The 113,432-nt window shown below is 70.5% G+C and carries 108 protein-coding genes and 1 pseudogene (1 of these 109 cut by a window edge); 20 read left to right on the plus strand and 89 right to left on the minus strand.

What is annotated here, in order from left to right:
• Positions 1–53 precede the first annotated feature (53 nt).
• Together pcrA and ACZ3X1_RS14820 are read right to left on the minus strand one after the other, a co-directional pair.
• Positions 54–2,573 carry a DNA helicase PcrA gene (gene pcrA / locus ACZ3X1_RS14815; RefSeq protein ID WP_356811470.1) on the minus strand — a complete coding sequence of 840 codons (2,520 nt, stop codon included), beginning with the start codon at positions 2,571–2,573 and terminating at the stop codon, positions 54–56.
• A complete protein-coding gene (locus ACZ3X1_RS14820) occupies positions 2,557–2,904 on the minus strand; it encodes an ArsR/SmtB family transcription factor (protein WP_356811471.1) in 348 nt (115 codons plus the stop codon). Before ACZ3X1_RS14820 ends, pcrA begins: the two co-directional genes overlap by 17 nt.
• Before the next feature lie 105 nt (positions 2,905–3,009).
• Here ACZ3X1_RS14820 and ACZ3X1_RS14825 point away from each other — a divergent pair, with 105 nt between their 5' ends.
• From ACZ3X1_RS14825 to ACZ3X1_RS14835, 3 genes are all read left to right on the plus strand, one after another.
• A complete protein-coding gene (locus ACZ3X1_RS14825) occupies positions 3,010–3,930 on the plus strand; it encodes an alpha/beta fold hydrolase (RefSeq protein WP_356811472.1) in 921 nt (306 codons plus the stop codon).
• A 27-nt stretch (positions 3,931–3,957) separates the two neighbouring features.
• Positions 3,958–4,311: a hypothetical protein gene (locus ACZ3X1_RS14830; protein ID WP_467279946.1), complete on the plus strand. Its 354-nt coding sequence runs from the start codon at positions 3,958–3,960 to the stop codon at positions 4,309–4,311.
• 147 nt (positions 4,312–4,458) lie between these two features.
• The gene (locus tag ACZ3X1_RS14835; RefSeq protein WP_467279947.1) at positions 4,459–5,511 is read left to right on the plus strand and encodes a C40 family peptidase; all 1,053 of its coding nucleotides are present in this window, start codon (positions 4,459–4,461) and stop codon (positions 5,509–5,511) included.
• Between the two features lie 81 nt (positions 5,512–5,592).
• On the opposite strand, the gene ACZ3X1_RS14840 is transcribed toward ACZ3X1_RS14835, so the two are convergent.
• The 3 genes from ACZ3X1_RS14840 to ACZ3X1_RS14850 form a co-directional block, all read right to left on the minus strand.
• A complete protein-coding gene (locus ACZ3X1_RS14840) occupies positions 5,593–6,696 on the minus strand; it encodes an alpha/beta hydrolase (protein ID WP_467279948.1) in 1,104 nt (367 codons plus the stop codon).
• A gap of 138 nt (positions 6,697–6,834) precedes the next feature.
• Positions 6,835–7,533, minus strand: coding sequence for a LuxR C-terminal-related transcriptional regulator (locus ACZ3X1_RS14845; protein WP_030659486.1), 699 nt, complete (start codon positions 7,531–7,533; stop codon positions 6,835–6,837).
• The gene (locus tag ACZ3X1_RS14850; RefSeq protein ID WP_467279949.1) at positions 7,530–8,825 is read right to left on the minus strand and encodes an ATP-binding protein; all 1,296 of its coding nucleotides are present in this window, start codon (positions 8,823–8,825) and stop codon (positions 7,530–7,532) included. Before ACZ3X1_RS14850 ends, ACZ3X1_RS14845 begins: the two co-directional genes overlap by 4 nt.
• 131 nt (positions 8,826–8,956) lie before the next feature.
• Here ACZ3X1_RS14850 and ACZ3X1_RS14855 point away from each other — a divergent pair, with 131 nt between their 5' ends.
• Together ACZ3X1_RS14855 and ACZ3X1_RS14860 are read left to right on the plus strand one after the other, a co-directional pair.
• Positions 8,957–10,297: a PspC domain-containing protein gene (locus ACZ3X1_RS14855; protein WP_467279950.1), complete on the plus strand. Its 1,341-nt coding sequence runs from the start codon at positions 8,957–8,959 to the stop codon at positions 10,295–10,297.
• A complete protein-coding gene (locus tag ACZ3X1_RS14860) occupies positions 10,284–10,508 on the plus strand; it encodes a hypothetical protein (RefSeq protein WP_356811478.1) in 225 nt (74 codons plus the stop codon). The genes ACZ3X1_RS14855 and ACZ3X1_RS14860 overlap by 14 nt, the downstream gene beginning before the upstream one ends.
• Here ACZ3X1_RS14860 and ACZ3X1_RS14865 read toward each other — a convergent pair.
• From ACZ3X1_RS14865 to guaA, 4 genes and pseudogenes are all read right to left on the minus strand, one after another.
• Positions 10,454–10,963, minus strand: coding sequence for a DoxX family membrane protein (locus ACZ3X1_RS14865; RefSeq protein WP_356811479.1), 510 nt, complete (start codon positions 10,961–10,963; stop codon positions 10,454–10,456). The two genes, ACZ3X1_RS14860 and ACZ3X1_RS14865, sit on opposite strands and share 55 nt — an antisense overlap.
• A gap of 18 nt (positions 10,964–10,981) precedes the next feature.
• The gene (locus ACZ3X1_RS14870) at positions 10,982–12,238 is read right to left on the minus strand and encodes a hypothetical protein (RefSeq protein WP_356811480.1); all 1,257 of its coding nucleotides are present in this window, start codon (positions 12,236–12,238) and stop codon (positions 10,982–10,984) included.
• Between the two features lie 102 nt (positions 12,239–12,340).
• Positions 12,341–13,107 (minus strand): annotated as a pseudogene (locus ACZ3X1_RS14875) (class II aldolase/adducin family protein).
• Positions 13,108–13,236: 129 nt separating this feature from the next.
• Positions 13,237–14,823, minus strand: a complete 1,587-nt coding sequence (gene guaA, locus ACZ3X1_RS14880) for a glutamine-hydrolyzing GMP synthase (protein ID WP_356811482.1) — start codon at positions 14,821–14,823, stop codon at positions 13,237–13,239.
• 292 nt (positions 14,824–15,115) lie between these two features.
• On the opposite strand from guaA, the gene ACZ3X1_RS14885 reads away from it, so the two are divergent.
• Complete coding sequence (locus tag ACZ3X1_RS14885; protein WP_356811483.1) at positions 15,116–15,376, plus strand: chorismate mutase; 261 nt, start codon at positions 15,116–15,118, stop codon at positions 15,374–15,376.
• A gap of 284 nt (positions 15,377–15,660) precedes the next feature.
• Here ACZ3X1_RS14885 and ACZ3X1_RS14890 read toward each other — a convergent pair whose 3' ends face one another.
• The 7 genes from ACZ3X1_RS14890 to ACZ3X1_RS14920 form a co-directional block, all read right to left on the minus strand.
• Positions 15,661–17,301 (minus strand): COG1361 family protein, encoded by a 1,641-nt coding sequence (locus ACZ3X1_RS14890; protein ID WP_356815758.1) that lies wholly within the window; start codon positions 17,299–17,301, stop codon positions 15,661–15,663.
• Between the two features lie 166 nt (positions 17,302–17,467).
• Positions 17,468–19,285, minus strand: coding sequence for a GMC oxidoreductase (locus ACZ3X1_RS14895; protein ID WP_467279951.1), 1,818 nt, complete (start codon positions 19,283–19,285; stop codon positions 17,468–17,470).
• 10 nt (positions 19,286–19,295) lie between these two features.
• On the minus strand, positions 19,296–20,927 hold the full coding sequence (locus ACZ3X1_RS14900; protein ID WP_356815755.1) for a succinic semialdehyde dehydrogenase: 1,632 nt from the start codon (positions 20,925–20,927) through the stop codon (positions 19,296–19,298).
• Between the two features lie 103 nt (positions 20,928–21,030).
• Positions 21,031–22,674, minus strand: coding sequence for a serine/threonine-protein kinase (locus tag ACZ3X1_RS14905; protein ID WP_467279952.1), 1,644 nt, complete (start codon positions 22,672–22,674; stop codon positions 21,031–21,033).
• Positions 22,675–22,799: 125 nt separating this feature from the next.
• Positions 22,800–25,370 carry a protein kinase gene (locus ACZ3X1_RS14910; protein ID WP_467279953.1) on the minus strand — a complete coding sequence of 857 codons (2,571 nt, stop codon included), beginning with the start codon at positions 25,368–25,370 and terminating at the stop codon, positions 22,800–22,802.
• A 78-nt stretch (positions 25,371–25,448) separates the two neighbouring features.
• The gene (locus ACZ3X1_RS14915) at positions 25,449–27,419 is read right to left on the minus strand and encodes a serine/threonine-protein kinase (protein WP_467279954.1); all 1,971 of its coding nucleotides are present in this window, start codon (positions 27,417–27,419) and stop codon (positions 25,449–25,451) included.
• A gap of 584 nt (positions 27,420–28,003) precedes the next feature.
• Positions 28,004–29,710, minus strand: a complete 1,707-nt coding sequence (locus ACZ3X1_RS14920; protein ID WP_356811195.1) for a glycerol-3-phosphate dehydrogenase/oxidase — start codon at positions 29,708–29,710, stop codon at positions 28,004–28,006.
• Between the two features lie 226 nt (positions 29,711–29,936).
• Between ACZ3X1_RS14920 and ACZ3X1_RS14925 the strand changes: the two genes are divergently transcribed.
• Positions 29,937–31,166 carry a nucleotide sugar dehydrogenase gene (locus tag ACZ3X1_RS14925; RefSeq protein WP_356811196.1) on the plus strand — a complete coding sequence of 410 codons (1,230 nt, stop codon included), beginning with the start codon at positions 29,937–29,939 and terminating at the stop codon, positions 31,164–31,166.
• A gap of 117 nt (positions 31,167–31,283) precedes the next feature.
• Positions 31,284–31,748 (plus strand): hypothetical protein, encoded by a 465-nt coding sequence (locus ACZ3X1_RS14930; RefSeq protein WP_467279955.1) that lies wholly within the window; start codon positions 31,284–31,286, stop codon positions 31,746–31,748.
• A gap of 283 nt (positions 31,749–32,031) precedes the next feature.
• On the opposite strand, the gene ACZ3X1_RS14935 is transcribed toward ACZ3X1_RS14930, so the two are convergent.
• The 4 genes from ACZ3X1_RS14935 to ACZ3X1_RS14950 form a co-directional block, all read right to left on the minus strand.
• Entirely contained in the window at positions 32,032–33,156 is a 1,125-nt protein-coding gene (locus ACZ3X1_RS14935; protein ID WP_356811198.1) for a GuaB3 family IMP dehydrogenase-related protein, read from the minus strand.
• Positions 33,157–33,295: 139 nt separating this feature from the next.
• Positions 33,296–34,795, minus strand: coding sequence for an IMP dehydrogenase (gene guaB, locus ACZ3X1_RS14940; protein WP_356811199.1), 1,500 nt, complete (start codon positions 34,793–34,795; stop codon positions 33,296–33,298).
• A 114-nt stretch (positions 34,796–34,909) separates the two neighbouring features.
• Positions 34,910–35,539 carry a sigma-70 family RNA polymerase sigma factor gene (locus ACZ3X1_RS14945; RefSeq protein ID WP_030659530.1) on the minus strand — a complete coding sequence of 210 codons (630 nt, stop codon included), beginning with the start codon at positions 35,537–35,539 and terminating at the stop codon, positions 34,910–34,912.
• 374 nt (positions 35,540–35,913) lie between these two features.
• Entirely contained in the window at positions 35,914–36,525 is a 612-nt protein-coding gene (locus ACZ3X1_RS14950) for a response regulator transcription factor (protein WP_003948568.1), read from the minus strand.
• 390 nt (positions 36,526–36,915) lie between these two features.
• Here ACZ3X1_RS14950 and ACZ3X1_RS14955 point away from each other — a divergent pair, with 390 nt between their 5' ends.
• Complete coding sequence (locus tag ACZ3X1_RS14955) at positions 36,916–37,242, plus strand: WhiB family transcriptional regulator (RefSeq protein WP_030027725.1); 327 nt, start codon at positions 36,916–36,918, stop codon at positions 37,240–37,242.
• Positions 37,243–37,435: 193 nt separating this feature from the next.
• Here the strand turns inward: ACZ3X1_RS14955 and ACZ3X1_RS14960 are convergent, their stop codons facing one another.
• Positions 37,436–38,341 (minus strand): LysR family transcriptional regulator, encoded by a 906-nt coding sequence (locus ACZ3X1_RS14960; RefSeq protein ID WP_356811200.1) that lies wholly within the window; start codon positions 38,339–38,341, stop codon positions 37,436–37,438.
• Positions 38,342–38,429: 88 nt separating this feature from the next.
• Here ACZ3X1_RS14960 and ACZ3X1_RS14965 point away from each other — a divergent pair, with 88 nt between their 5' ends.
• From ACZ3X1_RS14965 to ACZ3X1_RS14975, 3 genes are all read left to right on the plus strand, one after another.
• Positions 38,430–39,116 (plus strand): MOSC domain-containing protein, encoded by a 687-nt coding sequence (locus ACZ3X1_RS14965; RefSeq protein ID WP_362625332.1) that lies wholly within the window; start codon positions 38,430–38,432, stop codon positions 39,114–39,116.
• Positions 39,117–39,147: 31 nt separating this feature from the next.
• On the plus strand, positions 39,148–39,921 hold the full coding sequence (locus ACZ3X1_RS14970; RefSeq protein ID WP_467279956.1) for an SDR family NAD(P)-dependent oxidoreductase: 774 nt from the start codon (positions 39,148–39,150) through the stop codon (positions 39,919–39,921).
• A 104-nt stretch (positions 39,922–40,025) separates the two neighbouring features.
• Entirely contained in the window at positions 40,026–40,736 is a 711-nt protein-coding gene (locus tag ACZ3X1_RS14975; protein ID WP_356811202.1) for an ester cyclase, read from the plus strand.
• Positions 40,737–40,799: 63 nt separating this feature from the next.
• On the opposite strand, the gene groL is transcribed toward ACZ3X1_RS14975, so the two are convergent.
• The gene (gene groL / locus ACZ3X1_RS14980) at positions 40,800–42,428 is read right to left on the minus strand and encodes a chaperonin GroEL (RefSeq protein WP_356811203.1); all 1,629 of its coding nucleotides are present in this window, start codon (positions 42,426–42,428) and stop codon (positions 40,800–40,802) included.
• A gap of 111 nt (positions 42,429–42,539) precedes the next feature.
• Complete coding sequence (gene groES, locus ACZ3X1_RS14985; protein WP_030011064.1) at positions 42,540–42,848, minus strand: co-chaperone GroES; 309 nt, start codon at positions 42,846–42,848, stop codon at positions 42,540–42,542.
• Positions 42,849–43,564: 716 nt separating this feature from the next.
• On the opposite strand from groES, the gene ACZ3X1_RS14990 reads away from it, so the two are divergent.
• Positions 43,565–44,959, plus strand: a complete 1,395-nt coding sequence (locus ACZ3X1_RS14990; RefSeq protein WP_467279957.1) for an FtsW/RodA/SpoVE family cell cycle protein — start codon at positions 43,565–43,567, stop codon at positions 44,957–44,959.
• 1,467 nt (positions 44,960–46,426) lie between these two features.
• Here ACZ3X1_RS14990 and ACZ3X1_RS14995 read toward each other — a convergent pair.
• Together ACZ3X1_RS14995 and ACZ3X1_RS15000 are read right to left on the minus strand one after the other, a co-directional pair.
• The gene (locus tag ACZ3X1_RS14995; RefSeq protein WP_467279958.1) at positions 46,427–47,302 is read right to left on the minus strand and encodes a polysaccharide deacetylase family protein; all 876 of its coding nucleotides are present in this window, start codon (positions 47,300–47,302) and stop codon (positions 46,427–46,429) included.
• A 14-nt stretch (positions 47,303–47,316) separates the two neighbouring features.
• Positions 47,317–48,273 carry a polysaccharide deacetylase family protein gene (locus ACZ3X1_RS15000; protein WP_436842055.1) on the minus strand — a complete coding sequence of 319 codons (957 nt, stop codon included), beginning with the start codon at positions 48,271–48,273 and terminating at the stop codon, positions 47,317–47,319.
• A 107-nt stretch (positions 48,274–48,380) separates the two neighbouring features.
• On the opposite strand from ACZ3X1_RS15000, the gene ACZ3X1_RS15005 reads away from it, so the two are divergent.
• Positions 48,381–49,577, plus strand: coding sequence for a class I SAM-dependent methyltransferase (locus ACZ3X1_RS15005; protein WP_467279959.1), 1,197 nt, complete (start codon positions 48,381–48,383; stop codon positions 49,575–49,577).
• A gap of 99 nt (positions 49,578–49,676) precedes the next feature.
• Here ACZ3X1_RS15005 and ACZ3X1_RS15010 read toward each other — a convergent pair whose 3' ends face one another.
• The 4 genes from ACZ3X1_RS15010 to tsaB are packed head-to-tail and all read right to left on the minus strand — an operon-like array spanning position 49,677 to position 52,252.
• Positions 49,677–49,949, minus strand: a complete 273-nt coding sequence (locus tag ACZ3X1_RS15010) for a hypothetical protein (protein WP_362625088.1) — start codon at positions 49,947–49,949, stop codon at positions 49,677–49,679.
• Positions 49,946–51,091 carry a tRNA (adenosine(37)-N6)-threonylcarbamoyltransferase complex transferase subunit TsaD gene (gene tsaD, locus ACZ3X1_RS15015; RefSeq protein WP_356811209.1) on the minus strand — a complete coding sequence of 382 codons (1,146 nt, stop codon included), beginning with the start codon at positions 51,089–51,091 and terminating at the stop codon, positions 49,946–49,948. Before tsaD ends, ACZ3X1_RS15010 begins: the two co-directional genes overlap by 4 nt.
• A complete protein-coding gene (gene rimI, locus ACZ3X1_RS15020; RefSeq protein WP_030653711.1) occupies positions 51,084–51,563 on the minus strand; it encodes a ribosomal protein S18-alanine N-acetyltransferase in 480 nt (159 codons plus the stop codon). The genes tsaD and rimI overlap by 8 nt, the downstream gene beginning before the upstream one ends.
• A gap of 26 nt (positions 51,564–51,589) precedes the next feature.
• Complete coding sequence (tsaB, locus tag ACZ3X1_RS15025; protein WP_467279960.1) at positions 51,590–52,252, minus strand: tRNA (adenosine(37)-N6)-threonylcarbamoyltransferase complex dimerization subunit type 1 TsaB; 663 nt, start codon at positions 52,250–52,252, stop codon at positions 51,590–51,592.
• A 119-nt stretch (positions 52,253–52,371) separates the two neighbouring features.
• Here tsaB and ACZ3X1_RS15030 point away from each other — a divergent pair, with 119 nt between their 5' ends.
• Positions 52,372–52,935: a hypothetical protein gene (locus ACZ3X1_RS15030; protein WP_356811211.1), complete on the plus strand. Its 564-nt coding sequence runs from the start codon at positions 52,372–52,374 to the stop codon at positions 52,933–52,935.
• Between the two features lie 93 nt (positions 52,936–53,028).
• Here ACZ3X1_RS15030 and ACZ3X1_RS15035 read toward each other — a convergent pair whose 3' ends face one another.
• From ACZ3X1_RS15035 to ACZ3X1_RS15075, 9 genes are all read right to left on the minus strand, one after another.
• The gene (locus tag ACZ3X1_RS15035; protein WP_356811212.1) at positions 53,029–53,217 is read right to left on the minus strand and encodes a hypothetical protein; all 189 of its coding nucleotides are present in this window, start codon (positions 53,215–53,217) and stop codon (positions 53,029–53,031) included.
• Positions 53,218–53,334: 117 nt separating this feature from the next.
• The gene (tsaE, locus tag ACZ3X1_RS15040) at positions 53,335–53,901 is read right to left on the minus strand and encodes a tRNA (adenosine(37)-N6)-threonylcarbamoyltransferase complex ATPase subunit type 1 TsaE (RefSeq protein WP_467279961.1); all 567 of its coding nucleotides are present in this window, start codon (positions 53,899–53,901) and stop codon (positions 53,335–53,337) included.
• On the minus strand, positions 53,852–55,111 hold the full coding sequence (locus ACZ3X1_RS15045) for an alpha/beta fold hydrolase (RefSeq protein ID WP_436840739.1): 1,260 nt from the start codon (positions 55,109–55,111) through the stop codon (positions 53,852–53,854). The genes tsaE and ACZ3X1_RS15045 overlap by 50 nt, the downstream gene beginning before the upstream one ends.
• Entirely contained in the window at positions 55,056–56,192 is a 1,137-nt protein-coding gene (gene alr / locus ACZ3X1_RS15050) for an alanine racemase (protein WP_362625081.1), read from the minus strand. The genes ACZ3X1_RS15045 and alr overlap by 56 nt, the downstream gene beginning before the upstream one ends.
• Before the next feature lie 299 nt (positions 56,193–56,491).
• Positions 56,492–57,895, minus strand: coding sequence for an NAD(P)H-hydrate dehydratase (locus tag ACZ3X1_RS15055; RefSeq protein WP_467279962.1), 1,404 nt, complete (start codon positions 57,893–57,895; stop codon positions 56,492–56,494).
• Positions 57,896–57,899: 4 nt separating this feature from the next.
• Complete coding sequence (locus tag ACZ3X1_RS15060) at positions 57,900–58,268, minus strand: holo-ACP synthase (RefSeq protein WP_356811217.1); 369 nt, start codon at positions 58,266–58,268, stop codon at positions 57,900–57,902.
• A 21-nt stretch (positions 58,269–58,289) separates the two neighbouring features.
• Positions 58,290–60,137 (minus strand): glutamine--fructose-6-phosphate transaminase (isomerizing), encoded by a 1,848-nt coding sequence (gene glmS / locus ACZ3X1_RS15065; RefSeq protein ID WP_356811218.1) that lies wholly within the window; start codon positions 60,135–60,137, stop codon positions 58,290–58,292.
• Positions 60,138–60,243: 106 nt separating this feature from the next.
• Positions 60,244–61,008 (minus strand): hypothetical protein, encoded by a 765-nt coding sequence (locus ACZ3X1_RS15070; protein ID WP_356811219.1) that lies wholly within the window; start codon positions 61,006–61,008, stop codon positions 60,244–60,246.
• A gap of 250 nt (positions 61,009–61,258) precedes the next feature.
• Positions 61,259–61,993 carry a hypothetical protein gene (locus tag ACZ3X1_RS15075; protein WP_356811220.1) on the minus strand — a complete coding sequence of 245 codons (735 nt, stop codon included), beginning with the start codon at positions 61,991–61,993 and terminating at the stop codon, positions 61,259–61,261.
• A 260-nt stretch (positions 61,994–62,253) separates the two neighbouring features.
• Between ACZ3X1_RS15075 and coaA the strand changes: the two genes are divergently transcribed.
• Both coaA and ACZ3X1_RS15085 read left to right on the plus strand, forming a co-directional pair.
• Positions 62,254–63,303 (plus strand): type I pantothenate kinase, encoded by a 1,050-nt coding sequence (coaA, locus tag ACZ3X1_RS15080; protein ID WP_356811221.1) that lies wholly within the window; start codon positions 62,254–62,256, stop codon positions 63,301–63,303.
• 16 nt (positions 63,304–63,319) lie between these two features.
• Positions 63,320–64,291 carry a DUF389 domain-containing protein gene (locus ACZ3X1_RS15085; protein ID WP_467279963.1) on the plus strand — a complete coding sequence of 324 codons (972 nt, stop codon included), beginning with the start codon at positions 63,320–63,322 and terminating at the stop codon, positions 64,289–64,291.
• A gap of 21 nt (positions 64,292–64,312) precedes the next feature.
• Here ACZ3X1_RS15085 and glmM read toward each other — a convergent pair whose 3' ends face one another.
• From glmM to rfbB, 45 genes are all read right to left on the minus strand, one after another.
• A complete protein-coding gene (gene glmM / locus ACZ3X1_RS15090) occupies positions 64,313–65,671 on the minus strand; it encodes a phosphoglucosamine mutase (protein WP_356811223.1) in 1,359 nt (452 codons plus the stop codon).
• Positions 65,672–65,807: 136 nt separating this feature from the next.
• Complete coding sequence (rpsI, locus tag ACZ3X1_RS15095; protein WP_030773858.1) at positions 65,808–66,323, minus strand: 30S ribosomal protein S9; 516 nt, start codon at positions 66,321–66,323, stop codon at positions 65,808–65,810.
• A gap of 42 nt (positions 66,324–66,365) precedes the next feature.
• A complete protein-coding gene (rplM, locus tag ACZ3X1_RS15100; RefSeq protein ID WP_356811224.1) occupies positions 66,366–66,809 on the minus strand; it encodes a 50S ribosomal protein L13 in 444 nt (147 codons plus the stop codon).
• A gap of 243 nt (positions 66,810–67,052) precedes the next feature.
• A complete protein-coding gene (locus ACZ3X1_RS15105) occupies positions 67,053–68,336 on the minus strand; it encodes a glycosyltransferase family 87 protein (RefSeq protein WP_467279964.1) in 1,284 nt (427 codons plus the stop codon).
• Positions 68,337–68,354: 18 nt separating this feature from the next.
• Entirely contained in the window at positions 68,355–69,974 is a 1,620-nt protein-coding gene (locus ACZ3X1_RS15110) for an ABC-F family ATP-binding cassette domain-containing protein (RefSeq protein WP_390075768.1), read from the minus strand.
• A gap of 53 nt (positions 69,975–70,027) precedes the next feature.
• Positions 70,028–70,879 (minus strand): tRNA pseudouridine(38-40) synthase TruA, encoded by an 852-nt coding sequence (gene truA / locus ACZ3X1_RS15115; RefSeq protein ID WP_356811227.1) that lies wholly within the window; start codon positions 70,877–70,879, stop codon positions 70,028–70,030.
• A gap of 102 nt (positions 70,880–70,981) precedes the next feature.
• Positions 70,982–71,458: a 50S ribosomal protein L17 gene (gene rplQ, locus ACZ3X1_RS15120; RefSeq protein WP_007265921.1), complete on the minus strand. Its 477-nt coding sequence runs from the start codon at positions 71,456–71,458 to the stop codon at positions 70,982–70,984.
• 105 nt (positions 71,459–71,563) lie between these two features.
• Complete coding sequence (locus ACZ3X1_RS15125; RefSeq protein ID WP_007265920.1) at positions 71,564–72,586, minus strand: DNA-directed RNA polymerase subunit alpha; 1,023 nt, start codon at positions 72,584–72,586, stop codon at positions 71,564–71,566.
• A gap of 148 nt (positions 72,587–72,734) precedes the next feature.
• Positions 72,735–73,139, minus strand: coding sequence for a 30S ribosomal protein S11 (gene rpsK / locus ACZ3X1_RS15130; protein ID WP_003956432.1), 405 nt, complete (start codon positions 73,137–73,139; stop codon positions 72,735–72,737).
• 54 nt (positions 73,140–73,193) lie between these two features.
• Positions 73,194–73,574 (minus strand): 30S ribosomal protein S13, encoded by a 381-nt coding sequence (rpsM, locus tag ACZ3X1_RS15135; protein ID WP_007265919.1) that lies wholly within the window; start codon positions 73,572–73,574, stop codon positions 73,194–73,196.
• A gap of 200 nt (positions 73,575–73,774) precedes the next feature.
• Entirely contained in the window at positions 73,775–73,888 is a 114-nt protein-coding gene (rpmJ, locus tag ACZ3X1_RS15140; protein WP_003956441.1) for a 50S ribosomal protein L36, read from the minus strand.
• Positions 73,889–73,961: 73 nt separating this feature from the next.
• The gene (infA, locus tag ACZ3X1_RS15145) at positions 73,962–74,183 is read right to left on the minus strand and encodes a translation initiation factor IF-1 (RefSeq protein ID WP_003956442.1); all 222 of its coding nucleotides are present in this window, start codon (positions 74,181–74,183) and stop codon (positions 73,962–73,964) included.
• Positions 74,184–74,321: 138 nt separating this feature from the next.
• On the minus strand, positions 74,322–75,173 hold the full coding sequence (gene map / locus ACZ3X1_RS15150) for a type I methionyl aminopeptidase (RefSeq protein WP_030653658.1): 852 nt from the start codon (positions 75,171–75,173) through the stop codon (positions 74,322–74,324).
• A 170-nt stretch (positions 75,174–75,343) separates the two neighbouring features.
• Positions 75,344–75,991 (minus strand): adenylate kinase, encoded by a 648-nt coding sequence (locus tag ACZ3X1_RS15155; protein ID WP_356811229.1) that lies wholly within the window; start codon positions 75,989–75,991, stop codon positions 75,344–75,346.
• A complete protein-coding gene (gene secY, locus ACZ3X1_RS15160; protein WP_030026339.1) occupies positions 75,991–77,304 on the minus strand; it encodes a preprotein translocase subunit SecY in 1,314 nt (437 codons plus the stop codon). The genes ACZ3X1_RS15155 and secY overlap by 1 nt, the downstream gene beginning before the upstream one ends.
• A 187-nt stretch (positions 77,305–77,491) precedes the next feature.
• Complete coding sequence (gene rplO / locus ACZ3X1_RS15165) at positions 77,492–77,947, minus strand: 50S ribosomal protein L15 (protein ID WP_030026337.1); 456 nt, start codon at positions 77,945–77,947, stop codon at positions 77,492–77,494.
• Between the two features lie 2 nt (positions 77,948–77,949).
• On the minus strand, positions 77,950–78,132 hold the full coding sequence (rpmD, locus tag ACZ3X1_RS15170) for a 50S ribosomal protein L30 (protein WP_005313525.1): 183 nt from the start codon (positions 78,130–78,132) through the stop codon (positions 77,950–77,952).
• Positions 78,132–78,734: a 30S ribosomal protein S5 gene (gene rpsE / locus ACZ3X1_RS15175; RefSeq protein ID WP_356811230.1), complete on the minus strand. Its 603-nt coding sequence runs from the start codon at positions 78,732–78,734 to the stop codon at positions 78,132–78,134. The genes rpmD and rpsE overlap by 1 nt, the downstream gene beginning before the upstream one ends.
• Positions 78,735–78,779: 45 nt before the next feature.
• On the minus strand, positions 78,780–79,163 hold the full coding sequence (gene rplR, locus ACZ3X1_RS15180; RefSeq protein WP_030008471.1) for a 50S ribosomal protein L18: 384 nt from the start codon (positions 79,161–79,163) through the stop codon (positions 78,780–78,782).
• Positions 79,164–79,165: 2 nt separating this feature from the next.
• Positions 79,166–79,705 (minus strand): 50S ribosomal protein L6, encoded by a 540-nt coding sequence (gene rplF / locus ACZ3X1_RS15185; RefSeq protein WP_030773832.1) that lies wholly within the window; start codon positions 79,703–79,705, stop codon positions 79,166–79,168.
• Between the two features lie 20 nt (positions 79,706–79,725).
• The gene (gene rpsH, locus ACZ3X1_RS15190) at positions 79,726–80,124 is read right to left on the minus strand and encodes a 30S ribosomal protein S8 (RefSeq protein WP_007265911.1); all 399 of its coding nucleotides are present in this window, start codon (positions 80,122–80,124) and stop codon (positions 79,726–79,728) included.
• Between the two features lie 219 nt (positions 80,125–80,343).
• The gene (locus tag ACZ3X1_RS15195; protein ID WP_003956452.1) at positions 80,344–80,529 is read right to left on the minus strand and encodes a type Z 30S ribosomal protein S14; all 186 of its coding nucleotides are present in this window, start codon (positions 80,527–80,529) and stop codon (positions 80,344–80,346) included.
• Positions 80,530–80,534: 5 nt separating this feature from the next.
• Positions 80,535–81,086, minus strand: coding sequence for a 50S ribosomal protein L5 (rplE, locus tag ACZ3X1_RS15200; protein WP_030154702.1), 552 nt, complete (start codon positions 81,084–81,086; stop codon positions 80,535–80,537).
• On the minus strand, positions 81,086–81,397 hold the full coding sequence (gene rplX, locus ACZ3X1_RS15205; protein WP_150258782.1) for a 50S ribosomal protein L24: 312 nt from the start codon (positions 81,395–81,397) through the stop codon (positions 81,086–81,088). Before rplX ends, rplE begins: the two co-directional genes overlap by 1 nt.
• Before the next feature lie 2 nt (positions 81,398–81,399).
• Positions 81,400–81,768: a 50S ribosomal protein L14 gene (gene rplN, locus ACZ3X1_RS15210; RefSeq protein WP_003956455.1), complete on the minus strand. Its 369-nt coding sequence runs from the start codon at positions 81,766–81,768 to the stop codon at positions 81,400–81,402.
• Between the two features lie 108 nt (positions 81,769–81,876).
• Positions 81,877–82,158: a 30S ribosomal protein S17 gene (gene rpsQ / locus ACZ3X1_RS15215; protein WP_030008467.1), complete on the minus strand. Its 282-nt coding sequence runs from the start codon at positions 82,156–82,158 to the stop codon at positions 81,877–81,879.
• Positions 82,158–82,382 carry a 50S ribosomal protein L29 gene (gene rpmC / locus ACZ3X1_RS15220; protein ID WP_008739703.1) on the minus strand — a complete coding sequence of 75 codons (225 nt, stop codon included), beginning with the start codon at positions 82,380–82,382 and terminating at the stop codon, positions 82,158–82,160. The genes rpsQ and rpmC overlap by 1 nt, the downstream gene beginning before the upstream one ends.
• Entirely contained in the window at positions 82,382–82,801 is a 420-nt protein-coding gene (gene rplP, locus ACZ3X1_RS15225) for a 50S ribosomal protein L16 (RefSeq protein ID WP_030026326.1), read from the minus strand. The genes rpmC and rplP overlap by 1 nt, the downstream gene beginning before the upstream one ends.
• Before the next feature lie 5 nt (positions 82,802–82,806).
• Positions 82,807–83,649, minus strand: a complete 843-nt coding sequence (gene rpsC, locus ACZ3X1_RS15230; RefSeq protein ID WP_356811231.1) for a 30S ribosomal protein S3 — start codon at positions 83,647–83,649, stop codon at positions 82,807–82,809.
• On the minus strand, positions 83,649–83,996 hold the full coding sequence (rplV, locus tag ACZ3X1_RS15235; protein ID WP_007265904.1) for a 50S ribosomal protein L22: 348 nt from the start codon (positions 83,994–83,996) through the stop codon (positions 83,649–83,651). The genes rpsC and rplV overlap by 1 nt, the downstream gene beginning before the upstream one ends.
• Positions 83,997–84,039: 43 nt before the next feature.
• Positions 84,040–84,321 carry a 30S ribosomal protein S19 gene (rpsS, locus tag ACZ3X1_RS15240; RefSeq protein ID WP_007265903.1) on the minus strand — a complete coding sequence of 94 codons (282 nt, stop codon included), beginning with the start codon at positions 84,319–84,321 and terminating at the stop codon, positions 84,040–84,042.
• Positions 84,322–84,333: 12 nt separating this feature from the next.
• Entirely contained in the window at positions 84,334–85,170 is an 837-nt protein-coding gene (rplB, locus tag ACZ3X1_RS15245) for a 50S ribosomal protein L2 (protein WP_030388860.1), read from the minus strand.
• Between the two features lie 39 nt (positions 85,171–85,209).
• Positions 85,210–85,533, minus strand: a complete 324-nt coding sequence (gene rplW, locus ACZ3X1_RS15250) for a 50S ribosomal protein L23 (RefSeq protein ID WP_007265901.1) — start codon at positions 85,531–85,533, stop codon at positions 85,210–85,212.
• Positions 85,533–86,183 carry a 50S ribosomal protein L4 gene (rplD, locus tag ACZ3X1_RS15255; RefSeq protein WP_030026322.1) on the minus strand — a complete coding sequence of 217 codons (651 nt, stop codon included), beginning with the start codon at positions 86,181–86,183 and terminating at the stop codon, positions 85,533–85,535. The genes rplW and rplD overlap by 1 nt, the downstream gene beginning before the upstream one ends.
• Before the next feature lie 5 nt (positions 86,184–86,188).
• Positions 86,189–86,833 (minus strand): 50S ribosomal protein L3, encoded by a 645-nt coding sequence (rplC, locus tag ACZ3X1_RS15260; RefSeq protein ID WP_356811232.1) that lies wholly within the window; start codon positions 86,831–86,833, stop codon positions 86,189–86,191.
• Positions 86,834–86,847: 14 nt separating this feature from the next.
• Positions 86,848–87,156, minus strand: coding sequence for a 30S ribosomal protein S10 (gene rpsJ / locus ACZ3X1_RS15265; protein ID WP_003948644.1), 309 nt, complete (start codon positions 87,154–87,156; stop codon positions 86,848–86,850).
• Positions 87,157–87,631: 475 nt separating this feature from the next.
• Positions 87,632–88,753 carry a hypothetical protein gene (locus ACZ3X1_RS15270; protein ID WP_467279965.1) on the minus strand — a complete coding sequence of 374 codons (1,122 nt, stop codon included), beginning with the start codon at positions 88,751–88,753 and terminating at the stop codon, positions 87,632–87,634.
• A 93-nt stretch (positions 88,754–88,846) separates the two neighbouring features.
• Positions 88,847–91,450, minus strand: coding sequence for a peptidoglycan recognition protein family protein (locus ACZ3X1_RS15275; protein WP_467279966.1), 2,604 nt, complete (start codon positions 91,448–91,450; stop codon positions 88,847–88,849).
• Between the two features lie 138 nt (positions 91,451–91,588).
• Complete coding sequence (locus tag ACZ3X1_RS15280; RefSeq protein WP_467279967.1) at positions 91,589–93,397, minus strand: chromate transporter; 1,809 nt, start codon at positions 93,395–93,397, stop codon at positions 91,589–91,591.
• Between the two features lie 31 nt (positions 93,398–93,428).
• Positions 93,429–94,328, minus strand: a complete 900-nt coding sequence (locus tag ACZ3X1_RS15285; RefSeq protein WP_467279968.1) for a glycosyltransferase family 2 protein — start codon at positions 94,326–94,328, stop codon at positions 93,429–93,431.
• Positions 94,329–94,334: 6 nt separating this feature from the next.
• Positions 94,335–94,775 carry a DUF2304 family protein gene (locus ACZ3X1_RS15290; RefSeq protein WP_467279969.1) on the minus strand — a complete coding sequence of 147 codons (441 nt, stop codon included), beginning with the start codon at positions 94,773–94,775 and terminating at the stop codon, positions 94,335–94,337.
• Complete coding sequence (locus tag ACZ3X1_RS15295) at positions 94,772–95,461, minus strand: glycosyltransferase family 2 protein (RefSeq protein WP_356811238.1); 690 nt, start codon at positions 95,459–95,461, stop codon at positions 94,772–94,774. Before ACZ3X1_RS15295 ends, ACZ3X1_RS15290 begins: the two co-directional genes overlap by 4 nt.
• 68 nt (positions 95,462–95,529) lie before the next feature.
• Complete coding sequence (locus ACZ3X1_RS15300; protein WP_356811239.1) at positions 95,530–96,861, minus strand: lipopolysaccharide biosynthesis protein; 1,332 nt, start codon at positions 96,859–96,861, stop codon at positions 95,530–95,532.
• Between the two features lie 8 nt (positions 96,862–96,869).
• Complete coding sequence (gene rfbD / locus ACZ3X1_RS15305) at positions 96,870–97,742, minus strand: dTDP-4-dehydrorhamnose reductase (RefSeq protein ID WP_356811256.1); 873 nt, start codon at positions 97,740–97,742, stop codon at positions 96,870–96,872.
• A gap of 47 nt (positions 97,743–97,789) precedes the next feature.
• The gene (gene rfbB / locus ACZ3X1_RS15310; protein WP_356811240.1) at positions 97,790–98,767 is read right to left on the minus strand and encodes a dTDP-glucose 4,6-dehydratase; all 978 of its coding nucleotides are present in this window, start codon (positions 98,765–98,767) and stop codon (positions 97,790–97,792) included.
• Between the two features lie 81 nt (positions 98,768–98,848).
• On the opposite strand from rfbB, the gene rfbA reads away from it, so the two are divergent.
• Positions 98,849–99,724 (plus strand): glucose-1-phosphate thymidylyltransferase RfbA, encoded by an 876-nt coding sequence (gene rfbA / locus ACZ3X1_RS15315; RefSeq protein WP_356811241.1) that lies wholly within the window; start codon positions 98,849–98,851, stop codon positions 99,722–99,724.
• The gene (gene rfbC / locus ACZ3X1_RS15320) at positions 99,721–100,320 is read left to right on the plus strand and encodes a dTDP-4-dehydrorhamnose 3,5-epimerase (RefSeq protein ID WP_356811242.1); all 600 of its coding nucleotides are present in this window, start codon (positions 99,721–99,723) and stop codon (positions 100,318–100,320) included. The genes rfbA and rfbC overlap by 4 nt, the downstream gene beginning before the upstream one ends.
• Positions 100,321–100,527: 207 nt before the next feature.
• On the opposite strand, the gene tuf is transcribed toward rfbC, so the two are convergent.
• The 4 genes from tuf to rpsL all read right to left on the minus strand — a co-directional run bounded on the left by tuf (position 100,528) and on the right by rpsL (position 104,889).
• Positions 100,528–101,721, minus strand: coding sequence for an elongation factor Tu (gene tuf, locus ACZ3X1_RS15325; RefSeq protein WP_030653602.1), 1,194 nt, complete (start codon positions 101,719–101,721; stop codon positions 100,528–100,530).
• A 151-nt stretch (positions 101,722–101,872) separates the two neighbouring features.
• The gene (fusA, locus tag ACZ3X1_RS15330; RefSeq protein ID WP_356811243.1) at positions 101,873–104,005 is read right to left on the minus strand and encodes an elongation factor G; all 2,133 of its coding nucleotides are present in this window, start codon (positions 104,003–104,005) and stop codon (positions 101,873–101,875) included.
• Positions 104,006–104,044: 39 nt separating this feature from the next.
• On the minus strand, positions 104,045–104,515 hold the full coding sequence (rpsG, locus tag ACZ3X1_RS15335; protein ID WP_007265894.1) for a 30S ribosomal protein S7: 471 nt from the start codon (positions 104,513–104,515) through the stop codon (positions 104,045–104,047).
• Between the two features lie 2 nt (positions 104,516–104,517).
• Entirely contained in the window at positions 104,518–104,889 is a 372-nt protein-coding gene (gene rpsL / locus ACZ3X1_RS15340) for a 30S ribosomal protein S12 (RefSeq protein WP_007265893.1), read from the minus strand.
• A gap of 368 nt (positions 104,890–105,257) precedes the next feature.
• Between rpsL and ACZ3X1_RS15345 the strand changes: the two genes are divergently transcribed.
• Positions 105,258–107,738, plus strand: coding sequence for a YfhO family protein (locus ACZ3X1_RS15345; protein ID WP_467279970.1), 2,481 nt, complete (start codon positions 105,258–105,260; stop codon positions 107,736–107,738).
• A gap of 94 nt (positions 107,739–107,832) precedes the next feature.
• On the opposite strand, the gene ACZ3X1_RS15350 is transcribed toward ACZ3X1_RS15345, so the two are convergent.
• Entirely contained in the window at positions 107,833–111,732 is a 3,900-nt protein-coding gene (locus ACZ3X1_RS15350) for a DNA-directed RNA polymerase subunit beta' (protein ID WP_356811245.1), read from the minus strand.
• 101 nt (positions 111,733–111,833) lie between these two features.
• Positions 111,834–113,432 carry the final stretch of a DNA-directed RNA polymerase subunit beta gene (rpoB, locus tag ACZ3X1_RS15355; RefSeq protein WP_030026653.1) on the minus strand. It continues 1,884 nt past the right edge of the window, so 1,599 of the gene's 3,483 nt are visible here — the last part of the coding sequence; the start codon falls outside the window, past its right edge; its stop codon occupies positions 111,834–111,836.

Raw genomic sequence — 113,432 nt, forward strand, 5'->3', positions numbered from 1 at the left:
ACAAGTGCCCGGCAGCGTTCCCGCTGCCGGGCATTCGCACGTGGTCCGCGGCCTCAGAGCTTCTGCACCGGCGCATAGCGCAGCAGCAGCCGCTTCGGCTTGTCGTCACCGAAGTCGATGGTGGCCTGCGCGTCCGCGCCCGCTCCCTTGACCTCCATGACGGTGCCGAGCCCGAACTGGTCGTGCGTGACCCGGTCCCCGACCACCAGCGTGATGACCGGCTTGTCGGAGGCCCGGCGCGTCGCGAAGCCGGACGGGCCCGACTTCGTGCGCGACGACGACAGGAACGCCTCGGGCGAGGTGCCGAACGACGACCGTCCGCCGCCGACGCCCGAACCGTAGCCGGAACTGCGCATCGGACCGGCCGGCTTCTGGGCCGCTCCCGTGCGCTTCCACTGCAGGTACTGGTCCGGGATCTCCTCCAGGAACCGCGACGGCGGGTTGTACGAGGGCGTGCCCCACGCGCTGCGCATGCTGGAGCGGGTCAGGTACAGCCGCTCGCGCGCCCGCGTGATGCCGACGTAGGCGAGGCGGCGCTCCTCCTCCAGCTCCTTGGTCTGGCCCAGCGCGCGCATGTGCGGGAAGACCCCGTCCTCCATGCCGGTCAGGAACACCACCGGAAACTCGAGGCCCTTGGCGGTGTGCAGGGTCATGAGGGTGATGACGCCGGAGCCGTCCTGGTCCTCGTCGGGGATCTGGTCGGAGTCGGCGACGAGGGCGACCTGCTCCAGGAACTCGGCGAGCGTGCCGGGGCCGACCGGCGTCGCCGCGCCCTCCGGCGCCTCGGCGGCTGCGGCTTCGCGCGCCTGCTCGAACTCCAGGGCCACCGCCGCCAGTTCCTGGAGGTTCTCGATCCGCGTCTCATCCTGCGGGTCGGTCGACGCCTGGAGTTCGGCGAGGTAGCCGGTGCGCTCCAGGACCGCCTCAAGAACCACCGCCGGGCCCGCGCCCGAGTCGACGATCGTGCGGAGCTCCTCCATCAGCGCGTTGAACCGCTTCACCGCGTTGGTGGAGCGGGCCGCCATGCCGAAGGCCTCGTCCACGCGCCGCAGCGCCTGCGGGAAGGTGATCTTCTCGCGCAGCGCGAGCGCGTCGACCATGGCCTCGGCGCGCTCGCCGATGCCGCGCTTGGGGACGTTCAGGATGCGGCGCAGCGGGACGTTGTCCTCCGGGTTCGCGAGGACGCGCAGGTACGCGAGGACGTCGCGGACCTCCTTGCGCTCGTAGAAGCGGACGCCGCCGACGACCTTGTACGGCAGGCCGACCCGGATGAAGATCTCCTCGAACACGCGCGACTGGGCGTTGGTCCGGTAGAAGATCGCGACGTCGCCGGCCTTGGCGTCCCCGGCGTCGGTGAGCCGGTCGATCTCATCGGCGACGAACTGGGCCTCGTCGTGCTCGGTGTCCGCGACGTAGCCGGTGATGACCGCGCCGGAGCCAGCCTCGGTCCACAGGTTCTTGGCGCGGCGGTTCTCGTTGCGCTCGATGACCGCGTTGGCGGCGGAGAGGATCGTCTGCGTGGAGCGGTAGTTCTGCTCCAGCAGGATCGTCGTCGCGTCCTTGTAGTCCTCTTCGAACTGGAGGATGTTGCGGATCGTCGCGCCGCGGAAGGCGTAGATCGACTGGTCGGCGTCACCCACCACGCACAGCTCGGCCGGGGGCAGGTCCGGGTAGCCGGTGCCGACCAGCTCGCGCACCAGCGTGTACTGCGCGTGGTTGGTGTCCTGGTACTCGTCGACCAGGACGTGCCGGAAGCGGCGCCGGTAGTGCTCGGCGACGTCCGGGAAGGCCTGGAGCAGGTGCACCGTGGTCATGATGATGTCGTCGAAGTCGAGGGCGTTGGCCTCGCGCAGCCGGGCCTGGTACATCACGTACGCCTGCGCCAGCGTCTTCTCGAAGCCGTCGGCGGCCTGGTCGGCGAAGGCCTCTTCGTCGATCAGCTCGTTCTTCAGGTTCGAGATCTTGGCGTTGAAGGACTTCGGCGGGAACTTCTTGGGGTCCAGGTCCAGGTCGCGGCAGACGAGCGCCATCAGGCGCTTGGAGTCGGCCGCGTCGTAGATCGAGAACGATGAGGTGAAGCCGAGCCGCTTGGACTCGCGGCGCAGTATGCGCACGCAGGCGCTGTGGAAGGTGGAGACCCACATGGCGTTCGCGCGCGGGCCGACCAGGCCCTCGACGCGCTCCTTCATCTCTCCGGCGGCCTTGTTGGTGAAGGTGATCGCCAGGATCTGCCCGGGGTGGACGTTGCGCGCGGACAGCAGGTGCCCGATGCGGTGCGTCAGCACCCTGGTCTTGCCGGAGCCCGCACCGGCCACGATGAGCAGCGGGGAGCCCGCGTGCACCACGGCCGCGGCCTGCTGCTCGTTCAGGCCGTCGAGGAGCGTCGCCGGGTCGATGACGGGCTTGGGGGCGCCGTCCCGGTAGTACGCGTCCCCGGTCATGGGCACGTCGAAGTGCCCCCCGAAGAGGTCGTCCGCACCCGCCTCCGGGGCGGGGTACTCCTCGGGCGGCGGCGGGACCTCGTCGGAGGGGGTGAGGTCCGCCAGGAAGCTGTCGTCAAAGAGGCTGCTCATCGCATTCCGAGTCTAGGGGGCGGGACCGACAGGCCAGCACGAGTTCCAGGAGACCGGGGAACCGCAGCTCCAGGTCGTCGCGGCGCAGCGCGAGGTAGAGCTTGCGGCCCCGGGGGCGCTGGCAGATCACTCCGCTCTCGCGCAGCGTCTTGAGGTGGTGCGTGACGCTCGACCGGGGCAGGTCGGGCACGACCTCACCGCAGAAGGCCTCCGCGCCGGAGGCGAGCTTGCGCACGATCTCCAGCCGGACGGGGTGTCCGAGCGCCGCCAGGACGTCGACGAGCTCGATGCGGTCGGCGGCGGGGTGCGTCAGGTCGGCAGCGGCAGGCATGCCCCCACTGTACGCAGATCTCGTACGGACCTTGCCCAATCGTTCGAAGATCTCGTACAGTCTGACCGTACGAAATCTTCGAACGATTCTCGACGTGAGGACACCATGCCCGACAGCACCGCGTCCGCCGGCACCGCGTACGCCGGCACCCCGCTCGACGACGCCTCCCTCGCCGCCTCCCTCGACGGCGGCTTCACCAGCCACCACGCGGAGGTCAACGGCACCCGCCTGCACTACGTCCAGGGCGGCAGCGGCGACCCGCTCGTCCTCCTCGGCGGCTGGCCGCAGACCTGGTGGCAGTGGCACAAGGTGCTGCCGGACCTGGCCCGCCGCCACCGGGTGATCGCCGTCGACCTGCGCGGCATGGGCGGTTCCGCCAAGCCCGCCGCCGGCTACGACAAGAAGACGATGGCCGCGGACGTCCACGCCCTCCTCGGCCACCTCAAGATCGGGTCGGCGCACTTCGCGGGCCACGACATCGGCGCGATGGTCGCCTACGCCCACGCCGCCAACCACCCCGGGGCCACCCGCCGGGTCGCCCTCCTCGACGTCGCACACCCGGACGAGGACTGGGCCCGGATGCCCCTGCTGCCCCGGCCCGACGTCCGCCACCTGTGGTGGTTCGCCTTCAACCAGGTGGAGGGCCTGCCCGAGCAGCTGCTCGCCGGCCGCTACCACCTCCTGCTGGACTGGCTGTTCGGCAACGCCGCGACCGACCCCTCCTCCATCGACGCCCGCTCCCGCGCCGTGTACGCCCGCGCCTACGGCTCCCCGGAAGCGGTCCGGGCCGGCAACGCCTGGTACCGCGCCTTCTCCCAGGACATCGCCGACCTGGCCGGATACGCCCCGGTCACCGTCCCGCTGCTCGCCCTCGGCGGCGAGCACAGCAACTACGAGTTCCTGCGCGGGGCCGTCCCGGCGCTCGGCACCGACACCCGCGTCGTCCGCGTCGACGACAGCGGCCACTACCTCCCCGAGGAGCAGCCGCAGGCCGTCGTCGACGAGCTGACCCGCTTCTTCGGCTGAACGTCCGCCCCCGTACGCTCGACTGCCATGGACGTACTCATCAGTGTCTTCGTCGGCCTGCACATCATCGGGATCGCGGCCCTGCTCGGCGGCTTCCTGACCCAGATGAAGGCGATGAGCGCGGGCACCGCCCGCTTCACGCCCGCCATGCTGCACGGCGCGCTCACCATGCTCGTCACCGGCGTGCTCCTCGTCGGCTTCAACGAGATGGACGGCGCCCCCGTCAACAACGTCAAGGTGGGCGTGAAGCTCGCCCTCCTCTTCGTGATCCTCGCCCTCGTCTACGTCAAGCGCGACGAGGAGCACGTGGACAAGGCGATGTTCGCCGCCGTCGGCGGCCTGACCGTGATCAACATCTTCATCGCCCTTCTCTGGCACTGACCCGCCCCGGAACGATCCGCTCCGGTCCTGTGCGGCCAGCTCCGGTCGCATCAGGGCACTTACGATCATCCCGTCATCCGCCCGTTACCTCCGGGTCTAGCGTCCTCCTCCAAGCCAGCACCGGCAGAGGAAGGACGTGAGGCCCTCGTGGCCAGTCATCGAAAGCCCAGGCAGCGCCCGCTCTCCGGCGGCTCCGTACGGACCGCCGCCACCATCGCCCTCGCGGGCGCTGCCACCGCCACCGCCTTCGAAGGCACCTCCCAAGCCGACCCCCGGCCCACCCCCGCCCAGATCAAGACGGAGGTGGACCGGCTCTACGAGGAGGCCGAGGCGGCGACCGAGCGGTACAACGGGGCGAAGGAGCAGGCCGACGACGCCGAACGGGCCCTGACCGGCCTGCGCGACGAGGCCGCCCGCAAGGCCGAGCAGCTCAACAGCGCCCGCAGCGCGCTCGGGACGCTCGCCGCCTCCCAGTACCGCAGCGGCTCCCTGGGCACCGCCGTACAGCTCGCGCTGGCCGACGACCCGCAGGAGTACCTCGCCCAGGCCTCCTTCGTCTCGCGCGCCGGTGAGCGCAACGCCGCCGGGATCACCACCGTGCGCCGCAAGCTGGACGAGGTCTCCACGCTGCGCGAGCAGGCGTCGGGACGGCTCGCCGACCTGCGGAGCCGGCGGGACGAACTCGCCGCCCACAAGGCCGAGGCCGAGGAGAAGCTCGGCGCCGCCAAGCGGCTGCTGGCCAAGCTCACCGCCGAGGAGCGGGCCGCCTACGAGGCCCAGGCGCCCGGCGCCGCCTCGGCCGCCCCCGCCGCCGGCCCGGCCGCCCCCGCGCCCCCGCCGCCGGCCGACGGCTCCCGTGCGGCCCGCGCCGTGGCCTTCGCGTACGGCTCGATCGGCAAGCCCTACGTGTGGGGCTCGACGGGGCCCGGCTCCTTCGACTGCTCGGGGCTGACCCAGGCGGCCTGGCGCTCGGCCGGGGTCTCCCTGCCCCGCACCACCTACACCCAGATCAACGCCGGCCGGCGCGTGTCCCGCGACCAGCTGGCCCCCGGCGACCTGGTGTTCTTCTACTCCGGGGTCACGCACGTCGGCCTCTACGTCGGCAACGGCCAGATGATCCACGCCCCGCGCCCGGGATCGACGGTCCGGCTGGCGCCGATCGACTCGATGCCCTGGGCCGGCGCCTCCCGCCCCGCGTGAGGGATCCCGTGCCGGGCGCCACGGCGTGAGGCGTCCCGCGTCAGACGTCCCGCGTCAGACGTCTCCGCGTGAGCCCGTCCCTTACGGGGCCTTGACCACGCCGCTCAGCCAGCCGAAGGTCTGCGGCAGCTGCTTGGACCACGATTCGAGGTTGTGGCCGCCGACGACCTTCTCGGCGTGGACGACGGTGGGCTTCTGCGCGAGCCCCTTGAGGTCCATGCCGGACAGGTAGCCGTCCTGCTCCGCGCCCGACAGCCACAGCGACACGGCCGGCGGGGCCGGCTGCGCCTTGAGGATGTTCTTCAGGTTGTGGGCGACCCGCGTCTGCGGATCCTGTGCGACGAGCGAGGTGGGTTCCTGGCCGGGGTCGTTGTAGCCGGACAGGGAGACGGCCGCGCTGTAGCGGTCGGGGTGCAGGATGGCCAGCTTGGCGGCGCAGTAGGCGCCGGCCGAGTACCCGGCCACACCCCAGGTCCGGGCCTCGTCCGAGGCCCGGAAGTTGTCGACGACCATCTTGCGGACGTCGACGCTGAACCAGCTGTCGGCGTTGACCTTGCCGGGAAGGTTGGCGCAGCCGGTGTCGCCGTTGCCCACCAGCATGGCGCGCGGCGAGACGAGGATGAACGGCTGCACCTTGCCGCTCTTCATCAGCGGCTCCAGCACCTCGTGCGCCTTGAGCCCCTGGAACCAGGACTTGCCCGTCCCGGGTATGCCGGGGATCAGCTCGACGACCGGGAACTTCTTGTCCTTGAAGGCCGGGTCGTCGTACTGCGGCGGCAGCCACACCAGGACGTCGCCCTTGACCCCGGAGATCTTTCCGTCGAGCTCGGTCTTCTGGACCCGGCCGCCCAGCCCCTCGACGGGCTGGAAGGCCTGCTTGACCTTCGGGGCCTCTTCGACCTTCTTGCCGCCGAGCCCGTCCGGACCGAGGTCGGGGGCCGCGGTGACGTACTTGCCGGTGCCGAGCAGGTCGTCCCACGAGTTGTAGAAGTGCTCGGCCCTGTTGACGGCTACGAACACCACGGCGACCGCCGTGACCTGGGCGAACACCACCATCAGGAAGCGCAGGGCGGTGCGGACGACGGCGGGGCCGCGCACCTTGCTCCACACGGCCAGGGGCAGGATGACGGCGATCGCGGTCAGTGCGATCACCGTGGCGAAGAAGGGTGTCCCGGTCAGGCTCATCACGCCACCGTAGAGGGCAGCTCGCCGGGCCCCGGTTGCCCGGTCGACCTGCGGTTTCGGTCACACCGCAGGTCAAGGCCACGACAACGCGGGCAGCCGTCGGACGTCAGGTGTCCGACATCACGCCCGCCCCACGCGTCACACCAGTCGTCGGGCCGTCGCCCAGCGGGTCAGCTCGTGCCGGTTGGAGAGCTGCAGCTTGCGCAGCACCGCCGAGACGTGGGACTCCACCGTCTTCACCGAGATGAAGAGCTGCTTGGCGATCTCCTTGTACGCGTACCCGCGCGCGATCAGCCGCAGCACCTCGCGCTCGCGCTGGGTGAGCCGGTCCAGGTCCTCGTCCACCGGCGGCGCGTCCGTCGAGGCGAACGCGTCGAGCACGAAGCCGGCCAGGCGCGGCGAGAACACCGCGTCCCCGTCCTGCACGCGGAAGACGGAGTCCACCAGGTCGGTGCCGGTGATGGTCTTGGTGACGTACCCGCGCGCGCCGCCCCGGATTACGCCGATGACGTCCTCGGCCGCGTCCGACACCGACAGCGCGAGGAACCGCACCGGGTTCTCGGCGGCCGCCATCAGCGGGGCGCAGCGCCGCAACACCTCGACGCCGCCGCCGCCGGGCAGGTGCACGTCGAGGAGGACCACCTCGGGCCGGGTGGCCGTGATGACGGTGACGGCCTGGTCGACGTCGGCGGCCTCGCCGACGACCTCCACGCCGGTCCGGTCGGTCTCGCCGATCTCGGCCTGCACCCCGGTACGGAACATCCTGTGGTCGTCGACGAGCACCACCCGGACGCGCCTGGTCTCCCCCACGCCTGCGTTCTTCTCGTCCTCGGTCATGCCGCGTTCGCCGCCCTCTCCATCTCCAGCTCGACTTCCGTGCCGCCGTCGGGCGCGGACCGCAGTCGTGCGGTCCCGCCGTTGCGCTGCATCCGGCCGATGATCGATTCTCGTACGCCCATGCGGTCGCCGGGTACCGCGTCGATGTCGAAGCCCGGCCCCCGGTCCCGTACGGACACGAACACCGTCTGGCCCTCCACCTCGGCGTACACCTGTACCGGCCCGCCCTCGCCACCGTACTTGGCGGCGTTGACCATCGCCTCGCGCGCGGCCTGGATCTGTGCGGCCAGCTTCTCGTCGAGCGGGCAATCGCCGACGACGACGACCTCGATGGGCACGCCGTGGTGGTCCTCGACCTCGGCGGCGGTCTTCTTCACCGCCTCCGCCAGGGTCGCGGGCTCCTCGGCCTCGTCCTTGCCGGTGCCCTCGGGCTTGTAGAGCCAGTTGCGGAGCTCACGCTCCTGGGCCCGTGCGAGGCGGCGCACCTCGCCCACGTCCTCCGCGCTGCGCTGGATCAGGGTGAGGGTGTGCAGCACGGAGTCGTGCACGTGGGCGGCGACCTCGGCGCGTTCCTGGGCGCGGATGCGCATCAGCCGTTCCTCGGAGAGGTCCTGCGTCATCCGGATCAGCCAGGGTCCGGCGAGCAGGGCCACGCCCACGAGGACGGCGAGGGTGGCGGTGAGGACGTTGCCGAGCTGCGCGGCGGAGCCCCGTACGACGATGAAGACGGTGAGGCCCACGCCGACCAGGGCGACCCCGGCGAGCGCGCGGGCGGCCTGGAAGAGGCGCCCGTGCCGGCCGGCGGCGGTGGTCCAGTGGGCGCGGCGGGCGTTGTCGGCCTGCCGCCATACGAGAACCACCCCGGCTCCGACCAGCAGCGTCGGCCACACGTAGCGCCCGGACTCGCCGCCCAGCTGGACCTTGGAGATGAAGATGGCCGCGCCGATGAACAGGGCGATCAGCGCCGTGATCTGCCCGCGGTCCGGTTTGCGCAGGCGGCGGGTGCCGTCGGGGAGGGACTCGAAGAAGGAGCGGTGCCCCGCGCGGCCGCCGACGCCGAGCGGCACGAACACCCAGAACGCGGCGTAGAGCAGCACGCCCAGTCCGTCGCCCCACATGAACAGCAGGAGGAACGCCAGCCGCACCCAGCCCACGGGCAGCCCGAGGTGCCCGGCCAGTCCGCGCGCGACACCGCCCAGCATCCGGCCGTCGGCGCTCCGGTACAGCTTGCGCTGCGGCGGGTCGTCGACGTCCGGGGCGTGCGGTGGGCGGGAGGCGGCGGCTACGGGCATGTCACCAAGGGTCACATGGCGGGCCGCGGCCCGGCATCAGGGCATCCCCCCACTTCTGCCCGTCAGATTTCAGGGTTGCGCCAGGGTAGGGCCGGATTCCGGGCGGCCGCACCGCCCGTCACCATGGACGCATGACCGAAGTACACGATGCTCCGCCGCAGGCACCCGGGGCGCCCCGGGCCGCCGAAGCCCGGCCTTCCCTGCGCCGCAGCAAGCGCGACAAGGTCCTCGCGGGCGTGTGCGGCGGTCTGGGCCGGTACTTCGACCTGGACCCGGTGGTCTTCCGGATCGTCCTGGGCGTCCTCGCGGTCACCGGCGGCGTCGGCCTGATCTTCTACGGCTTCGCGTGGCTGCTGCTCCCCCCGGAGGGCGAGGAGGACAGCGAGGTGAAGAAGCTGCTGACGGGACGGGTCGAAGGGGCGACGCTGGCGGCGGTGTTCGCCGCCCTGGTGGGCTGCGCGCTGTTCCTGTCGATGCTGGACAACGGCGGCCTGGCCGTCTTCTCGGTGCTGGTGGTCCTGGCGCTCGGCGGGGCCTCGTACTGGTCGCAGCGGCGGCGGGCCGCCGCGCCCGAGACGGAGGCACCGGCGCCGGGCGGGGCCGCGCCCCGCGCCGCGCACGCGCCGGCGGCCCCGCCGGAGACGAAGGCGCCGCCCACCCCGGGCGCCCCTTCCTGGTGGCGGGACCCGCTGGTCAAGGACGGCACCACCGGCCCCGTCGGCACGACGGGATACCTGTGGGGGCCCGAGGACGACGCCGGCCCGGCGCAGCCGGACGCGGCCGGCGCCGCCGACGCGGCCGTCCGGCGACCCGCCGCCGCCCGGGTCCGGGGGCGCGGCGGAATCGGCGGCCGGGTGTTCGTGCTGGCGCTGCTGGCCGGGGCCGTCGGTACCGCGGCGGGCTGGGAGGGCAGCCCGCTGGGCGAGGCCCTGCAGACCGGGCTCGCCGCCGCCCTGATCGTCTTCGGCCTCGGCCTCGCGGTCAGCTCCCTGCTGGGTCGCACCGGCTTCGGCACGGTCGTGCTGGCCGTGTTCACCGCGGGCCTGCTCGCGGGCGCGGCGGCGCTGCCGCGCGAGATCGGCACCGACTGGCGGGAGGTGGAGTGGCGTCCGGCCGCCGTGGCCGACGTACGGCCCGTGTACGAGGCGGGCACCGGGCTGGCGACCTTGGACCTGAGCCGCCTGGACGTGCCGAAGGGCACCAGCGTGGCCGTCAGCGCCTCCGTCGACGCGGGCCGGCTCAAGGTGCTCCTGCCCCGGGAGGTCACCGCCGAGGCGGACGTCACCGTCCGGCGCCTCGGCGACATCCAGCTGCCCGGCGACTACCCGGGCCGCATCGAGCGGGCCGGGCCCGGCCGGCAGGACCGGACGGCGACCCTCGCGCCGCCCGCCGGCACCGAGGCCGGCGGGACGATCGAGCTGGACCTGAGTGCGGGAATCGGACAGGTGGAGGTGGCCCGTGCGGCGTCATGAGTTCCAGCCGGGACGGCTGATCGCGGGGCTGGTCCTGCTGCTGGCGGGCGTGCTCTACCTGGTGGAGACCACCGGTGGGGCGGACATGCCGTGGTACGCGGTCATCCCGATGACCGCGGGCGGGCTGACGCTGGCCGCACTGGTGGGGCTGGTGACCTATGCGGTACGCCGGGACCGGCGCGACCGGATCTCCGAGTCCAGCGACAGGTAGGGGGCGCCGGCGAGGATCAGCGGGGTCCAGGCCATCAGGTAGATCAGGTCGTTGCCGTAGTAGTACGGGGCCACCGCCCACGACACCGTGAGCCACAGGCTCAGCGAGATCAGCGCACCGGCGGCGGCCGCGGTCCGGGACAGCAGGCCGACCAGGGTGCCGAGGCCCACCAGGATCTCGGCGACGGCCAGGAACACGGCGAAGCCGACGGGCGATTCCAGGGACAGGTCCACGAGGGCGGGGATCGCGGAGGTGTCGCGCACCCCGCGCATCAGGTCGCCGATGGAGCCGTCGCCGGAGGCGGAGAGGAACGCGGGGTCGAAGAGCTTGTCCAGTCCCGCGTAGACGAAGGTCGCGCCGAGGAAGAGGCGCAGGGGCAACAGGTGGTACCGGGCAGCCTGTTCACGCAGCCCGCGCGGTACGTCGGTCCGGGGAGGTGCTTCGGTTCTGGTCACGCGTCATGTCTACCCCGATCACTCGGCCACGTCGATGGTGCAGCGGTTGGATTCCACTCCGGCAGCCGTGACCACCTGGATCTCGGTGCGCCCGGGTTCCACTTCCGCCGGGACCGGCACCGTCAGCACCGCGTCGGAGGGGTTGGTGAACCCGCCCGGCACCGGGACCAGCGGCACGTGGACGTGGACCGCCCCGATCCGCACCACCAGCCGGGCGAGCATCTCCGGGGTCTGCGCGCCGGGCGGTACGAAGCCCACGCCCCGGATCTCGATGTCGTCCCCGGGGCGGACGGCGGCGTCCAGGTCCCCGGGCTCGCGTCTGCGCACCACCGACAGCACCAGCGGGCGGCTGCCCTCCGCGTACTTCGCCGCCAGGTAGACCGCTGCCGACAGGGCCACCAGCAGGGCCAGCGCCCAGGGCAGCTGAGGCAGCCGGTCCGGGAAGCGGGCGAGCGAGGCCGCCGCGTAGGCCAGTACGACGGTGGAGACGAGCACGTACTGCGCGTCGGGGAGGCTCCCGCGACCCGCGTCGTCCGTCAGCAGGTCCGCTCCGCGCGGCCGGTCGGCCGGCAGCTTCTGCAGCCGCTGGCTCATGATCCGTACGCAGACCACCCGGCGCACCAGCACCGCCACCGCGGAGGTCAGCACGACCACCGACAGCAGCGGCAGCGCCCGGTCCAGGGCGAGGCCCGCGTACAGCGCCTGCCGCTCCGGGCCGGGGACCGAGGCCGCCAGCCGCAGCGTGAGCAGCAGCGTGGCGAAGGCCGTCAGCACCACCCAGGCGGTGGGCACCGCCTTCGAGGCGGACAGCCGGTTGTCCTCGCCGACCAGCGGGGCCAGCAGCCCGCCGCGCACCGACTGGGCGCGGGCGGCGACCGTCAGCAGCCCGGCGAGCAGCAGGGCCGCGAGCAGTCCGGCGGTGCGCGCCGTGGACCAGCCGGCGCCGAGCGCGGCGGCGACCTGGACCAGGAGCAGGACGCCGGCGGCGATCCACACGGCGAGGACGGCCCGCCGGGAGAACACGTAGAGCCAGGAGTTGCCGGCTTCCCGGCCCCGGTCGGCGACCGTACGGGCCGACAGGGTCAGCTCGTCGGAGACCCACTGGCGGGAGGCGCCGAGGGAGTGGGCGACCGCGGCCGGCACGCCCTGCCCGGCGGCGAACTCGTCGCGCTTCTCCAGGAACGCGGCGACCGCGCGGCGGTGCCCTTCCCGTGCGCACTCTTCGCAGGCGCAGGCAGTGGTATGGGTGCCGCGGGACATCTCTTGGACAGCCATGTACGTGCCGCCTCTCTGAACTACGGGGCAATGCCAGCGAATTGTGCACCACTGGGGCAGTGCTCCGGATTGCGCACGATGTCAGAGCAGGTGATTAACGGTTCATGATGTTGACGCCATGTCCGCGACGGTCTGCCACAGCGGCTGGTAGCTCACCCAGGCGGCCAGGTCCCCGCCGAACCGCTCGCGGGTGGCCACGGCGCTGTGGTGGTCGATGAGCACCGGTTTCCCGGCGGCCCGTGCGATCAGCTGGACCTGTGCCGCCCGTTCCGCGGCGACGAACCACCAGGCGGCCGCGTCCACCGAGCCGCCGACCGTCAGCAGCCCGTGGTTGCGCAGGATGAGCGCCTTGTACGGCCCGAGCGCGCGCCCGATGCGTGCGCCGTCCTCCGCGCCGGCGTACTCGTCGAGGAGCGCGTGGTCCTCGTAGAAGGCGCAGGCCTCGTGGGTGATCGGGGCGAGCAGCTCGCCGAGGGCGGCGAGGGCCCTGCCGTACGGGGCCTGCGCGCGGACGACCGCCACCGCGTCGGGGCGGGCCCGGTGCACGGCGGCGTGCACGGCGAAGGCCAGCTGGTTGACGCGCCGCTCCCCCCGGACCACCCGTCCCCGTCGACGAGCAGCAGGTCCTCGGGGCCGAGCGAGGCGAAGGTCCGGCCGAAGGGGTTCACCCAGTAGCAGTCGTCGGACTCCGGGTCCCGCGCGGAGACGTGCCCGGCGACCCCGTCCTCGTACCCGAGGCGGGCGAACAGCCGCAGCGCGCCCGCGAGCCGCTCCTTGCGGTACGCGCGCTCCTCGGCCGGGTCCGTGTGCGCGGGCGGCATCTCGAAGCGCAGCCGTTCCACGGGCACGGGTGCGGGCTGGTCCGGCATGGGCGCTCCTTCGACGGCTCCTCGGCTCGCGGCGCAAGGTACCCGCGGCCCTGCCAAGTGGCCAGAGAAACGGACGAGCCGCCGCTCCGCAGGGAGCGGCGGCTCGTCACGCCCGGCGGGTGGGGACTGCTACTCCCACTCGATGGTGCCCGGGGGCTTGCTCGTGCAGTCCAGGACCACACGGTTCACCTCCGGCACCTCGTTGGTGATGCGGGTGGAGATCCGGGCGAGGACCTCGTAGGGCATGCGCGTCCAGTCCGCGGTCATCGCGTCCTCGGAGGAGACGGGGCGCAGCACGATCGGGTGGCCGTAGGTGCGGCCGTCGCCCTGGACGCCGACGCTGCGGACGTCCGCGAGCAGGACGACCGGGCACTGCCAGATCTCGCGGTCCAGGCCGGCCGCGGTGAGCTCGTGGCGGGCGATGGCGTCGGCCTCGCGCAGCAGGTCCAGGCGCTCCTTGGTGACCTCGCCGACGATGCGGATGCCGAGGCCGGGGCCGGGGAAGGGCTGGCGCTGGACGATCTCGTCGGGCAGGCCGAGCTCCTGGCCGACCATGCGGACCTCGTCCTTGAACAGCTGGCGCAGCGGCTCGACGAGCTCGAACTCGATGTCGTCGGGGAGCCCGCCCACGTTGTGGTGGGACTTGATGTTGGCGGTGCCGGTGCCGCCGCCGGACTCGACGACGTCCGGGTACAGGGTGCCCTGCACGAGGAAGGCGACCGCGGGGCCCTCCTCCTGGAGGATCTCCAGCTGGGCCTGCTCGAAGACGCGGATGAACTCGCGGCCGATGATCTTGCGCTTGGCCTCCGGGTCGGAGACGCCGGCCAGCGCGGTCAGGAAGCGCTCCTGCGCGTCGACGACCTTCAGCTGCACGCCGGTCGCGGCGACGAAGTCCTTCTCGACCTGCTCGGTCTCGCCCTTGCGCATCAGGCCGTGGTCGACGTAGACGCAGGTCAGCTGGGAGCCGATGGCCTTCTGCACGAGGGCCGCGGCGACCGCGGAGTCCACGCCGCCGGACAGGCCGCAGATGGCGCGCTTGTCGCCGACCTGCGCCTTGATGGCCGCGATCTGCTCCTCGACGATGTTGCCGGTGGTCCAGGTGGGGGCGAGGCCGGCGCCGCGGTAGAGGAAGTGCTCCAGGATCTGCTGGCCGTGCGTGGAGTGCATCACCTCGGGGTGGTACTGCACGCCGTACAGCTTCTTCTCGTCGTTCTCGAAGGCCGCCACGGGCACGACGTTCGTCGACGCGGTGACGGTGAAGCCCTCGGGGGCGGCGGAGCAGGCGTCGCCGTGGGACATCCACACCGACTGGTTGTCGGGGGTGCCCTCGAAGAGGGTGGAGCCGGCCTTGGAGACGGCCAGCGGGGTGCGGCCGTACTCGCGGGCGCCGGTGTTGTCGACCTGGCCGCCGAGCGTGACGGCCATCAGCTGGAAGCCGTAGCACATGCCGAAGACGGGGACGCCGGCCTCGAAGATCGCGCGGTCGAGCTGGGGGGCGCCCTCCTCGTAGACGGAGGACGGGCCGCCGGAGAGGATGATCGCCTTGGGGTTCTTGGCCAGCATCTCGTCGACGGGCATCGAGCTCGGCACGATCTCGCTGTAGACCCGTGCCTCGCGGACGCGGCGGGCGATGAGCTGGGCGTACTGGGCGCCGAAATCGACGACGAGAACCGTGTCCGGGGCGCTGTCGTGGACGGCGGAGGGTGCTTCTGGCACGGGGCGGCCTTCCGGCGGGAGAGGTGGCTGTTCTGTCGATTCTAACGGGGGACGCCGGGGCCCCTTCGTCTCACCATCCGAATGTGCTTGGCGTGCGGGGGGACGGGAGGCAATAATCCCTTCCGTGCGCAAGCAGCTGAGCTTCCTCTTTACCTATGGCACCGGCCGGTCCGGTCGCCATGGGTCATCGTGATGCTCGCTTGAGCCGCTGACTTCCCAGAGCGCCCCGGTCCGACAGGACCGGGGCGCTCCGCGTTTCCGCTCCTGACGGCACGACCCACAGGAGAACACCATGAGCGTCACCACCACCCCCGAGCAGCTGATCACCGAGTCCCGTACCCGTATCGACGCGATCGACGACCGGATCATCGGGCTGATCCAGGAGCGGATGGCCGTCTCGACGGTCATCCAGGACGCCCGGATCGCCTCCGGCGGGCGCCGGGTGCACCTCTCCCGCGAGATGGAGGTGCTGTCCCATTGGAGCGAGGCCCTGGGCAAGCCCGGGACCTCCCTCGCGATGACCCTGCTGGAGCTGTGCCGGGGCCGGGTGTGACGGCTGTTCGTCACCCGTCCGGCGCGTGACCGGGCCGGGGACCCTTCGTTGGTGAGGGTGTCCGCGGCAGCCAGCCGCGGAGCCGCAACACCATCACGCGTGGCTCCGCAGGAGCGATGAGACGTACGCCTCGTGGTGCGTGCGTCGTGGGACCTCGCTCCTTCGCGTGACCGGACGGCAGGGGACAGCAGCCCGGTCACCCCGCAGAAAACGGCCGGCCCGGGGGACGCCCCGGGCCGGCCGTTCCGCGTCCGCGGGCGTACGCGGCCGCGCGGGTGCCGTGGCTAGGCGTGCGTGCCGGTCCTGCGGCGGAAGGCCAGGACGAGACCGCCGCCCGCGGCCACGAGCACCGCGCCGCCGAGCGCGAGGGCCCCGGCGGAGCTGCCGGTGGCGGCGAGGCCGCCGTTCGCCGTGGCGCCGGAGGTGGCGGTGGCCGTGGCCGTGGCCGTGGCCGAGGAGGTCGCCGTGGCGGTCGGGGAGGCGGTGGCCGTGGCGGTCGGGCTCGGCGTGGCGCCGCCCTCCTTCGCGCTGATCACGACGGACGCCTTGTCGTTGGCGTGGTTCGGGTCCCACGGCTGGCCCTTGGTGCCCTCGGGCGTCCACTGGCCGACCGAGACGGAACCGGCCGCGTTCGCCACGACCTGCTCGATCTTCAGCTCGAACGGGTAGGTGAACTTCTCCCGCTCCCCCACGACGTGCCCGGTGGAGCAGAAGTAGCGCGGCGCGCCCAGCGTCTGCTCGCGGGTGGTGCCGTCGGCGTTGACGCCCTGGCAGCCGGCCGGCACCTTGGTGGCCTTCGTACCGGCCGGGATCACGATGTCGGTGCGGGCGACGCTCTCACCGGAACGCAGGTACGCCACCCAGGCGGGGCCGTTGTTGCGGAAGCCGAAGTCGGCCTTCACCGTCTCGCCCGCCCCGCCGGCGAGGGCGACGGGCCAGGCCACGAGGTCGGCGCTGTTCTTCGTCCGGAAGTCGAACTCCTGGAGGTTGTTCCAGGGGTCGAGGTCCACCGACTGAGCGGAGGCCTTGGCGGCGCGCTCGCGCACGGCCAGCTTCTTGCCGCCGGTCGGCTTCTTGGAGGTCTTGTCGGCCTTCGGCTCGTCGCCGGCTGCGTACACGGCGTAGGTGAGGCCGTCGGCGAAGGCGTGCGGGGCTGCCTTGAGGGTGAGCGGGCCGTCGACCCCGTAGACGGCGCCCGGCTTGTACTCGCCCTCCAGCAGGCACTGCACCGTGCTCCAGCCCGTGTTCCAGGGCCGGCCCTCGCTCGGGTCCTCGGAGTAGGAGCAGTTGTCGTACTGCTCGACCAGGTCGATGCCGTGCGTGGTGCGCATCTCCAGGACGACGCCCCGGACGGACTCCGTGCCCTCGTTGGCGAAGACGATCGACAGGGGCTGCTTGTCGCCCGGCTTCTGCTCCGCCTTGAGGTCGGCCCGCTCCAGGACGAGGTCGGGGCCGCCGATGCGGACCTTGGTGGTGGCGGTCTTGAACGTGGCGCCTTCGGCCTTGCCGGTCACGGTGAGGGCCGCGGTGGCGCCGGCCTTGCTGTCCTTGGCGGCGCTGAGGTCGAGGTCCACGACGGTGGTCTCGCCCTTCCACAGTGCGGGGCGCTTGCAGGTGACGGCGGCCTCGGTGAGGGCGCAGTCCGAACCCTGCTGCTTGGCGAGTGCGACGTCGGCGATGCCCTTGAGCCCGGTCAGGTCGATCGTGAACGTGCTCTGGCGGTCGAACGCCGAGGCGGTGTCGTTGACGAGCCGGAACTCGACCGAGGTCTTCTGTGGTCCGTCGTTCTGCCCGGGGTGCGGGCGCAGCCCGATCTCGGCCGGTCCGGCCAGGGTGAAGACGGGGTCCGCGGCGTGTGCGGGAGTGGCGGCGAGCCCCAGGGCGGCGACGCCGCAGGCAGTCAGCAGGGAGATGCGCTTTCTCATGCTGCCGTTGACGGCCGAATGCGGCGCGCAGTTGCCTCGTTGGCCGTGTGATCGACACCACAGCCCGGCTCGGCGGATTCCGGTACAACCATCAAGGCTGAACATCTGTCACGTATGTACCGCGGTGGGTACCGCGCTCGGAGGGGGAGCGCGGTACCCACCGCCGTCATCCGGCCGGTTCCGGATCCCGTGGGGGAATTTCGGGGACCGCCAGGAACGGCAGCCGCAGCGCGCCGAACGCGTCCTCGGGAACGGCCGGACGGACCGGTTCCACCGCGTCCAGGCGGGTGTAGGCCGCGCCCTGTTCGGGCCGCGGGTCCCGCTCTCCCTTGTTCGGCCAGTACGACATCGCCCGCTCCGCCTGTGCGGTGATCGTCAGCGACGGGTTGACGCCCAGGTTCGCGGAGACGGCCGCGCCGTCGACCACCGAGATGCCCGGGTGCCCGTAGAGGCGGTGGTACGGGTCCACCACGCCCTCCTCCGCGGACGCCCCGATCGGGCAGCCGCCGAGGAAGTGCGCGGTCAGCGGGGTCCCCATCAGCTCGCCGATGTTGCTGCCGGGGAAGCCGTTGATCTCCTCGGCCAGCAGGGTCGCGGCCTGCGTGGCCTCCGCGATCTGCACCGGGTTCGGGGCGCCGTGCCCCTGGCGGGCGGTGAGCAGGCCCTTCCCGATCCCTCCCGGCTTGCGGTACGTGGTCAGCGAGTTGTCCACGGACTGCATCACCAGGCCGATGATGGTCCGCTCCGACCAGCGCCGGTTCGACAGCGACCGGGCGAGGTGCACCGGGTGCCGCACGGTCCTGGCGAGCCAGCCGCGCACCCGGTGGGCGCTGTAGGGCACCTGCAGGACGGTCATGAACCCCATGGCGTTGGAGCCCTTGCCGTAGCGGACGGGCTCGATGTGGGTGTCGGCGTTCGGGTGCACCGAGGAGGTGATCGCCACGCCGCGAGTGAAGTCGGCGCGCCGCTCCTCGCCGGGGCCCGCGCCGCGCCGGCGGCGGTAGCGGCGGTCGTCGGTCTGCGCGCCGACCAGGCCCTCGGAGTTGGTCCGGGTCAGCTCCCCGAGCCGCTGCGACAGGCGCGGCAGCTCGCCGCGGTCCTTCATGGTGTGCAGCAGGGTCTGCGTGCCGTACGTCCCGGCCGCGACGACGACGTACCGGCAGCGCAGCACCTTCGCCTTGCCGCGGCGGCGGCCGTCGGTGGGCACGGTGCGGACGCGGTGGCCGCCCTCCGGGTGCTCGGACAGGGCGGTGACCGTCGTCATGGGGTGGATGACGGCGCCGGCCCGTTCGGCGAGGTGGAGGTAGTTCTCGTTCAGGGTGTTCTTCGCACCGTGCCGGCAGCCGGTCATGCACTCGCCGCATTCGGTGCAGGCCTTGCGGGCGGGGCCGGCGCCACCGAAGTACGGGTCGGCGGTCTCCTCACCGGGCCGGACCCGGGAGGTGCCCGCGGCGTCCTCGCCGTCCCCGAAGAACACGCCGACCGGGGCCATGTGGAAGGAGTCCGCCACGCCCATCCGGGCGGCGGCCGCCTTCAGGTGGACGTCGGAGGGCGTCAGGGTCGGGTTGAGGCGCACCCCGAGCATCCGCTTGGCCTGGTCGTAGTACGGGGCGAGTTCCTCGCGCCAGTCGGTGATGGACGCCCACTGACGGTCCTGGAAGAAGGCCTCCGGCGGCACGTACAGGGTGTTGGCGTAGTTGAGCGAGCCGCCGCCCACGCCGGCGCCCGCGAGCACCATGACGTTGCCGAGCAGGTGGATCCGCTGGATCCCGTACAGCCCGAGCGCCGGCGCCCACAGGTAGTTGCGCAGGTCCCAGCTGTTCTTCGGCAGGCTCTCGCGGGTGAAGCGGCGCCCTGCCTCCAGGACGCCGACCCGGTAGCCCTTCTCGGTGAGGCGCAGGGCCGAGACCGACCCTCCGAAGCCCGATCCGATGACGATGACGTCGTAGTCGTAGGCGTCGTCGCCGGATGCGTCGTGCGACACGGATACCTCCTCAGCGCAGTCGGAGAGCCTTCATGACCTTGAGGCTGCGGGTCATGAACGCCGCGTACTTCTCGTCGTCCATGCCCAGCGAGGGCGCCATCGGGACCAGCCGCTGGTGGGCGACGGTCTGGGCCTCGGTGTACTTGAGGATGCCCTCGGAGCCGTGGCGGCGGCCGAGGCCGGAGTCCTTCATGCCGCCCATGGGGGCCTGGGCGCTGCCGTAGGCGGGGGCGTAGCCCTCGTTGATGTTGACGGTGCCGGTGCGCAGGCGGGCGGCGACGGAGTGGCCGCGGCGGGCGTCCTTGGTCCAGACGCTGGAGTTGAGGCCGTAGGCGGTGGCGTTGGCCTCCGCGATCGCCTGCTCCTCGTCGGTGAAGCGGTAGATGGAGACGACCGGGCCGAAGGTCTCCTCGCCGCACACCGCCATGGGGGCCTCGACTCCGTCGAGGATGGTGGGCTCGTAGAAGAGCGGCCCGATGTCGGGGCGGGCGGTGCCGCCGGCGACGAGGGTGGCGCCCTTGGCGACGGCCTCGTCCACGTGCCGGGTCACGGTCTCCAGCTGGCGCTCGCCGACGAGCGAGCCCATGTCGGCGCCGTAGGCGAGGGAGGCGCCGAGCCGCATGGCCTTGGTGCGGGCGGCGAACCGCTCGACGAAGGCGTCTGCGATCGAGGCGTGGACGTAGAGCCGCTCGATGGAGATGCACAGCTGGCCGGCGGAGGAGAAGCAGGCGCGGACGGCGCCCGCGGCGGCCTTCTCGATGTCGGCGTCGTGCAGGACGAGCATGGCGTTCTTGCCGCCGAGTTCGAGGGAGACCCCGACGAGGCGGTCGGCGGCGCCCCGGGCGACCTCGCGGCCGGTGCGGGTGGAGCCGGTGAAGGAGACGTAGTCGGCGTGGCGGACCACCTCGGGGCCGACGACGGGGCCCTCGCCGAGGACGATCTGGAAGACCTCGGCGGGCAGCCCGGCCTCGATCAGCAGGTCGCGTGCCCACAGGGCGGTCAGCGCGGTCTCGGTGTCGGGCTTCATGACGAGCGCGTTGCCAGCGACGAAGGCCGGCAGGGCGTCGCCGACCGACAGTTCCAGGGGGTAGTTCCAGGGGGCGATCTGGCCGACGACCCCGCGCGGCTGGCGCAGCTCGGTCACCTTCGTGAGGGTGGGCATCGCACCCGTGTGGCCCTTGGGGCGCAGGTACGAGGGCGCCCTGCGGCCGTAATGGCGGGCGGACACGGCGACGGCCTGGACCTCCTCGTGGGCGTGCAGGCGGGCCTTGCCGGTCTCCAGCTGGATCAGGTCGAGGACCTCGGCCTGCCGGGCCAGGACCAGGTCGTGGAAGCGGAGCAGGACGGCGGCCCGCTTGCGTACGGGGACGGCTGCCCAGGCGGGCTGCGCGGCGCGGGCCCGGTCGAAGGCCTCGGCGACGTCCTCGGGGGTGGCCTCGGGGAGCTCCGCCAGCCGGTCCCCGGTGAAGGGGGTGTGGTTGGCGGTGCGGCCGGAGCCGATCACTCCGCGGGTCAGCCGGGCGACCAGGTCGGGGGTCACCACGTCGGCGGCGGTGCGGGCACCGGCCGGGGCCGGGGCGACCGGGTTGGTGGGCTGCGGTGCGGTCCGGAGGGGGGCGGCTGGGGCCTGCGAGTCCGTCATGCCGGTGAGCGTATTGCGCCCGGCAGCCTTTGGGTACCCGCCGGTAACCGGATTTTCCCTTTTCCGCCAGCGATCGCTGGCAGGATGCCCGGATCGGTGCCGATCAGGACTTCTTGGCGGGCGGCTCCCAGCCGCTGAGCACGACGTCGAACTGCTGCTCGGTCGTGGCCCAGTCGGCGACCGGGCTCGACATGTAGATCGCGTACTCCGTGCCGTCCGGGGCGATGTACATCTGCTCCTTGGCCCGCCGCGGGCCGGGGTGGGTCTGCTTCTCCGTCCAGCTGAAGTCCCAGAGCGCGGCCCGGGTGCTGTCCCGGAAGGTGTTCTGGTGCAGCCGCACCTTCTTGTAGTCGGTCCGCTTCGCCACCTGCTGCTCCAGGTCGAGGAGGTGCGCGAGCGGGTCCCTGTAGTCCGGGGTGGGATCGGAGGCGATCCGGATGAAGTGCTTGCCGTCGTCCGGGGTGTAGTCGATCTGGTCGCCGTTCGCCTTGCGGGTCCAGCCCTCCGGGACGAACAGCGTGAACCCGGCGAGCGGGTCGACCACCTTGTCGTATCCGGCCGGCGGGGTCGCCGGCTGCGGCTTTCCCTCGTCGCCGGACTGGCCGCCCGTCGAGCTCGTGACCCTGTCCTGGCCGCCGTCCGCCCCCGATTCCCCGGTGTACTTGAGGATCCCGAAGACACCGCCGCCGCCGAGCAGCGCGGCCACCAGGGCCACCACCGCGGCGCGCTTGATCCAGCCGCCGTCCCGGTCGGCGGGCACGGGCGCGGGCACCGTCCCGGACGCTGCCGACTCCGGCAGTGGCGCCGTCTGCGCGATCTCCTCGTGCGGGGCCGGCTCCTCGGGCCGCTCCTGCGCCGGGGCGAGCTCCTCCGAGGTGACCGCCCGCGTCGGCACGTACGCGTGCGCCGCCTTCGGCTCGCGGCCCTCCATCGCCTCCAGCAGCATCCGCTCGGCCTCCTCCGCCGAGGGCCGCTCCGTCGGATCCTTGCGCAGCAGGGAGGTGATCACCGGCCCCAGCGCCCCGGCCTGCCGCAGCGCCGGCGGCTCGTCGTTGACCACGGCCTGCAGGCTGGAGATGGGGGACGTACGGCGGAACGGGGAGCGCGCCTCGACCGCCGTGTAGAGGGTGGCGCCCAGCGACCACAGGTCCGAGGACGGGTCGGGGATGCCGCCGGTGACCCGCTCGGGCGCCAGATAGTCGATGGAGCCCACGATCTCACCGGTGCGCGTGATGGACGAGTCGCCCTCGATCGCGGCGATCCCGAAGTCCGTGAGCAGCACCCGGCCGTCCTTGGCGAGCAGCACGTTCCCCGGCTTCACGTCCCGGTGCAGCACGCCGACCGCATGCGCGGCGCGCAGCGCGCCCAGTACGTGCAGCCCGATCCGGGCCGCCTCGCGCGGCTCGATCCGTCCGGCCGCCTTGGCCGCGTCCGCCAGGGAGGGACCGTCGATGTACTCCATGACGATCCACGGCCGGTCGTCGTGCTCCAGCACGTCGTGGACGGTGACCACCGCCGGGTGCTGGATGCGGGCCGCGGCCCGCGCCTCCTTCTGCGTCCGGGCGTGCATGACGTCCCGGTCGGCCTGGGCGACGTACAGACCCGCCGTCAGTTCCTTGACCGCGACGGTCCTGTGGAGCAGCTCGTCATGCGCGCGCCACACCTTTCCCATACCGCCCCGGCCGATCGGCTCGACGAGCCTGTACCGGCCCGCCAGCACGGCGCCCCCACCAGTCTGCTGTTCCACGAAATCCCGCCGCTCTCTGCACTTCAGGCCAGATTACGGAGCCCACGGGGGCTGTCGGAACCGCCCGGGCGCCGAAAGACGGCACTGTGACGCAATCGCCGTACTGATCAGTCGTCAATATCCGCTCATCCCCCCGCCTTGTAACTCGCCGTGGCCTTCTCGAAGACTTCGGTGACCTTGGTCTGTTCGTCCTCCGGACCGGTCACCAGGACGACGTGGTAACTGCCGCCCAGCGCGACGACGAAGTTGCGGGCGAAGACGTTGCGCCCGGTCCCGTCGATCCACGTGTAGCGTCCCGTGGCCCGCAGTTGCTGTCCGACCCTGGTGGTCTTCACGTCCCCGACGGTCGACCAGGTGGAGGTCCGGTACGGCGTCAGCTCCGGCTCCTTGTCCTTCTGGTACGCCGCCGGGTCCGGATTTCCCTCGACCTTGTCCCGGCCGGGGACCACGGTCAGCACGAACGCCCCGCCGGTGTACCGCACCTGGCCCGCCTCGTTGATGCCGCGGCGCTCCCAGCCCTCGGGGACGGCGATCTCGAAGTGCTCCGGGTCCTGCTGGGTGGTGTAGCCGGGCGGGGCGGGCGCGGGCGCGGCCTGCGACGCCGCCGGCCCGGTCGTCTGCGGCGCGGGCCTGGACTCGGGCGTACCGGAAGGCACCTGGGAGGGGCTCGGCCGCGACGAGGCGTGCGCGGTGGCCTCCCCGGGGCCGTCCTGTTCCTGCGGGACACCGGCGCGGGGCATGAACAGCATCGCGTACGCGACGGCTCCGGCGAGGAGGACCAGGATGCCGACGAGCAGGGTCCGGCCGAGCGCGCGCGGCTTGCGGGCGGCCGTGGGGTTGCGGTGCCGGCCGTGGACCTCGCCGCGGCGGCGTACGACGGGCAGCCGCGCGGGATCCGGGTCGGGCATCGGGAGCACGCCGAGCCCGGCGTCCGGCTCGGGAGCGGACCGTACGAGCGAGCGCAGCCAGCCCCGCAGCTCCTCGAAGTCGGGCCGCTCGGTGGGGTCCTGACGCAGCAGGGACTCCACGACGGGGCGGAGCGCGCCGCACTCCTCGGCGAAGGCGGGGGGCTCGGCGCAGACCATCTCGACGAGCTCGGCGACGCTGTCCTCCGGGTACGGGGCGTGCCCCTGCACGGCGCGGTAGAGCAGCGCGCCGAGCGCCCAGAGGTCGGTGGCGGGCCCGACGGGCGCCGCCAGCTGCCAGTGCCCGTGCACGGGGCCGGCCTGCTCGGGGGCCCACCGCTCGGTGACCGCGCCGACCACGGCCATGCGCGTGTGCCGGGCCCGCTCGGCGTCGAGCCCGGTCCAGGAGGCCGCCTGCGGGGAGTGCTGCGGGGCCGGTTCCGGGGTGGGGGTCGGGAGCGGGAAGGGCCCGCCGGGCGCCGGGCGCCCCGGGTTCTCGGCCTGGCGGTAGCCCTGCGGCAGCGCGAGCTGCGCGGGCAGGGCGGGCGCGGTCGGCGGGTCGGCCCGGCTCCAGGCCGACGGGGCCGGGGCGGGCGAGCGCCGGGCCGCCGGCTCCGGCTCGGGCCCCGGCGCGGGTACGGGTCCGGGTCCGGGCTCGCGCTCGGACTGCGGCCCGCGTTCCTGCTCCGGCTGCCGCTCGCGTTCCTGCTCCGGCTGCGGCAGGGCCGGGAGGCGCGGGGTCGCGCCGTGCCAGGCGCCGCCGACCCGGGCCTGCGCTTCCCCGCCGTACGGGTACGCGTACCCCTGCGGGAGGGTCGATCCCTCGGGCCTGCGCCCGGGCGTGGCGCCGGACCCCGGCCCCGCCTCGATCGCGGCAGCGGCACCGCTCCCGCCGGCGGCTTCGGCCTTGCGCTGCTCGGTGACCCGGGCGGCCGCCGCCCGCGCCCCCGCCCGGTACGCGGCGATGACCCCGGCGCGCGCGGCGGCCTGGAGGTCGGGCCCGTCCTGCGGCCGGCCGGGGGTGATGTGATCGGTGTACCGCGGCCCGGTGTCGTAGCCGGGGGCCACGAGCGGCGCGTACCCGCCGTCGCTCGGCGCGCCGGACCCGGCGGGCGGGGGAACCGGAGGAGCCGGAACCGCGGGGGGCGGTACGGGAGCCGGTAACGGGGCGGGGGTGGGGCCCGCACCCCAGCGCTCGTCGGGGCCGGAGTCGTCGGTGCGGGGGACGGGGTCGTACCCGCAGAGGGCCTCCTCCGCGGCGCCGGCCGCCAGTCCCGTCAGGACGACCCGGCCGTCCTCGCACACCAACACCGTGCGGACGGTGATGTTCCGGTGGGTCCAGCCGTGCGCGTGCAGCACCCGCAGCGCGGTGAGCACGTCCGACGCCACCTCAGCCGCCCGGTAGGGGCTCAGGGGTTCGTCGGCGATCAGTGCGGCCAGCGGCCTGGCCGGGACGAGTTCGCTCACTATCCAGAGCGACTCGCCCTCGGCGAACACGTCGAAGACCTGGTCCAGCCGGGGGTGGTCGGGAATCGAGGCCGCGGCCTGCGCCGCCTCGATCGCGCGCCGCACGGCCGGCAGGTCGGCGGGGGCGCGGCGCGCCGCCGGGACGGCCAGGGCCCCGTCCACCAGCTCGGCGTCCACGACCTCCGGCAACGGCACCTGGCGGACCAGGACTTGCTGTCCGCTGCGCGTGTCGAAAGCCCGGGTCTCGACCAGCTCGTACTCGTCGGACGGCGGCAGCGGCAGGCGGTAGCGGCCGGCCAGGATCCGGCCCGCGTACTCCTCCACATCGCCTCCCCCGAGTGCGGTGGGCCCCCCAGGGCCCCGCTGACACGATACGTCGACAGGGGCGCCTGCGTCCCGGGGTCAGCCGAGAGGCCGGAAGGTCTCGAAGGCGACGTTGCGCATCTGGGTGCACTCGGGGCCGTCCCACTGGTCGGCGGGGCAGCTGATCATGATGGCGTAGCCGTGCGTGGCGTCGATCTTGAACCCGCGGTTGAGGACCCGGACCTTCATCCCGCCCTGCTCCCGCTCGAACTCCCAGTCCGCGACGGTCGGGTAGCCCCGGTACTCCGCCTTGTCTATGCGGATCTGCCGGTAGCCCTTGCTGCTGCCGCCCACGGCGGGGGCCAGCTTGACCCAGGCGAGGGCCGCGTCGTCACCCGGCTTGGAGGTGAAGTCCACCTGGATCCGCGGGAACCCGCCGTCGCGGCTGAATATGGCGCCGGAGTCGTCGCCCGCGGTGCCCGTCCGCTTGAACCCCTCGGGCATCGCCATCGAGAAGTGGAACCCGGGCTCCGTCACCATCGCGTATCCCGCGGGGAGTGCGCCGCCCGCTCCCCCGGTCGTGGCGCCCTGGCCCTGACCCTGGCCCTGACCCTGACCCTGGCCCTGGCCGGCCGTCTGCTGCCCCTGGCCCTGTCCGCCCGCGCCCGCGTCGGTACCGGCGCCGGCGGTGCCGCCCGTACCCGTCTCCCCGGTGTTCCCCGACGGCTTCGGGGAGCCCTGGTCGGCGCCGCCCGAGGTCTGCGGGGCGGACGCGGCGGGGGTGGCCTTGCCGCCCTTGCCCTCGTCCTTGGCGTCCTTGTCGTCGCCGCTGAAGGCGTAGGCGATCAGCGAGCCGACCACCGCGAGGACCGCGATCACGGCGGCCACCGCGAGCGCGATGGTGCGACGCGGCATGACGTCCGTCAGCGGCGCGACGACGGAGGCGGGGCGGCTCTTCGGCGCTTCCGCGGCCGAGACGGCCGTCGCGGCCGCGGCGGCCGGGGCTGCCGTCTGCGCCTTGCGGGCGGCCTTCAGCGCGGCGCGGGCGCGCTCGCGCTGCTCCCGCTCGCGGCGCTCCCGCTCCTTCTTGGCCGCCTTCTCGGCGGCCTTCTCCGCAGTGGCCTTCTCCGCGGCCTGCCGGGCGTCGGCCAGCGATATCTGCCGGGTCTCCTCGGCCACGGCGGGCACGGGGGCCGGTACCGGTTCGGGCGCGGCGAGGACGGCGGTGAGCATCGCCCGGGCACGTCCCTCGTCGAGCCGGCGGGACGGGTCCTTGGCGAGCAGACCGTAGATGACCTCGGTGAGCGGGCCGGCGTTCTTCGGCGGGTCCACCGGCTCGGTCATCACCGCGGTGAGCGTGGCGAGCGCGGACCCCTTGTCGTAGGGGGGAACCCCCTCGACGGAGGCGTACAGGAGGCCGCCGAGCGACCACATGTCGGCGGGCGGGCCGGGCTTCTGGCCCCGGGCGCGCTCGGGCGAGATGTAGGAAGGGGCTCCGACGAGCATGCCGGTGGAGGTGACGGAGGGGTCCCCCTCGACCTGCGCGATGCCGAAGTCGGTGAGGACGACACGGCCGTTGCCGGCGATGAGCACGTTGGAGGGCTTGACGTCGCGGTGCAGGATGCCCTGGCCGTGCGCGGCGCGCAGGACGTCGAGCACGGCGAGGCCGACCTCGGCGGCGCGGTGCGGGGTGAGGGGGCCGTTCTCGCGGATGAACTCGGCGAGCGAGGGCCCCTCGATGAGCTCCATGACGATCCACGGGCGGGCGTCCTCGTCGACGACGTCGTAGACGGTGACGGCGCCGCCGCTGCGGATCCGGGCGATGGCCTTGGCCTCGCGGAGGGTGCGGGTGATGAGGCGGCGCTTCTCGTCCTCGTCGACCCCGCTGCTGAAGCGGAGCTCCTTGACGGCGACGGTGCGGCCCAGGGTCTCGTCCTGGGCCCGCCAGACGGTACCCATGCCGCCCTTGCCGAGCACCGAGTTCAGCCGGTACCGCCCGGCCAGCAGCCGACCTTCGTCGCGTCCGCCACCGGCCGCCTTGGCGGCGGCGGCCTTCACGGCGGCGGCCATGGCATCGGCCTTCTCGACGACGGGATTGCCCCCGGTCGCCCCGACCGGCTTGACCGCCGGCTTCGCGTCCTCGGCGTCCGCCGCAGGCGCGGTCTTGCTCAGCTTCGGCTTCGACCCGTCAGGCGCAGCCTCGGGCTGCGCCGCAGGTGCGGGCTTGCCCGCCGCCGGCTTCGAGGCCGCGGGCCTCGCGTCTTCCGGCTCCGCCGCCGGCGCGGTCCTGCTCAGCTTCGGCTTCGACCCGTCCGACTCCGCCGCAGCCGCAGAGGAGGGCTTCGGCCCATCAGGCCCGGTGTCGGCGGCAGTCCTTGCCGCAGGTACGGAAACATCCTCGGGCTTCGCCGCAGGCGACGCCGCAGAGGCGCCATCGTCAAGCTTCGCCGCAGGCGCCCCGGCAGGTGACTCGGTGTGCTCCGGCTTCGACATGCGTCCCCTCTGCGATCGTGCCGCTGCTCCGCCCGCCCCAGCGGCTGAGCGACCCGGCGGCCGGGGCCCACGGTAACCCGCCCCGGCAGAGCCATCATTGTTCCTCACTCCGCAACGGACGGACCCCCCGGGGCTGCGGTTCCGCCTTCCGCATCCCGGAGTTACAACGGAACGATGTCGGGCGCCCCCAGCCGGGCGGCGTCCGCCGTCTGGTCGTCCGGCTGCCGCTGCGATTCCCGTTCCGCCTGGACCCGCTTCTCGTAGTGCTCCACTTCCTTCTCGATCTGCTGTTTGTCCCAGCCCAGCACCGGCGCCATCAACTCCGCGCACTCCCGCGCCGACCGCGTCCCGCGGTCGAAGGTCTCGATCGAGATCCGCGTCCGCCGCGTCAGAACGTCGTCCAGGTGCCGCGCCCCCTCGTGGGAGGCGGCGTACACGACCTCCGCGCGCAGGTAGTCGTCCGCCCCGGTCAACGCCTTGCCCAGTTCCGGATCGGCGGCGACCAGTTCCAGCAGTTCCTCCGTCAGCGTCCCGTAGCGGTCCAAAAGGTGTTCCACCCGGACCACATGAAGGCCCGTCCGGGCCGCGATCCTCGCCCGCGCGTTCCACAGGGCCCGGTACCCCTCGGCCCCCACCAGCGGCACGTCCTCCGTCACACACGGCGCCACCCGCTGGTCCAGCCCGTGCACCGCCTCGTCGACCGCGTCCTTCGCCATGACCCGGTACGTCGTGTACTTTCCGCCGGCGACCACCACCAGCCCCGGCACCGGATGCGCCACCGTGTGCTCGCGCGACAGCTTGCTCGTCGCGTCCGACTCGCCGGCCAGCAGCGGCCGCAGGCCCGCGTACACGCCCTGGACGTCATCCCGGGTCAGGGGCACCGCGAGCACCGAGTTGACGTGTTCCAGCACGTAGTCGATGTCGGCGCTGGACGCCGCCGGATGCGCCTTGTCCAGGTCCCAGTCGGTGTCCGTGGTCCCCACGATCCAGTGCCGCCCCCACGGGATGACGAACAGCACGGACTTCTCGGTCCGCAGGATCAGCCCCGTGGTCGAGTGGATGCGGTCCTTCGGCACGACCAGGTGGATGCCCTTGGAGGCCCGTACGTGGAACTGCCCGCGCTCCCCGATCAGCGCCTGGGTGTCGTCCGTCCACACCCCCGTGGCGTTCACGACCTGCTTCGCGCGGATGTCGTACTCGACACCGCCCTCCACGTCCCGCACGCGCGCGCCGACCACCCGTTCACCCTCGCGCAGGAACCCCACGACCCTCGCCCGGTTGGCGCAGTGCGCCCCGTACGCCGCGGCCGTCCGCACGAGCGTGGTGACGTACCGCGCGTCGTCCATCTGGGCGTCGTAGTACTGGAGGGCGCCCACCAGGGCGTCCTTGCGCAGCGCCGGAGCCACCCGCAGCGCCCGGGTGCGCGACAGGTGCCGGTGCACCGGCAGTCCCCGTCCGTGGCCGCTGGAGACCGACATCGCGTCGTACATCGCGACGCCCGCGCCGGCGTAGAGCCGCTCCCAGCCCTTGTGCTGCAACGGGTACAGGAAGGGCACGGGCTTCACCAGGTGCGGGGCGAGGCGCTCCAGCAGCAGGCCGCGCTCCTTCAGCGCCTCGCGCACGAGGGCGAAGTCGAGCATCTCCAGGTACCGCAGGCCGCCGTGGATGAGCTTGCTCGACCGGCTGGAGGTGCCCGAGGCCCAGTCCCGCGCCTCCACCAGGCCGGTGGACAGGCCCCTGGTCACGGCGTCGAGCGCGGTGCCGGCGCCGACCACGCCCGCGCCCACGACCAGCACGTCCAGTTCCCGCTCGGCCATCCGGGTGAAGGCCACGGCTCGCTGCGCCGGCCCCAGTGTCGCTGTCCTCACGGCTGCCTCCCGTTGGTGCGGGTGATCCCGCTCACATGCCCCCGTTTCTCGATTCTGACTTCCCGCACCCACATCAGCCACCGCCTGTGGACAACACAACGGTGACGTTCACCCCGGAATGCGACATATCGGTCATATATAAGCCTAGTCTGACATTGCGCCAGCTCCCCTGTCCTCGGAGGACTCGCGCGGCACCCCCTCACGCCAGGGAAGGGACGGCATCCCCATGCCCGCAGACCTCGCCGTCATCGGACTGGGCCATCTCGGCCTCCCGCTCGCGCAGGCGGCCGTCGCCGCCGGAATCGAGACGGTCGGCTACGACAGCGGTCCGGTCACGGACTCCACTCTCTCCGCTGCCGAGATCCGCCGCATGTCGGCGGCCGGCTTCCGGGTCACCACCAACCCCGCCGAGCTCGGCCGAGTCCGCACGGCCGTCATCTGCGCCCCCACCCGGCTCGGCGCCGACCGCGCGCTGGACCTCTCCGCCGTGGGCGGGGCGGGCCGCGCGCTCGCCGCGCGGCTGCGCCCGCACACCACGGTGATCCTCGAGTCCGCCGCCCACCCCGGCGTCACCGAGGACTACCTGCGGCCGATCCTGGAGGAGGGATCCGGACTCCGCGCCGGCCGGGACTTCCACCTGGCCTACTCCCCCAGCCGCCTCGACCCCGGCAACCGGACGCACGGCGTGTCCAACACCCCCAAGGTGATCGGAGGCCTCACCCCCGCCTGCACCGAGTCGGCGCACGCCTTCTACGCCCGCCTCACCGAGAAGGTCGTCCGCGCCCGCGGCCTGCGCGAGGCCGAGACCGTGCAGCTCCTCGAAACCAACTACCGCCACGTCAACATCGCCCTGATGAACGAGATGGCCGTGCTCTGCCACGACCTCGGCGTCGACCTGTGGGACGTCATCCGCTGCGCCGAGACCAAGCCGTACGGATTCCAGGCCTTCCGCCCCGGCCCCGGGGTCGGCGGCCACGGCGTCCCCCTCGACCCGAACTACCTCCCCCACACCACCCGCACCCCCGGCCACCCGCTGCGCATGGTCGGCCTGGCGCAGGAGATCAACAACCGGATGCCGCAGTACGTCATCCAGCGCTCCGCCACCCTGCTGAACGAGCACGGCAAGTCCGCCCGCGGGGCCCGCGTCCTGCTGCTCGGGGTCACGTACAAGCCCGACCTCGCCGACCAGGAGGGCTCCCCGGCCGGCGAGATCGCCAGCCGCCTCATCGACCTGGGGGCGCTGATCAGCTACCACGACCCGTACATCACGGGCTGGCGGGTCAGGGACCAGCCGGTCCCCCGCGCCGAGTCCCTGTACGAGGCCGCGGCCAACGCCGACCTCACGATCCTGCTCCAGCACCACCGCACCTACGACATGCAGGCCCTGGCGGTGAAGGCGCAGCTGCTCCTGGACACCCGCGGCGCCAGCCCGGTGGGCGCGGCCCACCGGCTCTGAGCACCGGGAGATCCCCCTGGCGACGTCCGACCGGCCTGCTCGCCTGCGGCGTCGCTTATCTCGCACTTATGCCCGAGGGCCACCTGTGCGCTCGGATCCCTGGGGGGAAATTTCCACATGAGCCAGAACTTCACGCCGCCCGCGCCCGACTCCTACTCCCCGGTCGCCGCCCCGGCCCCGGCCCGCGGCGGCAACGTCGGCCTGGCGATCCTCGCGGCGGCCGGTACCGCCGTGGTCGCGGGCGCCCTCTACGGCGCGATCATGAGCGCGATCGAATTCCAGATCGGCTACCTGGCCGCCGGCGTCGGCCTCGCGGTCGCCCTCGTCGCCGTCCGCCTCGGCGGCCGCAACCCCCTCCTCCCGGTCCTGAGCGCCGTGCTGACGCTCGCCGGCGTGTACGCCGGCTACCTCCTGGAGATGGCCCTCGCCGAGCACGAAGGGATCCCGGTCTCCGAACTGCTCACCAGCGAGCTCGTGAACCTCAACCAGCGCTACGTGGACAACATCGACCCGATCTCGATCCTCTTCTACGCGATCGGCGCCTACGCCGCCTTCCAGGCGGCCCGCAAGTCCGCCGGCTGACGCACCGGCCGCCGACAGGACGCTGGGCAGGCACGACGGGTCCGGCTGCGGCCGCGCATCCCGGTCGACGGGATCCGTCCCGGTCCATGATCCGTGCGCCCCGCTCATACCCCTCCCCGGTCGATCCGGCCCCCTACCGGCCGACGATCGGCGCGCTCGCCCCGCTCGACGCCGGCGTTCCGGCCTCCGTGGTCCGCATGCCGCCGCCGATCCGGACCACGCATGCCGAAGGGCCCGGCCCCCGCAACGGGGGGCCGGGCCCTTCGGCATGAATCACCCGGGTTCAGCGGCGGTGCTGAGAGTCCGCGACGGTGACCTCGACGCGCTGGAACTCCTTGAGCTCGCTGTAGCCGGTGGTGGCCATCGAGCGGCGCAGCGCGCCGAAGATGTTCATCGAGCCGTCCGGGCTGTGCGAGGGACCGGTGAGGATCTCCTCGGTGGTGCCGACGGTGCCCAGGTCGACCTTCTTGCCGCGCGGCACGTCCTCGTGGACGGCCTCCATGCCCCAGTGGTTGCCCCTGCCGGGCGCGTCCGTGGCGCGGGCCAGCGGGGAGCCCATCATCACCGCGTCGGCGCCGCAGGCCACGGCCTTCGGGATGTCGCCCGACCAGCCCACGCCGCCGTCGGCGATGACGTGCACGTAGCGGCCGCCGGACTCGTCCATGTAGTCGCGGCGGGCCGCGGCCACGTCCGCGACGGCGGTCGCCATCGGGACCTGGATGCCGAGCACGTTGCGGGTGGTGTGCGCGGCGCCGCCGCCGAAGCCGACGAGGACACCGGCAGCGCCGGTGCGCATCAAGTGCAGGGCCGCCGTGTAGGTGGCGCAGCCGCCCACGATGACCGGGACGTCCAGCTCGTAGATGAACTGCTTCAGGTTCAGCGGCTCGGCGGCACCCGAGACGTGCTCGGCCGACACGGTGGTGCCGCGGATCACGAAGATGTCCACGCCCGCGTCGACGACGGCCTTGGAGAACTCGGCCGTGCGCTGCGGGGAGAGCGCGGCGGCGGTGACGACACCGGAGTCGCGCACCTCCTTGATCCGCTGGCGGATCAGGTCCGCCTGGATCGGAGCGGAGTAGATCTCCTGGAGGCGGCGGGTCGCGGCCTCCTCGTCCAGCTCCGTGATCTCGTCGAGCAGGGGCTGCGGGTCCTCGTAACGGGTCCACAGGCCTTCGAGGTTCAGCACGCCGAGGCCGCCGAGCTCGCCGATGCGGATCGCGGTCTGCGGGGAGACGACCGAGTCCATGGGGGCGGCCAGGAAGGGGAGCTCGAAGCGGTACGCGTCGATCTGCCAGGCGATCGAGACCTCCTTCGGGTCCCGGGTACGCCGGCTCGGGACGATGGCGATGTCGTCGAACGCGTACGCCCTGCGGCCGCGCTTGCCGCGCCCGATCTCGATCTCAGTCACGTGTGGTGGCCTTTCCTCTGGGTCTGCCCGTCCAGTATCCCCGAACCCCGGCGGGTCGCGTTCCGGTGACCGCTGTACGGACGCCATGCGAGAGGGGCGGACCCGGTGATCCGGGCCCGCCCCTCCGCCTTGCGCCTGCTCAGCCCTTGCGGCTGTAGTTCGGGGCCTCGACGGTCATCTGGATGTCGTGCGGGTGGCTCTCCTTGAGGCCCGCCGACGTGATGCGCACGAAGCGGCCGTTCTCCTGGAGCTCCGGCACGGTGCGCCCGCCCACGTAGAACATCGACTGGCGCAGGCCGCCGACGAGCTGGTGGACGACCGCGGACAGCGGACCGCGGTAGGGCACCTGGCCCTCGATGCCCTCGGGGATGAGCTTGTCGTCGCCGCCCACGCCCTCCTGGAAGTAGCGGTCCTTGGAGAAGGAGCGCTGGTCGCCGCGGGACTGCATCGCGCCGAGCGAGCCCATGCCGCGGTAGGACTTGAACTGCTTGCCGTTGATGAAGAGCAGCTCGCCCGGGGACTCCTCGCAGCCGGCGAGCAGCGAGCCGAGCATCACCGTGTCGGCGCCCGCGACGAGGGCCTTCGCGATGTCGCCGGAGTACTGCAGGCCGCCGTCGCCGATGACCGGGACGCCGGCCGCCTTGGCGGCGAGCGCGGCCTCGTAGATCGCGGTGACCTGCGGGACGCCGATGCCGGCGACGACGCGGGTGGTGCAGATGGAGCCGGGGCCGACGCCGACCTTGATGCCGTCGCAGCCGGCGTCGATCAGCGCCTGGGCGCCGTCGCGGGTCGCGACGTTGCCGCCGATGACGTCGACCGTGGCGTTCGACTTGATCTTGGCGACCATGTCGCCGACCAGGCGGGAGTGACCGTGGGCGGTGTCGACGACGATGAAGTCGGCGCCCGCCTCGATCAGGGCCTGGGCACGCTCGTACGCGTCGCCAGCGACACCGACGGCCGCGCCGACGAGGAGGCGGCCGTCCTTGTCCTTGGCGGCGTTCGGGTACTTCTCGGCCTTGACGAAGTCCTTGACCGTGATGAGGCCCTTGAGGACGCCCCCGTCGTCGACCAGCGGAAGCTTCTCGATCTTGTGGCGGCGCAGCAGCTCCATGGCGTCCACGCCGGAGATGCCCACCTTGCCCGTGACCAGCGGCATCGGCGTCATGACCTCGCGCACCTGGCGGCTGCGGTCCGACTCGAAGGCCATGTCGCGGTTGGTGACGATGCCCAGGAGCTTGCCCGCGGGGTCGGTGACCGGCACGCCGGAGATGCGGAACTTCGCGCAGAGCTCGTCGGCCTCGCGCAGCGTCGCGTCCGGGTGCACCGTGATCGGGTCGGTGACCATGCCGGACTCGGAGCGCTTGACCAGGTCCACCTGGTTCGCCTGGTCGGCGATCGACAGGTTGCGGTGCAGCACGCCGACGCCGCCCTGGCGGGCCATCGCGATGGCCATGCGGGCCTCGGTGACCTTGTCCATGGCCGCGGACAGCAGCGGGATGTTCACACGCACGTTGCGGGAGATGAGGGAAGAGGTGTCGATGTCGTTCGGCGCCATGTCCGACGCGCCCGGCAGCAGCAGCACGTCGTCGTAGGTCAGTCCGAGCGTCGCGAATTTGTCGGGCACTCCGTCGGCAGTCATGACACCTTCCCAAATGGTCTTGCTCAGCGCGGATGTCCATGCTAACGGGATCCCGACGCGTCTCATTCCACGACCAAGGTCAACCGGAAGATTCGTAGTTTCCTACGGGTAGGCCTACTGCTCGGCGAGCGCGCGGAGCCTGCTGAGCGCCCGGTGCTGGGCCACGCGCACGGCACCGGGGGACATCCCGAGCATCTGGCCGGTCTCCTCGGCGGTCAGCCCGACGGCCACCCGCAGGACGAGGAGTTCGCGCTGGTTCTCCGGAAGGTTCGCCAGCAGCTTCTTGGCCCAGGCGGCGTCGCTGCTCAGCAGCGCGCGCTCCTCCGGGCCGAGCGAGTCGTCGGGCCGCTCGGGCATCTCGTCGGACGGCACGGCCGTGCTGCCCGGGTGCCTCATGGCGGCCCGCTGCAGGTCGGCGACCTTGTGCGCGGCGATGGCGAAGACGAATGCCTCGAAGGGCCGACCGGTGTCCCGGTAGCGCGGCAGCGCCATCAGGACGGCGACGCAGACCTCCTGCGCCAGGTCCTCCACGAAGTGGCGAGCGTCACCCGGAAGCCGTGACAGCCGGGTGCGGCAGTAGCGGATGGCGAGCGGGTGCACGAAGGCGAGCAGGTCGTGCGTGGCCTGCTCGTCACCCTCCACCGCCCGGCGGACCAGCGCGCTGACGCCCCCGGCACTGCCGCCTCCGGCGGCGCCGGTGGGGCCTGTGGCCGCGGGGGACCCCAGGGCCTCGTCGTCGCGCATCCGTCCATGGTGCCTTGGCGCCGGAGCATCCGCGGCACCGTGGCCCTTGTTGTGCGTCGAAGCGTTATGAGCGGGTGCGCCGGAACTCTGCATCTGCGCCCTCCCCTCCCGCTCGGCCGAATAGTCCCCGAGAGACTCCACACCCTCAAGGATGCGGCATCGCGCACGAAGCGAGACGTCCCCCGGATTGTGCCCCGCCAACCCCCGGGTGCGCACCGGGTACGGCGGGACGGGGCTACCGCGACGAGAAGGGGCGCCGGCAGGCGCCGAACGACGGCAAGAGCGGCGCGCCGCCCCGTCCACCGGTGGCGGACGGGACCGCTCTCGACGATCCGCGGTGTGCGGCGGAGCGGGCGGGGCCCGGCCGCGGCGGGTCAGCGGACGAGACCCCAGCGGAAGCCGAGCGCCACGGCGTGCGCGCGGTCCGAGGCGCCGAGCTTCTTGAAGAGCCGGCGGGCGTGCGTCTTGACCGTGTCCTCCGAGAGGAAGAGCTCGCGCCCGATCTCCGCGTTGGACCGGCCGTGACTCATGCCCTCCAGGACCTGGATCTCGCGCGCGGTGAGGGTGGGCGCGGCGCCCATCTCGGCGGAGCGGAGCCGGCGCGGGGCCAGCCGCCAGGTCGGGTCGGCGAGGGCCTGGGTGACCGTGGCCCGCAGCTCGGCGCGAGAAGCGTCCTTGTGCAGGTAGCCGCGGGCTCCGGCGGCGACCGCGAGGGCCACGCCGTCCAGGTCCTCGGCGACCGTCAGCATGATGATGCGGGCGCCGGGGTCGGCCGAGAGGAGGCGGCGCACCGTCTCCACACCGCCGAGCCCGGGCATCCGTACATCCATCAGGATCAGGTCGGAGCGGTCGGCGCCCCAGCGGCGGAGGACTTCCTCGCCGTTGGCAGCCGTCGTCACACGCTCGACGCCGGGCACGGTGGCAACCGCTCGACGGAGCGCCTCTCGGGCAAGCGGGGAGTCGTCGCAGACGAGGACGGATGTCATGACCGCCCTCCGCAGCTGCTGATGCGCGTCACCTTGAGCCTCCAGGCTGGTACGTATCGTCACCTGTGCGGTCGATGCTCCCGGACACCTGTCCGAGAACTTGTGGGTTCAACCGCCTTCGCACTCTCAACGATGGTCACTCGAAAGAGTTACGGGTCGGACGGACACCTTCGGCACTCTACGTGAGGAAGCGATCACGACGGGGGAGGCGCGAGCTGCTTGTCCTCCATCTGGAGCTATGCCCTATTTGGCGGCTTTCCTTCCGTTTGGCACGTGTCTGAGGCTAGATTCCCAATGAGTCATATTTACATCTACTCCGACAGTAGGTGTGGAGACCCTTGGAGACATGGACCCGTATCCGCCTCAGTACCGGCACCAAGAGGACTACCAATGGCAGATTTCTCCCGCCTCCCCGGACCGAACGCCGACCTCTGGGACTGGCAGCTGCTAGCCGCCTGCCGCGGGGTCGACAGCTCCCTCTTCTTCCACCCGGAGGGCGAGCGGGGCGCGGCCAGGAGCGCGCGCGAGGCCTCGGCTAAAGAGGTCTGCATGCGATGCCCGGTTCGTTCGGAATGCGCTGCGCACGCACTCGCCGTCCGTGAGCCCTACGGGGTGTGGGGCGGCCTCACGGAGGACGAGCGCGAGGAACTGATGGGCCGCGCCCGGCATCGACTGATCCCCGCGTCGAGTGCGATCGGACCGATCGCGCCGCACTGAGAGCCGCCCAAACGACGGAAGGAACGTTTCCTCCGCGCCACACCCGCCCACCTGCCCGAGCGTGTCGCCGCCAGGTCCCGGTTCACGCGTTCGGCCGTACGCGCCCCGGCGCGTACGGCCGCCGCGCCGGGCCGGGGTGTACGGCCGGGGTGTACGGCCGGGCTGTGCGCTCACGCGTCCGGCCGGGCCCGCGTCAGCGCGTGGCCGCCGCCGCCCGCTCCAGCTCGGCCAGGGTCGCGGCCACGGCCGGCACCCGGGCCAGGTCGTACAGCGTCAGCGCCACGACCTCCCGCTCGACGGCCGGCTCGACGACGACCGTACTGACGCCCTTGGCCCGGACGGATTCCACCGCGAGCTCCGGCAGCACCGCGACACCCAGCCCCGCGCCGACCAGGCCGACCACCGCCGGGTAGTCGTCGGTGGCGAAGTCGATCCGCGGGGTGAAGCCCGCCTCCTCGCACACCTCCACCAGATGGCGGCGGCAGCGCGGGCAGCCCGCGATCCAGGGCTCGTCGGCCAGCTCCGCCATGCCCACGCGCTCGGCCCCGGCCAGCGCGTGCCCCTCGGGGACCAGCCCCACGAGCCGGTCGGTCAGCAGCGGCCGCACCACGAGGTCGTCCCACTCGGCGGCGGACCCGGCGGACCCGCCGTAGCGGAAGGCCAGCGCCAGGTCGCAGTCGCCCTCGCGCAGCATCTCCACCGACCGCGGCGGTTCGGCCTCGACCAGGGAGATACGGGTGCCCGGGTGCTCGGCGCGCATCGCCGCGAGCGCGGTCGGCACCAGGGTGGAGCTGCCGCTGGGGAAGGACACGAGCCGCACCCGGCCCGCGCGCAGCCCGGCGATGGCCGCGACCTCCTCCTCGGCGGCGGTCAGCCCGGCCAGGATCCCGGCGGCGTGCCGGACCAGGGCCTCGCCCGCCTGGGTCAGCCGCATCTCGCGGCCGGTGCGGATGAGCAGCGGGGTGCCGGCCGACTGCTCCAGCGCCTTCATCTGCTGGGAGACGGCGGGCTGGGTACAGCCGAGCTCACGCGCGGCGGCGGAGAAGGATCCGGTCCCGGCGACGGCGCGCAGTACCCGGAGATGACGTGCCTCGATCACCCTCTGAGCATAAGGCCCGCTTTCATCGCTGCGCGAATACCCCTGTGACGCTTTGGGGTAGCCCGGTTAGCCTGTGCGCATGGGTCCCATGCATCTGATCTCCGTGAACCTCGGCGCCGCCTCCCCTTCCGAGCACACCGACGCGAAGAGCGGGGTGACGGGCATCGGCAAGCGTCCCGTTCCCGGCCCGGTCCGCGTCCTCGCCCCCGGCGCGAAGGCGACCGGCCTCGGCAGCGGCCTGGAGGGCGACGCCGTCTGCGACCGCCGCCACCACGGCGGCGACCACCAGGCCGTCTACGCGTACGCCCGCGAGGACCTGGACCTGTGGGAGCGCGAGCTGGGCCGCGAGCTGCCCGGCGGGCTCTTCGGCGAGAACTTCACGACCTCCGGCATCGACCTGAACACCGCGCGGCTCGGCGACCGCTGGCGGGTCGGCACGGACCTCGTCCTCGAAGTGGCCTCGGCCCGCATACCGTGCCGCACCTTTCAGGGGGTGCTGGGCGAGGCGGGCTGGGTCAGGCGGTTCACCCGGGAGGCCAGGCCGGGCGCGTACCTGCGGGTGATCCAGGAAGGCTCGGTCTCCCCCGGCGACCCCATCGAGATCATCCACCGGCCGGACCATGACGTGACGGTGCAGCTGTGGTTCCGCGCCTTCACCACCGAGCGCGCCCTGCTGCCGCGCACCCTGGCCGCGGGGGCGGCGATGGAGCCGGAGGCGCATGAGACCGTGCGCCAGTACGTCGAGAAGTACGGGGCCGGGGCCGGCGTGCGATAACGCTGTCACCCGGGGCCGCTAGGTTGCGCCTATGACGACTGCGTTGATTACGGGAGCCACGGCGGGCATCGGCGCCGCCTTCGCCCGGCGGCTGGCCGCCCAGGGACACAACCTCGTGCTGGTGGCGCGCGACACCAAGCGGCTGGGTGAGCAGGCCACGGAGCTGCACGACCTGCACGGCATCGAGGCCGAGGTGCTGGCCGCCGACCTCTCCACGGAGGGGGGCATCGCGGCGGTGGAGAAGCGCCTCGGCGACCGTACGCACCCGGTCGACCTGCTGGTCAACAACGCGGGCTTCGGCAACAAGGGCCGCTACCTCGAGGTCTCCATGGCCGACGAGCTGACCATGCTGAAGGTCCACATCGAGGCGGTGCTGCGGCTGACCTCGGCGGCTTCGGAGTCGATGCGCTCGCGCGGCCGCGGCGGCGTGATCAACGTGGCCTCGGTGGCCGCCTTCGTACCCCGTGGTACGTACGGGGCCAGCAAGGCCTGGGTCGTGCAGTTCACCCAGGGCGCGGCGCGGGACATGGCGGGGTCCGGGGTCCGGCTGATGGCGCTGTGCCCCGGCTTCGTACGCACGGAGTTCCACCAGCGCGCCGGCATGGGCACGGACAACATCCCCGGCTGGATGTGGCTCGACGCCGACAAGCTGGTGGCGGCGGCGCTGGCCGACCTGGCGCGCGGGAAGACGGTGTCGATCCCGGACCCGCGGTACAAGGCGCTGATGGGCGTCGTGAAGCTGGCTCCGCGCGGGCTGCTGGGCGGGGTGTCTTCGCGTACGGGCCGCAAGTACGGGCCCCAGTAGCGTTCGTGACCCGTCGGTAGCCCCGTTGGAGCACCACCGAATCCGCCAAACGGGCCAACCCTCCCTAAACTGGACATGTCCCATCTCAGGCGGGAGGCGACGCGATGACATTCGTACAGGTGATCGATTATGAGACCACGCGGTTCGACGAGATGAACGCACTCATCGACCGCTGGGCGGAACAGAGCAGCGGCAGGCGCACCGCCACGCACACGATGATCGGCCAGGACCGCGAGGCCCGGAACCACTACGTGGACATGGTGGAATTCGCCTCGTACGAGGAGGCGATGAGGAACTCTCAGCTCCCAGAGACGGACCGGATGTTCCAGGAGATGGTGGCCCTCTGCGAGGGAATGCCGAAGTTCATGAACCTCGACGTGGTCCGCGACGAACACCTCAACAAGCAGCTCTGCAACCGGGTGTTCCAGGAAGCCGCCACGGCCGGCGACATGAGCGTCCTGGACGAGTGCTTCGCCACGAACTACATCGACCACGACGCCAGCAAGGAGGAACCCACCGTCATCGGGCGCGAGGGCATGCGCTCCGACATGGAGACGTGGCGCGCGGCCTTCGACATGACCTTCGAGCCGATCGCCCAGGTGTCCGAGGGCGACATGGTCACGACGGTGTGGAACTGGCGCGGCACCCACAAGGGAGAGTTCATGGGGGTCGCACCGACCGGGAAGACGTACGAGATGTCCGGGACCACGACCTTCCGGTGCCAGGACGGAGAGATCATCGAGGGCTGGTGGCACTACAACCCCGGAGCCCTGCAGCGCCAGATGGGCGGAACCGGATCGCCCTACGGAACCTGAGCCCGAACACGGGGAAGGCCCCGCTCCGCGACTGCGGAACGGGGCCTTCGACGTGGAGCGGGGTCAGTGGCTGTGGCCGTGACCGTGGCCGTGACCGGCGTCGCCCTCGTCCTCCGCCGGCTTCTCGACGACCAGGGTCTCGGTCGTGAGCAGCAGGGAGGCGATGGAGGCGGCGTTCTCCAGCGCGGAACGGGTGACCTTCACCGGGTCGATGACGCCGGCCTTGACCAGGTCGCCGTACTCGCCGGTGGCGGCGTTGAAGCCCTGGCCCTTGTCGAGCTCGGAGACCTTCGAGGTGATGACGTAGCCCTCGAGGCCCGCGTTCTCGGCGATCCAGCGCAGCGGCTCGACGGCGGCGCGGCGCACGACCGCGACACCGGTGGCCTCGTCACCCGACAGGCCGAGGTTGCCCTCGAGGACCTTGACGGCGTGGACGAGCGCGGAGCCACCGCCGGAGACGATGCCCTCCTCGACCGCGGCACGGGTCGCGGAGATGGCGTCCTCGAGACGGTGCTTCTTCTCCTTGAGCTCCACCTCGGTGGCGGCGCCGACCTTGATGACGCAGACGCCGCCGGCGAGCTTCGCCAGGCGCTCCTGCAGCTTCTCGCGGTCCCAGTCGGAGTCCGTGGACTCGATCTCGGCCTTGATCTGGTTCACGCGGCCGAGGACCTCGTCGGAGCTGCCCCCACCGTCGACGATGGTGGTGTCGTCCTTGGAGATGGTCACGCGGCGGGCGGAGCCCAGCACGTCCAGACCGGCCTGGTCGAGCTTGAGGCCGACCTCCTCGGCGATGACGGTGGCACCGGTGAGGGTCGCCATGTCCTGCAGCATCGCCTTGCGGCGGTCACCGAAGCCGGGGGCCTTGACGGCCACCGCGTTGAAGGTGCCGCGGATCTTGTTGACGACGAGGGTGGAGAGCGCCTCGCCCTCGACGTCCTCGGCGATGATCAGCAGCGGCTTGGAGCCACCCGCCTGGATGACCTTCTCCAGCAGCGGCAGGAGGTCCTGGATGGAGGAGATCTTGCCCTGGTTGATCAGGATGTACGGGTCGTCGAGGACGGCCTCCATACGCTCCTGGTCGGAGACCATGTACGGGGAGAGGTAGCCCTTGTCGAAGGCCATGCCCTCGGTGAACTCCAGCTCCAGGCCGAAGGTGTTGGACTCCTCGACGGTGATGACACCGTCCTTGCCGACCTTGTCCATCGCCTCGGCGATGAGCTCGCCGACCTGCTGGTCCTGCGCGGAGAGCGCAGCCACGGCGGCGATGTCGGACTTGTCCTCGATCGGGCGGGCCGTCGCGAGGAGCTCGTCGGAGACGGCCTTGACCGCGGCGTCGATGCCCTTCTTCAGGGCGGCCGGGGACGCGCCCGCGGCGACGTTGCGCAGACCCTCGCGGACCAGCGCCTGGGCCAGCACGGTGGCGGTGGTGGTGCCGTCACCCGCGATGTCGTTGGTCTTGGTCGCCACCTCCTTCACGAGCTGCGCGCCCAGGTTCTCGTACGGGTCGTCCAGCTCGACCTCGCGGGCGATGGTGACACCGTCGTTGGTGATGGTGGGGGCGCCGAACTTCTTGTCGATGACGACGTTGCGGCCCTTGGGGCCGATCGTCACCTTGACCGTGTCGGCAAGCTTGTTGACGCCGCGCTCGAGGGCGCGACGGGCGTCCTCGTCGAACTTCAGGATCTTCGCCATGGGAGCGGTTCAGCCCTCTCGAAAACTCGGTTTAACGGGCTGCGCCCCTCGCCGCCCGGCAATCAGCGGGGTGACCAGGGGCGCAGCTCAAAGCAGTACTGATGAAGAGAATTACTTCTCGACGATCGCGAGCACGTCGCGGGCCGAGAGGACGAGGTATTCCTCGCCGCTGTACTTCACTTCGGTGCCGCCGTACTTGCTGTAGAGCACGATGTCGCCGACGGTGACGTCCAGCGGGAGACGCTGGCCGTCCTCGAAGCGACCCGGACCGACCGCGAGGACGACGCCCTCCTGGGGCTTCTCCTTCGCGGTGTCCGGGATGACCAGGCCGGAGGCCGTGGTCTGCTCGGCGTCGAGCGGCTGGACCACAATGCGGTCCTCAAGCGGCTTGATGGCAACCTTGGAGCTGGCGGTCGTCACGATCCGACCTCCCCCTTCGGAGATCCGGGGTTAACTGTCTGAGGTGGCGACCAGGTCGATCCGTCGTCGCGGGTGCCGGATCTGCCTGTCGCTGTGTTGGCACTCACCGGGGGCGAGTGCCAGGTGCGAGACTATTCCGGCGATTAGCACTCGGTCAAGCGGAGTGCCAATTCCCGTCGGCCGGGCGTTGCGCGGATCCCCTGCGGGGGGCCTCGGCGGACCGGTCGGCACTGGGGAGCCGGCGGCCTCCAGCAGGCCCGAGCTGCGGCCGATTCCGGGCGGGCGGCCCGGCCGATCCCCTGCGGGGTGCTGACGGTGTGCGGGTGGCCGGTGCCCCGCACGAGGATCTCCTGAGCTCGGTGGGGGCGAGCATCTCGCGGCCGTACCCGGCGAGTCCCGCCTCCCTCCCGGGCCGAGGAGCCTTCTGCACACCCCCACCCCACCGCCGGCTCCGGCAGCACCCACACCCGGGATCCCGGTACGCCTTCCCGCCCGGACCGGCTTCGCCAGTGCCCGGGGATCCCCCGGGGCTTCGGAAGGAACCTTGGGGAGGCCATCAACGTCGTTGATGACATGAAGATAAAGCGCCTCATTGCCGAGCAGAACGGACCCAAAGCCTCCGCCGGCCCCGGCGAACGGAGCGCCTCCGCCGATCCGGGAGGCCCGCTACCCCCCGCGCCCTTCCCGTCCGCCCCCAGGGACGTCAGCGGCATCCCGTGCGTGGACTGAGGCCGCTGACGGCGGCGGGCGCCCGCCGTCGCACCGAGGCGCTGCTCCTCGCCTTCGTCATCGCCATCGCCGTCTTCGGGCACGCGGCCGCGGGCCTCGCGATGAACGGCGAGCTCCCGCCCAACCTCGCCGGCTTCGCCATCAGCATGACGCTGCTGTCGCTGGTGGGACACCTGGGCGTGCGCCGCTTCGCGGCCTACGCGGACCCGCTCGTCTTCCCGCTCGCCATGCTGCTGACCGAGCTGGGGCTGGTACTGATCCACCGCCTCGACCAGGGCTACATCGAACGGTGGAACTCGGACGCCAACGCCCCGGGCCAACTGCTGTGGACGGTGGTCGGCGTCGCCGCCTGCGTCGCGGTACTGGCCCTGCTGCGCGACCACCGGCTGCTCCAGCGGTTCATCTACATCACGATGGCCGTCGCGCTGGTGCTGCTGATCGCGCCGGCGTTCTTCGGCGCGGACAGGTACGGCGCCAAGCGGTGGATCATCCTCTTCGGCTTCTCGGTCCAGCCCGGCGAGTTCGTGAAGATCATGATCGCCGTCTTCTTCGCCGGCTACCTGGTCGTCCACCGCGACGCGCTGGCCCTGACCGGTCGCAGGTTCCTCGGCATGCGGCTCCCCCCGATGCGCCAGCTGGGACCCATCATCACGGTGTGGATCCTCTCGATGCTGGTGCTGGTCTTCGAGCGGGACCTGGGCACGTCGCTGATCTTCTTCGGCGTCTTCGTGGTGATGCTGTACGTCGCCACCGAGCGCACCAGCTGGATCGTGTGCGGCGTGCTCATGGCCTCGGCGGGCGCCTTTGTCGTCGGCTCGACGGAGCCGCACGTCAAGGCGCGCGTGGCGGCCTGGCTGAATCCGCTCTCCGTCTACTGGGAGAACCCTCCCCCGGGCGTCACCTCGGACCAGTCGGCGCAGGCGCTGTTCAGCTTCGGCACGGGCGGGATCTCGGGGACCGGCCTCGGCATGGGCCACCCCGAGCTGATCAAGTTCGCCGGCCGCAGCGACTTCATCCTCACGACGGTGGGCGAGGAACTCGGCCTGGCCGGGGTCATGGCCGTACTGATCCTCTACGGGCTCCTCGTGCAGCGCGGGCTGCGGATGGCCCTCGGGGCCCGCGACCCCTTCGGCAAGATGCTGGCGGTGGGGCTGGCCTCGGCGCTGGCCCTGCAGGTCTTCGTGGTCGCCGGGGGCGTCACGGGCCTGATCCCCCTCACGGGCAAGGCACTGCCCTTCCTGGCCAAGGGGGGCTCGTCCCTCCTGGCAAACTGGATCATGATCGCCCTCCTCCTCCGCATCAGCGACAGCGCGGAGCGCCAACGCGAGGCGGACGCCGACGGCCCGGCGGAAACGACGATCACGCCGGTGGCGCGGGCGTAGGGGGCGGGGCGGCTTCGGGGGGGGGGCGGGGCGACGCGGCTTCGGGGGCGCGGGGCGGCTTCGGGGGCGCGGGGCGGCTTCGGGGGGGGGCGGGGCGGCTTCGGGGGGGGCGGGGCGGCTTCGGGGGGGGGCGGGGCGGCTTCGGGGGGGGGGCGATCTCCTCGGGCGGGATCAGAGAAGTGCTGGGGGTTTCCCGTCAGTCCCATCGTCTCTCCGTGTCGGGCCGGCCCGTCAAGGGCGCTCCTTCGTCGCGTCACTTCGTGATGGCCTTCGGCCACCCTTGACCGACCGTCCCGCCCCGGAAATCCGAAAGACTGCCGGGAAACCCCCAGAGGGACGGGCCGGGACCAGTTTCCAGGGACGGGGCGTCGGATGCGTCCGGGCGGAGCCCGGTGCGCGTCAAATCGCTACGCGCTCCTGCGAGACGGCGTCCGCGAGCCCTTTGGGCTGGGCATAAGCCGCCCCAAATCGCTACGCGCTCCTGCGAGACGGCGGCTGCGAGCCCCTTGGGTTGGGCATAGGCCGCCATCGATCGCTACGCGCTTCTCGATGACGGCGTCCGGCCCTTATCTGGGGCTGATGGGGGCGATATCGAGGGGCGGAAGGGCGATCCATCGGCTCAGCCGAACCCAACCCCCATCAAGACCACGACAAGATTCCACCCGCCGGTACAGACAGGGGCAATTGGGGCGAATTGACGGCTCTTTGCGGCACACACCCGCCCAGACCTGGATCGGCATCGCTCCAGCCGTCATCTGACGCCTTTCCTCCCCCACACAGGGGCCGGACGCTGTCCGTGAAGAGTGGAGGAAGGTTTCTGCGGCCCGCGACCAGCCCCAGACGGATCGCAGACGACTGATCGCGAAGCGAGTAGCGGTTGGTGGCGGCTTATGCCAGCCCAAGGGGCTCGCAGGCGCCGTCTCGCAGGAGCGCGTAGCGATTGGTGGCGGCTTATGCCCAGCCCGAGAGGCTCGCAGGCGCCGTCTCGCAGGAGCGCGTAGCGATTGGTGGCGGCTTATGCCCAGCCCAAGAGGCTCGCGGACGCCGTCAGGCAGGAGCGCGTAGCGATTGGTGGCGGCTTATGCCCAGCCCAAGGGGCTCGCAGGCGCCGTCTCGCAGGAGCGTGTAGCGATTGGTGGCGGCTTATGCCCAGCCCACGGGGCTCGCGGACGCCGTCTCGCAGGAGCGGTAGCGATTGGACGCGCACCGGGCTCTGCCCGCGCATCGCTGGCCGCCCCGTCTCTTGCTCGATCCCCCGGCCCGTTCCTTTGGGGGTTTCCCGGCTGTCCTCGTATGTCCGTGGCGGGACGGTCGGTCAAGGGTGGAGCGCAGCGACATCGCGAAGCGACGCGACGAAGGAGCGCCCTTGACGGGCCGGCCCGACACGGAGAGACGATGGGACTGACGGGAAACCCCCAGCACATCCCTGACACCGCCCGAGCGGCTCCCGACCCCGCGAAGCCGCCCTTACAGGTAGTCCTCCAGTCGCCCTATCCGGTAGCCCTGCTCCTGGATGCGCTGGAGCATGCGGGTCGTCATCTCGATTTCCGTCGCGCCCTTGAGTTCGGACGGGCCGCGGAAGTGGGCCAGGATGATGTCGCCGGGCTGGAGGGCGGAGCCCTGGGCGTACTGGAAGTTGTTGATCTGCATCGACACCCGCCACAGGAGCACCGACGAGACACCGCACTCCGAGGCCGCCCGGAGGGTGTCGTCGTTGTAGTTGCCGAATGGCGGGCGGAAGAGCGGCGGGCGCTGGCCGAAGCGCTTTTCCAGCGTGTCCTGCTGGCCGCATATCTCCTTCTTCTGCGCCTCGAAGGAGAGGGTCCGCAGGTTCGGGTGGGTCAGCGTGTGGTTGTTCACCGTGCTCGCCGAGCCGTTGTCACGGAGCTTCTCGAAGTGCCCGTAGTCCGACGAGGCCACGCTGTCCGTGAGGAACATGCTGATCGGCAGCTTGAGATCGGCCGCCATCTTGAGGAACTCGGGGTCCTTCTCAGCGCCGTCGTCGAAGGTCAGGAAGACTGTCTTGTCCCCGGCCGGCAGGGGTATTCGGTCTATCACCGGGACCTTGCCGGGGGCCGCCTTCGGGATCTGCGGCTTCTGGGCGGGCTTCGGCGCGTACTGGACGGGGGCCGTCAGGCCCCACTTCTTGTACGCCTCGTCGGAGGCACCCCCCTGCCCGCCCCCTTGCGCACCGCCGGAGTCCGGCGCAGGAACCGTCGCCGACGCGGACGGCGTCGGCTCCTGCGTCGCCTTGCGGCCCAGCCGTTCCATGGGGTCCACGCTCTCCCCGCACCCCGTCAGGGAGAGCGCGAGCGCGCCGGCCGCCAACGTTCCGGCCACCAACCGGCGCGCATACCTCACAAGTAGTCCTCCAGGCGAGCCACGGCATATCCCTTGTCCGTGACGGTCTTCATGACATGACGGATCATGTCAGGCATCGTGCCCTTCCAGTCCTCCTTACCCCGGAAATGCGTGAGGATGATGTCACCGGGGTGCAGGTCGCGGTCCCATTCGCGGTAGTCCATGCGGTTCGTGAACGCCTCGGCGTTCCACAGCGGGACGGCCTTGATGCCGCAGGACTTCGCCGCCTTGAGGGTGTCGTCGTTGTAGTTGCCGTACGGCGGCCGGAAGAGGGTCGGCCGCTTGCCGAACGTCTTCTGGATGGTGTCCTGCTGGCCGCAGATCTCCTCGCGCTGCTGCTCGTACGACAGCCCGGGCATGTAGCGGTGGTTGAGGGTGTGGTTGTTCAGGGTGACGCCGGCGGCCTGCATCTGCTTGAAGTACGGATAGTTGTCCTTCACCAGGTAGTCGCTGAGGAAGGCCGTGTACGGGATCTTCAGCTCCTGCATCATCTTCAGGAACTCGGGGTCCTTCTCGGAGCCGTCGTCGATGGTCAGGAAGACGACTTTGTCCTCCGTGGGGACGGTGGTGAAGACCGGGGGCAGTTCGTCCTCTTCGTGGTTCCACACCTCGAAGCCGTCGCGCGTGCTGATGTGGGGCTTCTCCTTCGGCGCCGCGGGGGCGGCGAGCGGCACCTTGCGCAGCCCCCACTTCTTCGCCGCGGCGATGCGCGCCTGCTGCAGTGCCTTGGCCTTCTCGGCGGCGCTGAGCGCACCCGCGGCGCCCGCCTCCGAGCCCTTGGCCGCCTTCGTCTTCTCGGCCTTGTCCGGCCCGCCCGACTCGCCGGAGCCGCAGGCCGTGCCGAGGGCGGCCACCAGCAGGGCGGCCACGGCCACCCCGAACCGGCCGCGCGCACCCGCTGCGTACCGGTGACCCAGTTGCGTCTTATCTTCCTTTTGTCCGACTAGCTGCATAGCTGCGCATCCTGGCATCCGACACGCGGGCTCCCGGGACGACACCGCGCACCGGGCTGCGACGTTCCTCCGACCGGCCCACACACCCCGTCGCCGACAATGGACCCGTGACCCCCGACGACTTCGCCGCCCTCCTCACCCCCGAGGGCCGCGCCCTCCTCGACTCGCTCCGCGACTACGACCCCGCCCAGGAGCTGGCCGTCGCCACCAGGCTGCGCCGCGAGCACCCCGCCGGGCTGGTCTCCGCGGCCCTCGGGCAGGCCCGGCTGCGGCAGCGCGCGGTGGCGAAGTTCGGGGCCGAGGACGCCTTCCGGATGTACTTCACCCCCGGCGGCGGCGAGATGGCCACCCGCGCGTCCGTGGCCTCGTACCGGGCCGAGCGGCTCGCGGCCCTCGGCGTACGAAGCCTCGCGGACCTGTGCTGCGGCATCGGCGGGGACGCCCTCGCCATGGCCCGCCTCGGCATCCGGGTGCTCGCGGTGGACCACGATCCGCTGACGGCCGCCGTCGCGCGCGCCAATGCCGAGGCTCTGGGCCTGGCGGACCTCATCGAGGTCCGCCAGGCCGACGTGACGGAGGTGGACACCTCCGGCCACGACGCCGTCTTCATCGACCCGGCCCGGCGCGGGGGCCGCGGTCGGATCTTCGATCCGGAGTCCTATTCGCCGCCGCTGTCGTGGGCCGTGGAGACGGCCCGCGCGGCGGAGTGCGCCGCCATCAAGATCGCCCCCGGGATCCCGCACGAGGCGGTCCCGGCCGAGGCCGAGGCCGAGTGGATCTCCGACCAGGGGGACGTCAAGGAGGCCGTGCTCTGGTTCGGCACCGCCCCCGGGACCGTGCGCGCCACCCTGCTCCCCGGGCCGCGCGAGCTGCACACCGCCGATCCGCTGCCCGATCCGGAGGCCGGGCCGGTGGGCCGCTGGCTTTACGAGCCCGACGGAGCCGTGATCCGCGCCCATCTGGTCGCCGAGGTCGCCGAGCAGCTGAAGGGCCGGCTCATCGACCCGACCATCGCCTACGTCACCGCGGACGAGCTGCGCGCGACGCCGTACGCGACGGCGTACGAGATCACCGACGTGCTGCCTTTCGGTCTGAAGAAGCTGAAGGCCCTGCTGCGCGAGCGCGAGGTCGGAATCCTGACCGTGAAGAAGCGCGGTTCGGCCGTCGAGCCCGAGGAGCTGCGCAAGAAGGTCAAGCCGCAGGGCCCGAACTCGGCGACCGTCTTCCTGACCCGGGTGGCGGGCGCCCCCTCGATGCTGATCGGCGCCCCCGCCGCGCCGCCTGCGGCGACGCTCGGGCAGTGACGTGCCGGGCGGCGCTGGGCGGCCACGGGCCGAGGTGTCGGCCCGGCTCCGGGCGGGCAGCCGCCCGCCCGGCTCGTCGGCCTCCGCAGGCCCGGCCGGCTAACCCCCGTCGACCTCCACCGACTCGAAGCGCCAGCGGTGCACCGCGCGCGTGATCAGGTCGGCGGCCGGTTCGGGCAGTTCGGGCAGGTCCGCCGCGAGGCCCTCGGCCGCTTCCCACCAGGTGATCACGAGCACCCGGTCCTGCGGAGCCCGCAACACCTCGCGGCGCACCGGGTCCCGGGCCAGGACTTGGGCGCGGGCCCACTCCAGCAGCTCGTTGCCGCGGCCGTCGGCGGCCCGGGCCTCCCACATCAGGACGACGGTGCTCACGAGTACAGGTTGTCCTTGCTCAGCTCGTGCACGTGGTCGTGGTCGTGACTGTGGCCATGCCCGTGCCCGTGCGACTGGCCGTGGTCGTGGCCGTGGGACGTCCCCGGCACGTGCGGGTCCGTGACCGGCAGCGAGGAGTCCGCCGAGAGGTCCCAGTCGGAGGCCGGCCGGTTCCGCTTGACCATCTCCGCGCCCAGCGCGGCCACCATCGCGCCGTTGTCCGTGCAGAGCTTCGGCCGCGGCACGCGCAGGGTGATCCCCGCGGCGTCGCAGCGCTCCTGGGCGAGCGAGCGGAGCCGGGAGTTGGCCGCCACACCGCCGCCGATCATCAGGTGGTCGACACCCTCGTCCTTGCACGCCCGGATCGCCTTGCGCGTCAGGACGTCCACCACGGCCTCCTGGAAGGACGCCGCCACGTCGCGTACCGGCACCTCCTCGCCCGCGTTCCGCTTCGCCTCGATCCAGCGGGCCACGGCCGTCTTCAGGCCGGAGAAGGAGAAGTCGTACGCGGGGTCGCGCGAGCCCGTCAGGCCGCGCGGGAAGTTGATCGCCTTCGGGTCGCCCTCCTTCGCGAGCCGGTCGATGACCGGGCCGCCGGGGAAGCCGAGCTGCAGCACGCGCGCGATCTTGTCGAAGGCCTCGCCCGCGGCGTCGTCGATGGTCGCGCCGAGCGGCCGTACGTCGGAGGTGATGTCGGGCGCCAGCAGCAGCGAGGAGTGTCCGCCGGACACCAGGAGCGCCATCGTCGGCTCCGGCAGCGGCCCGTGCTCCAGCTGGTCCACGCAGATGTGCGAGGCCAGGTGGTTGACGCCGTACAGGGGCTTGCCCAGGGCGTATGCGTAGGCCTTGGCGGCCGAGGTGCCCACCAGCAGCGCCCCGGCGAGGCCGGGTCCGGCCGTGACCGCGATGCCGTCGAGGTCGCGGGCGCTGACGCCGGCCTCCTTCAGGGCGCGTTCGATGGTGGGGACCATCGCCTCCAGGTGGGCCCGCGAGGCCACCTCGGGCACGACGCCGCCGAAGCGGGCGTGCTCGTCGACGCTCGACGCGATCGCGTCCGCGAGGAGGGTGGTGCCGCGGACGACGCCGACGCCGGTCTCGTCGCAGGACGTCTCGATGCCGAGGACGAGCGGTTCGTCAGCCATTGCTCTCACTGCTCTCAGTTCGTGCTTGTGCGGGGTCGGTCAGTCGCATGACGAGCGCGTCGACGTTGCCCGGCTGGTAGTAGCCGCGCCGGAAGCCGATGGGCTCGAAGCCGAAGCGCTCGTAGAGCTTCTGGGCGCGGGTGTTGTCCACGCGCACCTCCAGCAGCACCTCGGCGCACTCGAACGCGGTGGCGGCGCGCAGCAGGTCGGTCAGGAGCCGGGCGCCGAGCCCGGTCCCCCACTGGTCGCGGGCGGCCGCGATGGTCTGTACGTCGGCCAGGTCGCCGGCGGCGGCCAGCCCGGCGTAGCCGACGAGGCGGCCGTCGGCCGTCTCGGCGACGACGTAGCGGCGGGTGGCCTGCGGGCCGCGGGCGTGGGCCAGTTCGGACCAGAACATCCCGGCGGACCAGGCGTCCTCGGGGAAGAGGTCGTGCTCGAGTTCCAGCACCGGTGCGATGTCCCACCAGCGCATCTCGCGCAGAACCGTCTCGGCCGTGGTCACTGCGGGGTGACCACCTTGTAGTTCTTGGGCACCTGCGCGTCGGGGCGGCGCAGGTAGAGCGGGGTCGGAGGGAGGAACTCCGCGCCCGCCGCGAGTCGTTCCGCGGCGAGGGAGGCCAGTGCGGCGGCCGACTGGTGCTCGGGGCCGCGTGCGTCGGGGAACACCTCGGGGTACAGGAGCGCGCCCTGGCCCACCGCGGGCACTCCCGCGACCTGTTCGGCGATCTCCGCCGGGCGGTCCACGGCGGGCTCGCCGACGCGCGTGCGCGGGTCCTCGTAGCGTGCCCAGTAGACCTCCTTGCGCCGCGCGTCGGTGGCGACGGTGAAGGGGCCCTCGATCCCGGCGGTGCCCGCGGCGTAGGCGAGTCCGTCGAGCGTGCACAGGCCGTGGACGGGCACGCCCAGCACGGCGGCGAAGGTGGAGGCGGTGACGAGGCCGACGCGCAGTCCGGTGTAGGGGCCGGGTCCGACGCCGACCACGATGCCGGTGACGGCGTCGAGCTTCAGCCCGGCCTCGGCGAGGATCCGGTCCACGGAGGGGAGGAGCAGCTCCCCGTGGCGGCGGGCGTCGACCTGGCTGGACGCGGCGAGGACGGACTCGCCGTCGTGCAGGGCGACGGTGACGGCGGGCGTGGCGGTATCTACTGCGAGCAAGAGCACGCGAACAGCCTACGACTCCGGCGGCCGCGCCCCTTGCGCCCGGTCGTTGAGCGGGGCGGCTGCTACCTTTCGACCGAGGGATCACGAGGGATCACGTCAGCGCGGAGAGGTGGAGCAAGGTGGCACGCAGCAGCTCGGGAATCGTGGCCGGGCTCACCGCCGCGGCGATCGCCGCCGTCGGCTTCCTCGGCTACCAGGCCTCCGCCACGGCGCCGGCGCACCCCCCGCAGGCAGCCGCGCAGGAGCCGGCGCCCGCCCCGAGCCCCGCGGCCGCGGGCAAGCAGGATCCGGCGAAGCCGGTGCCCGTGCCGGAGGGTTCCGGCACCGGTGTGCGCGTCGTGTACTCGGTTGGTCAGAAGCGGGTGTGGCTGGTGGGGGACGCCGCTCAGCAGCAGCCGAAGTCGTTCCCGGTGATGCCGAGCACGGTGCATCCCAAGCCGGGCACCTACATCGTGGGTTCGCGTTCGGGCTCGGTCACGGGCTCGGACGGTGTGCCGATCGAACACGTCGTCCGGTTCGCCACCGCCGAGGGCGTGGCGGTCGGTTTCAGCGCCCGCGTGGACGGCACGACCCCGGAGCCCGACCCGAACAAGAAGACCGGCGGCATCCGCATGACGCGCGCCGACGGCGACGCGATGTGGGCCTTCGCGACGATCAATTCCAAGGTCGTCGTCACGCCCTGACGGGCCGCCCTTCCTTCACCCGTACGGGGGACCCGCCAGAGGCCGTTCGTGCGGTATGGGCCCATCAAGCCCCTTGGGGGCCGCCAGACCCCTTCAGGCCGCTTCGGATTCCGGAGCGGCCTGTTCGCGTACGCCGCCCTCGGGTCCGTCCTCGCCCGGTACGCGTTCTTCGCGTGAGGGCGGCGTCGAGACGGCCGTGGCGGCCATGCCGGCGGCGAGCAGTGCGTGCATGGGGACGGCGGACGGGCGGGGGTGGCGCTGTGCTCCTGCTGGTGCCGACATGGCTGCCTCCTGGGACCCCGGGACACCGTACTTAGGCATGCCTAAGAAACTCTCGGTACCATGTCATCACGAGGGCCGCCGCCGGCGCAATATCTTGCCGACGAGTTGTCGGTACGTTTACTCCGAGAGCGCTCCGGCCAGAGCCTCCAGCCCCGCTCCGGCGCCCCAGCGCGCCCCGACCCCGTGCATGGACACCTCGCGCACGTCGTCCAGCACCTCCTCGTGGCCGACGGCCCGCGCGATCACCACGTGCAGCCTGTCGTCGGAGAGCTCCTCGACCTTGCCGTCGCCCCACTCGACGACGACCACGGACTCGGGCAGCGAGACGTCGAGGTCCAGGTCCTCCATCTCGTCCAGCCCGCCGCCCAGGCGGTACGCGTCCACGTGCACCAGCGCCGGCCCGCCGGTCAGCGAGGGGTGCACCCGGGCGATCACGAAGGTCGGCGAGGTCACGGCCCCGCGCACGCCCAGGCCCTCGCCCAGGCCGCGGGTCAGCGTGGTCTTGCCGGCGCCCAGCTCACCGGTCAGCAGGACGAGGTCGCCCGGGCGCAGCAGGCCGGCGATCCGACGGCCCAGCTCCTGCATCGCGTGGGGGGAGTCAACGGTGATCCGGGTCTGCGTGCCCTGCCCGGACTCAGCTTCCGGTGCCTGGCTGCGCTGTGCTTCCAGCGGTACTTCTTCCATGCACGCCAACGTTAGTCGCTACCGGGACCTGCACCGCCCCGGTGCGGGCCAGCAGCTCGATGAGCAACCGCGTCACCGTCTCCGGGCGCTCCAGCATCATCAGGTGCCCGGTGGACTCCAGGACGACGAGCTCGGCGGCGGGCAGCACGTCCTTGATGGCCACGCTGTGGCCCGGCGGGGTGATCATGTCCTTGTCCCCGGCGATGACGGTGACCGGGACGCCGGCGAACTGCTGGAGCGCGGCGGTCTTGTCGTGCGTCTGGAAGGCCGGGTAGAACTCCGCGACGACGTCGATCGGCGTGCCCTCGATGAGCCGCTCCGCGAAGCGCGCGACGCCCGCGTCCACGTCCCGGGAGCCGAACGAGTACATCTTGATCATGCCGGCGAAGAGGTCCGCGGTGGCCCGGCGGCCCTTCTCGACCAGTTCCACCTGCGACCCGAGGGCCTTCAGCACGCCCGGCAGGATCCTGCGCACGGCGCCCATGCCGGCGGCGGGGAGCCCGTACGTCACCTCGGCGAGGCGGCCGCTGGAGGTGCCGACCAGGGCCACGCCGACGACGCGGTCGCGTACGAGGTCGGGGTACTGCTCGGCGAATCCCATGATGGTCATTCCGCCCATCGAGTGACCCACCAGGATCAGGGGGCCCTCGGGGGCGGTGGCGTCGATGACGGCCTTCAGGTCCCGGCCGAGCTGCTCCATGGTCAGCGGCTCGCCGTCGGCCTGGGCCAGGCCGCGCGCGCTGCGTCCGTGGCTGCGCTGGTCCCAGTAGACGGCGCGGACCACTCCGCGCAGGGCCGCCCGCTGGAAGTGCCAGGAGTCCTGGGCGAGGCAGTAGCCGTGGCAGAAGACGACGGTGGCCGGGGGGTCGGCCTTGCGGCGCAGCCGGCGCCGCTTGCCGTCCTCGGGGAGCTCGTCGACCTCGTAGTAGAGCTCGGTGGCGTCCTCGGCCCGGCAGGTTCCCTCGGTGCCGCGCAGGGAGCCGTAGTCACCCGCGGCGTCGAGGGCCAGGCGGGCCTTGCGGCGCATGCCGCGTCCGACGGTGATCCGCTCGACCGCGACACCGGCCGCCGCGCCCGCGGCTATCACGCCGATGGCGGCGCCGGCCCAGCCGGCCCTGCGCCAGTTCTCGCTCACGCCGCCGCCCTCACTCCGTTCAGCCGCCCAGGTACACCCGGGGCACGCGCCCACCGATACGGGTGACGATCTCATACGCGATCGTGTGCGCCGCTTGTGCCCAGTCCTCGGCGGAGGGTTCACCGCGTTCCGCGTCCCCGAAGATGACGACCTCGTCACCGGCGCGGGCCCGGTCTGCGTCCAAGTCGACCACGAACTGGTCCATGGCGACGCGTCCGGCGACGTGGCGGATCTTGCCGCCGACGAGCACCGGGCCGGCCCCCGACGCGTGGCGCGGGATCCCGTCGGCGTAGCCGGCCGGGACCAGCGCGAGGGTCGTCTCGCCGCTGGTGACGTAGTGGTGGCCGTAGCTGACCCCGTGCCCGGCGGGGACCGTCTTGACCAGGGCGAGGGAGGCCTTGAGGGTCATGGCGGGCCGCAGGCCGAGCTGGGCGGGGGTCCCGATCTCGGGTGCGGGCGAGACGCCGTAGACGGCGAGGCCGGGGCGCACCAGGTCGAAGTGCGACTCGGGGAGGGTGAGGGTGGCGGGCGAGTTGGCCATGTGCCGGACCTCGGGGTCGATGCCCTCCTTCTCCGCGTACGCGAGCATCTCGCGGAAGGCGTCGAGCTGGAGCTTGATCGAGGGGTGGCCGGGCTCGTCGGCGCAGGCGAAGTGCGACCAGACGCCGGTGACCTTGACGGTGCCCTCGGCCTCGGCGGCGACGGCCGCGCCGACCAGGGCCTCCCAGTCGGCGGGCTGGCAGCCGTTGCGGCCGAGGCCGGTGTCGGCCTTGAGCTGGACGCGTGCGGTGCGGCCGGCCGCGCGAGCGGCCTCACACACCTCGTCGAGGGCCCACATTCCGCTGACGGAGACGTCCAGGTCGGCCTCGACGGCCTCGCGCCAGGGCCCGCCGGGGGTCCAGAGCCAGCACATGATCCGGCCTTCGAGCCCGGCGGCGCGCAGCGCGAGGGCCTCGTCGGGGGTGGCGGTCCCGAGCCAGGTGGCGCCGGCCTGCCGGGCGGCCCTGGCGCACTCCACTGCCCCGTGTCCGTAGGCGTTCGCCTTGACGACGGCCATCAGCTCGGACCGGGGCGCCCGCTCGCGCAGTGCGCGCACGTTGTCCCGTACGGCGTCAAGATCGATCTCGGCGTACACGCGCGTCGCTGTCTCGTTCATCGCCCACAGTCTCTCAGAACCCCCGCGCGGCCCTGGTGCGGGCGGCCGATGAGACGGACAATTCCTCCCCGCTCGGCGCGCGGGGCCGACGGGCGGGGCGCGGCCCGGACGCGCGCGGCGGACGGCCCGCCGGGCCCTGCGGGGTTGCGGCCGGTGGGCCGGGTGCGGGGCGCCGCTGCGCGGAGCCTCCTCCCCGCCCCGTCCTTTCTCCGTTTCCCGGGCTCTGCCCCGACCCGCGCCGCAAGCGCCGGCGGGGCCGGAGCGCCGGCCCGTCCGGCGGTTGCGCCCCCGCGCTCACCTCAGGCGTGGCGGGTGTCGCGCCACGCGGAGGGGAGGGCTTCGGCCAACTGGTGGGCCAGCAGGGGGCCGCCCGTGCGGCGGGCCGCCAGGCCGTGGAGGTACGCGCCCGCCGAGCCGGCGTCCGCCCCGGACAGCCCGGCCGCCAGGAGGGAGCCGGCCAGTCCGGACAGCACGTCCCCACTGCCCGCTGTGGCCAGCCACGGCGTGCCCGTCGGGTTCACCCGGACCGGCCGGCCGCCGGCGGGGGCGACCAGCGTCGTGGAACCCTTCAGCAGGACCGTCGCCCCGTACCGCTCCGCCAGCCGCCGTACGGCCGCCAGCCGGCCCGCCTCCACCGACTCCCGCGACACCCCGAGCAGCGCCGCGGCCTCCCCGGCGTGCGGGGTCAGCAGGGTCGGGGCCGTCCGCGCGCGCAGCACCGCCGGGTCCAGACCACGCAGTCCGTCCGCGTCGACGAGTACCGCCGCGTCGCCCGCGAGCAGGTCCGCGACCTCACCGGCGCGGCCCTCCCCCAGTCCCGGGCCGATCACCCACGCCTGTACGCGCCCGGGCCCGATGAGCGTCTCGGGGTAGCGGGCCAGGACGGCGTCCGCCGCCGGGCCGACGTAGCGCACCGCGCCCGCGCCGCCGCGGAGGGCTCCCGCGACGGCGAGCACGGCCGCTCCCGGGTACTGGGCCGATCCGGCGACGATCCCGACGACGCCGCGCCGGTACTTGTCGCTCGACGCCGTCGGCTCCGGCAGCAGCCCCGCCACGTCGGCGTGCTGGAGGGCCTCCAGTTCCGGCTCGGGCAGTTCCAGCCCGATGTCCACGAGGTGCGGGGCGCCGGCCCGGGAGGCGCCGGGATCGATCAGCAGTCCCGGTTTGTACGCCCCGAACGTCACGGTCAGGTCGGCGGTGACGGCGGGGCCCGCCACCTCCCCGGTGTCGGCGTCCACCCCGCTGGGCAGGTCCACGGCGACCACGGGGGCCCCGGAGGGGATCCGCTCCGCCAGCGCGGCGCCCGCGGGCCGCAGCCCGCCCCGGCCGCCGATCCCGAGCAGCCCGTCGACCACCAGGTCCGCCCGCTGCGGTACGGCTTGCTCCACCCGCCCGCCGGCGGCCCGCAGTGCGGCCAGCCCGCCGGCGTGCATCCGTTCGGGGTCCATCGGCACGGCCGTCACCCCGGCGCCGCGCCGCGCCAGCCGGGCCCCGGCGTACAGGGTGTCGCCGCCGTTGTCGCCGGGGCCGACGAGCAGCACGACCCGTGCCCCGTAGACCCGGCCGCGGCGCCGTGTCAGCAGTCCCGCGCAGGCGGCGGCCAGCCCGGCCGCCGCCCGATGCATCAGGGCGCCCTCCGGCAGCCGGGCCATCAACTCCCGCTCGGCGGCCCGTACGGTGTCCACGCTGTAAGCAGTACGCATGGGGTCAACCCTCGGCGATCACCACGGCGGAGGCCACACCGGCGTCGTGGCTCAGCGAGATGTGCCAGGACTTCACGCCCAGCGCCACCGCCCGCGCCTGGACCGTTCCCGACACCCGCAGCCGCGGCTGCCCGCTGTCCTCGACGTAGACCTCGGCATCGGTCCACAGCAGTCCGGCCGGCGCACCGAGCGCCTTGGCCAGCGCCTCCTTCGCGGCGAACCGCGCGGCGAGCGAGGCGGTCCCGCGCCGCTCACCGCTCGGCAGCGTCAACTCGGCCTCGACGAACAGCCGCCCGGCGAGGCCCGGCGTGCGCGCCAGCGCCGCGCCGAACCGTTCGATCTCCGCCACATCGATCCCGACGCCGACAATCACTTGGCCTACCCCACTACCCGACTACTCCACGGTCACGGACTTTGCGAGGTTACGCGGCTGGTCCACCTCGTTGCCCCGGGCCGTGGCCAGCTCGCAGGCGAACACCTGCAACGGCACCGTCGCCACCAGGGGCTGCAGCAGCGTCGGCGTCGCCGGGATGCGGATCAGGTGGTCCGCGTACGGGACGACCGCCTCGTCGCCCTCCTCGGCGATCACGATGGTCCGCGCCCCGCGCGCCCGGATCTCCTGGATGTTCGACACGATCTTGTCGTGGAGCACCGACCGGCCGCGCGGCGAGGGGACGACCACGACCACCGGGAGGTCCTTCTCGATGAGCGCGATCGGGCCGTGCTTGAGCTCGCCCGCCGCGAAGCCCTCGGCGTGCATGTACGCCAGCTCCTTGAGCTTGAGCGCGCCCTCCAGAGCCACCGGGTAGCCCACGTGTCGTCCGAGGAAGAGCACGGTGTTCTTCTCGGCGAGGGAGCGCGCGAGTTCGCGTACCGGCTCCATGGTCTCCAGGACGGTGTCCACGGCCGCGGCGATGTCCGACAGCTCGCGGATCACCGCCTGGATCTCGTCGCCCCACTTGGTGCCGCGGACCTGCCCGAGGTACAGCGCGACCAGGTAGCAGGCCACCAGCTGCGTGAGGAAGGCCTTGGTGGAGGCGACGGCGACCTCCGGACCGGCGTGCGTGTAGAGCACGGCGTCCGATTCGCGCGGGATCGTCGACCCGTTCGTATTGCAGATGGCCAGCACCTTGGCGCCCTGCTCGCGTGCGTGGCGCAGCGCCATCAGGGTGTCCATGGTCTCGCCGGACTGCGAGATCGCGACCACCAGCGTCCGCTGGTCCAGGATCGGGTCGCGGTAGCGGAACTCGCTCGCCAGCTCCGTCTCGCACGGGATGCGGGTCCAGTGCTCGATGGCCAGCTTCGCGATCATGCCCGCGTGGTAAGCCGTACCGCACGCCACGATCACGACCTTGTCGACTTCCCTGAGCACCGAGACGGGGATGCGCACCTCGTCCAGGGTCAGCGAGCCGCTCGCGTCGATCCTGCCCAGGAGGGTGTCGGCGACAGCCTTCGGCTGCTCTGCGATCTCCTTGAGCATGAAGTAGTCATATCCCCCCTTCTCGGCCGCCGAGGCGTCCCAGTCCACGTGGTACGCCCGCACGGAGGCGGCCGAACCGTCGAAGTTGGTCACCGTGACCCCTTCGCGGCGGAGTTCGACGACCTGGTCCTGCCCCAGCTCGATCGCGGACCGCGTGTGGGCGATGAACGCGGCCACGTCCGAGGCGAGGAAGTTCTCTCCCTCTCCAACGCCCACCACCAGGGGCGAGTTCCGGCGCGCGCCGACCACCACGTCCGGTTCGTCGGCGTGCACGGCCACCAGGGTGAAGGCGCCTTCGAGACGGCGGCACACCTGCCGCATCGCCTCGGGGAGGTCGCCGGTGGCCGAGAACTGTTCCGCCAGCAGGTGGGCCACGACCTCGGTGTCGGTCTCGGACTCCAGCCGGTGTCCGCGCTCGGCGAGCTCCTCCCGCAGCGCGGCGAAGTTCTCGATGATGCCGTTGTGCACGACGGCCACGCGCCCCGAATTGTCAAGGTGCGGGTGGGCGTTGACGTCGGTGGGCCCGCCGTGGGTCGCCCACCGGGTGTGCCCGAGTCCCGTGGAACCGGCCGGCAGCGGGTGCGCGACCAGTTCCTTCTCCAGATTGACGAGCTTGCCGGCCTTCTTGGCGGCGGCCATGCTGCCGTCGGCGAGTACGGCGACCCCTGCCGAGTCGTAGCCGCGGTACTCCAGTCGCTTGAGTCCGGCGATGACCACATCGAGCGCAGACTGCGCTCCCACGTAACCCACAATTCCGCACATAGGCCGCAGCGTACGCCGTAGTTGGCCGTCTGCCCCGTACCTGAACACGCCGAAAACCCCGCCCCGGCAGTGCTGCCGGAACGGGGTCGGGGTGGTGGGGCCGGGATCAGCCGAGCTTCTTCACCTGGGCGTCGACGAGGGCCTTGGGCTGCTCGGCGGTGCCGGCCAGGCTCAGGGAGGAGAAGGTCGCGACCGTGTTGCCCTTGCGCACGAGGACCAGCTGGGTCGTCAGCTTCTCGCCGTCGGCGTCGAGCTCGACGGTCAGGGGCAGGGTTTCGTCACCACCGGTGACGGCGGCACCGGGCGTGACCTTGGTGATCTTGGTGGTCTCGCCGTCCTGGGTGGCGGCGTAGCCGCCGGAGCACTTCGCGCTCGCGGTCTTCACGGCGGCGAACGCCTCCTCGGCGCCCTTGGCCTCGTACGAGGCGAGCGTCACGGTGGTGGCCGTGGAGCCGAGGGCACCCGCGATCGCCTTCGCCGCCTCTTCCGGCGAGGTGCCGGCGGCGGGCTTCGGGGTGGCGATCGCCTTGGTGCGGGCCGTCCCGGAGGGGGTGCCGGCCGGGACGAAGGCCTGCGCCTGGACCAGGACCTTGCACTCGGGCTTGTCGCTGGTGGCGGTGGCACCGGCGGCGGCCTCGGCGGGCGTGGAGTCCTTGAAGGTGTGGTCCGCGAGGTCGGCCTGGGTCACCAGGAGCTTGGCCAGCTCCGCGTCGGTCATGCCCTTGGCGGCGGGGGCGGCCGACGTGGCCGGCGCGGACGGCTTGGCGTCCGTCTTGGTGTCGGCTTTGTCGGAGCCGCAGGCGGTGGCAAGCACGGCCAGGGACACCGCGGACGCGGTCATGACGGTACGACGGACGATTGCGGTACGCACGAAGGATCTCCCCCACAGACAACGAAGACGGGAACGACAGGAGTGCCGCCCGGACTTCGCGGGGCGCGCTTCGGAACTGCCGCACCGGGAAATCTACTATCCAAACGATCTTCCGACCGCGAATTTGCGCGGCCGCGACACATCGTGACCGACGCGAGACCTCGAAGAGCCCCGAACCGGTACCGATTCCCGTGCGACCCGGAAACCCGGAACCGCGAGCGCACGGTTCCGGTCCGGGTGCCGGAGGTGATCAGCCGAGCTTCTTGAGCTGGGCGTCCACGAAGGCCTGCGGAAGCGCGGGCTTGCCCGTGAACTGGAAGGAGTGGATCACGACGAGGTTGTTGCCCTTGCGGAAGGCGACCATCTGGCTCTTCAGGGTTTCGCCGTCGCTCTCGGCGGTGAACGCCCACGACGCGGCGTCGTCGCCCGCGGTCAGAGCCGCGGGCCCGACCGACTTGACCACGGTCTTCTCGCCCTTCACCGTCGTGGTGAAACCGCCCGCGCAAGCCTGACCGGCCGCCTTCATCGAAGCCAGCGATTCTTCGGCGCCCTTGGCGTCGTACGACGCGAGCTGGACGGAGGTCAGGGTGATGCTCATCGGGTTGGCCGGATCGGTGGGCGCTCCGGTGCCGATGCGCTCGGTGGTGGTGACGGCCTTGCCGACGGGAGCCAGGCCGCCCGCCTCCGCCAGGGGCCTGCACTCCTGCTTGTCGGTGGTGACCTCGGCGGCCTTGGCCACGTCGTCGGCGCCGGCCTTCTCGATCTTCACCTTGGCCACGTCGCCGTCGGCCAGCGTGAGCTTCTCCAGCTCCGCCGGGCCGAGGGCCTTCGCCTCGGGCGTCGGCGCGGGGGCCGGGGTGCTCACGGACGGCTTGGCGTCGGCCTCGGCGCCACCCTGGCCGGAGCCGGTGCAGGCGGCGGCCAGCAGGCCCAGGGACGCCGCGGACGCGGTCAGTACGGCACGACGGACAAGAGAGGTACGCACGGAGGACTCCCACAGGGGCAACAGGGCAAGGCATGACAGAGCAGCGCGAACAGCGCCGCGGACAGGCGGCACACGGAAACGGACTGCGGCGCTCCGCACTGTACGGCCGTCCCCGGACCGCCGGTCTCCCGCGCGTGACCGCGGGCGCGGATCGTGATCAGGGCGCAACCCGCGTCGCCCCGAATCGAGACCCTTCCTCCCGTTGCGCACGTGACCGACCCCACCACCCACAACCGCCCCCCAGCCCCGACAATGGCGGTGTGATCACTTCGCCGCCACGAAGCAACACGCCCGCGGGTGCAACGGAGCACACCGGCCGGGAGGGTCAGCCCCCGCGCGCCGCGCACCGCCGCGGTCCTGAGGCCTCGCCGTACCTCGACCTCACCCGGGCCGAGTGGAGCGCCCTGCGCGAGCGGACGCCGCTGCCGCTCACCGCCGACGAGGTGGAGCGCCTGCGCGGCCTCGGCGACGTCATCGACCTCGACGAGGTCCGCGACGTCTACCTGCCGCTCTCGCGCCTCCTGAACCTCTACGTCGGCGCCACCAGCAACCTCCGCGGCACCCTCAACACCTTCCTCGGCGACGCCGGCAACGGCCACGGCGCGCAGGCGGGCACCCCCTTCGTCATAGGGGTGGCCGGTTCGGTCGCCGTCGGCAAATCCACGGTGGCCCGTCTGCTGCAGGCCCTGCTCGCCCGCTGGCCCGAGCACCCGCGGGTGGAGCTGGTCACCACCGACGGCTTCCTGTACCCGATGAAGGAGCTCCAGCGGCGCGGGCTCACTTCCCGCAAGGGCTTCCCCGAGTCCTACGACCGCCGGGCGCTCACCCGTTTCGTCGCCGACATCAAGGCCGGCAAGGACGAGGTGCGGGCCCCGGTCTACTCACACCTGATCTACGACATCGTGCCGGGCGAGGAGCTCGTCGTACGCCGCCCGGACATCCTCATCGTCGAGGGCCTCAACGTGCTCCAGCCGGCGCTGCCCGGCACCGACGGCCGGACCCGCGTCGCCCTCGCCGACTACTTCGACTTCAGCGTGTACGTGGACGCCCGCGCCGAGGACATCGAGCGGTGGTACCTCAACCGCTTCCGCAAGCTGCGCGAGACCGCCTTCCAGAACCCCTTCTCGTACTTCCGCAAGTACACGCAGGTCTCCGAGGAGGAGGCCATGGAGTACGCGCAGACGATGTGGCGGACCATCAACAGGCCCAATCTGCTGGAGAACGTGGCGCCCACCCGCGGCCGGGCCACGCTCGTCGTCCGCAAGGGCCCGGACCACAAAGTGCAGAAGCTGAGCCTGCGCAAGCTGTAGTGGCTAGGGTGCGGGGATGCTGCATCTGCGGATGATCACCCCGCACCACCTCACCGAGCAGGTGGTGGAGCTGGTCGACCGGACGGTCGGCACCACCCACCTGGCCGTCCTCACGGGCGCCGCCCGCGACCCGGAGGGCGACCTCGTGCTCTGCGACGTCGCCCGGGAGTCTGCCGACGAGCTGCTCCAGAACATGCGCGCGCTCGGCATCGGCGAGACCGGTTCCATCGCCGTCGAGAACATCGACCTGTCGATCTCCCGGCGCGCCGACCAGGCGGAGGTGGAGGCGCCGGGCGAGGCCGCCGACGCGGTGATCTGGGAGCAGCTCGCCGAATCGACGCACGAGGAGTCCACCCTCAGCATCACCTACACCGCCTTCATGGTCCTGGCGACGATGATCGCGGCGTGCGGTGTCGTGCTCGACAACGCCGTGCTGATCGTGGGTGCGATGGCGGTCGGCCCCGAGTTCGGCCCGCTCGCCGGCGTGTGCACCGGTCTGGTGCGGCGCAGGCCCAAACTCGCCTGGCGCTCGTTCATCGCGCTGACGGTGGGCTTCACGGCGGCGATCGTGGTGACGACGGCCTTCAGTCTGGCCATGGACGCGCTGGGCCTCTTCCACGAGCACCTGCTGGAGAACGAACGGCCGAACACCAGCTTCATCTGGCAGCCCGACCCGTTCTCGTTCGTCGTGGCGCTGCTCGCCGGCGTGGCCGGCATGCTGTCGCTGACGTCGGCGAAGGCCGGCGCCCTGGTCGGCGTGGCGATCTCCGTCACCACGGTCCCGGCGGCCGCCAACGCCGCCGTGGCCCTCAGCTACGGCGACTTCGCCCAGATGTGGGGCTCCGGCATACAGCTGGCGCTCAACCTGGGCGGCATCATCCTTGCGGGCACGCTCACCCTCATCGCCTGGAAACTGCTGTGGCGCACCCAGCAGAACCGGATGATCCGGAAACCGGGTGCGCCACACGGGCCTGGCGGCGGAATCTAGGTACGGGACCTAAGACACGCCCTAGCCGAGCGCCGACTTCACGGCGTCCGCGAGGCGGCCGGCGACCGCGCGCGCCTGGTCGATGTCGGCAGCCTCGACCATCACCCGCACGAGTGGCTCCGTACCGGACGAACGCAGCAGCACCCGGCCGGTGGTGCCCAGCTCGCGCTCGGCGTCGGTCACCGCAACCGCCAGTTCGGCGGAGGTGGCGACGCGGGACTTGTCCACGTCGGGAACGTTGATCAGGACCTGCGGCAGCCGCTGCATGACGCCCGCCAGCTCGGCCAGGGACTTGCCGGTGGCCGCGACCCGCGCCGCCAGCAGCAGACCGGTCAGCGTGCCGTCGCCGGTGGTCGCGTGGTCGAGGATGATCACGTGGCCGGACTGCTCGCCGCCGAGCGCGTAACCGTGCTCCTTCATCGACTCCAGCACGTACCGGTCTCCGACCCCGGTCTGGACGACGTGGATGCCCTCGCCCTCCATGGCCAGCTTGAAGCCCAGGTTGGACATCACGGTCCCGACCACGGTGTTCTCGCGCAGCTGGCCGGCCTCGCGCATGGCCAGCGCCAGCACCGCGAGGATCTGGTCGCCGTCGACCTCGGCGCCGCTGCCGTCCACGGCGAGGCAGCGGTCCGCGTCGCCGTCGTGCGCGATGCCGAAGTCGGCGCCGTGCTCGACCACGGCCGCCTTCAGCAGGCCGAGGTGGGTGGAGCCGCAGCCGTCGTTGATGTTCAGGCCGTCCGGCTCGGCACCGATCGTGACGATCTCCGCGCCGGCCCGGGCGAACGCCTCAGGCGAGACGTAGGCGGCCGCGCCGTGCGCCTCGTCGAGGACGATCTTCAGGCCGTCGAGGCGGTTGGGCAGGACGCCGATGAGGTGGGAGACGTACTTCTCGAAGCCCTCGGTGTAGTCCGAGACGCGGCCGACGCCGGAGCCGGTGGGCCGGTCCCAGGGGGCGCCGGTGCGGTGCTCCTCGTAGGTCGACTCGATGCGGTCCTCCAGCTCGTCGGCGAGCTTGTGGCCGCCGCGGGCGAAGAACTTGATGCCGTTGTCGGGCATGGCGTTGTGGCTGGCGGAGAGCATAACGCCGAGGTCGGCACCCAGCGCACCGGTGAGATACGCCACCGCCGGGGTGGGCAGCACACCGACGCGCAGGACGTCCACGCCCGCGCTCGCGAGGCCGGCCACGACCGCGGCCTCGAGGAATTCACCGGAGGCCCGGGGGTCCCGGCCGACCACGGCGGTCGCCCGGTGGCCTTCGAAGGTGCCCGCCTCGGCGAGTACGTGGGCAGCCGCCACGGAGAGGCCGAGCGCGAGCTCCGCCGTCAGATCCGCGTTGGCGACGCCGCGTACACCGTCCGTCCCGAAGAGTCGTCCCACTGTTGTCCTCCCGAGTTTTGCGCTTCGCGTATGACCGCTTGTGTCAGGTATTTGCCGCTTGTGGCGGTAAACGAACCGCCCCGGCAGCACAGAGAGTGCTGCCGGGGCGGTTTCGTTGCAGAACAGCAGGCGCAGATTAACGCTTGCTGTACTGCGGAGCCTTACGGGCCTTCTTGAGACCGGCCTTCTTACGCTCGACCGCACGGTCGTCGCGGGAGAGGAAGCCGGCCTTCTTCAGCGCCGGGCGGTTGTTGTCCACGTCCGCCTCGTTCAGCGCGCGGGCCACACCGAGGCGCAGGGCGCCGGCCTGGCCGGAGACGCCGCCACCCGAGATGCGGGCGATGACGTCGTAGCGGCCGTCGAGCTCCAGGAGCTTGAAGGGCTCGTTGACTTCCTGCTGGTGCACCTTGTTGGGGAAGTAGTCCTCAAGGGTGCGACCGTTGATCTTCCACTTGCCGGTGCCCGGAACGATCCGGACGCGGGCGATGGCGTTCTTGCGACGGCCCAGGCCGGCGGCCGGCTGGGGGTCACCGAAGCGACCGGCAAGGGACTCGGAGGTGTAGTCGCCCTCGACGACGACCTCGGACTCGGTGGTGTACTCCTCGACGCCCTCGAACTCGTCGACGGGGGTCTCGGCGGTGGTCTCGGCCACGATGCTCCTCAGAATTCTCTGTGTCTTAGGGGGTGGCCGGAACTACTGCGCGACCTGGGTGATCTCGAACGGCACCGGCTGCTGGGCAGCGTGGGGGTGCTGGTCGCCCGAGTAGACCTTCAGCTTCGAGAGCATCTGACGGCCCAGGGTGTTCTTGGGGAGCATGCCCTTGACGGCCTTCTCGACGGCCTTCTCCGGGTTGTTCGCCAGGAGGTCGTCGTAACGCACGGAACGCAGACCGCCCGGGAAACCGGAGTGGCGGTACGCCATCTTCTGGGAGGCCTTGTTGCCGGACAGGTGAACCTTGTCGGCGTTGATGATGATGACGAAGTCGCCCATGTCCATGTGGGGGGCATAGGTCGGCTTGTGCTTGCCCCTGAGGAGGGCAGCGGCCTGGGTCGCCAGACGGCCGAGGACGACGTCCTGGGCGTCGATGACGAGCCACTGGCGCGAGATGTCGCCGGGCTTGGGGCTGAACGTACGCACGCGTATGCCTTCGCTTCTTCAGTGGTGGGTCATCCCATAGGGCGCAAAGCCCCGCGGGAAGGATCCTGACAGGGTCACCACGGACGATCACGACAGCCCTCGTTCACTCCGGGGACGCAACCCGTGTGAACGGCCAACTGCTGGTCATCGGTCCGGTGGACCGGCGTAAGGCCCTTTCACGTGAGAATGAGAAAGCCAATACGCATAACAAACCAGCAGGATACCCAAGCAGACCCGTACGGGTCAAAACGCGGTCCGCGATGCCGATTCTGCTGACGTCGCGGCGCACTCCGGTTCGGTCCTGGGTGGGGACCCCGCAGTTGTTACGGGCCCCAGAATAACCCGACCGGAGCGCAGTGCATGACGCGCCAGCACGATCGCGAGCCCGCAGAGGGTGGCGCAGTCCTTGAAGGCGCGCCGTTTGTGGGCCAGCTCGGAGGGCCACGGGAGCAGGGCCAGCTGCGGCGTCAGGGCCAGCCAGAACCAGGGCGAGCGGGCCGTAGACCCCGCTCGCACCACCGAGGCCAACAGCAGCGGCAGCACCACGAGCAGGTAGTGGTCGAAGGACGGCCGCGACACCAGGAATGCGGCGAGCATCACCATGCAGGCGGTCTCCACGAGACGCAGCTCACCGCCGTCGCCGTCCTGGTCCGTACGCCGCCACCGCGCCCAGGCCGCCCACAGACCGGCCGCGGCCCCCGCGAAGGCCACCAGCACCGCCAGCGGCTGGGGCACCCCCAGCCGCGGCAGCACCGCTATCGGCGAGGCGTCCCAGGGCAGTGCGTACGCGTCCTGCCCCTGGAGCAGGAACGGCAGGGTCTTGGTGAAGAACAGCGACGGGCTCGGCATCATCAGGGCACCGGCCAGCGAGATCCCCAGGGGCACCAGCACCGCCGCGGCCAGCCCCCGCCACTGGCGGGCCAGCAGGAAGAGCAGCCCGATCGGCACCAGCATCGGCTTGCAGGCGATGGCCAGCCCGACCACCAGTCCGGCCGCCCCCCAGGACCGCCGGTGCGCGAGCAGCAGCGCCACGGGCAGCGTGGCCGCCGAGATGGCCGTCCAGTTGCCGATCAGCACCAGGTTCACGTACGGCTTGTAGGCGAGGGCGAACACGGCGAGACCGCCGACCGCGAGGCGGGAGCGCAGCGGCACCGAGAACAGCCGCAGGGCCGCCAGCCAGCCGATGCCCAGCAGCCCCGACATGCCGACCGGCAGGATCCAGCGCAGCACCCCGCGCGGGACCAGCGCCTCCGGTACCGCCATGAGCACGGCGCTGGGCAGGTAGAGGAAGCGCTTGTCCTCGTACGGCGACCCGCCCTCCAGCAGCGTCTGCGCCGCCTTGACGACGAAGGCGTTGTCCGAGCCCCAGTTCGCCCGCAGGCTCGTGGAGACGCAGATCCCGAGGAGCACCGCGAGACAGAGCACCCGCCAGGACCGGGGGGCCGGCCGCAGCAGCCAGTCGACGAGCCGGTTCCCGGGCCTCAGCGCCTCCCACCTCATGAGCCAGATGCCAGGCCTCAGGCCCACGACGCCCCTCCCTCACCGTTAGCGCTTGCGTTCGACCCTGCGTTCGTCCCAGACGGGCTCCTGAGTCTCCCGCACAACACCGTCCGAACCGAAGACCAGGTAACGGTCAAATGTGCGCGCGAACCAGCGGTCGTGCGTGACGCACAGCACGGTCCCGTCGTAGGACTCCAGGCCGTCCTGGAGGGCCTCCGCGGACTCCAGGTCCAGGTTGTCCGTGGGCTCGTCCAGCAGCAGCGCCGTGGTGCCCGCCAGCTCCAGCAGCAGGATCTGGAAACGTGCCTGCTGGCCGCCCGAGAGCTTCTCGAAGGGCTGCTCGGCCTGGCGCTCCAGCTCGTAGCGGCGCAGAGCGCCCATCGCCTGTCCCAGGGGCTTGGCCGCCTCCGTCCACAGGATCTCGACGAGGGTGCGGCCGAACAGCTCCGGGTGGGCGTGGGTCTGGGCGAAATGGCCGGGAACCACCCGTGCGCCCAGCTTCCAGTCCCCGGTGTGCTTGACGTCCTCGCCGGCCAGCAGCCGCAGGAAGTGCGACTTGCCCGAGCCGTTCGAGCCGAGCACCGCGACCCGCTCCCCGTAGAAGACCTCCAGGGAGAACGGCTTCATCAGCCCGGTGAGCTCCAGGTTCTCCACGGTCAGCGCGCGCACGCCCGTACGGCCGCCCTTGAGCCGCATCTTGATGTCCTGCTCGCGCGGCGGCTCCGGCGGCGGACCGGCCTCTTCGAACTTCTGGAAGCGGGTCTGCATCGCCCGGTAGCGCGAGGCCATGTCGGGGCTGCTGGCGGCCTGGTTGCGCAACCGCAGCACCAGGGCCCTGAGCCGCGCGTGCTCCTCGTCCCAGCGCCGCTTGAGCTCCTCGAAGCGGGCGAAGCGCTCCTTGCGGGCCTCGTGGTAGGTACCGAAGCCCGCTCCGTGCACCCAGACGTCGGAGCCGGTCGGGCTCGCCTCCAGGCTGATGATCTTCTCGGCGGCCTGGGTCAGCAGCTCCCGGTCGTGGGAGACGAAGAGGACCGTCTTGCGGGTCGCCTTCAGCTGCTCCTCCAGCCACCGCTTGCCCGGGACGTCGAGGTAGTTGTCCGGCTCGTCGAGCAGCAGCACCTCGTCCGGCCCGCGCAGCAGCGCCTCCAGCACGAGGCGCTTCTGCTCACCGCCGGAGAGCGTGCGCACCTCGCGGAACTGGGCGGAGTCGTACGGGATGGCCAGCGCGGCCGTCGTGCAGACGTCCCACAGGGTCTCCGCCTCGTAGCCCTGGACGTCGGCCCAGTCGCTGAGGGCCTGGGCGTAGGCCATCTGCGCGGCCTCGTCGTCCACCGTCATGATCAGGTGCTCGGCGCGGTCGACGGCCTTCGCGGCCTCCCGGATCCGCGGCTGGGCCACGGAGACCAGCAGGTCCCGTACGGTCGTGTCGTCGCGTACGGAGCCCACGAACTGGGACATCACGCCGAGCCCGCCGCTGATCGTCACGCCGCCGCCGTGCGGCTGGAGCTCCCCCGAGATCAGCTTCAGCAGGGTGGTCTTGCCGGCGCCGTTCGCCCCGACCAGGGCGACCACCGCCCCCTCCCCCACGCGGAAGGAGACGTCGGGGAGCAGTACCCGCCCGTCGGGAAGGTAGTACTCCAGGTGGCTGGCTTCGAGATGTCCCATGCCGGGCATTGTCCAGGTCGGCGCACGATCCGCCCAAACGATTTGGCTGCGGCTCAGCAGCAGCCGGCGCCCGGCAGGGTCCGCATGTTGCGCGCTTCCCTGCTGCGGGCGGCCAGCAGCTCGTCCGCCGGGTAGCCGACCTCCTCCAGGGTCAGCCCGTGCGGCTTGACCACGTGCACCGAGGAGTCCCGTACGCCGGCCGCCAGCACCTTGCCGGGCCAGTCGGCGGGCCGGTGGCCGTCGCCGACGTGCAGCAGGGCGCCCACGAGGGAGCGGACCATGTTGTGGCAGAAGGCGTCGGCGCGGACGGTCGCGGTGACGATGCCGTCCTCGGCGCGCTCCCAGCTGAGCTGCTGGAGCGTGCGGATGGTCGTGGCGCCCTCGCGCTTCTTGCAGTAGGCGGCGAAGTCGTGCTCGCCCAGCAGCGCGGTGGCCGCCTCGTTCATGGCGTCCACGTCGAGGGGCCACTGGTGCCAGAGCACGTGGCCGCGGCGCAGCGGGTCCACTCCGCCCTGGTGGTCGCCGACGCGGTAGGCGTAGCGGCGCCAGATGGCGGAGAAGCGCGCGTTGAAGCCCTCGGGGGCCTCGGCGACCTTCCACACCCGTACGTCGTGCGGCAGGCGGCCGGCGAGGCGGCGCAGCAGCTTGTCGTGGTGCTCGGCCCAGACCTCCTCGGCGAGGTCGAACTGCGCGACCTGCCCGCGGGCGTGCACTCCCGCGTCCGTACGCCCGGCCACGGTCAGCTCGACCGGCTCCTTCAGCCGCATCACGGTCTGCAGGGCGCTCTCCAGCTCTCCCTGGACGGTCCGCAGCGTGCGCTGCTTCGCCCAGCCGGAGAAGTCCTTGCCGTCGTAGCTCAGGTCCAGCCGCACCCGGACGTGCCCGGGCTCCACCTCGTCACTCACGTGACCGATCCTCTCAGAATCACCCATATGCAGAACGGGCCCGCCCCGGGAAGGGGCGGGCCCGTTCAGAGCCGATCAAGCAAGCTCGATCCCGTAGCGGGATCAGGCCTCCTTGGTCTCCTCGACGGCCTCGGTCTCGGTGGCCTCGGCCTTGGCCTCCGCCTCCTTGACCGCGCGCTTCGTGGCGGCCTCGGCCTCACCGGTGGCCTGCTGGGCGACCGTAAGGGCCTCGACCAGCTCGATCACGGCCATCGGGGCGTTGTCGCCACGACGGTTGCCGATCTTGGTGATGCGCGTGTAACCACCGGGGCGGTTCTCGTAGCGCGGGGCGATCTCGGTGAACAGCGTGTGCACGATGCTCTTGTCCGTGATCGTCTGCAGCACCAGGCGACGGTTGTGGATGTCGCCCTTCTTCGCCTTGGTGACCAGACGCTCGGCGTAGGGACGCAGGCGGCGGGCCTTGGCCTCGGTGGTGGTGATGCGGCCGTGCTCGAAGAGCGCCTTCGCGAGGTTCGCGAGCAGGTGCTTCTCGTGTGCGGCGGAGCCGCCCAGGCGGGCACCCTTTGCGGGACGCGGCATTGTTACTCCTTCAAATCTGCACCGGCCGTGTCAGGTACCGGAGTCAGTTCCCTCAAGCGGTCGCGAGAGGGGGGTGCGGGGGGCGTGAGCCCCCCACAAGCTTTCTCAGTACTGCTCGGTCTCGACGAAACCGGCGTCCGCGTCGTCGTCGGCGCCGAAGGCGTCGGCGGCGGCGGTCGGGTCGAATCCGGGCGGGCTGTCCTTGAGGGCCAGGCCCATGCCGGCCAGCTTCGCCTTGACCTCGTCGATCGACTTCGCACCGAAGTTGCGGATGTCGAGCAGGTCGGCCTCGGAGCGGGCGACGAGCTCACCCACGGAGTGGATGCCCTCGCGCTTGAGGCAGTTGTACGACCGAACGGTGAGCTCCAGCTCCTCGATCGGCAGCGCCAGGTCGGCGGCCAGGGCGGCGTCCGTCGGGGACGGGCCCATGTCGATGCCCTCGGCGTCGATGTTGAGCTCGCGGGCCAGACCGAACAGCTCGACCAGGGTCTTGCCGGCGGACGCCATGGCGTCGCGCGGGCGCATGGCCTGCTTGGTCTCGACGTCGACGATGAGCTTGTCGAAGTCGGTGCGCTGCTCGACTCGGGTCGCCTCGACCTTGTAGGTGACCTTGAGGACCGGGCTGTAGATGGAGTCGACCGGGATGCGGCCGATCTCCTGGCCCAGCTGCTTGTTCTGGACGGCGGAGACGTAGCCGCGACCGCGCTCGACGGTCAGCTCCATCTCCAGCTTGCCCTTGCCGTTGAGCGTGGCGAGGACGAGGTCCGGGTTGTGCACCTCGACACCGGCCGGGGGCGCGATGTCGGCAGCGGTGACCAGGCCGGGACCCTGCTTGCGCAGGTACATCACGACCGGCTCGTCGTGCTCCGAGGAGACGACCAGCTGCTTGATGTTGAGGATGATGTCCGTGACGTCTTCCTTGACGCCCGGCACGGTGGTGAACTCGTGCAGGACGCCGTCCACGCGGATGCTGGTGACAGCGGCACCCGGGATGGAGGACAGGAGGGTACGGCGCAGGGAGTTGCCGAGGGTGTAGCCGAAGCCCGGCTCCAGCGGCTCGATCACGAAGCGCGAGCGGTACTCGTCAACGACCTCTTCGGTCAGCGACGGACGCTGAGCGATAAGCATGTCTGTGTTCCTTCATTCGTGGACGCCCACTATTTGACGCCCGACGGGGCCGTACCGGGGTACGGCTACTGCAAGGGTACGGGCGGTACGTCCCCCGAAGGGGTCGTACCGCCCGGACACTCAAGAACGCAACGGTGCGTCCGCTGCGTCAGACGCGGCGGCGCTTCGGCGGGCGGCAGCCGTTGTGCGGGGTGGGGGTGACGTCCTGGATCGAGCCGACCTCGAGGCCGGTGGCCTGGAGGGAGCGGATCGCGGTCTCACGGCCGGAGCCGGGACCCTTGACGAAGACGTCGACCTTGCGCATGCCGTGCTCCTGCGCGCGACGGGCGGCCGACTCGGCGGCCATCTGCGCGGCGAAGGGGGTGGACTTGCGCGAGCCCTTGAAGCCGACGTGGCCGGCGGAGGCCCAGGAGATCACGTTGCCGGACGGGTCCGTGATCGAAACGATGGTGTTGTTGAACGTGCTCTTGATGTGGGCGTGCCCGTGAGCGACGTTCTTCTTTTCCTTGCGGCGCACCTTCTTGGCAGCGCCCTGACGACCCTTGGGGGGCATCTAAATCTCCTACGGGAGGTGGTCGGTCCTACAGCGCAAGACCGCTGAACAGGACTACTTCTTGCCCGGCTTCTTCTTACCGGCGATCGCGCGACGCGGGCCCTTGCGGGTACGCGCGTTCGTGCTGGTGCGCTGACCGTGCACCGGGAGGCCGCGACGGTGGCGGATACCCTGGTAGCACTGGATCTCGATCTTGCGGCGGATGTCGCCCTGGATCTCGCGGCGGAGGTCACCCTCGGTACGGAGGTTGGCGTCCACGTACTCGCGGATCTTGACGAGGTCCTCTTCGGCCAGGTCACGAACGCGGGTGTTCGGGTTCACGCCGGTGGAGGCGAGGATCTCCTTGGACCGGGTGCGCCCGATACCGAAGACGTAGGTGAGTGCGATCTCCACACGCTTTTCGCGCGGGATGTCAACACCGGAAACGCGTGCCATTCAATGGCTCCTGTGTGTTCGGGGGTCTTCCACAGAACCGATCCCGACCGCCGACCACCCGTGTCGGGTGATGGTACGTCCGGGTCCCCGGCCCCCGCCGGAGGTGCCGCCGGCCCTTTGCGGGGCTGGGCGGGTTCTGCGTATGTACGTTTTCTTACGTCGCGCGAAGAACTGCGTTAAGGCAGGTCGGTCGGCGTGCGTCAGCCCTGGCGCTGCTTGTGGCGCAGGTTGTCGCAGATGACCATGACCCGGCCGTGACGGCGGATCACCTTGCACTTGTCGCAGATCTTCTTGACGCTCGGCTTGACCTTCATGTTGGTGAGGTTCTCCGGGTCAGTGCCACCACCCGCACCGGGACGGACGCCCAGGCAGGAGTGAGAGCAAGATCTACTTGTATCGGTAGACGATCCGGCCACGCGTCAGGTCGTAGGGAGAGAGCTCCACGACAACCCGGTCATCGGGCAGAATGCGGATGTAGTGCATGCGCATCTTCCCGCTGATGTGCGCGAGGACCTTGTGACCGTTCTGGAGTTCCACCTTGAACATCGCGTTCGGGAGGGACTCGATCACGGTGCCCTCGATTTCGATGGCACCTTGCTTCTTGGCCACGCTTCGCCTTTCGAATCGGCTACCTTGATCGACCCCGTGCGCCATGCAGGCATGGAAGTGCACGAGAGCCGACGAGTCAGTCTACGTCAGGGCACCCAGAAAAACGAATCCGGAAAGTTTGCCCAAGAGTCTAGATCATTAACCGAGGGGGTCCGGGGCCGTGGTGACCCCGTACTCCGCCAGCTTCGCCTTGCCGCAGTCCGGGCTGGTCAGGACGATCGGACCGGCCTCCGTCAGCGCGATGGAGTGCTCCCAGTGCGAGGACCAGGTGCCGTCCGTCGTGATGACCGTCCAGTCGTCCGAGAGGACCTCCGTCTGGGCGGTGCCCAGGGAGACCATCGGCTCGATCGCCAGGCAGACGCCCGGAACGAGCTTGATCCCCTTGCCCCGCTTGCGCGAGACGTAGTTCAGCAGGTGGGGGTCCATGTGCATCTCGGACCCGATGCCGTGGCCGCCGTAGTCCTCGATGATCCCGAACTTGCCGAGGCTGTGCTCACCGGTGGAGGGGCGGGGCTGGCGCTTGATGTACGTCTCGATCGCCTTGGAGATGTCCACGAGGCGGTTGCCCAGCTTCATCGCGGCGATGCCGGCCCACATCGACTCCTCCGTCACCCGGGAGAGCTCCACGAGCTCGGGGGCGTGACCGGTGCCCACGAAGGCGGTGTACGCCGCGTCGCCGTGCCAGCCGTCCACGATCGCGCCGGCGTCGATGGAGATGATGTCGCCGTCCTTGAGGACGGTCTTGTCGTCCGGGATGCCGTGGACGACGACCTCGTTGACCGAGGTGCAGATCGTCGCGGGGAAACCGCCGTAGCCGAGGAAGTTCGACTTCGCCCCGGCGTCCGCGATGACCTTGCGGGCCACCATGTCCAGATCCCGCGTCGTGGCGCCCGGTACGGCCGCCTCACGGGTCGCCGCATGGATCGCGGCGACGACCAGCCCCGCCTCGCGCATCTTCGCGATCTGCTCGGGGGTCTTGATCTGCACCATGTGGGCGTGCCTTCCGTTTTCTGCGGCTGAACCGCCGCCGCTCTCGCGGACGTGGTCGCTGTCCGCTGTGGTTGCTCAATTATCGGCTGATGCCGTGCCGCGGCGCGTCATGCAGACGGCCGCGGTGCCCCGAGGGGACACCGCGGCCGTACCTGCACACCAAGGGGTGACTACTTCTTGAGAGCGTCCATGGCGCGCTTGGTGACGTCCGACACCTCACCGAGGGCCGGGATGGTCACCAGCAGGCCCTGGGCCTTGTAGTAGTCGATGATCGGCTCGGTCTGCGTGTGGTAGACCTCCAGCCGGTTGCGGACGGTCGCCTCCGAGTCGTCACCGCGCTGGTACAGCTCGCCGCCGCAGGTGTCGCAGACACCTGCGGCCTTCGGCGCTGCGTACGTCACGTGGAAGACGTGCGAGGAGTCGTTGCGGCAGATCCGGCGGCCGGCGATGCGCTTGACGACCTCGTCCTCCTCGACCTCCAGGTCGAGGACGGCGTCGAGCTTCATGCCCGCGGCCTGGAGCATCACGTCGAGCGCCTCGGCCTGCGAGACGTTGCGCGGGAAGCCGTCGAGCAGGAAGCCGTTCACGGCGTCGGGCTGCTCCATCCGGTCCTTCGCCATGCCGATGGTCACCTCGTCGGGGACCAGGTCGCCGGCGTCCATGAACGCCTTCGCCTGCTTGCCCAGCTCGGTGCCCTGGCTGATGTTGGCCCGGAACAGGTCGCCCGTGGAGATGTGCGGGATCGACAGGTTCTTGGCAAGGAACGCGGCCTGCGTTCCCTTGCCCGCACCGGGCGGTCCGACGAGGACGATTCGCATCAGCGGAGGAACCCTTCGTAATTGCGCTGCTGGAGCTGGCTCTCGATCTGCTTCACGGTTTCCAGACCCACACCCACGATGATCAGGATGCTCGTCCCGCCGAACGGGAAGTTCTGGTTCGCTCCGAAGCCGGCCAACGCCATCGTCGGCACAAGAGCGATGAGACCCAGGTACAGCGACCCCGGCCAGGTGATCCGGTTGAGCACGTAGCTCAGGTACTCGGCGGTGGGTCGACCGGCGCGGATACCCGGAATGAACCCACCATACTTCTTCATGTTGTCTGCAACTTCCTCGGGGTTGAACGAGATCGCCACGTAGAAGAACGCGAAGAAGACGATCAGGAGGAAGTAGACAGCGATGTAGTACGGGTGGTCGCCCTTGACGAAGTGCTTCTGGATCCAGGTGGCCCAGCCCGCGGTGGACCCGCTGAACTGTACGACCAGTGCCGGGATGTAGAGCAGCGACGAGGCGAAGATGACGGGGATGATGCCCGCCTGGTTCACCTTGAGCGGGATGTAGGTGGAGGTACCGCCGTAGGCACGGCGGCCGATCATGCGCTTCGCGTACTGGACCGGGATCCGGCGCTGCGCCTGCTCGACGAAGACCACCAGGCCGACCATCGCGAGGCCGACCAGCATGACGACGCCGAACTCGACCCAGCCGTCCGCGATCTTGCCCTGCAGCTTGATCTGCCAGAGGGCGCCGATGAAGCCGGCGGCGATCGAGATGAACATGAGGATCGACATGCCGTTGCCGATGCCGCGATCGGTGATGAGCTCACCGAGCCACATGACGACGCAGGTACCGGCGGTCATGGTGACCACCATGACGACCGTGGTGAAGATCGACCGGTCGGGAACGATCTGGCTGGCGACCTGGCAGCCCTGGAACAGGGCGCCGGTACGGGCGGTGGCGACGAGGCCGGTGCCCTGGAGGATCGCCAGCGCGACCGTCAGATAGCGCGTGTACTGAGTGATCTTCGCCGTGCCGGACTGGCCCTCTTTCTTGAGGGTCTCCAGCTTCGGGATGACCACGGTCAGCAGCTGCAGAATGATGCTCGCCGTGATGTACGGCATGATGCCGAGCGCAAAGATCGTGATCTGCAGCAGCGCACCGCCGCTGAACATGTTGACGAGGCCGAACAGACCATTGCTGCTCCCGGCCTGTTCCACGCAGATCTGTACGTTCTTGTAGCTCACGCCGGGCACGGGGACATGGGACCCGAGCCGGAACAGCACGATGATGCCGAGCGTGAAGAGCAGCTTCTTGCGCAGGTCGGGCGTCTTGAACGCCCGGGCGAACGCGGTGAGCACGGTGCCTCCTGCGACCCCCGCGCTACTGCGTCAGAGGTGACGGTCTGAGGGATCGACGTATACGACAAAGCAATGGTGCACGCCACCTTACCGGCGAGTGTGCCCCCCGTGGAACGACCAACCGGGGATGCCCCATATGTGAGGCATCCCCGGTCGGGTTTTGAGCTATTCAGCCACTGAAATCGTCTTAGACGAGCTCGGTGACGGTACCGCCGGCAGCGGTGATCTTCTCCTTGGCGGAGGCGGAGACGGCGTCAACCGAAACCTGCAGCGCCACGGAGAGCTCGCCCTGGCCCAGGACCTTGACGAGGCTGTTCTTGCGAACCGCGCCCTTGGCGACCAGGTCGGCCACCGTGACTTCTCCACCCTCGGGGTAGAGAGCGCCGAGCTTGTCCAGGTTGACGACCTGGAACTCGGTGCGGAACGGGTTCTTGAAGCCCTTGAGCTTCGGCAGGCGCATGTGGAGGGGCATCTGCCCACCCTCGAAGCGCTGCGGGATCTGGTAACGGGCCTTCTGGCCCTTCGTACCACGACCGGCCGTCTTACCCTTCGACGCCTCACCGCGACCCACACGGGTCTTCGCGGTCTTGGCGCCGGGGGCGGGACGGAGGTTGTGGGCCTTCAGCGGGCTGTTCTCAGCCATGATTAGTCAACCTCCTCAACCGTCACGAGGTGGCGGACGGTGTGCACCATTCCGCGGAACTCGGGGCGGTCCTCCTTGACGACGACGTCGTTCAGGCGCTTGAGCCCGAGCGAACGCAGCGTGTCGCGGTGGTTCTGCTTGCTGCCGATGTACGACTTCGTCTGCGTGATCTTGAGGCGGGCCATCAGACACCCGCCCCAGCACGTGCACGGAGAAGAGCCGCGGGAGCGACGTCCTCGAGGGGCAGACCACGGCGAGCCGCGATCTCCTCGGGACGCTGCAGACCCTTGAGCGCTGCCACGGTCGCGTGCACGATGTTGATCGCGTTCGACGAACCGAGCGACTTCGACAGGATGTCGTGAACGCCGGCGCACTCCAGAACGGCGCGCACCGGGCCACCGGCGATAACACCGGTACCGGGGGAAGCCGGCTTCAGCAGCACGACACCCGCGGCACGCTCGCCCGTGATCGGGTGAGGGATGGTGCCCTGGATGCGGGGAACCTTGAAGAAGTTCTTCTTCGCTTCCTCGACACCCTTGGCGATGGCCGCGGGAACTTCCTTGGCCTTGCCGTAACCGACACCTACAGTGCCGTCACCGTCGCCCACCACGACCAGCGCGGTGAAGCTGAAGCGGCGACCACCCTTGACAACCTTGGCGACGCGGTTGATCGCGACAACGCGCTCAACGTAAGCGGTCTTCTCGGCGGCAGCGCCACCGTCGCGACCCTTCCGGTCCCGCCGCTCGCCGCCACCGGCACCGCTTCCGCGGCGCTGGGGTCCAGCCATTGGATTACCTCTCTCTGTTACGTCCGTGAGTCCCGGAACCGGGGCTTAGAACTTCAGCCCGGCTTCGCGGGCGGCGTCAGCCAGAGCGGCAATGCGCCCGGCGTATCGGTTGCCACCGCGGTCGAACACGACGGTCTCGACACCCGCAGCCTTGGCACGCTCGGCGACGAGCGCGCCGACAGCCTGGGCCTGCGAGCTCTTGTCGCCTTCGCCACCGCGGATCGAAGCGTCCAGGGTCGACGCCGACGCCAGGGTGTGGCCCTGGAGGTCGTCGATGACCTGAGCAACGATGTTGCGGTTGGAACGCGTCACGACGAGGCGCGGACGCTCCGCCGTACCCGAGACGTTCTTGCGGATGCGGATGTGGCGGCGAGCCTTGGCAGCGCGCTTGTACGCGTCGCCCTTGGCGATCTTCACACCGTATGCCATGGCTACTTACCAGCCTTTCCGACCTTGCGGCGGATGACCTCGCCGGCGTACTTGACACCCTTGGCCTTGTACGGGTCGGGCTTCCGCAGCTTGCGGATGTTGGCGGCGACCTCGCCGACCTTCTGCTTGTCGATGCCCTCGACCGAGAACTTCGTCGGCGACTCGACCTTGAAGGAGATGCCCTCGGGCGCCTCCACCAGGATCGGGTGGCTGTAGCCGAGCTGGAACTCCAGGTCGGAGCCCTTCGCGGCCACGCGGTAACCGACACCGCTGATCTCGAGAGCCTTGACGTATCCCGTGGTCACACCGGTGATCATGTTCGCCACCAGCGTGCGGGACAGGCCGTGCAGGGCCTTGTTCTGACGCTCGTCGTTCGGACGGGTGACGTTCAGAACGCCGTCCTCGTCCTTGACAACTGCGATGGGCGCCTTAACGGTGTGCGCGAGGGAACCCTTGGGGCCCTTCACGTTGACCGTCTGGCCATCGATGGTGACGTCCACACCGGCGGGAACCTGGATGGGGAGCTTGCCGATTCGCGACATTGCTTTTCCTCCGTTCCCGACTACCAGACGTAGGCGAGGACTTCCCCACCTACGCCCTTCTTGCCTGCCTGCTGGCCGGTCAGGAGACCGTGGGACGTGGAGATGATCGCCACGCCCAGGCCGCCGAGGACCTTCGGCAGGTTGGTGGACTTCGCGTACACGCGCAGACCGGGCTTCGAGATCCGCTTGATGCCCGCGATGGAGCGCTCACGGTTCGGCCCGAACTTCAGCTCGAGGACGAGGTTCTTGCCGACCTCGGCGTCCTCGACCTTCCAGCCGGTGATGAAACCCTCCTGCTTGAGGATCTCCGCGATGTGCGACTTGATCTTGCTGTGCGGCATCACGACGGTGTCGTGGTACGCCGAGTTAGCGTTACGCAGACGCGTGAGCATGTCTGCGATCGGGTCAGTCATGGTCATGAAGTGGCCTTCGGCCTCTCTCGCCGGGGTTTCCTGTATGCGCCATCCCTCTCCCCACTCAGTGGCGGGACGGGTGCGGTGCGGGGACCTACGGCGTAGTAAGTCGATAGGGCGGCGGACGCCCAACCCCACAAGCCTACGGCATGCGGGCAGAGCGGTCCGCCGACCTGATGCTTACCGAGAGCGTCTGGAAAACCTCAACACCCAAAGGGTGTGGGGCTACCAGGAGCTCTTGGTCACGCCCGGCAGCTCGCCACGGTGAGCCATCTCACGAAGGCACACGCGGCACAGGCCGAACTTGCGGTACACGGAGTGGGGGCGACCGCAGCGCTGGCAGCGGGTGTACGCACGCACACCGAACTTGGGCTTGCGGGCAGCCTTCGCGATGAGAGCCTTCTTCGCCATCTCGCTTACGCCTCCTTGAAGGGGAAGCCGAGGTGACGAAGGAGCGCGCGGCCCTCAGCGTCGTTGGTCGCCGTGGTGACCACGGTGATGTCCATACCCCGGGTACGGTCGATCTTGTCCTGGTCGATCTCGTGGAACATGACCTGCTCCGTGAGACCGAAGGTGTAGTTGCCACGGCCGTCGAACTGCTTCGGCGACAGACCGCGGAAGTCACGGATACGCGGCAGCGCGAGCGACAGCGTACGGTCCAGGAACTCCCACATGCGGTCACCACGGAGGGTGACGTGGCAGCCGATCGGCTGACCCTCGCGCAGCTTGAACTGCGCGATGGACTTGCGGGCCTTCGTGACGGCCGGCTTCTGACCGGTGATCGTCGTCAGGTCGCGGATGGCGCCGTCGATCAGCTTCGAGTCACGGGCGGCGTCGCCGACACCCATGTTCACGACGATCTTGACGAGACCGGGGATCTGCATGACGTTCTCGTAGGAGAACTCCTCACGCAGCTTGCCCGCGATGTCCTCGCGGTACTTCGTCTTGAGACGCGGAGTGGTAGCCATCAGATGTCCTCACCCGTCCGCTTGGCAACGCGGATCTTGTTGCCCTCGTCGTCGAAGCGGTAGCCGACGCGGGTGACGACCTTCTTGCCGTCCTTCTCCACAACCAGCTGAACGTTGCTCACGTGGACCGGGGCCTCGGTGATCACAATGCCACCGGCCTGGTTCTGCGCGGCCTTGGTGTGCTTCTTGACCCGGTTGACACCCTCGACGAGGACACGGTTCTCAGCGGGGAAGGCAACGATGACCTTGCCCTGCTTGCCCTTGTCCTTACCGGTGATGACCTGGACCAGGTCGCCCTTCTTGATCTTCATGCTTACAGCACCTCCGGCGCGAGCGAGATGATCTTCATGAACTTCTTCTCGCGCAGCTCACGGCCGACGGGGCCGAAGATACGGGTGCCGCGAGGGTCGCCGTCGTTCTTCAGAATGACGGCGGCGTTCTCGTCGAAGCGGATGTACGAGCCGTCCTGGCGGCGGCGCTCCTTGACGGTGCGAACGATGACCGCCTTGACGACGTCACCCTTCTTCACGTTGCCACCGGGGATCGCGTCCTTGACGGTGGCGACGATGACGTCACCGATGCCCGCGTAGCGGCGACCGGAGCCACCGAGAACACGGATGCAAAGGATTTCCTTGGCACCAGTGTTGTCGGCGACACGCAGTCGCGACTCCTGCTGGATCACGTCTATCTCCTGATTGTCTGCCGGTTCCCGGCGGGGGCCTCACACTCCGAAGAGCGGCGGCCCCCACCGAGCCTGGCGGAACGAACCTGAGGGAAACCCCTCAAGTAATTACTTGGCCTTCTCGAGGATCTCGACGATGCGCCAGCGCTTGCTCGCCGACAGCGGACGCGTCTCCATGATGAGGACGCGGTCGCCGACACCGGCAGCGTTCTGCTCGTCGTGAGCCTTGAGCTTGTTCGTACGGCGGATGACCTTGCCGTACAGGGCGTGCTTGACGCGGTCCTCGACGGCGACGACGACGGTCTTGTCCATCTTGTCGCTGACGACCAGACCCTCACGGGTCTTGCGGAAACCGCGCTCGGTCTTCTCAGTCACGTTGTTCTCGCTCATCAGGCGCTCTCCACCGTCTCGATACCGAGCTCACGCTCGTGCATCAGGGTGTAGATGCGAGCGATGTCCTTACGGACGGACTTGAGCCGGCCGTTGTTCTCCAGCTGACCCGTGGCCGCCTGGAAGCGGAGCTTGAACAGCTCCTCCTTGGCCTCGCGCAGCTTGCCAACGAGCTCCTCGTTGCCGAGCTCACGCAGCTCGGACGCCTTGGTTCCCGTCGCCATCACGACTCACCTGCCTCGCGCCGAACAATCCGGCACTTCATCGGAAGCTTGTGAGCAGCGCGGGTGAGCGCCTCACGAGCAATCTTCTCGTTCGGGTAGGACAGCTCGAACATGACCCGACCCGGGTGCACGTTGGCGATCCACCACTCGGGAGAACCCTTACCGGAACCCATGCGGGTTTCGGCAGGCTTCTTCGTGAGCGGGCGGTCCGGGTAGATGTTGATCCAGACCTTGCCACCACGCTTGATGTGGCGGGTCATCGCGATACGAGCCGCCTCGATCTGGCGGTTCGTCACGTAGGCGGGGGTGAGCGCCTGGATGCCGTACTCGCCGAACGAGACCTCAGTACCGCCCTTGGCCATACCGCGGCGCTTCGGGTGGTGCTGCTTACGGTGCTTGACCCTACGAGGGATCAGCATGTTGGTCAGGCCTCCGTTCCGGTGCTCTCAGCCGGAGCGGCGGCGGGAGCGTCGGCCTTGGGGGCCTCGGCACCAGCAGCCTGCTGCGGCTTGCGGCCACCACGGCCGCCGCGCTCGCCACCACGGCCACCACGGCCGGCGGGACGGTCGCCAGCGCCACCCGCGCCACGGGCCGGGCGGTTACCCGCACGGGCCGCAGCGTTCTCGGCGCGAACCTCGGCGATGTTCTTGACGTCGCCCTTGTAGATCCAGACCTTCACACCGATACGGCCGAAGGTGGTCTTGGCCTCGAAGAAGCCGTAGTCCACGTTCGCGCGCAGCGTGTGCAGCGGCACACGACCCTCGCGGTAGAACTCGGAGCGGGACATCTCGGCGCCGCCGAGGCGACCGCCACACTGGATCTTGATGCCCTTGGCGCCGGCCTTCATCGTGCCCTGCATGCTCTTACGCATGGCGCGACGGAAGGAGACGCGGGAGGAGAGCTGCTCGGCAACGGCCTGGGCAACGAGCTGAGCGTCGAGCTCGGGGTTCTTGACCTCGAGGATGTTCAGCTGGACCTGCTTGCCCGTGAGCTTTTCGAGGTCACCGCGGATGCGGTCGGCCTCGGCGCCACGGCGGCCGATGACGATGCCCGGACGAGCGGTGTGGATGTCCACACGCACGCGGTCACGGGTGCGCTCGATCTCAACCTTCGAGATGCCGGCGCGCTCCATGCCGGACGTCATCATCCGACGGATGGCGACGTCTTCCTTGACGTAGTCCTTGTACAGCTTGTCGGCGTACCAACGCGACTTGAAGTCGGTGGTGATGCCGAGCCGGAACCCGTGCGGGTTTACCTTCTGGCCCATTACCGGGAACCTTCCTTGCTGCTGACGACCACGGTGATGTGGCTGGTCCGCTTGCGGATCCGGTAGGCACGGCCCTGCGCACGCGGACGGAACCGCTTCAGGGTCGGGCCCTCGTCCACGTACGCCTCGCTGATGACCAGCGTGGAGGCGTCCGGGTGGTTGTAGTTGTGTGCGGCGTTGGCAATGGCGCTGTCCAGCACCTTGCCGACCGGCACGCTCGCGGCCTGCGGGGCGAAACGCAGGACCGCCTGAGCCTCCGTGGCATCCATGCCACGGATAAGGTCCACCACGCGGCGGGCCTTCATGGGCGTGACGCGGATGTACCGCGCCTGGGCCCTGGCTTCCATGGTTGTCCCTTCGGTGTAAGTCATAGTCGTAACCACCCCGCCTTTAGCGGCGCTTCGACTTCCGGTCGTCCTTGACGTGGCCGCGGAAGGTGCGAGTCGGCGAGAACTCGCCGAGCTTGTGGCCGACCATCGACTCGGTGACGAACACCGGGACGTGGGTCTTGCCGTTGTGCACCGCGATGGTGTGACCCAGCATGCTGGGGATGATCATCGAGCGACGGGACCAGGTCTTGATGACGTTCTTGGTACCAGCTTCGTTCTGAGCGTCCACCTTCTTTACGAGGTGGTCGTCGACGAAGGGTCCCTTCTTGAGACTGCGCGGCATCTAAACCCGCTCCTAGCGCTTCTTGTTCGTCTTGCGGCGGCGGACGATGTACTTGCTCGAAGCCTTCTTCGGCGAGCGAGTACGACCCTCCTTCTGACCCCACGGGGAGACCGGGTGGCGACCACCACTGGTCTTGCCCTCACCACCACCGTGCGGGTGGTCAACCGGGTTCATCGCGACACCGCGGACGGACGGGCGAACGCCCTTCCAGCGCATGCGGCCGGCCTTGCCCCAGTTGATGTTCGACTGCTCGGCGTTGCCGACCTCGCCGACCGTGGCGCGGCAGCGCGCGTCGACGAGACGGATCTCGCCGGACGGCATGCGGAGGTGGGCCATGACGCCCTCCTTCGCGAGCAGCTGCACGGAGGCACCAGCGGAGCGGGCGAACTTCGCGCCGCCACCGGGACGGAGCTCGATCGCGTGGATCGTGGTACCGACCGGGATGTTGCGGAGCGCCAGGTTGTTGCCGGGCTTGATGTCGGCCGTCGGGCCGTTCTCGATCCGGTCACCCTGCTGCAGACCGCGCGGCGCGATGATGTAGCGCTTCTCGCCGTCGGCGTAGTGCAGCAGCGCGATGCGCGCGGTGCGGTTGGGGTCGTACTCGATGTGCGCGACCTTGGCCGGCACGCCGTCCTTGTCGTGACGACGGAAGTCGATCACGCGGTAGGCGCGCTTGTGTCCGCCACCCTGGTGGCGAACGGTGATCCGGCCGGTGTTGTTACGGCCGCCCTTGCTGTGCAGAGGGCGAACCAGCGACTTCTCCGGCGTGGACCGCGTGATCTCGACAAAGTCGGCGACGCTGGAGCCACGACGGCCCGGGGTCGTCGGCTTGTACTTGCGGATACCCATTTCTCAGTCCTCGTCCGATTCCGGACGACTAGACCTCCGTTAGGAGGCCTGGCCGCCGAAGATGTCGATACGGTTGCCCTCGGCAAGGGTCACGATGGCGCGCTTGGTGTTGGCACGCTTGCCGAAACCGGTCTTGGTGCGCTTGCGCTTACCCTGACGGTTGATCGTGTTGACCCCGGTGACCTTGACCGAGAAGACCGCCTCGACGGCCTGCTTGATCTGGGTCTTGTTGGCGCCGGGCGCGACGATGAACGTGTACTTGTTCTCGTCCAGCAGCGCGTAGCTCTTCTCCGAGACAACCGGCTTGATCAGCAGGTCGCGCGGGTCGGTGAAGGTCTTGCTGGTAACGGTCGCCTCAGACATCAGGCGTCGCTCCCTTCGGTCTCGTCGGCCTTGGGGCCAGACACGAAGGACTCGAGCGCGGCCTGGGTGAAGACCACGTCGTCAGAGACGATCACGTCGTACGTGTTCAGCTGGCCCGGCTCCAGGATGTGAACCTGGGGCAGGTTGCGGGCGGACAGCCACGCGGCCTCGTCGGCACGCTCGACGACCAGGAGCAGGTTCTTGCGCTCCGAGATCTTGCCGAACAGCGTCTTGGCGGCCTTCGTGGAGGCGGCACCCTCGACCACGCCGGTGACGACGTGGATGCGGGAGTGACGCGCACGGTCCGAGAGGGCACCGCGGAGGGCGGCGACCTTCATCTTCTTGGGGGTCCGCTGCGAGTAGTCACGCGGCTGCGGGCCGTGGACGACGCCACCGCCGGCGAACTGCGGAGCGCGGGTCGAACCCTGACGGGCGCGGCCGGTGCCCTTCTGGCGGTAAGGCTTCTTGCCACCACCACGGACTTCGCCACGGGTCTTGGTCTTGTGCGTGCCCTGACGGGCAGCGGCCAGCTGGGCGACGACGACCTGGTGGATCAGCGGAACGCTGGTCTTCGCGTCGAAGATCTCCGCGGGGAGCTCGACGGTACCGGCCTTGTCGCCTGCCGGCGAAAGGATGTCAATGGTGCTCATTAACCTCAAGCCCCCTTGGCCGCGGTACGGACCAGGACGAGGCCGCCGTTCGGACCGGGGACTGCGCCCTTGATGAGGAGCAGACCCTTCTCCGCGTCTACCGCGTGGATGGTCAGGTTCTGGGTGGTGACGCGCTCGTTACCCATGCGACCGGCCATGCGCATGCCCTTGAAGACACGCCCAGGGGTGGCGCAGCCACCGATCGAACCGGGGGAGCGGTGCTTGCGCTGCACACCGTGACCGGCGCCGAGGCCCCGGAAGTTGTGCCGCTTCATGACACCGGCGAAGCCCTTGCCCTTGCTGTTGCCCGTGACGTCAACCTTGACGCCGGACTCGAACACCTCAGCAGTGATCTCCTGGCCGAGCGTGTACTCGGCGGCGTCGGAGGTGCGGAGCTCCACCAGGTGGCGGCGGGGGGTCACGTCGGCCTTGGCGAAGTGGCCCTTGAGGGGCTTGTTCACCTTGCGCGGGTCGATCTCGCCGAAGGCGATCTGGACCGACTCGTAGCCGTCGATGTCGTTCGTACGGACCTGGGTAACGACGCAGGGCCCGGCCTTGACGACGGTCACCGGGACGACACGGTTGTTCTCGTCCCAGACCTGGGTCATGCCGAGCTTCTCGCCCAGGACGCCCTTGATCTGCTTTGCCATCTTCTCGACGCCTCTCAGAGCTTGATCTCGATGTCAACGCCGGCCGGAAGGTCCAGGCGCATCAGCGAGTCAACGGTCTTGGGCGTCGGGTCGAGGATGTCGATCAGGCGCTTGTGCGTGCGCATCTCGAAGTGCTCGCGCGAGTCCTTGTACTTGTGCGGCGACTTGATGACGCAGTACACGTTCTTCTCAGTGGGCAGCGGCACCGGGCCCGCGACCGACGCACCAGTGCGCGTCACCGTCTCGACGATCTTCTTCGCCGAGGAGTCGATGACCTCGTGGTCGTAGGCCTTGAGCCGGATGCGGATCTTCTGTCCCGCCATGGCTACTCCGTAGTCCTGTCTCTGTGTGGAAACGCTCTGGCTCCCGGTCGGCTGCGGGACGTGGTCCCGCGGCCTCTCCTCCGACCCACGCGGTCGGGCGTGTCGCACTCCCTCTACAGAAAATTCCCATACGGAAATTCCCTCGTCCAAGGGGGTGCGGTCCCATGACCGCGATTCGGGGGAGAAACACCCACCGAGTGCCTGGTGGGCACCGTGCTGTCACTTCCCAGAAGATTCCCGTACGTCCGCCCCCATTGCTGCCCCGAGAGGCAGATTAAGGACGACGAGTACTGTGGGACTCGCTTCCGGTCCTCCCGGCGGGAGGCGCGCAGCATCGGCACTCAGCCGAGCAACTTGAGTAGTCTGCCATACGGGACACGTACCTGGCCAATCGGGCGGAAGACAATACCCCGCCACGCTGAGTGGTCAAACTGCGCCGCGCCCGTCGCCCGGCGGGGCCTCTCCCTCGGTCGTGTCAGGTCCGCGAGACCGTCCCGCAGCCGTCCGGCGCGCCCGCCTCGATGCCCTTGCTCCGGTCGTACGGGTCCTTGGGCGGCCCGGAGGGCGTGGGTCCGGCCGCGGGCTCCGCGTCGAAGCCCGGGTGGATGTAGCCGTCGTGGACCTCGCAGGCGCTGTTGGCGAGGTCGACGCGGTAGTCGGAGAGCAGGAGCCGGCCGGCGGTGACCCGCCATGTGCGCGGGTCCGCGACCGTGAAGGTGATTTCTCGGCGCACGATGGTCCGCTCGACCTGGTCCGCGCCCGGGGCCGCCTTCACCAGCGGGTAGACGAAGGAGTAGTCGAGCCGGACGTCGGCCCGGCCCTTCTCCTTCCCGGCTTCCACCCACATCCGGCCGCGGACCTTGACCACCTCGCCGACGGGCTTGACCTCGGCCGGGTCGTACCGGGTGAAGAGGTTCATCGGGTCCTGGTCCTTGCCCGGCTGGGCCAGTGACTTCTCCAGGTGCTCCGAGGTCTCGGTGCTCTCGGGGTCCAGCAGCGCCAGTGCGGCCTCGGGGCGCTCCCCCCTCAGGACCGCCGGGTCCAGGTTGGCCGCGATCAGGAACGCCCTGGCGTTCCGGAGCGTCTCCGCGATCTTCTCCTTGGACACCCCGTTGACGGCGGTGGCCTCCGGGAGCTCGATGCCGGCGGCGCCGTCCGCCCACTGCAGGGCCGGAGAGCCGCGGAAGGGCTCCTGCAGGGTCGGCCGGTCGGGGTCCACCGACGGCGGCGGGGCGCTCGGGCGCTCGGTCTCGGCGGCCAGCGGGCCCGCCTTGCGGGCGTCGTCGCGGGCCTCGGCCCTGCCCGTGAGGCGGTCGATCACCAGCTCGGGCCGTACTGCGATCAGCGCGAGTCCGGCGATGGCCACGACGGCGGCGGCGGCCTTGAGCCGGCCCGGCCGGCGGCGTTCGCGCCAGGCGGGGCCGGTGCGCCACCCCGGCGGCTCCTGGCCCCGGGTGGCGCGCAGCCGCTCGGTCACCATGCGCGCCCGTGCGGAGGGCTCCTTCGGCGCGTCCCCGGCCCCCTGGGCGGCCTGCTCCATGAAACGGGCCCACTCCTCGTCGGAGACGCCCGGCGTGTTGTCGTCCTTCTTGCCCATGCCCTGTCCTCGTCCGTTCCCCGCCCGACATGTGCGAGGGGCTCCGCACCGGATGGTGCGGAGCCCCTCACCTGCGCAAAGACGTTTCTTCCGTCAGCGGAAGTAGCCCGTGATGTCCGCGATGAGGTCCACGGAACCCGAGTTGTTGTAGAAGCTGACCTTGCCGTCCACGACGGGCACGACCACCAGGTTGGGGATCGTGAGGCCCGCGGTGAAGTTCAGGTTCGACGCGCTCGTACGGGTCGTGCCGCTCGGGAAGACCGACACGAAGCTGGCCTCGGTCGGGTTGGTCGCGGTCACGTTCAGCACCACGGCCTTGACGCCGGTGGCCGGGACTCCCCCGACGCCCGCCACGGGCAGCGTGACGACGCTTCCGCCGGTGACCGGGCCCTGGCGCACGCCCGTGCCCGTACGGGTGTCCATCAAGCGCTTCGGACCGAAGTTCGCGTGCGTGGCGCCCGCGTCGCTGTCGGAGAAGTAGCCGGTGATGTCCGCGATCAGGTCGACGGTGCCCTGGTTGTTGTAGAAGCTGACCTTGCCGTCCACGACGGGTACGACCACCAGGTTGGGGATCGTCTGTCCCGGGGTGAAGTTCAGGTTCGACGCGCTGGAGCGGGTCGTGCCGCTCGGGTACACCGACACGAAGCTCGGCTGCGTCGGGTTGGTCGCCGTCACGTTCAGCACCACGGCCTTGACGCCGGTGGCCGGGACGCCGTCGACGCCCGCCACGGGCAGGGTGACCACGCCGCCGCTGCCGACCGGGCCCTTCGGGACGCCGAGGCCCTCACGGGTGTCCATCAGGCGCTTCGGACCGAAGTTGGTCTGGGTGGCGCCGTCGGCGGTCGAGGTGAAGTAGCCGGTGATGTCGGCGATCAGGTCGACGGTGCCCTGGTTGTTGAAGAAGCTGACGCTCCCGTTGACGACCGGCACAACCACCAGGTTGGGGATCGTCCTGCCCGGGGTGAAGTTCAGGTTCGACGCGCTGGAGCGGGTCGTGCCGCTCGGGAACACCGACACGAAGCTCGGCTGCGTCGGGTTCGTCGCCGTCACGTTCAGGACCACCGCGGTGGGCGTGCCACCGGTGGCGGCGGCCACCGGCAGGGTGACCACTTCGCCGCTGCCGACGGGGCCCCTGCGGACACCGAGGCCCTCACGGGTGTCCATCAGGCGCTTGGGGGCGAGGGGGACGAACCTGGCGCCCTTGACCTCGGCCTGGACGGTCACCGCGAGGCTCGTGGAGACCTTGCCGTTCGATGCGGTCGCCCGGACCCGGACCTCGTGCGTGCCGTCGGTCACGACGGCGGTCGCCTTGCGGGCCGCGCCGTCGGTGACCGCGGTGGCCTCGCCGTCCACGAGCAGCTCGAACTTGGACAGCCGGCCGGTGGCCGTGCTGGTGGTCCAGTCGACCGTCAGGGCTGCGCCGCTCGGGAGGGTGGCGCCCGGCGCGGCCGTGGCCCCGTTCACCGAGGCGATCTTCAGCTGGGCCGCGGGGCCCGTCTGCCGGAGCGCGTCCAGCTGCGGGTAGAGCGAGTTGCCCGGGCACTGGGTGTTGAAGCCGTCCCGGTGGCCCGAGAGCGACTTGAACTCGTACTGCTGGCCGGCGGTGTAGCTCTTGCCGAAGTAGTTCGCCTGGGTGGCGCCCGCGGTCAGTGTCGCGGTGCCGTTCATGTCTCCGTCGTACTGGCCCAGCTTGTACGCCGCGACCTTGGAGATGGCGCCCAGCGCGGCGGTCGAGGCCCCGGCGGTGGTGTAGTCGCCGAGGACGGAGACGCCCGTCGACTCGGCGTTCCAGCCGTAGGTGTGCGCGCCCTGGACGGGCTGGTCCACACCGCCCTGCCGGCCCTCGAAGACCGTTCCGCACTTGTCGACGAGGAAGTTGTAGCCGAGGTCGCGCCAGCCGTTGCCCTGCACGTGGTAGACGTGCAGGCTGCGGACGATGGCGGCGGACTCGGAGCACTCGTACGGGGCGGTGGACGCGGTGTGGTGGACGAAGACCGCCTTGATCTTCCCGCCGGGCAGGTAGATCGGGCCCTCGTTGTTCAGGGACTCGTCGGCGCCCCACTGCACGCGCGAGACCACGTCCGGCCGCGGGGCGGTCGATTCCGGCCCCGGCGTCGTCGGCGCGGGGTCCACCGCGGGGAGGGAGAAGGCGGCCGGCCCGAGGCTCAGGTCGCCCTTCTTCTTCGCCTTCGCGGCGCCGGCGCCCGGGTCCACCAGGTTCAGCTCCATGCCGGCGGGGAGCGTGCCGCCCCCGGTCACCCGTACCTCGGCGCCGTCGGACGGGCCGACCCAGACCGGCTCGGTGGCGCCGCGCAGGCCCGGGCGCTTGCCGTCGAGGCCGGACTCGGCCTGCTCCAGCACGACCCACTTCGACCACTTGCCGCTGTCGGCGTCCCGGGTGCGGGCCTCGATCCTGCCCTTCACCTCGGCCTCGGGGTCGGTCCAGGAGACGCCGAGGAGCCCGAACGGCTCGGTGTCCTGCTGGGAGAGGACAGCCTCGCCCCTGCCCTTGGGCTTGAGGGCGAGCTTGTGCAGCTCCCCCGCGACCGGGCCCTTCTCGCGGGCACGGGCGCTGTAGGGCGACACCTCGCCCTCGTCGGAACCGCCCGTGCCGCTTGCGACGCCCTGGATGCCCAGGACCGCCACGACGCCGAGCGCGGCGGCCAGAGCCGTCCCGCGCGCACGACCTATCTTCAAGTTGTCCCCAACCCCTATGCAGATCCGGCCAGGTGACACCACTGGCCGACGGGATCCTACTGGCCGCGGCGACGGCCCATCAGGGCGGGACGGGGGCTGCGAACGTGATGCGCGTCGCAGCCGGACCGCACGGGGGTGCTATTCCACCGACTTGTCCTTGAACGGCGCCTTCCGGCCACAGATCGCGGGCCAGTCCTTGGCCACGATGTTGGCGCACCAGATCTCGCCGTCGTCCTCGAACTGCTTCCACAGCTTGACCCGGAGGTCCTCGCAGTCCTTGTTCGGCGCGTAACGCGGGCACTTGCCGTTGGGCAGCTTGATGTCGTGCGCGCGCCAGGCGTCGAGGCCCATGAGGTCGGTGTCCTCGTGCGTGGGCATGTAGCGGTTGGCCGACCAGGAGGCGCCCATGGTGGCGAACAGGGCGACCGCGCACACCATGCCGGCCGAGAGCTGACGGATCGTCCGGCGGGGAACGACGCGCGCGGACGGGGCGGCGGAGGGCGGCCGCAGGGTCCGCTCGGTCCAGCCGGAGCCCCGCTGGACCGCCGCCATCACGCCGAGGACGGCCAGGATCATCAGCGAGTACATGATGATCCAGGTGGTCCGCGGGAAGAGCTGGACCGCCTTGTCGTGCGCCATGTGCGAGGCGAACCAGAACCGGGCCAGCCAGGCGCCGGCGAGCACCGCCGCGGCGGTGCGGACCATGACGTTGCGCAGGCCGAGGCCGACCCCGAGGCCCACACCGAGGATCAGCAGCAGCGCGAACCCGGTCTGGCCGGCCATCTCGCCGGAGACGGGCCACTGGTTGTACTTGATGTAGCCCGTACGGTCGGAGATCCAGCCGAGGACGTACCCCGGGTCGGCGTACACGCCGAGGTAGGCGTACCGGTCCGGGGTCTGCGAGCCCAGGCGCACCATCTGGTAGAGCAGCGGGGCGCCGATGATCCCGGCCGTGGCCAGGACGGACCCGGCGTACAGCGCCGCCCGCTTCAGCGCGGGGCCGCCGGCCCGCCACGGGAAGAGGAAGAGGAAGAGGACGGCGGCGCCGGGCGCGGCCCAGACGAACCAGCCCGAGTACCAGAGGAAGAGCCCGCCGAAGATCGCGCCGAGGCCGGCCCCGCGCAGCACCAGGGCCTTCGCGGTGCGGCCGGCGGACCGGCGCAGCTCGCGGAAGCAGTACCCGAGGAGCGGCAGCAGCACGATCATCACGACGTGGCTGTACGGGCGGACCGGGTCGAGGAAGAGCACGGCCGACGGGACGGCGATCAGCAGCGCCCAGAAGGGACGGAGCAGCAGCCGCCACGCCAGGTACGCCATCGGGCCGACGAGGGCGCTGAAGACGATCTGCAGGTCGTGCAGGGCGAAGCCGGAGGTGCCGAGGCCGTCGTAGCGGACCTTGGCCCACAGGGCGATCAGCGCCGGGAACGCGGGCGGGTAGATGCCGGACATGCCCTCGCCCGACAGGAACGAGTTGGCCATCTCCACCAGGACGCTCGGGTCGCCCTCCTGGCCGCCGAGCGGGTGCGGGGTGCCGCGCAGCGCGACGACGATGCCGCCCGCCACCACGCCGGTGACCAGCCCTGCCAGGGCGGCGCAGACCAGCCGCTTGACCAGCTCGTGGCGCCGGACGGAGCCCCGGTGAGCCGTGTAGAGCAGCAGTCCGAGCAGCGGGAGCCCGAGGACGGCCACGTACAGCTGGAGCTTGGCGAGTCCGCTGACCTGGCCGAGGCGGTTCATCGGGTTGACGCTGACGTGCCGGCTCAGCAGCGTGAATCCGAGGGCCGCCACCACGCTGACGACGACCTCGGCCAGGATCTGCACCCACCGCCGGGACATCCACACCCGGATCCCGGAGGGGGTCGGGCTGCTCTTGCCCCGTGCCGGTTCGGAGGGGCGCTGGGCCGGGGTGCCGGCCTCGCCGACCGCCTCGGGGGCCAGGTGTGTCATCTCGGTCCGTTTCGTGGTGGGCGGAGTCTGATCAGTTGTGGCCGGAGGTGAAGGCGTGCTTCGCCAGGGTGCGGGCGCCCGCCTTGTTGCCGCTGCGCAGCGCTCCGGGGAGCATCGTCAGCGCGTGCAGCCGGGAGGCGCTGTGGAAGCGGGCCGCACGGGCAGCCTTCGGCCAGCCGCGGGCGTCCATGCGGGCCGCGACCGCGGAGAAGTACCGCTCGGCCTCGGCGAAGCGGGTGCCGGAGAAGGCCTGGACCGACGACTCGCTGACGGCGTGCCGGCGGTACTGGAAGACGGTCGTCGTGTTGTCGATGACCATCTGCTCACCGCCTTCGAGCAGGTCGACCACGAGCGCGAGGTCCTGGATCACCGAGTAGTCGTCCCGGAAGTTCACCTTGCGCAGCACCTCGCCGCGCCAGGCGATCGACGGGAAGTAGAGCCAGTTGCCGCGCAGCACGCTGGCGGCCAGCTCCTCGCCGCCCATCAGGCGACGGCCCTTCACCTGCGGTGCGTACAGCCGCTTCTTGGTGTTGTCCGCCAGGCCCTGGGTCACCTGGCCCGTGCCGTCGATGACCTCGACGCCGGGCTGGACCATGCCGATGCCCGGCTGGGCGTCGACGATGCCCCGGACGGTCTCCAGGTAGTGCGGGTGAAGGACGTCGTCGCAGCCCATGATGACCACGTAGTCGGCCTCGGACAGCCGCACGCACTTCTGGAAGTTCTTGGTGATGCCGAGGTTCTGCTCGTTGCGCGTGTAGTGCACGCGGTCGTCGCCGAGTCCGGCGAACCAGCCCGGTACGTCGGGCTCCTTGCCGTCGTCGATCACGACGAGGCGGAAGTCCCGGTCCGTCTGCGCCAGCACGCTGCGGACGGCGTCCTGCATCAGCTGCACGTCCCCGTAGTAGGGGAGCATGAAGTCGAAGGTCACCATGGAGCTTCAGGCCTTCACGGAGTCGGAGTCGGCCGCGGCGTCCGCGGCGGCGTCAGCGCCGGCGCCGGCGTCCGGTGCGGAGCCGGACCCCGCCCCCAGCCGCTCGCCGTTGTGGCGCGTGCCCTCGTTGATGGCCACCGTCCGGGCGAGGTCGGTGATCTTCTTCTCCAGCGAGCGGAACCGCAGGAAGGTGTTGAGCGTGAGGAAGCCCATCGCGAGGACCATCACGTACAGCACCAGGTCGGTGCCTCGGCCGACGCCGAGCTGGTGGGCGAGCCAGGTGACGTCCGTCGGGCGGAGCACGGCGTACACGTTGACGATGACGAACAGGGAGAAGGCGATGCGCTTCCAGGCCCGGTTCTTCGCCTGGCTCCACGTGCGGATGAACACCAGGGCCATCGACACCGAGCCGACGATCAGGACGAGCTGGATCCAGAAGTACTTCATCGACGCCCACGCTCCCGCAGCGAAATGTCAAAGATGATGTTCACGCCGTTGATGAGGGACTGGCCCTTGGAGCGCGAGTATTCGGTGTAGAGGATGTCCACGGGCACCTCGGTGACCCGCAGGTCGGAGCCCGCCAGGAAACCGACGAGCTCGGACGCGTGCGCCATGCCGTTCATGGTGATGTTCAGCTGCTCGGCGGCCTTGCGGCTCAGCACGCGCAGACCGTTGTGCGCGTCGGTGAGCTTGAGCTTGCGGGCGGTGGGGCTGACGGCGGCGGCCGTGCGCAGGACGACCTGCTTGATCCACGGCACCTGGCCGTTCTGCTCGATGAAGCGGGAGCCGAGGACCACGTCGGCCTCGTCCCGCCGCAGCACGCCGACCATCGTCTCGACGTCCTTGGTCTGGTGCTGGCCGTCGGCGTCGAAGGTCGCGAAGTAGCGGGAACCGGGCTGGGTGAGCGCGTACTTCAGACCGGTCTGGAGGGCCGCGCCCTGGCCGAGGTTGACCGGGTGGCGGACCAGGTGGGCGCCCGTGGTCGCTACGTGCTCGGCCGAGTCGTCGGTGCTGCCGTCGTCGACGACGACGATGTTGGGGAACGTCTTGCGGGCCCCCTCGACCACCTCGGCGATCACCTGGCCCTCGTTATAGGCCGGTATGACCAGCCAGACATCGTCGTATTGGGACACGGTAGCTCCAGCGGAAAGTGGCACGTTCGAGTGCTCGGTGATCGGTGTGACGTCTCGGGCCGGCATGGTCATCTCCCGACCGCGCCCACGCCCGGGGCGCCGGTGTCTGCGTCGTCGGTCGTCTGCCGGGGTGCTTCACCGGCTGCGGCCGCGGTTCCGGGGAAGCTCAGCCTGAGGGCTGCCAGCATAGCGAGCACGGTGGCCGTCGATCCCAGGGCGTAAGCGACGATCACGCGCACGGACACCTCGCCGGGGATCAGGGTGATGCCCACCAGCACCGCGGTACCGACGGCCCAGCAGAGCAACTGCAGGTTGTGCCGCTTGAATACCATGAGCGCCTGCCCGAGGACCATCGCGAACATGTACGCCGCGGTACCGGCGGACAGCAGGAAGAAGTCGAAGCTGCCCAGCACCGGGTCCTGGATGCCGAAGAGCACCTCGATGAGCCAGGGGCCGAGCGCCGTGGCGGGCACGCCGCCGAGCAGGCCGAGCGCTCCGACGACCATCGCGATCCGGCGCAGCATCGCCCAGAAGGCCGCGCGGTCTCCGGCGGTGAAGGCGGCGGTCAGGCCGCTGAGCAGCGAGGCCTGGAGCGAGCCGAAGACGAAGAGCGGTACGCGCGCGAGGACCGTCGCGCTCATCAGCGCCGCGATCAGTGCGCTGTCGGACGGTGCCAGGAGCTTGGTGCTCACCACGGCGGCGTTCACGACCAGTTGGGACAGCAGGGTCGCGCAGACGAGCAGGCCGAGGCCGCCCGACAGCTCCCGCCAGGCGATCTGCTCGCCGGGGCCGACCGCGCGCAGCAGTGCGGGCAGCGTCACCAGCGTCGCGACCACGGGTGCGACGGCCAGGATGAGGCTGAAGGCCAGTGCCGAGTGCAGTCCGAAGAGGGCGCACCCGAAGGCGAGCACGATCCGCAGCCCGCCGTCGACGGCGAGCTGGGTGCCGTACGCGCCGAAGCGGCCGAGGCCCGCCAGCACACCGCGGGTCAGGTAGCAGACGGCCATGCCGGTGAAGGCGCCGCCGAGCGCGGCCACCAGGGCGCGGTCCCCGTGGAACAGCAGGTCGGCGACGGGGCCGGCGCCGAGGACGAGGATCAGCAGGGTCGCGCCGAGGATGCCGGCGGTGAGCAGGCCGGCGCGGCGCAGCACCGGGGCCGTTCCCTGACCGAGGACGACCCGGGCGGAGACGATCCGGGTGAGCTCCTGCTCCAGGGGGAAGAAGATGCCGATGCCGAGGGACATCACGATCGTCCACAGCACCGAGACGTTGGCATAACCCGCATCGGACAGGCTGTGACCGGCCACGCCCAGGTGGGCGTACGAGGCCGCGCCGAGCACGACGGTGCCGCCGGCCACCGCGACGGTGCCCGGCGGCAGCGCCGCGCTCAACTTGTTCACCAGGGTTTTCATCCCGTGGGGCCGTTCCGGGCCGCCTTCGCGAGTGCGGCGAAGCCGGGGGTGGCGAGCGCCTTGGCCAGCTGGTCGCGCCAGTCGGGGAGCGGGTCCAGTCCGGCCTCCTCCTTCCACGCGTCGTGCGCGAGCACGCTGAAGGCGGGGCGGGCGGCGGGGCGGACGAACGCCTCGGAGGTGGTCGGCCGGATCCGCTCGGGGTCCAGGCCGCTCAGCCGGTAGGTCTCGCGCGCCAGTCCCATCCAGGTGGTCCGGCCGCTCGCGGTGCCGTGGTAGATCCCGCCCATGGCATGGCCCCTGAGGGCCGCCAGGCCGAGGTCGACCAGGTGGCGGGCGAGCGCGTAGGACCAAGTGGGCTGGCCGTGCTGGTCGTCGACCACGTCGAGGGTGTCGCGCTGGGCGGCCAGCTTCAGCATGGTGGCGACGAAGTTCGGCCCGTGCTCGCCGTACAGCCAGGCGGTCCGTACGACGTAACCGTCCTGCGGCAGCAGCTCGGTGACGGCCTGCTCGCCGACCAGCTTGGAACGCCCGTAGGCGTTGACCGGGCCGGTCTCGGCGTCCTCCCGGTACGGCTCCGAGGCGTCGCCGGGGAGCACGTAGTCGGTGGAGACGTGGATCAGGCGCACATGGGCGGCGGCGCACGCCTCGGCGAGGACGCGTACGGCGGTGCCGTTGACGGCGGTGGCGGCCTCCTCGGCCGTCTCGGCGCCGTCCACGTCCGTCCAGGCCGCGCAGTTGACGACCACGGTGACGTCCTCGACCGCGGCGCGGACCGCGGCCGGGTCGGTGATGTCGAGGTCGGCGCGGCCCAGGCCCACGGCCTCGATGCCGGCGCGCTTCAGGACGGTCAGGACGTCCTGGCCGAGCATCCCGGCGGCACCGGTGACGAGCCAGCGGCCGGCGAACGAGTCGGTGCTCACTTCTGCAGGGCCGCCTTCGCCTTCAGCGGCTCCCACCAGGCGCGGTTCTCGCGGTACCAGTCGATGGTGGCCTTGATGCCGTCCTCGAAGGTGACCTGCGGGGCGTAGCCCAGCTCCGCACCGATCTTGCTGATGTCGATGGAGTAGCGCAGGTCGTGGCCCTTGCGGTCCTCGACGTGCTCGACCATGTCCCAGCCCAGGCCCGCGGCCTCCAGCAGGACGCCGGTGAGCTCCTTGTTGGTGAGCTCGGTGCCGCCGCCGATGTTGTAGACCTCGCCGGCGCGGCCCTTGCGCATGGCCAGGTCGATGCCGCGGCAGTGGTCGGAGACGTGCAGCCAGTCGCGGACGTTGCCGCCGTTGCCGTACAGCGGGACCTTCTTGCCGTCCATCAGGTTCGAGACGAACAGCGGGATGACCTTCTCCGGGAACTGGTAGTGCCCGTAGTTGTTGGAGCAGCGGGTGACGACCACGTCCATGCCGTGCGTGCGCGCGTAGGCCAGCGCCAGCAGGTCGGAGGACGCCTTGGACGCGGAGTACGGGGAGTTCGGCACCAGCGGCCACTCCTCGGTCCAGGAGCCCTCGGTGATCGAGCCGTAGACCTCGTCGGTGGAGATGTGGACGAAGCGGCCGACGCCGTGCTTGCGGGCGGCGTCCAGCAGCACCTGGGTGCCGACGACGTTCGTCATGACGAAGGGTCCCGCGCCGGCGATCGACCGGTCCACGTGGGACTCGGCGGCGAAGTGCACGACCACGTCGTGGCCGGCCATCACCTGGTCGACGGCCTCCGCGTCGCAGATGTCGCCCTTGACGAAGCGGTATCCGGAGTGGCCCGCGACCGGGGCGAGGTTGGCCTCGACGCCCGAGTAGGTCAGCTTGTCGAAGACGGTGATCTGCGCCGTGGCGTCTGCACCGAGCTGCTGGCGGACGAATTCTGAACCGATGAAGCCGGCGCCGCCGGTCACGAGGATGCGCATAATACGAAGAGTCTAGCCGCCTGCCGAACGTCACACGCCGGACGGTCGGACCGCCCCGGCCCTCTCGCATAGGGTTCACCCATGCGTGGAATCCTTTTGGCCGGTGGCACCGGATCGCGACTCTGGCCGCTGACTCGGGCCGTCTCGAAGCAGCTGCTGCCCGTCTTCGACAAGCCGATGATCTACTACCCGCTCTCCACCCTGGTGATGGCGGGTATCAGCGAGATCCTGATCATCACCACCCCTGAAGACCGCGACCAGTTCGAGCGGCTGCTCGGCGACGGTTCGCAGTTCGGCCTGCGGCTGGAGTACGCGGTCCAGGAGCGCCCCGAGGGCATCGCCCAGGCGTTCGTGCTCGGCGCCGACTTCATCGGCGACGAGTCCGTCGCACTGATCCTCGGCGACAACATCTTCCACGGCAGCGGCCTCGGCACCCGCCTCGCCCAGCACACGGACGCCAAGGGCGGCCGTGTGTTCGCGTACCCGGTGGCGGACCCGACCGCCTACGGCGTCGTGGAGTTCGACGAGACGGGCCAGGCCATCTCCATCGAGGAGAAGCCGGTCAAGCCCAAGTCCCGCTACGCCGTGCCGGGTCTGTACTTCTACGACAACCAGGTCGTGGAGATAGCCAAGGGGCTCAAGCCCAGCGCCCGCGGCGAGCTGGAGATCACCGCCGTCAACGACGCCTATCTCCAGGCCGGCGAACTGAACGTCACCATCCTCGACCGCGGCACCGCCTGGCTCGACACCGGCACCTTCGTCTCGATGGTCCAGGCCTCCGAGTTCGTGCGCGTGATCGAGGAGCGTCAGGGCTTCAAGATCGGCTGCATCGAGGAGGCGGCCTGGCGGGCCGGCCTCATCGACTCCGCCCAGCTGCGCGCGCTCGCCGAGCCGCTGACCAAGAGCGGCTACGGCACCTACCTCCTGGCCCTGCTCGACGAGGAGGAGGGCAAGTGAAGTTCCGCGAACTCTCCATCGCGGGCGCCTTCGAGGTGACCCCGCAGCTGCACGGCGACCCGCGCGGCCTGTTCACCGAGTGGTACCGCTTCGACCGCCTGGCGGAGGTCGTCGGCCACCCGCTGAACCTGGCCCAGGCGAACCTCTCCGTCTCCGCCGCCGGCGTGGTCCGCGGCATCCACTTCGCCGACGTGCCGCGCGGCCAGGCCAAGTACGTGACCTGCGTGCGCGGCGCCGTGCTCGACGTCATCGTGGACCTCCGGGTGGGCTCCCCCACCTTCGGCACGTGGGAGGGCGTGCGCCTCGACGACGTCGACCGCCGCGCCGTCTACATCCCCGAGGGCCTCGGCCACGGCTTCTGCGCCCTGAGCGACGACGCGACCCTGTCGTACCTGTGCTCGGAGACGTACAACCCGACCGGCGAGCACTCGGTCCACCCGCTCGACCCGGACCTGGGCATCGAGTGGCCGGCCGAGGTCCCGCAGCTGTCCGCGCGCGACGAGGCCGCCCCGTCGCTGGCCGAGGCGATCGCGACCGGGCTGCTCCCGGACTTCGCCGCCTGCAACGAGTTCACGGAGTCGCTCCGCGTGAGCTGACCGGCCGCCGCAGGCAGGCACGAACGTAGAGAGGGCCGCACCCCGCACGGGGGTGCGGCCCTCTTCCCGTACCCGGCTTTCGTTGCCGGTTCCGTTTCCGATTCCGGGGAACGCCGAAGGGCCCCGCCCCACCGCCGAAGCGATGGGCCGGGGCCCTCCAGTGCAACTTGGTGCCCGACTCAACGAGCTACCAGGTCAGAACACGAATTACTTCGTGATCTTGGTGACCTGGCCGGCGCCCACGGTACGACCACCCTCACGGATGGCGAACTTCAGGCCCTCCTCCATGGCGACCGGCTGGATCAGCGCGACCGACATCTCGGTGTTGTCGCCCGGCATGACCATCTCCGTGCCGGCCGGCAGGGTGACGACACCCGTGACGTCCGTGGTACGGAAGTAGAACTGCGGACGGTAGTTGTTGAAGAAGGGGGTGTGACGGCCACCCTCGTCCTTCGACAGGATGTAGGCCTGGGCCTCGAACTCGGTGTGCGGCGTGACCGAACCCGGCTTGATGATGACCTGGCCGCGCTCGACGTCCTCGCGCTTGATGCCACGGAGGAGCAGACCGACGTTCTCGCCCGCCTGGCCCTCGTCGAGCAGCTTGCGGAACATCTCGATACCGGTGACCGTGGTGGTGGTCTTCTCTTCCTTGATACCGATGATGTCGACGGTCTCGTTGACCTTCAGGACACCACGCTCGATACGGCCGGTGACGACCGTACCGCGACCGGTGATCGTGAAGACGTCCTCGACGGGCATGAGGAACGGCTTCTCGGTGTCACGCGGCGGGGTCGGGATGGCCTCGTCGACGGCGGACATGAGGCCGAGAAGCTTCTCGCCCCACTCCTTGTCGCCCTCGAGCGCCTTCAGCGCGGAGACGCGGACGACCGGCAGGTCGTCGCCCGGGAACTCGTACTCGGAGAGCAGCTCACGGACCTCGAGCTCGACGAGCTCCAGGATCTCCTCGTCGTCCACCATGTCGGCCTTGTTCAGGGCGACGACGATGTAGGGGACGCCGACCTGGCGGGCCAGGAGCACGTGCTCCTTGGTCTGCGGCATCGGGCCGTCGGTGGCGGCGACCACGAGGATCGCGCCGTCCATCTGCGCGGCACCCGTGATCATGTTCTTGATGTAGTCCGCGTGACCGGGGCAGTCGACGTGGGCGTAGTGACGCGCCTCGGTCTGGTACTCGACGTGCGCGATGGAGATGGTGATACCGCGCTGGCGCTCCTCAGGAGCCTTGTCGATCTGGTCGAAGGCCGAGGCCTCGTTCAGGTCCGGGTACGCGTCGTGCAGCACCTTGGTAATGGCGGCCGTGAGGGTCGTCTTACCGTGGTCAATGTGACCGATGGTGCCGATGTTGACGTGCGGCTTAGTCCGCTCGAACTTCGCCTTCGCCACGGGGGTCCTCCTGGAGAGTGGTTCTGTACGCCTTACAGATCGGCGCCAGGTGATCTTTGCTGGAAAGCCGGCCGGTCCCCGGGGCAACGGGAGTGGTTCCTGTTGCCCCAGAGGCTGCCGGTGACAAGCCTAAAGCGTGTACTCCGAAGAGTTACTCGCCCTTGGCCTTCGCGATGATCTCCTCGGCGACGTTCCGGGGAACCTCGGCGTAGGAGTCGAACTGCATCGAGTAGCTGGCGCGACCCGAGGTCTTGCTGCGGAGGTCGCCGACGTAGCCGAACATCTCCGACAGGGGCACGAGGCCCTTGACGATCTTGGCTCCGTGACGGTCCTCCATGGCCTGGATCTGGCCACGGCGGGAGTTGATGTCGCCGATGACGTCACCCATGGACTCCTCCGGCGTGGTGACCTCGACGGCCATCATCGGCTCGAGGAGCACGGGAGAAGCCTTGCGCGCGGCCTCCTTGAAGGCCTGCGAACCGGCGATCTTGAAGGCGAGCTCGGAGGAGTCGACCTCGTGGTAGCCGCCGTCGAGAAGCGTGACGCGGACGCCCGTCATCTCGTAGCCGGCCAGGATGCCGAACTGCATGGCCTCCTGCGCACCCGCGTCCACCGAAGGGATGTACTCCTTCGGCACACGACCGCCGGTGACCTTGTTCACGAACTCGTACGCCGGGCCGTCGGCCTCGGTGATGGGCTCGATCGCGATCTGCACCTTGGCGAACTGACCGGTACCACCGGTCTGCTTCTTGTGGGTGTAGTCGTGACGCTCGACGCCCTTGCGGATCGTCTCACGGTACGCGACCTGCGGCTTGCCGACGTTGGCCTCGACCTTGAACTCGCGCTTCATACGGTCGACCAGCACCTCGAGGTGCAGCTCGCCCATACCGCCGAGAATGGTCTGGCCCGTCTCCTCGTCCGAGTGAACGTGGAAGGAGGGGTCCTCCTCCGCGAGACGCTGGATGGCGACACCCAGCTTCTCCTGGTCACCCTTGGACTTGGGCTCGATGGCGACCTGGATGACCGGAGCCGGGAAGTCCATGGACTCCAGGATCACGGGCTGCTTGTCGTCGCACAGCGTCTCACCGGTGGTGGTCTGCTTCAGGCCCATCACGGCGACGATGTCGCCGGCGCCCACCGACGCGATCTCCTCACGCTTGTTCGCGTGCATGCGGTAGATCTTGCCGATGCGCTCCTTCTTGCCCTTGACGGAGTTCAGCACCGCAGTGCCGGCCTCCAGGCGGCCCGAGTAAACCCGGACGAAGGTGAGCTTACCGAGGTGCGGGTCGCTCATGATCTTGAACGCGAGCGCGGCGAGGGGCTCCTCGTCGGACGGCTTGCGCTTCACGACCGTCTCGGCGTCGCGGACGTCGTGGCCCTCGATGGCCTCGATGTCCAGCGGCGACGGCAGGTAGCGGACGACGGCGTCGAGCAGGGGCTGGACACCCTTGTTCTTGAACGCCGTGCCACAGAACACCGCGGTGATCGTGGGCTCGCCCTTGCCCTTGCCGGAGCCGAGGATGATGCGACGGACGGCGGCGTGCAGCTGCTCCTCGGTCGGCTCGTCGCCGTTGAGGAAGAGCTCCATGATCTCGTCGTCGTTCTCGGCGACGGTCTCGACCAGCTTGCCGCGCCACTCTTCAGCGGTCTCGGTGTGGCTGGCCGGGATGTCGACGATGTCGTACATCTCGCCCTTGGTCGCCTCGGCGGACCAGACGAGCGCCTTCATGCGGACGAGGTCGACGACACCCTGGAAGTCGGCCTCGGCACCGATGGGGAGCTGCATGACGATCGGGACGGCGCCGAGGCGGTCCTTGATCATGTCGACGCAGCGGTGGAACTCGGCACCGGTACGGTCGAGCTTGTTGACGAAGCAGATGCGCGGGACGCCGTAGCGGTCCGCCTGACGCCAAACGGTCTCGGACTGCGGCTCCACACCCGCGACACCGTCGAACACGGTGACGGCGCCGTCGAGGACGCGGAGCGAACGCTCCACCTCGACGGTGAAGTCCACGTGACCCGGGGTGTCGATGATGTTGATGGTGTGGTCGACGTCCTCGAGCGGCCAGTGGCAGGTCGTCGCGGCGGACGTGATGGTGATGCCGCGCTCCTGCTCCTGCTCCATCCAGTCCATCGTGGCGGCGCCGTCGTGGACCTCACCGATCTTGTAAGACACACCGGTGTAGAACAGGATGCGCTCGGTGGTGGTCGTCTTGCCCGCGTCGATGTGGGCCATGATCCCGATGTTGCGGACCTTGGCCAGGTCAAGCGAAGTGGTAGCCATAAGGCTTCGGTCTTCTCTCGGTCTCGATGTGGGGTGGGACTACCAGCGGTAGTGCGCGAAGGCCTTGTTGGACTCGGCCATCTTGTGCGTGTCCTCGCGCTTCTTGACGGCAGCGCCAAGACCGTTGGAGGCGTCGAGCAGCTCGTTCATGAGGCGCTCGGTCATGGTCTTCTCACGACGGGCGCGGGAGTAACCCACGAGCCAGCGGAGGGCCAGGGTCGACTGGCGACCCGGCTTGACCTCGACGGGGACCTGGTAGGTCGCGCCACCGACACGGCGGGACTTGACCTCGAGGGACGGCTTGACGTTCTCCAGCGCGCGCTTCAGCGTGATGACCGGGTCGTTGCCGGTCTTCTCGCGGAGGCCTTCCATGGCGCCGTAGACGATGCGCTCGGCGGTGGAGCGCTTGCCGTTCAGGAGGATCTTGTTGATGAGCGAGGTCACCAGAGGAGATGCGTAGACCGGGTCGATGATGACCGGGCGCTTCGGGGCGGGGCCCTTACGAGGCATTCTTACTTCTCCTTCTTGGCGCCGTAGCGGCTGCGGGCCTGCTTGCGGTTCTTGACAGCCTGGGTGTCAAGCGCACCGCGGATGATCTTGTAACGAACACCCGGCAGGTCCTTCACACGGCCACCACGCACGAGCACGATCGAGTGCTCCTGCAGGTTGTGTCCCTCACCCGGAATGTAAGCGGTGACCTCGATGCCGGAGGTCAGACGCACACGCGCGACCTTACGGAGCGCCGAGTTCGGCTTCTTCGGGGTGGTCGTGAACACACGCGTGCAGACGCCGCGACGCTGAGGCGAGGCCTCGAGCGCGGGAGTCTTTGTCTTCTCGACCTTGTCCTGCCGGCCCTTACGGACCAGCTGCTGGATCGTAGGCACTACTTCTCCGGTTTCTGTGTGCCGTGTAGTGAAGCTAACCTGGAACTTTGCCGACCCACGCGGTCGGGTGTGTCGGACCCTGCACACTTCCACCGAGGTGAGAGGGGCACGGATCGCGGTGTGGTCTTCTCGGCTCACCGCGGGTCTTGAGCGCACGCGGGAGCCCAGGGCACACCCCAGGCACAAGGTCAGAGCGTACCTACCTCACAGAGGTAGGTCAAAACAAATGCCCAGCACGAAAACCCGCCCCGCGCAAGCGGGAGGAGGGCCGTTCGGCCCGGCGGCCCGCCCCGGCGCCCTAAACTGACACCTTGCCCGGGCGCCGGGCGCCCGCGAGTCGATCAGCAGGGAGCAGGACATTGGGGACCGTGGCACCCGAGCCGACCACAGTCGACGCCCGGCCCCACGCTTCGGACCGCCCGTCGGCCGTCCGGCGGTCCGTCCGCCGCTCGGTCCGCCGATCCGCCCGCCTGCGCGGCCCCCTGCTGGCCTTCCTCATGGCGGCGACCGCCTTCTGCGCGGCCTGGGTGGCCCGCGGCACCTTCCCCTTCGGCAACACCGGGCGGGCCGTCAACGACCAGGCCAACCAGTACGTGCCCTTCCACCGGGCGCTGTGGGACCTGGTCCACGGGCAGGCCGCCGGCGACCTGCTCTTCACCTGGCGCGGCGGATTCGGACAGCAGTTCCTGTCCGACTACCACACCTACCTCGGCAACCCGTTCTCCTGGATCGCCGTCCTGGTCCCGCGCGCCCACGTCGACCTCGCCGTCTTCGCCGTCACCCCGCTCACGATGGGCGCCGCCGCCGCCGTGATGACGGTGTACCTCGGCAAGCTGCACGCCGGCCCGTGGTGGCAGCGGGGCGTGCTGGGGGCGACGTACGGCCTGTGCGGGTGGGCGCTCAGCGACGCCTCGTACATCCCGATGTGGCTCTGGGGCCTGGTCGCGTTCCCGATGCTCGGCATCGCCGTCGAGTGGTGCCTGGAAGGGCGCCGCTGGCCGGGCGCGACCCTGCTGGTCGCGCTCGCCTGGTTCGGGAACTTCTACACCGCGATGATGGCCACGATGGCCGCCTGCGTCCTGCTGGCGATCCGCCTCGCCACCCGCGAGACGACGGCCCGGGAGCGGCTGCTCGCCCTGTGGCGGGCCGCGACGGCCGCCGGGACCGGGATCCTGCTCACGCTCCCGCTGCTGCTGCCGTCGTTCCTGTCCAGCGGGGCCGCGCAGCCCACCAGGGCCGCCGCCTTCGACCCGGTACGGATCGAGGTGTTCTTCGCGGGCATGCTGCCGGCCACGCACCTGTGGGGCGGTCGCCCCCGGCTCTACGTGGCCTCCCTCGGCCTGATCCTGGCCGGCGCCTTCCTCCTCAACACCGCCGTCGCGCGGCGCACCCGCCTGGTGTGGGCGGTCGCCACCGCGCTGGTCCTCGCCTCCTTCCAGTTCCCGCCCACGCAGTACGTGTGGCACGGGCTGGCCGTGCCGAACGGCAACCCGTACCGCGAGACCTTCGTCTTCAGCGGGATGGTGGTGGTCCTGGCCTGGCTGGCGCTGGCCAACCGGCCGCGGCCCCGGCACCTGGCCCTGATGGCGGCCGTACTGGTCGCCGCCGCCTTCGTGCTCCGCCGCACCGACGACTTCGGCGGCTGGACCTGGCCGGCGGTACTCGGCGGCGGGGGCGTCTCGCTACTGGCCCTGGTGCTGCTGCGGCTCGGCGACAAGCGCCGCTTCCTGGTCCCGGTGGCCGCCGTACTGATGGTCGGCGTCGTCCTCACCGAGTCCGCCGTGGCCGCGGCCGGCGCCGACGCCCGCCGGGCCCGCGAGCGCTGGGCCAAGCCGGTCCCCACCTCGAACCAGTCGATCGCCCGGCACTTCGACGCCGTCCGCGGCGTCGAGGACTGGCCCGCCCACCGCACCGACTCGGGCGCGCCGCAGACCTCGTACAACGACGCCCTGGCGCTCCGCGCGGAGGGGCCGCAGTACTACAGCAGCTACCTCCCCGAGGCCACCTACCGGGCGCTGGAGCCCCTCGGATACGGCTTCAAGAACGACGGCCGGACCTTCTTCGGCGCCGACAACCCCGTGCTCGACGCGATCTTCTCGATCGGCGCTCGGGTCCGGCCGGGCACCGCCCCGGACAGCTGGACGGCCGAGAGGTTCCCGGCGCCCCCGCTGGTCACCGTCCGCACCGCCCCGTACGCCTCGCCCAACCCGGCGGACAGCGTCTACGCCCGCCAGGAGGCCGTCCTGGGCGCCACGGTCTACGAGGTCCCGCAGGTCACCCGCGGCGGCGACCCCGAGGTCCAGACGTACGCCGCCCGGTGCCGGCCCGGCTCCGAGGCCTACTGGTACTCCCCCGCCCTCTACGGCACCCTCAGCTCGGGGGACACCGAGAAGCCGCTGGAGGACGAGGTGACGGGGGTGACCCCGCTCGGCCCCGTCCCCGCCTCCGGCAAGGTCGACGTCACCGTGCGGACCCGTACGAAGGGCGCCGACGCGGGCGCCCACCCGCTGGGCTGCCTGGACCGGACGGCCCTCGGCTCGGCCGTCGACCGTCTGAAGGCCACCGGCGCCACCGCGGTCGAGGTCGGCGGTCACTCGATCGAGGCGACGGTTCCCCCGAACACCCGGGGCACCGCGGTCATCGCCACCACCGCCGTCCCCGGCTGGAGCTGCTCGGCCCCGGTCAAGCCCTTCCACGGCCTCCTGGCCGTGGACCTCCCCCCGGGCACGGACAAGGTCTCCTGCACCTTCACCCCGAAGGGCCTCACCCCGGGCCTGGCAGCCGCCGCCCTGGCCCTCCTGACCCTCGCGGCGGTCCAGGCCGCCACCCTCCGCCGCCGCCGGCGCTGACCCGCCGTGGTCCCGCCGGGGAACACCCCCGTGGGAATGAAAGAAGCCCCCCGCCGCTCCTCTCGGAGCGGCGGGGGGCTTCTTCTTACGAGCCTCAGCCGTTGTACGGGCCGTAGTCGTAGTCCTCCAGCGGGACGGCCTGGCCGGAGCCGGTGCCGAAGGGCGAGTAGTCGATGTCGTCGTAGCCGACGGCCGAGTACATCGCTGCCTTCGCCTCCTCGGTGGGCTCCACCCGGATGTTGCGGTAGCGGGCGAGGCCCGTACCGGCCGGGATGAGCTTACCGATGATGACGTTCTCCTTGAGGCCGATCAGGGAGTCGGACTTGGCGTTGATCGCCGCGTCCGTCAGGACCCTGGTCGTCTCCTGGAAGGACGCCGCCGACAGCCACGACTCGGTCGCGAGCGAGGCCTTGGTGATACCCATCAGCTGCGGACGGCCGGAGGCGGGGTGACCGCCCTCGGTGACCACACGACGGTTCTCGGTCTCGAACTTCGACCGCTCGACCAGCTCGCCCGGCAGGAGCTCCGCGTCGCCGGACTCGATGATCGTCACGCGGCGCAGCATCTGCCGGATGATGATCTCGATGTGCTTGTCGTGGATCGACACGCCCTGCGAGTTGTAGACCTTCTGGACTTCGCCGACCAGGTGGACCTGGACGGCACGCTGGCCGAGGATGCGCAGCACGTCGTGCGGGTTGGTGGCACCCATGGTGAGCTTCTGGCCCACCTCGACGTGGTCGCCCTCGTGCACGATGACCTTGGCGCGCTTCGAGATCGGGAAGGCCGTCTCGTCGCTGCCGTCGTCGGGCGTGATGACGATCTTCTTCGTCTTCTCGGTCTCCTCGATCCGCACGCGGCCGGCGGCCTCGGAGATCGGGGCGACACCCTTCGGGGTACGGGCCTCGAAGAGCTCGACGACACGCGGCAGACCCTGCGTGATGTCGTCACCGGCCACACCACCGGTGTGGAAGGTACGCATCGTCAGCTGGGTACCGGGCTCACCGATGGACTGGGCGGCGATGATGCCGACCGCCTCACCGATGTCGACCAGCTTGCCGGTGGCGAGGGAGCGTCCGTAGCAGAAGGCACAGGTGCCGACCGCGGACTCACAGGTCAGGACCGAGCGGGTCTTGACCTCCTCGACGCCGTTGGCGACCAGGGCGTCGATGAGCACGTCACCGAGGTCGACGTTGGCCGGCGCGATGACCTTGCCGTCGATGACGACGTCCTCGGCCAGCATGCGGGCGTAGATCGAGGTCTCGACGTCGTCGGCCTTGCGCAGCACGCCGTCCTCGCCGCGAACGGCGATCTTCAGCTTCAGGCCGCGCTCGGTGCCGCAGTCCTCCTCGCGGATGATCACGTCCTGCGAGACGTCCACCAGACGACGGGTCAGGTAACCCGAGTCGGCGGTACGCAGGGCGGTGTCCGCCAGACCCTTACGGGCACCGTGCGTGGAGATGAAGTACTCCAGAACGGTGAGGCCCTCACGGAAGGACGCCTTGATCGGACGCGGGATGGTCTCGTTCTTCGCGTTCGACACCAGACCACGCATACCGGCGATCTGTCGCATCTGCATCATGTTTCCTCGGGCACCCGAGTCAACCATCATGAAGATGGGGTTCGTCTTGGGGAAGTTCGCGTTCATCGCCTCGGCAACCTCGTTGGTCGCCTTGGTCCAGATCGCGATGAGCTCCTGCGTGCGCTCGTCCTTGGTGATCAGACCGCGCTCGTACTGCTTCTGGACCTTCTCGTCCTGTGCCTCGTAGCCCGCGACGATGGCCTTCTTGGCCTCGGGCACGACGACGTCGGAGATGGCCACGGTGACGCCCGAACGGGTCGCCCAGTGGAAGCCGGCCGCCTTCAGGTTGTCGAGCGTCGCCGCCACGATGACCTTGGGGTAGCGCTCCGCCAGGTCGTTGACGATCTCGGAGAGCTGCTTCTTGCCCACCGAGTAGTCGACGAACGGGTAGTCCTCGGGCAGCAGCTCGTTGAAAAGCGCGCGGCCCAGGGTGGTGCGCAGACGGAAGCTGTCGCCCGGCTGGAACTCCTGCTCGCCCTCCTCGGCGACCGGCGGCACCCAGCCGCGCGGCGGGATGGTGCCCACCGGGAAGCGGATGTCGACGGACGACTGGAGCGCGAGCTCGCCGTTGTCGAACGCCATGGTCGCCTCGGCCGTGGAGCCGAACGCACGGCCCTCGCCCTTGGTGTCACGGAGCTCACCGTCGGTGGTGAGGAAGAACAGACCCAGCACCATGTCCTGGGTCGGCATGGTGACGGGACGACCGTCTGCCGGCTTCAGGATGTTGTTCGAGGACAGCATCAGGATGCGGGCCTCGGCCTGCGCCTCCGCGGAGAGCGGCAGGTGCACGGCCATCTGGTCACCGTCGAAGTCCGCGTTGAACGCGGTGCAGACGAGCGGGTGGATCTGGATGGCCTTGCCTTCGACCAGCTGGGGCTCGAAGGCCTGGATGCCGAGGCGGTGCAGGGTGGGCGCACGGTTCAGCAGGACCGGGTGCTCGGCGATGACCTCTTCGAGCACGTCGTACACGACCGTGCGGCCGCGCTCGACCATGCGCTTCGCCGACTTGATGTTCTGCGCGTGGTTCAGGTCGACCAGGCGCTTCATCACGAACGGCTTGAAGAGCTCCAGCGCCATGGCCTTGGGCAGACCGCACTGGTGCAGCTTCAGCTGCGGACCGACGACGATCACGGAACGCGCGGAGTAGTCCACACGCTTACCGAGAAGGTTCTGACGGAATCGACCCTGCTTGCCCTTCAGCATGTCGCTGAGGGACTTCAGCGGACGGTTGCCGGGGCCCGTCACCGGGCGGCCACGACGACCGTTGTCGAAGAGGGCGTCCACGGCCTCCTGGAGCATGCGCTTCTCGTTGTTCACGATGATCTCGGGGGCACCGAGGTCGAGAAGGCGCTTCAGGCGGTTGTTGCGGTTGATCACGCGGCGGTACAGGTCGTTCAGGTCGGAGGTCGCGAAGCGGCCACCGTCCAGCTGCACCATCGGACGCAGGTCCGGCGGGATCACCGGCACGCAGTCCAGAACCATGCCCTTGGGCTTGTTGCTGGTCTGCAGGAACGCGGAGACGACCTTGAGGCGCTTGAGCGCACGGGTCTTCTTCTGGCCCTTGCCGGTACGGATGATCTCGCGGAGGCGCTCGGCCTCCTCCTCCAGGTCGAAGGACTCCAGGCGCTTCTGCAGCGCGGCGGCGCCCATGCAGCCGTCGAAGTACGTGCCGAAGCGGTCACGCAGCTCGCGGTAGAGGAGCTCGTCGCCCTCGAGGTCCTGGACCTTGAGGTTCTTGAAGCGGGCCCACACCTCGTCGAGGCGGTCGATCTCGCGCTGGGCGCGGTCACGGAGCTGCTTCATCTCGCGCTCGGCACCTTCGCGCACCTTGCGGCGCACGTCGGCCTTCGCACCCTCGGCCTCGAGCTCGGCCAGGTCGGACTCGAGCTTCTTGGCCCGGCCTTCGAGGTCCGCGTCGCGGCGGTTCTCGATCTGCTGGCGCTCGACGGAGACGTGGGCCTCCAGCGACGGCAGGTCGCGCTGGCGGCGCTCGTCGTCGACGAACGTGATCATGTACGCGGCGAAGTAGATGACCTTCTCGAGGTCCTTCGGCGCGAGGTCGAGCAGGTAGCCCAGGCGCGAGGGGACGCCCTTGAAGTACCAGATGTGGGTAACGGGAGCGGCAAGCTCGATGTGGCCCATCCGCTCACGGCGCACCTTGGCGCGCGTGACCTCGACGCCACAGCGCTCACAGATGATGCCCTTGAATCGGACACGCTTGTACTTGCCGCAGTAGCACTCCCAGTCCCGGGTCGGACCGAAGATCTTCTCGCAGAAGAGTCCGTCCTTCTCGGGCTTCAGGGTGCGGTAGTTGATGGTCTCCGGCTTCTTTACCTCGCCGTGCGACCAGGTTCGGATGTCGTCCGCGGTGGCAAGGCCGATCCGCAGCTCGTCGAAGAAGTTGACGTCGAGCACTGTGCGTCAATCCCTCTTTCGGGGTCGTGTCTCTTGATCAGTGGTCTGAACGGTCCCGGGGATGACGGGGGGCTCTGTTCGTGAGCCCCCCGTCAGGCCCGTCAGACCTCTTCGACGCTGCTCGGCTCGCGCCGGGACAGGTCGATACCGAGCTCCTCCGCCGCGCGGAAGACGTCCTCGTCGGTGTCGCGCATCTCGATGGACATGCCGTCCGAGGACAGCACCTCCACGTTGAGGCAGAGCGACTGCATTTCCTTGATGAGCACCTTGAAGGACTCGGGAATGCCCGGCTCGGGGATGTTCTCGCCCTTGACGATGGCCTCGTAGACCTTCACGCGGCCGGTGACGTCGTCGGACTTGATGGTCAGCAGCTCCTGGAGGGCGTAGGCGGCACCGTAAGCCTCGAGCGCCCACACCTCCATCTCGCCGAATCGCTGGCCACCGAACTGTGCCTTACCACCCAGCGGCTGCTGCGTGATCATCGAGTACGGACCGGTCGAACGGGCGTGGAGCTTGTCGTCGACCAGGTGGTGGAGCTTGAGGATGTACATGTACCCGACCGAGATCGGGTCCGGGAACGGCTCGCCGGAGCGGCCGTCGAACAGGCGCGCCTTGCCGGACGGGAGGACCAGGCGGTCGCCGTCGCGGTTCGGGATGGTGTGCTCGAACAGGCCGGCGAGCTCGTCCTCGCGGGCGCCGTCGAACACGGGGGTGGCGACGTTGGTGCCGGGCTCGACGCGGTCGGCACCGATCGCCTTCAGCCGCTCGGCCCACTCCTCACCCAGACCGGAGACGTCCCAGCCTCGGCTGGCGAGCCAGCCGAGGTGGATCTCCAGGACCTGTCCCGGGTTCATTCGGGACGGGACACCCAGCGGGTTCAGGATGATGTCGACCGGCGTGCCGTCTTCGAGGAAGGGCATGTCCTCGATCGGAAGGATCTTGGAGATGACACCCTTGTTGCCGTGGCGGCCGGCGAGCTTGTCACCGTCGGTGATCTTGCGCTTCTGGGCGACGTAGACGCGGACCAGCTGGTTCACGCCCGGAGGAAGCTCGTCGCCCTCCTCGCGGTCGAAGACGCGGACACCGATGACCTTGCCGATCTCACCGTGGGGGACCTTGAGCGAGGTGTCACGCACCTCGCGGGCCTTCTCACCGAAGATCGCGCGGAGCAGACGCTCCTCCGGGGTCAGCTCGGTCTCACCCTTCGGCGTGACCTTGCCGACCAGGATGTCACCGGCGACGACGTCCGCACCGATGCGGATGATGCCGCGCTCGTCGAGGTCCGCGAGGACCTCCTCGGAGACGTTCGGGATGTCCCGGGTGATCTCCTCGGGGCCGAGCTTGGTGTCACGGGCGTCGACCTCGTGCTCCTCGATGTGGATCGAGGAGAGGACGTCGTCCTGCACGAGGCGCTGCGACAGGATGATCGCGTCCTCGTAGTTGTGGCCTTCCCACGGCATGAACGCGACGAGCAGGTTCTTGCCGAGGGCCATCTCGCCCTCTTCGGTCGCCGGTCCGTCGGCGAGGACCTGGGACTCGACGATCCGGTCACCCTCGTTGACGATGACCTTCTGGTTGACCGAGGTGCCCTGGTTCGAGCGGGAGAACTTGGCGACGCGGTACGTGGTGTACGTGCCGTCGTCGTTGGCGACGGTGATGTAGTCGGCCGAGACCTCCTGGACGACACCGTCCTTCTCCGC

It is taken from the genome of Streptomyces sp. NPDC023541 (assembly GCF_055559995.1).

Excerpts from the sequence above, each read along its gene's own strand:
- fusA (WP_356811243.1), bottom strand. The coding sequence starts at position 104,005 with ATGGCTACCACTTCGCTTGACCTGGCCAAGGTCCGCAACATCGGGATC.
- ACZ3X1_RS14855 (WP_467279950.1), top strand. The coding sequence starts at position 8,957 with ATGACCGAAGTACACGATGCTCCGCCGCAGGCACCCGGGGCGCCCCGG.
- rpsC (WP_356811231.1), bottom strand. The coding sequence starts at position 83,649 with ATGGGCCAGAAGGTAAACCCGCACGGGTTCCGGCTCGGCATCACCACC.
- ACZ3X1_RS15045 (WP_436840739.1), bottom strand. The coding sequence starts at position 55,111 with ATGAGATCGTCACCCGTATCGGTGGGCGCGTGCCCCGGGTGTACCTGG.
- rpsJ (WP_003948644.1), bottom strand. The coding sequence starts at position 87,156 with ATGGCGGGACAGAAGATCCGCATCCGGCTCAAGGCCTACGACCACGAG.
- guaB (WP_356811199.1), bottom strand. The coding sequence starts at position 34,795 with ATGACTGCCGACGGAGTGCCCGACAAATTCGCGACGCTCGGACTGACC.
- rpsK (WP_003956432.1), bottom strand. The coding sequence starts at position 73,139 with ATGCCCCCCAAGGGTCGTCAGGGCGCTGCCAAGAAGGTGCGCCGCAAG.
- ACZ3X1_RS14930 (WP_467279955.1), top strand. The coding sequence starts at position 31,284 with ATGAGCCAGAACTTCACGCCGCCCGCGCCCGACTCCTACTCCCCGGTC.
- alr (WP_362625081.1), bottom strand. The coding sequence starts at position 56,192 with ATGAACGAGACAGCGACGCGCGTGTACGCCGAGATCGATCTTGACGCC.
- ACZ3X1_RS14870 (WP_356811480.1), bottom strand. The coding sequence starts at position 12,238 with ATGGCTGTCCAAGAGATGTCCCGCGGCACCCATACCACTGCCTGCGCC.
- ACZ3X1_RS15280 (WP_467279967.1), bottom strand. The coding sequence starts at position 93,397 with ATGACACACCTGGCCCCCGAGGCGGTCGGCGAGGCCGGCACCCCGGCC.
- ACZ3X1_RS15000 (WP_436842055.1), bottom strand. The coding sequence starts at position 48,273 with ATGCAGCTAGTCGGACAAAAGGAAGATAAGACGCAACTGGGTCACCGG.
- pcrA (WP_356811470.1), bottom strand. The coding sequence starts at position 2,573 with ATGAGCAGCCTCTTTGACGACAGCTTCCTGGCGGACCTCACCCCCTCC.
- rpmJ (WP_003956441.1), bottom strand. The coding sequence starts at position 73,888 with ATGAAGGTCAAGCCGAGCGTCAAGAAGATCTGCGACAAGTGCAAGGTG.
- ACZ3X1_RS14840 (WP_467279948.1), bottom strand. The coding sequence starts at position 6,696 with ATGAGCCTGACCGGGACACCCTTCTTCGCCACGGTGATCGCACTGACC.
- ACZ3X1_RS14945 (WP_030659530.1), bottom strand. The coding sequence starts at position 35,539 with ATGCGCGACGACGAGGCCCTGGGGTCCCCCGCGGCCACAGGCCCCACC.
- ACZ3X1_RS15195 (WP_003956452.1), bottom strand. The coding sequence starts at position 80,529 with ATGGCGAAGAAGGCTCTCATCGCGAAGGCTGCCCGCAAGCCCAAGTTC.
- ACZ3X1_RS14900 (WP_356815755.1), bottom strand. The coding sequence starts at position 20,927 with ATGACGGACTCGCAGGCCCCAGCCGCCCCCCTCCGGACCGCACCGCAG.
- tsaE (WP_467279961.1), bottom strand. The coding sequence starts at position 53,901 with ATGGAAGAAGTACCGCTGGAAGCACAGCGCAGCCAGGCACCGGAAGCT.
- ACZ3X1_RS15285 (WP_467279968.1), bottom strand. The coding sequence starts at position 94,328 with ATGGTGACCTTCGACTTCATGCTCCCCTACTACGGGGACGTGCAGCTG.
- rpsM (WP_007265919.1), bottom strand. The coding sequence starts at position 73,574 with ATGGCACGCGTTTCCGGTGTTGACATCCCGCGCGAAAAGCGTGTGGAG.
- rpmD (WP_005313525.1), bottom strand. The coding sequence starts at position 78,132 with ATGGCCCGCCTCAAGATCACGCAGACGAAGTCGTACATCGGCAGCAAG.
- rfbD (WP_356811256.1), bottom strand. The coding sequence starts at position 97,742 with ATGCTCGGCCAGGACGTCCTGACCGTCCTGAAGCGCGCCGGCATCGAG.
- ACZ3X1_RS15125 (WP_007265920.1), bottom strand. The coding sequence starts at position 72,586 with ATGCTTATCGCTCAGCGTCCGTCGCTGACCGAAGAGGTCGTTGACGAG.
- rplQ (WP_007265921.1), bottom strand. The coding sequence starts at position 71,458 with ATGCCGCGTCCCGCAAAGGGTGCCCGCCTGGGCGGCTCCGCCGCACAC.
- ACZ3X1_RS15270 (WP_467279965.1), bottom strand. The coding sequence starts at position 88,753 with ATGGGCAAGAAGGACGACAACACGCCGGGCGTCTCCGACGAGGAGTGG.
- rplP (WP_030026326.1), bottom strand. The coding sequence starts at position 82,801 with ATGCTGATCCCTCGTAGGGTCAAGCACCGTAAGCAGCACCACCCGAAG.
- ACZ3X1_RS14955 (WP_030027725.1), top strand. The coding sequence starts at position 36,916 with ATGGCAGATTTCTCCCGCCTCCCCGGACCGAACGCCGACCTCTGGGAC.
- ACZ3X1_RS14970 (WP_467279956.1), top strand. The coding sequence starts at position 39,148 with ATGACGACTGCGTTGATTACGGGAGCCACGGCGGGCATCGGCGCCGCC.
- rplR (WP_030008471.1), bottom strand. The coding sequence starts at position 79,163 with ATGGCATACGGTGTGAAGATCGCCAAGGGCGACGCGTACAAGCGCGCT.
- rplO (WP_030026337.1), bottom strand. The coding sequence starts at position 77,947 with ATGGCTGAGAACAGCCCGCTGAAGGCCCACAACCTCCGTCCCGCCCCC.
- ACZ3X1_RS14885 (WP_356811483.1), top strand. The coding sequence starts at position 15,116 with ATGAGCGTCACCACCACCCCCGAGCAGCTGATCACCGAGTCCCGTACC.
- rplX (WP_150258782.1), bottom strand. The coding sequence starts at position 81,397 with ATGAAGATCAAGAAGGGCGACCTGGTCCAGGTCATCACCGGTAAGGAC.
- rplF (WP_030773832.1), bottom strand. The coding sequence starts at position 79,705 with ATGTCGCGAATCGGCAAGCTCCCCATCCAGGTTCCCGCCGGTGTGGAC.
- ACZ3X1_RS15035 (WP_356811212.1), bottom strand. The coding sequence starts at position 53,217 with ATGTCGGCACCAGCAGGAGCACAGCGCCACCCCCGCCCGTCCGCCGTC.
- rpmC (WP_008739703.1), bottom strand. The coding sequence starts at position 82,382 with ATGGCGACGGGAACCAAGGCGTCCGAGCTGCGTGAGCTCGGCAACGAG.
- rplD (WP_030026322.1), bottom strand. The coding sequence starts at position 86,183 with ATGAGCACCATTGACATCCTTTCGCCGGCAGGCGACAAGGCCGGTACC.
- ACZ3X1_RS14950 (WP_003948568.1), bottom strand. The coding sequence starts at position 36,525 with ATGACATCCGTCCTCGTCTGCGACGACTCCCCGCTTGCCCGAGAGGCG.
- rpsS (WP_007265903.1), bottom strand. The coding sequence starts at position 84,321 with ATGCCGCGCAGTCTCAAGAAGGGACCCTTCGTCGACGACCACCTCGTA.
- rplV (WP_007265904.1), bottom strand. The coding sequence starts at position 83,996 with ATGGAAGCCAGGGCCCAGGCGCGGTACATCCGCGTCACGCCCATGAAG.
- rpsH (WP_007265911.1), bottom strand. The coding sequence starts at position 80,124 with ATGACCATGACTGACCCGATCGCAGACATGCTCACGCGTCTGCGTAAC.
- rfbA (WP_356811241.1), top strand. The coding sequence starts at position 98,849 with ATGCGTGGAATCCTTTTGGCCGGTGGCACCGGATCGCGACTCTGGCCG.
- ACZ3X1_RS14975 (WP_356811202.1), top strand. The coding sequence starts at position 40,026 with ATGACATTCGTACAGGTGATCGATTATGAGACCACGCGGTTCGACGAG.
- rplW (WP_007265901.1), bottom strand. The coding sequence starts at position 85,533 with ATGTCTGAGGCGACCGTTACCAGCAAGACCTTCACCGACCCGCGCGAC.
- ACZ3X1_RS15290 (WP_467279969.1), bottom strand. The coding sequence starts at position 94,775 with ATGAAGTACTTCTGGATCCAGCTCGTCCTGATCGTCGGCTCGGTGTCG.
- ACZ3X1_RS14830 (WP_467279946.1), top strand. The coding sequence starts at position 3,958 with ATGGACGTACTCATCAGTGTCTTCGTCGGCCTGCACATCATCGGGATC.
- ACZ3X1_RS15085 (WP_467279963.1), top strand. The coding sequence starts at position 63,320 with ATGCTGCATCTGCGGATGATCACCCCGCACCACCTCACCGAGCAGGTG.
- rplC (WP_356811232.1), bottom strand. The coding sequence starts at position 86,833 with ATGGCAAAGCAGATCAAGGGCGTCCTGGGCGAGAAGCTCGGCATGACC.
- rpsQ (WP_030008467.1), bottom strand. The coding sequence starts at position 82,158 with ATGAGCGAGAACAACGTGACTGAGAAGACCGAGCGCGGTTTCCGCAAG.
- ACZ3X1_RS14825 (WP_356811472.1), top strand. The coding sequence starts at position 3,010 with ATGCCCGACAGCACCGCGTCCGCCGGCACCGCGTACGCCGGCACCCCG.
- ACZ3X1_RS15155 (WP_356811229.1), bottom strand. The coding sequence starts at position 75,991 with ATGCGAATCGTCCTCGTCGGACCGCCCGGTGCGGGCAAGGGAACGCAG.
- rplB (WP_030388860.1), bottom strand. The coding sequence starts at position 85,170 with ATGGGTATCCGCAAGTACAAGCCGACGACCCCGGGCCGTCGTGGCTCC.
- rfbB (WP_356811240.1), bottom strand. The coding sequence starts at position 98,767 with ATGCGCATCCTCGTGACCGGCGGCGCCGGCTTCATCGGTTCAGAATTC.
- ACZ3X1_RS14850 (WP_467279949.1), bottom strand. The coding sequence starts at position 8,825 with ATGCCCGTAGCCGCCGCCTCCCGCCCACCGCACGCCCCGGACGTCGAC.
- ACZ3X1_RS14965 (WP_362625332.1), top strand. The coding sequence starts at position 38,430 with ATGCATCTGATCTCCGTGAACCTCGGCGCCGCCTCCCCTTCCGAGCAC.
- ACZ3X1_RS14820 (WP_356811471.1), bottom strand. The coding sequence starts at position 2,904 with ATGCCTGCCGCTGCCGACCTGACGCACCCCGCCGCCGACCGCATCGAG.
- ACZ3X1_RS14925 (WP_356811196.1), top strand. The coding sequence starts at position 29,937 with ATGCCCGCAGACCTCGCCGTCATCGGACTGGGCCATCTCGGCCTCCCG.
- groL (WP_356811203.1), bottom strand. The coding sequence starts at position 42,428 with ATGGCGAAGATCCTGAAGTTCGACGAGGACGCCCGTCGCGCCCTCGAG.
- ACZ3X1_RS14915 (WP_467279954.1), bottom strand. The coding sequence starts at position 27,419 with ATGGCCGCCGCCGTGAAGGCCGCCGCCGCCAAGGCGGCCGGTGGCGGA.
- ACZ3X1_RS15110 (WP_390075768.1), bottom strand. The coding sequence starts at position 69,974 with ATGGGACATCTCGAAGCCAGCCACCTGGAGTACTACCTTCCCGACGGG.
- rpsG (WP_007265894.1), bottom strand. The coding sequence starts at position 104,515 with ATGCCTCGTAAGGGCCCCGCCCCGAAGCGCCCGGTCATCATCGACCCG.
- rpsE (WP_356811230.1), bottom strand. The coding sequence starts at position 78,734 with ATGGCTGGACCCCAGCGCCGCGGAAGCGGTGCCGGTGGCGGCGAGCGG.
- rimI (WP_030653711.1), bottom strand. The coding sequence starts at position 51,563 with ATGCGCTGGTGGGACATCGCACCGGTGCTGGAACTCGAGCACGACCTC.
- glmS (WP_356811218.1), bottom strand. The coding sequence starts at position 60,137 with ATGTGCGGAATTGTGGGTTACGTGGGAGCGCAGTCTGCGCTCGATGTG.
- rplE (WP_030154702.1), bottom strand. The coding sequence starts at position 81,086 with ATGGCTACCACTCCGCGTCTCAAGACGAAGTACCGCGAGGACATCGCG.
- ACZ3X1_RS14845 (WP_030659486.1), bottom strand. The coding sequence starts at position 7,533 with ATGACCGAGGACGAGAAGAACGCAGGCGTGGGGGAGACCAGGCGCGTC.
- ACZ3X1_RS15055 (WP_467279962.1), bottom strand. The coding sequence starts at position 57,895 with ATGCGTACTGCTTACAGCGTGGACACCGTACGGGCCGCCGAGCGGGAG.
- map (WP_030653658.1), bottom strand. The coding sequence starts at position 75,173 with ATGGTGCAGATCAAGACCCCCGAGCAGATCGCGAAGATGCGCGAGGCG.
- tsaD (WP_356811209.1), bottom strand. The coding sequence starts at position 51,091 with ATGGCTGACGAACCGCTCGTCCTCGGCATCGAGACGTCCTGCGACGAG.
- ACZ3X1_RS14890 (WP_356815758.1), bottom strand. The coding sequence starts at position 17,301 with ATGAGAAAGCGCATCTCCCTGCTGACTGCCTGCGGCGTCGCCGCCCTG.